Origin of the sequence: Nocardioides soli, assembly GCF_014191495.1 — a bacterium.
Taxonomy (GTDB): Bacteria; Actinomycetota; Actinomycetes; order Propionibacteriales; family Nocardioidaceae; genus Nocardioides; species Nocardioides soli.
Genome location: NZ_JACHWR010000002.1, coordinates 1,593,688 through 1,709,030, shown reverse-complemented (window position 1 = coordinate 1,709,030; position 115,343 = coordinate 1,593,688). Strand labels below are relative to the sequence as shown.

The window sequence follows — 115,343 nt, the reverse complement described above, 5'->3', positions numbered from 1 at the left end:
CTCGGCACGGTCGCGTCGCTGGGCGGGCTGCTGCTCTCGGCGTACGCCTCGTTCCACGCGCGGGTGGCCCCGGGGCCCACGATCGTGCTGCTCGCGCTCGCCTGCTTCGTGGTGTCGTGGCCGGTGGGCGTGTGGCTGCGGTCGCGGCGCCGGCTGCGGCAGCCCTTCCCCGTGGTCGGGGCGACCGCCCACCACACCGCCGACGAGCATCCGCACGAGCACGGCGAGGACTGCGGCCACGTGGCGGTGCCGCACGGCGACCATGTCGACTACGTCCACGACGGCCACCGGCACGCCGCCCACGGGAGGCACTATGACGAGCACTGAGCCCACCGGCATGCGGCCCACCCGGCAGCGCCGGGCCGTGGTCGACGCGATGGAGTCGTTCGCCGACTTCCGCTCCGCCCAGGAGATCCACGAGCTGCTCGGCGAGCGCGGCGAGCAGGTCGGCCTGGCGACCGTCTACCGCACGCTCCAGCGGCTGGCCGAGGCCGGCGAGGTCGACGTGCTGCGCACCGAGGACGGCGAGGCCGTCTACCGGCGCTGCTCGGAGAGCCACCACCATCACCTGGTGTGCCGCTCGTGCGGCGCGACCGTCGAGGTCGAGGGCCCGGCGGTCGAGCGCTGGACCCGCAGCATCGCCGCCGAGCACGGGTACGCCGACGTCAGCCACGCGCTCGAGATCTTCGGCACCTGCCCGCGGTGCAGCTGAGCGGTCAGCCGGAGTTCGGGAGCGCCCCGCCGTAGCGACGATCCCGCCGGGCGTAGAGCTCGATGGCGTGCCAGAGGTGCCGGCGGTCGACGTCGGGCCACAGCACGTCGGTGAACACGAGCTCGGCGTACGCCGCCTGCCAGAGCATGAAGTTCGACAGCCGCTGCTCCCCCGACGTACGCCAGATCAGGTCGGCGTCGGCGACCTCGGGCACGTAAAGGTGCCGGGCGAAGGTCTTCTCGGTGACCTTCTCCGGGTCGAGCCGGCCGGCCGCGACCTCCCGGGCGATGCTGCGCGCGGTGTCGGCGAGCTCCGCACGGCCGCCGTAGTTGACGCACATGGTGAGCGTGAGGACGTCGTTGTCGCGGGTCAGCTCCTCGGCGACCCGCAGCTCCTCGATGACGGACTTCCACAGCCGGGGCGCCCGACCGGCCCAGCGGACCCGCACGCCGAGCTCGTGCATCTCGTCGCGCCGCCGGCGGATCACGTCGCGGTTGAAGCCCATCAGGAACTTCACCTCGTCGGGCGAGCGGGACCAGTTCTCGGTGGAGAACGCGTAGGCCGAGATCGCCTTGACCCCGATCTCGACGGCACCCTCGACGACGTCGAAGAGCGAGTGCTCCCCCTGCTCGTGGCCCTTGGTGCGCGGCAGCCCGCGCTCCTTGGCCCAGCGGCCGTTGCCGTCCATCACGATCGCGACATGCCCGGGCACCAGCGACCTGGGGATCGCCGGCGGCCGGGCACCCGACGGGTGTGGCGTCGGCTGGCGTACGGCGCGTCTCACCCGGCCGAGCCTAGTGGCGGACGTCGCGGCGCCGGGCACCACCGGCCGGTCCGCCACGTCGGTCAGGGGAAGCGAGCGCGACGCGCCGGTGTGCGTCGGCATGTCGCGTCGTTTCCCCGGGCGACCGGGGAAACGACGGCTTGGCGCCGCCGGGGCCCCGGGGGACGCATCAGACGCACCGGTTTCATCAAGGAATGAGGACGAAGCCCCGCATCCCTTGGCGAGCTCATCCGGGTAGGCGCGGGTTGACCCTCATCCCTTGATGAACCCCCGGCCCCCGGCGCCACCCCCCAGCTCAGCGCTCGACGTACTCCAGCGACTTCAGCCCGCGCTCGAGGTGCCAGGCGAGGTACGCCGCCACCAGGCCGCTCGCCTCGCGCAGGGAGCGCGGGTCGGCGCCGTCGACGACCGGCCAATCGCCGCTCAGCAGCGCGGCGAGCAGCTCGACGGTCGCGGGTGCGGGGCTGGCCGAGCCCGGGACCCGGCAGGTCGCGCAGAGCATCCCGCCCATCGAGGGGTTGAACCAGCGGTGCGTGGCCGTACCCGGCAGCTCCCCGCAGCGGGCGCAGTGTCCGAAGGACGGCGCGTAGCCCGCGACCGCGAGCGAGCGCAGCAGGTAGGAGTCGAGCACCTGACCGGGCCCGTGCTCGCCCGCCACCATCACGCGCAGCCCGCCGACCAGCAGCAGGAACTGCTGGAGCGCGGGCTGGCGCTCCTCGGGCACCAGCCGGTCGGCGGTCTCGAGCATCACGGTCCCGGCGGTGTAGCGGTCGTAGTCGAGGCCGAGGCCCTTCGCGTACGGGGTGAGCGTCTCGGCCTGGGTGATCGTGTCGAGGTTGCGGCCCTCGGCGAGCTGCAGGTCGACGTGGGTGAAGGGCTCCAGCCGCGACCCGAAGCGCGACGTCGTGCGGCGCACCCCCTTGGCGACCGCGCGGACCCGGCCGTGCTCCCGCGTCAGCAGCGTGATGATGCGGTCGGCCTCACCCAGCTTGTGGGTGCGCAGCACGATCGCCTCGTCACGGTAGAGCACCCCTCCATTCTGCCGGGGTGGCTCAGGATCCGGTACGACGGCGTCGGCGTGGCGCGCGCCAGCAGCGGGCCGCGAGGTCGACCGCCGCCCGGTCCAGGCGCGCGGGCCGCAGCCGCCACTCGAGCGGGGTGCGGGCGCGCAGCAGGGTCGCGTTCGGCAGCTCGGCCGCGAGCATCTCGGCGTCGGCGGGCGGCCGCATCGGGTCGACGGGGTGCCCGACGACCAGCGTGGGCACGGTGATCCGCCGGCGGTCGCGCGCCGACGGTGCGGCCCGACCGAAGAACAGCCCGTGCACCAGCGCGGCCACGGCGTCCGCGCGCTGGTCGCAGGCGTCGAGCGCGATGCCGGCCCAGAACGGCACCACGCCGCGCGGCACCGGCCGGGTCGCGCGCCGCAGCGCGGTCACCGCCAGCGGCACGAAGCGGGCGGTGAGCAGCAGCGGGCCGAAGGTGAGGATGCCGGCCTCGACGCCGTTGTCGAGCACGGGCGCCTCGAGGATCAGCCCGCGCACCCGCTCGGGGGCGATCGCCGCGGTCTCCAGCGCGACGTTGGCGCCCAGGGACACGCCGCCGACGACCGCCTGCGGCGCGCCCTTGTGGTCCAGCAGCGCGATCACCTGCTCCGCGAACGCCGTGACCGAGTAGGCCTGCGGGTCGGCCGGCCGGTCGGATCGCCCGTGGCCGAGCGGATCCAGCGTGACCACGTGGAAGCCCTCCCCGGCGAGCACCCGGGCGAGCGGCTGGAGCATCCGCCGCGGCATCAGCTCGGCCGGCACGAGCACCACCCACGCGGCGCCCGCGCCGTACTCGGTGAACTCGAGTCGGTCGCGCCCGGCATCGCTCTCGACGAAGAGCTGTCCGATCCGCTCCGACACCAGCATGTGCCCCACGGTAGCCCGCCACCCACCTCACCCAGGAGGTCCGTTCTTTCGCACGAACCCCGTCGCGTGTCAGAGACTGTGCGTCATGTCGTTCTCGGGTCGTCTAGCGAGCTGGCCGGCGGCCGGGGTGCTGCTCGCCCTCGCGTACGTCGCCGGGCTCAACGCCGTCGCCTTCGCACCCCAGGCCGACAGCGTCGCGGCGTGGTGGCCGGCCGCCGGGCTGTCGGTCGGGCTGCTGGTGGTCCAGCCGCGCACTCGGTGGCCCGTGCTCGCGGTCGCGATCGTCGTGGTGACCGGCCTGGCCAGCATCACCGCCGGCCGCGACGTCGGCGTCACCGCGCTGTTCTCGGTCGGCAACGCCGCCGAGGCGCTCGTGGCCGCGAGCATCCTGCGCCGCGGCAGCGACCGGGCGCCGGTGCTCGACTCCAGCGACGTGCTGGTCCGGCTGCTGATCGCCGCCGTGCTCGGCGGGGCCGCCGTCACGGTGGTGGGCGTCCTGACGGTCGCGCTCACCGGGACGGCCGGCCCGGTCTCGACGGCGTGGACGTTCTTCACCAGCCACACCGCGGCGACGCTGATCATCGTCCCGGCCCTGATCTCCCCGCCGCTGCGGCACCGACTGCTCGTGCGCCCCACCGAGCTGGCGCTCCAGGCCGCCACGCTGATCGCGCTGACCCTGGTCGTCTTCTCCCCGAACCAGGACCTGTCGGCCTCCTTCATCCCGCTGCCGGTGCTGGTGTGGGCCGCGCTGCGGATCGACCTCCGGGCGCTCACGTGGGAACTGGTCGCCTTCAGCGTCGTCGTCACGCTCCTCAGCGCCAACGGGTTCGGACCGTTCGGGTTCGACTACGAGCGCGGCGCGATCAGCGCCTCGACGCTGGGCACGCTCGTCCAGGGGTACCTGCTCTGCGCGATGCTGCTGACGGTCCCGCTCGCGGTCGCCGTCCACCAGCGCCGACGGCTGATCCGCGAGCTGGCCCGGAGCGAGAAGCTCACCAACGCCACCCTGCACACCATCCCCACGATGATCCTGGTGACGGACCTGTACGGCGAGGTGGTGCGCATCAATGGCGGCACCACCGCGGTGACCGGGTACGTCGAGTCCGACCTCGTCGGCCGCCCCATCTGGGAGATGCCGTTCGCACCTCCGGGATCGACCGGCTACCCGGCCGGCCTGCCCGACGAGCCCGACGGCCACGTGAGCCGCGAGACCGACGTCATCACCAACCTCGGGCGGCGCCGCCGCGTGCTGTGGAACGCCGGCTACGTGCGCGACGAGCGCGACCGCCCGACGCACGTCGTGATCAGCGGCACCGACCTGACCCGGGAGCGGCGTACCGCCGGGTTCAACCGGCACATCTTCGAGGCCGCCATCACCACCGCCCTGATCGGCATCGACACCGACGGCCGGATCACGGTGTTCAACTCCGGTGCCGCGAACCTGCTGGGGCACGACGCACAGGACATGGTCGGCACGCCGTTCACCGACCTGCTCGACCCCGACCAGCTCGCCGAGCGCACGCGCACCGGGCCGGGCGAGCCGGCGTTCGCCCACCTCGTCGCCGGCGCCGAGACGTCCGGCACGGCCACCCCGCGGGACTGGATCTGGGTCGACGCCGACGGCCGCCACCACACGGTCTCGATGTCGCTGAGCGCGGTGACCGACAGCATCACCGCCCACTACGGCTTCCTCTGCGTCGGCCGCGACGTGACCGAGGCGCGGGCCAGCCAGGAGATGCTGATCGCCGCGCTCGAGAAGGAGCGGCTCGCCGTGCAGCGGATGCGCGACCTCGACGCGGCCAAGAACGACTTCGTCTCCACCGTCAGCCACGAGCTGCGCACGCCCGTGACCAGCATCGTGGGCTACACCGAGATGCTCGAGGACGGCTCGCTGGTCGAGCCGGCGCCGGCGCAGGTGCCGCTGCTGGAGAGCATCGCGCGCAACGGCCAGCGGCTGATCCTGCTCTGCGACGACCTGCTCACGCTGAGCGGTCTCGACTCGGGGGTGACCTCGTGGGAGCGCAACGCGCTGGACCTGGCGTCGGTCTCGACCGGCGCGGAGGACGCGCTGCGTGCTCAGCTCGTCGGCCGCGATCTCGAGCTCGTCATCGCCGCCTCGGCGCGGCCGGTGCCGGTGCTCGGCGACCACGGGCAGCTGGAGCGGGTGCTGACCAACCTGCTCAGCAACGCCATCAAGTTCACCGACGACGGCGGCCGCATCGAGGTGACGATCGACGCGCACGACGGCGAGGCCCGCCTGGCCGTCGCCGACACCGGGGTGGGCATACCGGCGGCCGAGCAGTCCGGGATGTTCGAGAGGTTCTTCCGGTCCACGACCGCTCAGGAGCGGGCCATCCCCGGCACCGGGCTCGGCCTGTCGATCGTCGCGGCGATCGTGGCGGCCCACGGCGGGCGGATCGACGTACGCTCCGCCCACCTCGAGGGCACCACCATCACCGTGCGCCTCCCGCTTGCTGCCCGACCGACCTCGTAGGCCCGACCGCGTAGGCCCGGCTCACGACACGTGCAGCACCGTGCCGAGGGCCAGGCAGGCGGACCGCGCCCCCTGGTGGAGCTCACCCGGCGGGACCGTCGCCTGCAGGGCGTACCACCCGGCCTCGCCGACGTAGGGGATCAGCGTCACCGTGGCGTCGCCGTTCATCTTCTGGTCCACGGCTGCGGCGATCGCCCCCGAACAGCCGCCCGCCGTCATCGCCTCCTGGCTGGCGTACGGCCCCCACACGTTCAGGGTCGTCGTGACGGCGGGGTAGCGGGGCAGGCCGGAGAGGCTCACTCGAACCTCCGCGTTGCCGGGCTGCATCTCCGGGTCCAGGGCGGTCACGGAGACCTGGGCCACCGCCTTGACCGTGGTGGCGGCGCCGCAGGCCGTGGCGGCCAGCGCGGTGGCCGTCCCGTCGACCGCCACCTGCCACACGTAGTAGCCGGGCGCTCCCGGGCTGACCGGCGGCAGGGTGTAGTCGCCGTCGGCGCCCACGGTCGCGGTGACGGTGCCGCCGGCCGAGCCGCCGCAGTGTGCCTCCGAGGTCGTGGCGAAGGGCCCGTGGAGGGTCCCGGTCAGGGCGCGCTGCGTGCCGTCACCGCTCACGGTGGCGGTGACCTGCGTCGGCGAGCCCACCAGCACGGTGGCCGGGGTGGCCCGGAGCGCCAGCGCCTGGGGGCCTCGGACGGCGGCGCGCGTCGTCGCGACCAGCGTCCTCCGGTCTCCGCCCTCGGCCGCGGCCGCCTGGCCCCGCCGGACCGGCAGCCTGAGGTGGAGCCGGTGCTCGGGCACCTTGCCCACGGTCGCGGTGATCCGCCGCCACCCGGGCTGCGGCGCCGCGAACCGCGCCACCGCCCGGCCGTCGTCCCCGCTGACCGCCTGGACCGCGCTGGCACCGGCGGCGACCAGGGTCACCGGCAGCCCCGCGGCCGGACGGCCCCCGCCGTCGGTCACCGTGACCGTGGCCGTGATCGTGCCGCCCACGTCCGCGCCCCGCGCCGTCGCCCGCGCGTCGTACTCCCCCGCGTGCCGGCTCGCCTGGGCGAGCATGATCCGCGCGAACCGCCGCACCGTCGCGGACGCCGGCGTCTCGCGGATCCGGTGCGCACCCCGCTCCCCCGTGGTGCGCCAGCGACCCCCGACCACGAGGGCGTAGACGCTCGCGTCGACCGCGGCGGCCTGCGTGGCGTCGCGGTAGCCGCCGTACTTCGACAGGATCCAGGCCGCCCGCTCCGTCTCCGTGCTCGACGCCCCGCCCCGCCCATCGAGGTTCTCGACGACGCGTGCCGGCCGGTAGCCCGACACGTTGGGCTCCCTGGCGGGGGTGGTCACGAAGATCGGCGTGTCGTCGATCCGGTAGCCGCCGATCCAGCCACCGTCGGCCCGGCCGTTGCGCGGGATCTCGTAGCCGACCCACCGGTGGGCGGTGTCCGGGCGGTCCGACGTCGCCGCCGCGACACCGGAGGGGCCGGTGAGGAAGGACGCCGCGCCCACCACGAGCGCGACGAGCAGGGTCTTCAACATGGCTGCCTCCTCAGCCCACAGGCGTCGGTTGCGCGGTGCCGGGGTCGTTCGGGCGCGCAGTGGGGCTGGGTTCCGGGGTGGGACGGGGTTGCTGGCTCGGTGCGGGCGCTCCGGTCGCGGTCGGCGGTGAGGCCGGCTGACTGGGACTCGAGGCCGGCGGGGACGTCGGGGTCGCCGAGGTCGTGGGAGCAGGCGGCGGGGTCGCAGCCGGGGCGGCCGCCTCGACCACGGAGTCGTCACCGGCCGCGGCGGGCCGGTCGAACACCCGCACCCGGCCGCTCACCGTCGATGCGGTCGGGGAGGTCGCCGACCATCGGTGGACACCCGGATCCAGCCCACCCAGCACCAGGTGGCGTCCGTGCGGACCACGCACCAGCAGGCTGCGGACGACGTTCGGCCCGGCGGCGTCCACCTCGAGACGGACGCGGGTGGGCCGCAGGGTGGCCCACACCAGGAAGGCGGCCCGCCCGACCGTCGCCTCCACGGGACGCACCACCATCTGCCCGGCCCGGATCGCCCCGTCGACGCGGAGCACCCGCATCGGTGAGCGCGTCGAGCCGGCCCGAGGGTCCGCGCCGCCGCCGTCGCGGTCGGATCCGACCCCGGCCACTGCCACCGCCGCGACCAGGATCAGCGCCGCCACGCTCAGCAGCCGCACGACGGCACCGCGGGCGCCGATCGACCCGGCGAACGCGTGCGCCGGCACCGGCGGGGCCGGACCGCTCGGAGCGGGCGGGCTCGGGACGCGCGGGGGTGCCGAGGGCGGCGGGGGCGGCGGGTGCGCGGGCTGAGGGGGCGTCTCGACCGGAGCCGGCGGCGCGAGGATCGGCTCGACCAGCTCGAGGATCGCGCGCGACGGCGGGGCGCCGAGCTCGTCGCTCATCGCCTCGCGGTGGCGACCGAACTCCCGCAGCGCGCTGCCGAGGTCACCGCGCTCCAGGTAGCCGCGGATCGCGAGCTCGCTAGCGGCCTCCTGCAGCGGGTCGATGTCGCTGGCGGCCCGGGCGGCCTCGATGGTGAGCGCCAGGTCTCGCTCCTCGAGGGCGCGCCGGGCGATCCGCTCGAACGCCTTCACCCGCTGCTGCTCGAGGTGCTCGCGCTCCGGCACGACCCAGTCGTCGTACCACCCGGGGAGCAGCTCCTCCCCCACCAGCCGGCTCATCAGCGCCCCGAGCTCTCCGGCGGCGATCTCCTCCTCGGTCACGGCGGCGGCCGCGGCAGCGGCGCGCCGTACGCCGTCGACGTCGACCTCGACGTGGGCGTCCAGCCCGATGCTGAGGCGGTCGACCTCGAGCAGGCCGGGGCTGCGCCTCCGCGTCTGGAGGACGGCCCGGCGCAGGCTGCCGAGTGCTCGCGCGTCGGTGCTCTCGGGCCACAGCAGGCCGGCGACGTGCAGCCGACCGCTGCGCCCGGCCAGGCCCAACAGCGCGGTGAGCCGTTGCTCGCGGTGGCCGAGCTCGACGTCCGATCCGTCGGCGACCAGCTGCCACCGGCCCAGCAGGCGCAGGGTCGAGCACGGCGCCCCGGCGCTGCTGTGCTCTGGCATCCCTGCCTCCCCGAGGACCGCCAAGACGGAATCCTTCAGCCTGGCAGGGCGCGGCTCGCCCGCGATCGACCGGCACCGGACATACCCGATATTGGGCGCGTCACGCCGCGGTCACGCTGGTGTCACGCAGGGCTCGCTCTCATGTGCCCCTCATTCCACCGCGCCATCGGGGGGAGGTGAACACCAATGCGCAGGGAACTGACCATCGCAGAGCTCGAGGCCGAGCGCACCGAGCTGCTTCCGGCACGGGAGACGCTCACGTTCGGCAACACCAACTGGGCGAACGTCTTCGCGTCCAACTCCTCGCTGGCACTCAACGCGGCGTCGCTGTACTCCATGGCCAACAGTGCGGCCGCCCAGTCGATCACCGTGACCCAGGGCTGATGCCCGACGCGTGGCCTCCCGCTCGCCGGGAGGTCACGCCGACCACACCGCCGAGAGCCGAAAGGGGGTGAACCAGGATGTCCCGTCGTCCAGAGATGGCCCTCGCCGAGCTAGACGCGCAGGCGGCCGTGCCGCTTCCCCGCCGGGAGACGATGAGCTGCCAGATCGGGTGCGTCAACGTCACCAACGTCGTCGGTGTCAACCTCGCCATCGCGATCAACGCCGCCACCATCAACTCGCAGGCGAACGCGCTCGCGATGCAGTACCTCGCATCGGTCCAGATGTCGTGATCGCGACCCCGTGATCGCGACCCCGTCACCGCGCCTGACTCCGATCAGGCGGCGGGTGTGTTGCTCTGGCGCGCCCGCCGTCCTCAGCACCTCCCCAGAGCACACCAGAGCGATGAACCCCACGACTGCAGACCACCTCGCCGACACACCGCCCGCCACGGGGCGGCGGTGGCGTCGCGCCCTCGGTCTGCAGCTCCTCGGGCCGGTCCAGGGATCGGGCCTGCGTGACGTGGCCTTCCTGGTACGGCGCTCCGACGACCAGGTGGTGCAGCTGTCCGAGCTGCTCCACCTGGTCGTCGTTCACGTGGAGCCGCCCCGCCCGGCGACAGACGTCGCGGCCGACGTGAGCGCGGCGTACGGGCGCACCCTCACCGCCGAGGGCCTCGAGCACCTGGTGACGACCCAGCTGCAGCCGCTCGGACTGGTGCTGCCCGAGGAGTCGGAGGAGATCGCCCGACCGGTCCGCGCCCGACCGCTGCTGGCGCTGACGGTCAAGGCGACCCTGCTGCCGGCGCGGTGGACCCGGCGCCTCGCGGGGGTGCTCGCCCTGCTGCTGTGGCCGCCCTTCGTCCTCGTCGCCCTGGTCGGGCTGGTGGTCGCCGACATCGCGTTGGTCACCGGTGGCGGATTCTGGCCCGCCGTCACCGAGGTGTTCATCAGGCCGACCCTGGCGCTGGTGATCTACGCCCTGCTCACCCTGGCCGCGGTGGTCCACGAGCTGGGCCACGCGGCGGCGTGCCGCTACGGGGGCGCCAGGCCGGGCGAGATCGGCGTCGGCATCTACATCGTCTTCCCGGCGTTCTACACCGACGTCACCGACTCCTACCGGCTCAGCCGCGGCGGACGGGTGCGCACCGACCTCGGCGGCCTGTACTTCAACGTGCTGACCGTGCTGGTCCTGGCGGCCGCCCACTTCGCCACCGGCAGCGGCCTGCTGCTCCTCACCGCCTTCGTGCTGCAGGTGCAGATGCTGCAGCAGCTGATCCCCGTCGTCCGGTTCGACGGCTACTACGTGGTGTCCGACGTGGCCGGCGTACCCGACCTCTTCGCGCGGGTCGGGCCGGTGCTGCGCAGCCTGCGACCCGGCCACCCCGTCGACCCTCGGGTCACCGAGCTGCGCCCCTACGCCCGGCGCTTCGTGGCCGGCTGGGTGCTGGTGGTGGTGCCGCTCCTGACGGGCGCCGTCGTCTGGACGCTGTGGCACCTGCCCGAGTTCGTCGCCCGCGGTCGCGCCGGGATCCGCCTCCAGCAGCAGGTCTTCGACCTGGCGTGGGAGCTGCGCGACTGGGCGGCCATGACGCTCGCGGTCATCTCGATCGCGCTGATCCTGGTGCCGCTCGTGGGGATCGCCGTCGTGCTGTGGCGGCTCGCCACCTCGCTGACCGCGCTCACGCGCGCGCGGATCGCCACGCGATTCGGGACCTGGGAGGAGCGGATCGGCCTCGACACCGACGTCGGTGGCCTCCCGGCCGCCGACCCGCCGCTAGCGCTCTCGGCCGCCGACTTCACCGACGCGATCATGTACCGGCCGCAGGCGCCGGTCCCGGAGCGCGGCTGGCGCCGGGTCGTGTACGACGGCAGCGGCCACCTGCTCAACCCGGGGCCCAGCGCCGTCGAGCAGCGCCGGCACGAGCTCGAGCGGCGGCTGCGCACGCCCATCACCGGCTCGCGCCGGGTCGTGGTCATGAGCCGCAAGGGCGGCGTCGGCAAGACCACGATCTCGCTGGCGCTCGGCAGCACGTTCGCGCTGCTGCGGGGCGACCGGGTCATCGCCGTCGACGCCAACCCCGACGCCGGCAACCTCGCCCACCGGGTCGCCCCTCCGCACGACCGCACCATCACCGACGTGCTGCGGGATCTCGAGACGATCACCAGCTACGCGACGCTGCGCTCGTACACCGCGCAGGCGATCGAGTCGCGCCTGGAGGTGCTCGCCTCGGACGACGACCCCCGGATCTGGATGGCGCTGGACCGCAACGACTACCACCGGCTGGTCCAGATCCTCGACCGGTTCTACAGCCTGATCGTGCTCGACACCGGGACCGGCATCCTCGACAGCGCCAATCAGGGCCTCCTGACCGAGGCGGACCAGATCGTGCTGGTGGTGCGCCCCGGCATCGACGGGGGCCGGGCCGGCGCGCTCACCCTCGACTGGATGGACGAGCACGGCTTCGACGACCTGGTGTCCCGCGCGGTCGTCGTCGTCAACGCCCAACGCAACGGTGCCGCCCCGCCCGACCTGATGCGGCGTCACTTCGAGAAGCGATGTGAACACGTGGTGACCGTCCCCTGGGACGACGCCCTCGAGCAAGGAGCACTGACCGACATGTCCGCACTGCACCGCAAGACCCGAGACAGCCTGGTGGACATCGCCGCCGCGGTGGCCGACAACTTCGTGCAGATGGGTGACCGGCCGTGACCCGCCGGCGCCTCATCACGTCGACCGTGCTCGCCGGCGTCCTGGTGCTGACCGCGGCGAGCACCTCGGCGCCCGCCGCCCACCCGGACCCCCTGGACCGTGACCTCGACCTGGTGGCCAGTGCCAACGCGTCCGCCGCCGAGCCGGCCGTCACGGACGACGCGTTCGGGGCCGACGTCGCCCGCTGGCGCTCCGTGAAGGCGGACGTCGTCGCGACCGGTTCGGCGGCCTGCGACGGCTGCGACGCGGCCGGCACCGCCCTGCAGGTCCTCTACGTCAGCCGGGGTGGGGAGGCCCGCCTGGACAACACCGCCACGGCCTGGACCCAGGGCTGCGGGCAGTGCGCCGCGACCGCCCTGTCGGTGCAGGTGGTCGTCCTGCGCGGCGTGCCGACGATCGTGCCCAACAACCGGGCCCTCGCCGTCACCGCCGCGTGCGAGTCCTGCCGGGCGACCGGCGTCGCCTACCAGGTGGTCGTGGCCTCCCGGCACGCGGACCGGCTCTCCCGCGAGGCGCTCGCGGCGCTGCGGGCCTGGGTCGCCGAGCAGGCGGCGGCGCTGCGGACGCCGGTGCCGGTGGCGGTGCCCGAGCCCGAGCCGTCGCCGGCCCCGACGAGCCCGAGCGCCTCGCCGAGCGACGACACGACCGAGCCGCCGGCTCCCGTGGCGCGCCGGGGCCGGGTGAAGGCCGAGCGGCGTGCCCAGCGCAGCGCGGACGTCGCGCTGGGCACGCTCGAGGACCTGGTCGCCGGCGACCTCGGCGCCGTACCCGTCTCGGCCGACTCCGACGTGGAGCTCAGTCGCTGACCCCGCCGGTGGCGTCGCTCAGGCGCGGTTGACGGCGCTGATCACGGCCTTCAGGGAGGCGGTGACGATGTTGGCGTCGACCCCGACGCCCCAGTAGACCTGGTCGCGCACGAGGCACTCGACGTACGCCGCCGCCAGCGCGTCGCCGCCGGCCGAGAGGGCGTGCTCGGCGTAGTCGAGCACCCGCACGTCCCACTGCTGCGGCAGCTCGTTGATCGCCGCCACGAACGCCGACAGCGGCCCGTTGCCCTCGCCGTGCAGGGACTGGATCTCGCCGTCGACGTACACGTTGACGTCGAGCGCGTCCTTCTCCCCCGCCGCCGACGAGGTGTGCACGGAGTTGAGCTGGAGCGGCGTCTCCCGGGTGAGGTACTCGGAGGAGAAGACCTCCCAGATCGCCTCCGGCGACATCTCGCCGCCCTCGGCGTCGGTGCGCTCCTGGATCACCCGGCTGAACTCGATCTGCGCGCGCCGCGGCAGGTCGAGCTTGTGCTCGGCCTTGAGGATGTAGGCCACCCCGCCCTTGCCGGACTGGCTGTTGACGCGGATCACGGCCTCGTAGGTGCGGCCGACGTCCTTCGGGTCGATCGGCAGGTACGGCGCCTCCCACGGCAGCTCGCCGACCGGGACGCCCTGCTCGGCGGCCTGCCGGTCGAGGTCCTCCAGGCCCTTCTTGATCGCGTCCTGGTGGGAGCCCGAGAACGCCGTGTAGACCAGGTCGCCGGCGTACGGGTGCCGCGGGTGCACGGGCAGGCTGGTGCAGTACTCGACCGTGCGGCGGATCTCGTCGATGCCGCCCTCGATGGCGAAGTCGACCATCGGGTCGATGCCCTGGCTGAAGAGGTTCATGCCCAGCGTCACCAGGTCGACGTTGCCGGTGCGCTCGCCGTGGCCGAAGAGGCAGCCCTCGACGCGGTCGGCGCCGGCCATCATCGCGAGCTCGGTCGCGGCGACCGCCGTGCCGCGGTCGTTGTGCGGGTGCAGCGAGATCACGGTGTTCTCACGGCGGGTCAGCTGGCGCCCGAACCACTCGATCTGGTCGGCGTACACGTTGGGCGTCGCGACCTCGATGGTCGCGGGCAGGTTGAGGATGATCTCGCGACCGTCCTCGGGCTGCCACACGTCGCTCACGGCCTCGCAGACCTCGACCGAGAACGGCAGCTCGGTGCTCGTGAAGATCTCGGGGCTGTACTCGTAGCCGATCACGGTCATGTCGAGGTGGGCCTCGCCGTGCTTCATCACCATCTCGGTGCCGCGGACGGCGATGTCCTTGATCTCGTCCTTGCTGGCCCGGAAGACCACGCGCCGGAAGAGCGGCGCCAGCGCGTTGTAGAGGTGGATGTTCGCGCGGGGTACGCCGACCAGCGACTGCACGCTGCGCTCGATGAGGTCCTCACGCGCCTGGGTCAGCACCGAGATCGTCACGTCGTCGGGGATGTGGTCGCCCTCGATCAGCTGGCGCACGAACGCGAAGTCGGTCTCGCTGGCGCTCGGGAAGCCGACCTCGATCTCCTTGTAGCCCATCTTCACGAGCAGGTTGAACATCGTCATCTTGCGCGCGGGGTTCATCGGGTCGATGAGCGCCTGGTTGCCGTCGCGCAGGTCGGTGGAGAGCCACCGCGGCGCCTCGGTGATGACCTTCGACGGCCAGGTGCGGTCGGGCAGGTCGATGGGCGGGAACGGGCGGTAGCGCTGGAACGGCATGCCGCTCGTCTTCTGCTGGGGAATCATGATCGGGGTCCTCGCTGGGTCTGGTTCGCGGTCGGGCCGGCGCACGCGATCACTCCGCAGCGAGGGGGTCCGGACTCTTTCCCCGTAGTGGGGGCTCAGACCTCGCTGCGGCAGCGAAGGAGGAGGCTGCGCGTCATGATGCCGCCACTCTAACGCACCCCGCTCCCCGCGCGCCCGGCAAGGTCCCGGTTGCGGGCGGCTCGGGGCTCGCCCGCCTCCACGGTGGTTGAGGAAGGCGCGCTGGCGCCTGTCTCGAAACCACCCGACCCGCATGCGCCTTGGCCTACGGGGTCCGCTCCGGTTCCGACTGACAGGCAGCAAGAGCGGGTACGGCGGCGGCGGGCCGACGCCGCTCCCCGGCTCACCGGCGCCTCCACGGTGGTTGAGGTGCGAGCGCAGCGAGCCTCGAAACCACCCGATGCGCGCCCACCTACGGGACCGGGCGAGCGCTGGGTTGCGGCAGCCTTCCGGCTCACCGCCCACCTCGACGGTGGTTGAGGTGCGAGCGCGGCGAGCCTCGAAACCACCCTGAAAGCTAGACCAGAGATCTAGTACACATGTTCGAATCAATGTAGAATGTGGTATGGCCCGAGGCACCGACACCACCGTGACTGATCCGGTGCTGGCGGCTGCCCGGGACCTCACGTCGACCATCCGGTCCGCGGAGGCCGCTCGGTTCGAGTTGGCCGCGACGTGGGCCGCACAGCACCCCGCGCCGGCGGAGGGTCCGGCGGTGGACGCAGACGGGTTCCTGCAACTGCACGGCGACCAGCCCGTGACCCTCGCCGGCGAGGGCGCGCCGGGGATGTCGGAGTTCGCGATCGGCGAGTTCGCGGCCGCGATCGGGATCTCCACGCGCGCCGGCCGCGACCTGATCGGCGCCGCGTTGGAGTGCAAGCACCGGCTCCCGAAGACCTGGGCGCGGGTCCTGGCTGGTGAGGTGCCGGTGTGGAAGGCCCGCCGAGTCACGGAGCGCACCCACCGCCTCACCATGTCGGGCGCTGCGTACGTCGACACCCACCTCGCCCCGGCCCTGGACCGCTGTTCGTTCGCGCAGATCGAGCGGGCGGTCGAGGCCGCGGTCGCGGAGTGCGATGACGAGCACTTCGAGATGACCCGGCTGGACCGGTGGAGCCAGCAGCACCTCGACATCGAGCTGACCGGCGTCCGTCCCAACAACGGCCTGGTCCCGGTGCACGGCCTGCTCGACTACCCCGACGCCCTCGCGCTCGAAGCACAGGTCGCGGCCGGCGCCCACGAGCTACTCCAGGAGTTCCCCGAGCTCGACCTCGACACCCGCCGCGCCATGGCCACCGGCCGGCTCCTGACCGGACAAGGCACAGGCACCAGCCGGGAACTGGTGATCTACGCCCACCACACCCCGGCCGAGGCCCACGACATCGTCACCATCGAGGGCGTCGGTCCGACCAACCGGGAGCAGATCGCCGAGTGGTGCCGCTACGCGGGCGCCAGGGTCTCCATCCGCCCGGTCGTCGAACTCGACGACGAGCTCGCCACCGACTCCTACCGGCCCACCGCGGTGCAGCGGGAGCAGGCGATCCTGACCACTCCCACCTGCGTGTTCGTCCACTGCACGCGCGACGCTCGCCGCTGCGACCTCGACCACATCGAACCCTTCGACCGGGGCGGCGCGACGAACTCGTGGAACCTTGCCCCGCTATGTCGCCTGCACCATCGGATGAAGACCCACGGCCACTGGACCTACCGACGCCTCACCCGCACCCGATTCGAATGGACCAGTCCGTCGGGCGACATCTACGACGTCGACCACACCTTCACCAGACGACGAATCCGCTGACCCACACCCCACCCGCCCCGGCCGGTGGGGCTGCTGCCATGTTCAAGCGGCGGTAGCGACCTGTGACTAGTCTCGTGCGCATGGCTGCGCCCGTGTCCGTGACCCACGAGCACTTCATCGCCGTCGAGCGGGAGGCGCTCGCCCGGTGAGCCGGCTCCTGGTCGTCCACCACTCCCCCACGCCGACGGTGCGGTCGCTGACCGACGCGGTGCTGGCCGGGGCTCACGACGACGAGATCGAGGGGGTCGAGGTGGTGGTCCGGGCGGCACTCGATGCGGACGCCGAGGACGTGCTGGCGGCGGACGGCTACCTGCTCGGGACGCCGGCCAACTTCGGCTACATGAGCGGGGCGCTCAAGCACTTCTTCGACACGATCTTCCTCGAGGCCGGCGGCGCGCTGGCCGACGACGGCTCCGCCGCTGGCACCGGGCCGGGGAAGAAGCCGTACGGACTCTGGGTGCACGGGCGGTACGACGTGACGGGCGCGGTCCGGTCGGTGCAGTCGATCGTCGGCGCGCTCCCGTGGGTGCAGGCGGCCGAGGTGCTGGAGGTGGTCGGCGACGTGACCGACCGGCACCGCGAGTCGGCGTACGAGCTCGGCGGGACCCTGGCCGCGCTGCTGAGCTGAGGGGCAGCGGTACGATCGCGCGGTCCGGCACCGAGGCAGAGAGGAGACCGCGTGCGCCTCGCCGTGCTCGCTGTCGTGGCGGCGCTCACCCTCACGGCCTGCGGCGACGACACCACCGCTCCGGCCGAGATGGCGGCCCCCGACCTGGGCGCCTGCCGGGTGCTCTCGCCCGAGGACGTCGCCCAGCCCGCCAACAGCAGCCCGTCGGTGCCGTGCTCCGAGTCGCACACCGCGGAGACCTACGCGGTGGGTGAGCTGCCCAGCGACTTCGACGACGTCGACTACGGCGACGAGCAGCTCGGCGCCTGGGCCTACCAGAAGTGCACCGGCTCGTTCCGCGACTTCCTCGGCGCCGACGAGAGCCTGGTGATGCGCACCGTGGTCAGCTGGGCGTGGTTCCGCCCCACCCAGGAGGCGTGGGACGACGGCGCCCGCTGGTACCGCTGCGACGTGGTCGGCGGCGGTGAGCAGAGCAAGGAGTACGTCGACCTGCCGACGAGCGCCCGGGGCCTGTTGCTCGGCCGGCCGAAGGACGCCTGGATGGTCTGCGCCGACGGCGAGACGGTCGCGGGCTCGGTGAAGGTGCCGTGCAACCAGCCGCACACCTGGCGGGCGGTCACCACGATCTCCCTCGGCGCGGCCAAGGACGAGTACCCCGGCGACCGGCTGGCCGAAGTGACCACCCGCGACTACTGCTCCCGGTCCGTGGGCGCGTGGCTCAACTACCCCGTCGACTACGACTTCGGCTACACGTGGTTCCACGAGGCCGAGTGGCAGGCCGGCAACCGGCGCTCGGTCTGCTGGGCCAAGACGACCCAGTGAGGGCAGCCCGATGAGGTACGCCGTGCTCGCGCTCGCCGGCGCCCTGCTGCTCGCGGGGTGCAGCGGCGGCGACGAGCCGGATCGGACGGCGGGCTCGTCGACCCCGTCCGCTACCGCGAGCGACGGCGCCGGCGCCTCGACGTCCGAGTCGCCCCGGGCCGCGGCGCCCGCGCGACCGAAGAAGGACCGGTGCTACCGACTCGACTACACCGATGCGATCGCGCCGACCAACGACGGCACGCCGATGCCCTGCAAGCGTGCGCACACGTCGCGGACGGTCGCCGTGGGCGACCTCGACACCGTCGTGGACGGCCACCTGCTCGCGGTCGACTCCCGGCGGGTGCGCGACCAGGTCGCGGAGCAGTGCCCGCAGCGGTTCGCGGCGTACGTCGGCGGCTCCCCCGACGCCCGCCGGCTCAGCATGCTGCGGCCCATCTGGTTCACCCCGACCGTGGAGCAGTCCGACGCCGGCGCCTCGTGGTACCGCTGCGACGTCGTCGCGATCGCGGGCGACGAGCGCCTGGCGAACCTGACCGGCGACCTCCGTGGCGTGCTCGGCCGTGAGGAGGGCCGGGACCGCTACGGCATGTGCGGCACCGCCGAGCCCGGCACGCCGGGCTTCGAGCGGGTGATCTGCTCCGCGAAGCACACCTGGCGCGCGGTCGCGACGGTGCCGTTCGAGCAGGACCGCTACCCGGGCGTGGACAAGGCTCGCTCCGCCGGCGACCAGCCCTGTCGGGACGCCGGCGCCGCGGCGGCGGACGGCGCGCTCGACTACCGCTGGGGCTACGAGTGGCCGAGCGCGAAGAAGTGGCGCGACGGCCAGCGCTACGGGCTCTGCTGGGCTCCCGACAGCTGAATCGCTGACGAGCCGGTCAGGGGAAGCGACGGCGACACGCCGATCCGCACCGGCGTGTCACGCTCGCTTTCCCTGACCGCCCACCACCCGTACGGCGTGTCGCGCTCGTTTCCCCGGGCGGCCGGGGAAACGAGCTCCACCCGCCGTCCCCGAACTCGGACGGGTGTCAGAAGCCCAGCTTGCGCAGCTGGCGCGGGTCGCGCTGCCAGTCCTTCGCGACCTTGACGTGCAGGTCGAGGTAGACCGGCGTGCCGAGCAGCGCCTCGATCTGCTTGCGGGCGGTGGTGCCGATGGTCCGCAGCCGCGAGCCCTTGGGGCCGATGATGATGCCCTTCTGGGAGTCGCGCTCGACGTAGACGTTCGCGTGGATGTCGACCAGCGGCTTGTCCTCGGGCCGGTCCTCGCGCAGCCGCATCTCCTCGACCACCACCGCGACCGAGTGCGGGAGCTCGTCGCGCAGGCCGTCGAGCGCGGCCTCGCGGACCAGCTCGGCGACGAGGATCTCCTCGGGCGCGTCGGTCAGGTCGCCGTCGGGGTAGAGCTGCGGACCCTCCGGGAGCAGGCCCACCAGGAGATCCTGCAGCAGGGCGATCTGGTCGCCCTGCTTGGCCGAGACCGGGACGATCTCGGCCCACTCGACACCGATCTCGGCGCCCAGCGCCTGGATGTCCAGCAGGTGCTGGCCGATCTGCTCACCCGAGGCGAGGTCGGTCTTGGTCGCGACGGCGACCTTCTTGGTGCGCTTGATCTTCGCCATCTCGGTGGCGATGAACCGGTCGCCCGGGCCGATCCTCTCGTTGGCCGGGAAGCACACCGCGACCACGTCGACCTCGGCCAGCGTGGTCGTCACCAGGTCGTTGAGCCGCTCGCCGAGCAGCGTGCGCGGCCGGTGCAGGCCCGGGGTGTCGACGAGGATCAGCTGGGCGTCGTCGCGGTGCACGATGCCGCGGACGACGGTGCGCGTGGTCTGCGGCTTGTCGGAGGTGATCACGACCTTCTGGCCGACCAGCGCGTTGGTCAGCGTCGACTTGCCGGCGTTGGGCCGCCCGACGAAGGAGACGAAGCCACTGCGGTGCTCGCTCATGGGGTGGTCACGGCTCCCTCGCCTCGTCGTACTCGGCCCAGATCTGCTCGTCGCTCTTGCCCGCCGCCTTGCCCGCCCGCCAGATCGGGCCCGGGTCGACCGCCCGCGGCTGCCGCCGCTCGACGCCGCGCCAGTAGCCCATCACGTCGTACGCCGTGCTCGGCAGCCTGCGCTCGCGCATCAGGTGCTTGCGGATCGCGCGCATCTGCGCGGACTCCCCCGCCATCCAGAAGTAGCCGTCGCCGACCGGCCAGTCGATGCCCTCGACCACCTCGGCCAGGCGGCTCCGGCCCGCCCCGGGCGGCTCCAGCCAGGTGACGTCGGCATCGGCGGGGAGGTAGTCCGGCAGCCGGTCGGGGATCTCGGCCCAGATCCGGGTCGGCACGTCGACGGACTCGGCGATCCGCGCCATCGCGGGCATCGCCGTCAGGTCGCCGACCAACAGCAGCCAGGCGGCGCTCGGCGCCATCAGGAAGGAGCCCTTGGGGTCGGTGATCGCCACTGTCTGTCCCACGACGTCGAGCTGTGCCCACTCGGTGACCAGCCCGACCTCGTGCACGACGACGTCGAGCACCAGCTCGGTGCCGTCCCACGAGCGCACGGTGTAGTAGCGGCTCTGGAACTGCTCGGGCACGATCAGCCCGACCCACTCGTCCGGGATGCCGGTGCTCGTGAACCCCGCGAGCCCCGCGCCGCCGAGCGTCAGCCGCACCAGATGGTCGGACAGCTGCTCGCGACGCAGCACCTGCGCGACGTACTGCTGGGCCCTCGTGCTCACCCGACAACCGTATCGGGGCTCAGAACGTGTGGCGGAGGGGATACCCGCTGGCGCCGTTGGCGTCGGTCTTGGTGGCGAGCACGTGGTGGAGCTGGATCTCGTTGCGCTCGAACGCCAGCCGGGAGCCGGCCATGTAGAGCCCCCAGACCCGGGCGGTGCCGATGCCGACCTCGTCGACGCAGGCGTCCCAGTTCTCCTGGAGGTTGTGGCACCAGCCGGCGAGCGTCTTGGCGTAGTGGACCCGGATGTTCTCGTGGTGCTGCACCTCGAGCCCGGCGTTCTCGGCCTCCGACACGATCGTGCCGGAGCCGATCAGCTCGCCGTCGGGGAAGACGTACCGGTCGATGAACGCCCCGGTGCTCGTCGGCTTGTTGTGCTGCCGGGTGATGCAGTGGTTGAGCAGCCGACCCTGGGGCCTGAGGTGGTCGCGGATCCAGGAGAAGTAGGACGGGTAGTTCTTCACCCCGATGTGCTCGGTGAGGCCGATGGAGGAGATCGCGTCGAAGCCGGACTCCTCGACGTGGCGGTAGTCCATGTGGCGCACCTCGGCGAGGTGGTCGAGCCCCTCCTCCTTGATCCGCTGCTGGGCCCACGACGCCTGCTCGCGCGAGAGCGTGACGCCGATCGCCCGGACGCCGTACTCGCGAGCGGCGTGGCGCACCATGCCGCCCCAACCGCAGCCGAGGTCGAGCAGCCGCTGGCCGGGCTGCAGATCGAGCTTGCGGGCGACGAGGTCGTACTTGGTGTGCTGCGCCTCCTCCAGCGTCGCCTCCTCCGTCGGGAAGATCGCGCAGGTGTAGGTCATCGACGGGCCGAGCACGTACTCGTAGAACGCGTTGGACACGTCGTAGTGGTGGTGGATCGCCTCGGCGTCACGGTGCTCGGAGTGACGCAGGCCCTCGAGCACTCGGCGCCAGCGCGGGGTCGACTCCTGCGGCGGCGGAGGCGGTGGCTTGAGGCTCGACAGCCCGATCGCCCGCAGCAGCGTGACCAGCTCGGAGGGCGAGGGCCGCCGGAGCTTGAGCCCTTTCTGCAGCAGCCGCATCGCCTCGTAGGGGTCGCCCGGGTGCACGCCCTCGAGCTCGAGGTCGCCGGTGATGTACGCGCGCGCCAGGCCCAGGTCACCGGGGGCGGTGACGAGGTAGGCGAGCCCGCGCTCGGTGCGCAGGTGGAACTTGAACGGCGCGTCCTCGGGGCCGGTCGCGCTGCCGTCGTACGCCGTGAAGCGCAACGGCAGCGGCTCGATCAACAGCGAGTCGAAGGCCTCGGCGATCGTCATGGTGGTCAACGTCTCTTCACCGCCTTGTCGTACAGGGTGGTCAATCGGTCCTGCGGGTCGTAGCGACCCTTCACGGCGGCGAGGTGCGCGCCGTCGTAGAGCTGGTCGAAGGTCTCGCGGTCGTAGAACGCCTCGCTGTAGAGCGACTTGTGTCCGTCGAGCTCGTGCACCTTCGTCTCGATCGCGCGGTTGCGCGGCGCGTCCACGGCCTCGGGGCCGACGTGCACGGTGCCCCAGAAGCCGACGTTGACGTAGAGCCGGTCCGGCTCCAGCGGGTAGGTCGGCCAGTCGCGCTCGGCCTTGCAGGGGCACAGCCAGACCGGCCGCATGCCGACCTCGGCGTCGAACCAGTCGAGGAACTCCGGCAGCCGCTCGACCGGCACCTCGATGTCCTGGATCACCCGCTCGCGCAACGGGCGGCCGGCCCGCCGGTCGAGGCGGTCGGCGACGTCGAAGCGGCGGTCGAGGGCGATCAGCTTGTGGTAGACGTCCGAGCGCCGCCAGCGCTTGGGCCACAGCCGCCGGACCTTCGGGTTCTGGACGCCGAAGGCACCGGAGCACCAGAACCAGTCGGTGTCCCAGCGCCACAGGTAGTCGTAGATCGTGAGCAGGTCCGTCTCGCGCTGCTGCAGGGACCGGTAGTAGACGTCCATCCCGGTGTAGTCGCTGGTCGGCCCGGGCTGCTCCTGCCAGGTGGCGAGCGTCAGGTAGTACTCACCGGGCCCGAAGGCGACGCCGTCGAGGCCGTCGACGCGGGTGCCGTCGTACGCCGCGGTCTCGGCCACCTCGCGGATCGTCTTCGCCAGCAGGTCCGCGTCGTCGAAGCGGACGTGCCGCAGCGCGACGTAGCCGGGGACCTGCTCCAGCCGGATCTTCAGCCGCGTGGCGTAGCCCAGCGAGCCGTAGGAGTTGGGGAAGGTGTCGAACAGGTCGCTGTGCTCGCCATCGGGGCCGGGTCGGCAGGTGACCACCTCGCCGGCACCGGTGAAGACGTCCATCTCCACCACCGACTCGTGCGGCAGGCCGTTGCGGAAGCTGGTCGACTCGATGCCGAGGCCGGTCACCGCACCGCCGAGGGTGATCGTGCGCAGCTGCGGGACGACGCACGGGATCAGGCCGTGCGGCAGGGTCGCGTCGACCAGGTCTTCGTAGGTGCACATCCCCTGCACGTCGGCGGTCCGCGCCGCCGGGTCGACGGCGATCACGCCGTCGAGGCCGGACACGTCGAGTCCGGGCGACGTGGTCGCGGCACGGGGCCGGAACAGGTTCGACGTCTTCTTCGCCAGCCGCACCGGCGAACCCGGAGGGAGGGCTTCGTACGACGAGCGCAATCGCTCGACTGCTCTCTCGTGTGCTCCCCAGCCGCGCAGACTCACAGTCGGAGAACTTACTCCTCTCCGGGGCCTCGTGGGTCCGGGGGCGAGCAGCCGAGCGTCGTGGAGCTACGTGCTGAGCGTGGCGGCGATCGTGCCCCGAGCGTCGCCACGATGGACCACGACGCCGGCGCCGCCGAGGTCGCGGAGGGCGTCGAGATCGGCGGGAGCGACGGTGGCGGCGGCGCCGAGCACGACCGCCGCCTCCAGGCCCGACGAGCCGGACGACACCGCCATCGCCACGCAGACGCCGAGGGCCGAGACGTGGAGCGAGGGCAGGTCGACGGTGGCGGCGGCGTACGTGCGACCGTCGCTGTCGCGGACTGCCGCGCCCTCCGCCGCGCCGGTGCGCGCCCGGGTCGCGCGAGCGAGCGTCACGAGCTTCCTGTCCTCTGCCGTCAGCTGGTCACTCATCGCGGACCTGCTCCTCCTCGTCCTCGTGTGCGACCCGGGCGATCCGCACGGTGCCGATCCGGTTGCGGCGGCCGGTGACCGCCTCCGCCTCGAAGCGCAGCCCGTGGGCCTCGACCACCGACCCCGGGATCGGCACCCGGCCGAGGTGCTTGGCCATCAGGCCGCCGACGCTGTCGACGTCCTCCTCCTCGACGTCGAAGCCGAAGAGCTCGTCGAGGTCGTCGATCGGGTAGCGCGACGAGACCCGCACGGTGCCGTCGTCGGCGGTCTCGACCTCGACCTGCTCGGCGTCGTACTCGTCGGTGATCTCGCCGACGATCTCCTCGAGGATGTCCTCGATGGTGACCAGGCCGGCGGTGCCGCCGTACTCGTCGACGACGACCGCGACGTGCTGGCGCATCGCCTGCATCTCCGAGAGCAGTGCGTCGACCGGCTTGGAGTCGGGCACGAAGTGCGCCGGCCGCATCACCTCGTCGATGCGCTGGGTGAACTCGACGTCGGGCGCCTCGAAGTCGCGCCGCACGATGTCCTTGAGGTAGGCGAAGCCGACCACCTCGTCGAGGTTCTCGCCGATCACCGGGAGGCGGGAGAAGCCGCTGCGCAGGAAGAGGGAGAGCGTCTGTCGCAGGTTCTTGTGGCGCTCGATGTAGACGACGTCGGTGCGCGGCACCATCACCTCGCGGGCGATGGTGTCGCCGAGCTCGAGCACGTCGTGGATCATCTTGCGCTCGCCGGACTCGATCAGCGAGGACGCCTCGGCGAGGTCGACCAGCTCGCGCAGCTCGGTCTCGGTGGCGAACGGACCCTCGCGGAAGCCCTTGCCCGGCGTCAGCGCGTTGCCGACCAGGATCAGCAGCCGTGGCAGCGGTCCGAGCACCGCGGTGACGAACGACAGGGGCGCGGCCGAGGCCAGTGCGACCCGCTCGGCGTGCTGGCGGCCGACGGTGCGCGGCGCGACGCCGATCGCGACGAACGAGACGACCAGCATCGCGGCGATCGTGGTGAGCACGGCCGGCCACCACGCGCCGTCCCAGATCTCGTCGACCTGGAGGGTGACCAGCACGATCGCGGCGATCTCGCAGAGCAGCCGCAGGAACAGCGCGGTGTTGAGGTAGCGGGGCGGGTCCTCGAGCAGCGCGACCAGCCGCTTGGCACCGGGGCGGTTGTCGGAGAGCAGCTCGTCGGCCCGGGCGCGCGAGAACGACGCGAGCGCGGCGTCGGCTGCGGAGAACAGCCCCGCGAGCACGACGAGGGCGGCCGCGGCGACCAGCAGCCAGACGTCGGTGGGATCCATCGCGGTCAGTGAGCGGCGCTCGACGCGCGCCAGGCGGTGAGGAGCTGGTCCTGGAGACCGAACATCTCCCGGTGCTCCTCGGGCTCGGCGTGGTCGTAGCCGAGCAGGTGCAGGATGCCGTGCACGGTCAGCAGCTCGATCTCGGCCTCGGTGCCGTGGCCCGCCGTCTCACCCTGGCGGGCGGCGACGTCGGGGCACAGCACCAGGTCGCCGAGCACGCCCTCCTCGGGATCCTCGTTGACCAGGCCGGGCCGCAGCTCGTCCATCGGGAAGGCCAGCACGTCGGTCGGACCCTGCTTCTCCATCCACTGCTCGTTGAGCTCGGCGATGGTGGGCTCGTCGACGGCCTTGATGCACAGCTCGGCCTGCGGATGCACGCGCATCCGGTCCATGACGAAGCGACTGAGCCCGGCCAGCCGCTGCACGTCCAGGTCGCGGCCGGACTCGTTGAGGATCTCGATGCTCATGTCGGGCTCAGGAGGTCGCGTGGGGCTTGGCACGTCGCAGGTCCACGCGCGCGTCGTGCTCGTCATAGGCCGCGACGATCTTGCCGACCAGCTTGTGGCGGACGACGTCGTGGCTGGTGAGCCGGTTGAACGAGATGTCCTCGACCTCGTCGAGGATCTCCTCCACCGCCCGCAGGCCGGACTTCTGCCCGCCGGGCAGGTCGGTCTGGGTGACGTCGCCGGTGACCACGATCTTGGAGCCGAACCCGAGCCGGGTCAGGAACATCTTCATCTGCTCGGGCGTGGTGTTCTGTGCCTCGTCGAGGATGATGAACGAGTCGTTGAGCGAACGGCCGCGGAGGAAGGCCAGCGGCGCCACCTCGATCGTGCCGGCGGCCAGCAGCTTGGGGATGGTCTCGGGGTCGAGCATGTCGTGCAGCGCGTCGTACAGCGGACGCAGGTAGGGGTCGATCTTCTCGGTGAGCGTGCCCGGGAGGAAGCCGAGCTTCTCCCCCGCCTCGACCGCCGGCCGGCTGAGGATGATCCGGTTGACCTGCTTCGACTGGAGCGCCTGCACGCCCTTGGCGACGGCGAGGTAGGTCTTGCCGGTGCCGGCCGGGCCGATGCCGAAGGTGATCGTGTGCTTGTCGATCGAGTCGACGTAACGCTTCTGGTTGAGCGTCTTGGGCCGGATCGAGCGGCCCCGGTTGCTGAGGATGTTCAGGCTCAGCACGTCGGCCGGGCGCTCGGTCGTCTCGGCGCGCAGCATCGCCAGGACGCGCTCGACGGTCTCGCCGGTGACGCCCTGACCGGTGCGGATGATCGCCACCAGCTCGTCGAGGAGCCGCTCGGCGAGGGCCACCTCGCCCGGCTCGCCGTCGAGCGTGATCCGGTTGCCCCGGACATGGACCTGCGCGTCGAAGGAGCGCTCGATCAGGCCGAGGTGCTCGTCACCGGGGCCGAGCAGGCTGACCATGTTGATGCTGTTGGGGACCACGACGGTGTGCTTGGTGGTGTGCCTGGTCGTCTGCGTTTCAGTCATGAGGCCCGGACGGGCTGCCCTCTCGGTCGGCGTACGTACCCCACCATGCTACGGGAGCGGCGTCGCGCGGCCCAGCGAGTTGCGCGTACCGTGGCCGCATGAGGGAGGGCGAGGTCGAGGACCTCTTCGCGGAAGATCCCGAGCCCGACGACCCGGACGCGCCGCCGTACTGGTTCGCCGGCCAGCACCTGCCATCCGACGCCCGCGCGATGGGCCTGAGCCACCACGTGCCGGAGGGCGCGATCATCGACTTCGCCGGCCGCCTCGACGCCGGCAACCGCCGGCACCGGATCGTGGCCTGGGGCCTGCTGGTCCTCTTCGGGCTGCCGGTCGTGCTCGCGGTGCTGCGGGTGCTGTACGCGTTCTAGCACCACTACTCATTCGGCGACCCGTCAGCAGGAGCAAGCAGCGTGAAGGTATCGACGACCTTCTCCCCCTCCTGGTCGTACACCTTCAGCACCACGGACTCGCCGGAGCGTCTCCCCGCCTCCTCCGGGCTGTCCGGTGTCGGCCCGGCCAGATCCTCCTTGAGGACGTAGCCGCCGACACCGTGATCACCGGCGACCGCGACCAGGTCGGGGCTCTCCGCGAGCGTCTCCGCCTCTGCGTCCGACCCGTAAGTCTGCCCGTGGGAGTTCTTCGGGAAGTCCCGTGTTGCGAGCTTCTGCCCGACGAACGGATCCGACTTGAGCTCCATCCCCGATCGAGAGGCTGAGGGCGCGTCCGATGGCGCCGCCGACGACGAGGAGCCAGCGACCACGAAGTAGGAGACGACGCCCGTCGGAACCGCGACGGCCAGCGCGGCGGTCGCACCGACGACCAGATTCTTGATCATGTCCACGAGACCTCCTTCTGAACGAACGTCAGTCAGTACGAGTTGAAGACCACTGTCTTGTACGTCTGGAGCGTGTCGTACCCCGAAGGAATCCAGGTACGAGTCTGCCCGCGGCTGTAGATGAAGGCCCGGCATGGATGGACGTACCAGACGGTCCACGCATGCGTCGCCACGTCGTTGTAGACCCACGTACCGGCCGCACAGAGCGCGTCGCTCTGGAAGTACGCTCGGGCCCGAGCACCCATCCTGTTGATCGGCGCGTCCCCCGTCACCCGTCGCACGGTCGACCCGACGAACTCGGTCGGATCCAAGTCATCGCTGCGAATCGCTCCAGCGCGGTTCTGGTAGTTGACCCCGTTCGAAGTGAAGTCTTTCCACGCCGAGTACCACGTGTCCGCGTACGCGGCTGGCGCCAAGATTCCCACGACAGCGCCGACAATCGACCCGACCACCGCGCTGCGACGAAGCGAATTCCGCATGCCCATGCCCTCCGAGAACACGTTCTAGCTCGTGAGGCACGATGCCAATACCCGGCGCGATCGACCATGGTCATTTCGGGCTATTCCAGTTTCCCTTGAGTCGACAGTTCGAGGGCGCGCTCGAGGACAAGGCTCGCATCCCACTCGAGCAGCCCGGTTCGGTTCTGAGGGCGCTGCGTCGCCACCTATCGCTCGCGTCGGTGGCTACCGCTCGTCGTCGAACGCCACCTGCAGTGTGCCGAGGCACATCTCGTCGGTGCTGCCCTCGGCCCAGATCACGTAGCGCTCCTCCTGGCCCGCGAACGCCGGGAGCCGGTCGCGCAGCCACTGCTGGTGCGTGCAGGTGACCCGGACCCGGTCGAGCGCGTCGAGGTGCAGCGGCTCCCGCAGTGGCACCGTGCCCTGGTTGTCGAAGTCCCAGATCGGGATGTCCAGGATCGTCCTGGCCTCGGGGGTGCCGGGGTCGGCCTCGATCGTGATCGTGCGGCCGAGCAGATGCATGTGGCCGGCGACGCCGAGGACCGTCATGCCGCGCGGGAGCGTGCGGGTGCACGACGTCGTACGAGACGGCGACACGTCGGTGCCACACAGCAGGTGCAGCAGGCTGTTGGTGTTCCCCGCCGCGCCGAAGCGCTTCATCACGTCGGCGACCGCGGCGTCGCGGTCGCAGAGCGGCCCGTCGTCGTGCCCGGACCGGCACGGAAGCTCGACCGGCGCGGGCATCAGGAAGGTGTGCAGCGGCGTCAGGTCGGCGCCGGCCCTCATCCAGCGCAGCTGGGTGCTGGAGGCATCGGGCTCCGCACCCGACAGCAGGTTGTAGTGGACCTGCATGATGATCCGGGAGCCGGCCTCGAGGCGGACGCCGTAGCCGTCGCGGGTCCTGGTCTCGTCGCCGCCGGGCGCCCACGCGGCCAGCCAGGAGGCGTCGTCGAGATTCGCGAAGTCGCCCCGGAGGCCCGAGCCGCCGAAGCAGGTCCAGCCCTCCTCGGAGGTCCGGGCGTCCAGGTCCTCGGCCTCGGCCACCTGCTCGGGAGCGACCCGGAACAGGATCACGTGGTGCACCACCCGCGGGTTGCCCGGCGCGACGTGGCTGCCGGTGAGCCAGACGTCCTTGTCGAGTCCGGGGTCGAGCAGGAAGCAGCGGTAGTCGTCGGTGCCCGTGCCGGTCGGGGCCGACGGGGTGTACGCGGTCGGCATCGTCAGCGTCATCCGCCGCTCGCCGTCGCGCAGCGGCAGCAGCTTGCCGGCGGGTAGCGCGGCGAGCTGGTCGGCCTCGACCTCCGGCGGGTCCGGCGGGACGAGGATGTCGGTGGGCGACCCCGTGCGGCGGTCGGCGCCCTCCTCCACGCAGGCCGCCAGCGACATGGCGAGCGCGAGCAGCAGCGCCGCGGCCGCCGCCCGCCGGATCATCCCGGCGGCCAGGTCATCGGGCGCCCGGCCAGCAGGTGCAGGTGGGCGTGGAAGACGGTCTGTCCGACCCCGGCCCCGGTGTTGAACACCAGCCGGTAGTCATCATGCCCCTCGTCCGCCGCGATCGCGGCGGCCGTCGTGACCAGGTCGGCGGACGCGGCCGCATCGCCGGCGGCGAGCTCGGCGGCGTTGGCGAAGTGCACCTTCGGCACCACCAGCACGTGGGTCGGCGCCTGCGGGTTGATGTCGCGGAACGCCACGGTGTGCTCGGTGGTGCGCACGATGTCGCCCGGGATCTCCCCGGCCACGATCTTGCAGAACAGGCAGTCGTCCACTGGTCCTCCACGGGATCTGATGGCGTGAGCGTAAACCGATCGGTGCCCACGAGCGTCCCATTACCGTGACGACCGTGACGGACCGGCCGCCCGATTCACCGGCGAGCCGACAGGCGAGCCGGCAGCCGACCTGGACCGCCGACCAGGCGCTGGAGCAGCTGTACGCCGCGCACTGGCGCTCGCTGGTGCGGCTCTCGGTGCTGCTCGTGCGCGACCAGGGCGTCGCGGAGGAGGTCGTGCAGGACGCCTTCGTGGCCGTGCACGGCCGATGGGGCCGGCTGCGCGATCCCGGGCGGGCGCTCGCCTACCTGCGCCAGACCGTCGTCAACCGGTCCCGCTCGGCGCTGCGGCACCGGGCCGTCGTGGAGCGACACGCCGCGCGTCGTACGCCGCCACCGGAGGAGCCCGGCGCCGACCAGGCCGCGCTGGTCTCCGACCGCCGCGCGGCCGTGCTCGACGCACTCCGGGCGCTCCCCCAGCGGCAGCGCGAGGTGCTCGCGCTGCGCTACTACCTCGACCTCTCGGAGGCCGAGATCTCCGACACCCTCGGCATCAGCCGGGGCGCGGTGAAGAGCCACGCCTCACGGGGCGCGGCCACCCTCCGGACCCTCCTCGAGGAGCAGCTGTGAACGACCTCCACGACCTCTTCGAGGACGCCGTCGCCGACGTCGAGCCCGCCGACCGGCTCGACGCGATCCGCTGTCGTACGTCGAGCCCGGCCCAGGCGGCGCGGCCCTGGTTCCGCGCCGCGGCGCTGACCGTGGTCGGCACCGCGGCCACGGTCACCCTGGTCGCCGCACTCGGCAGCGGGCCGCAGCCGACCGGGCCGGCCGAGCACGGCGGACACGAGGAGGCGGGTCACGCCGACCGGCCCGCCGAGGACGACGCGGCGACGATGCTGGTGCCGGCGTACTTCGTCGGCGCCTCGCCGAACGGGCCGCGGCTGTACCGCGAGTTCGACCGGGTGCCGGCCGGCGATCCGCTCCAGGGCGCCCTCGAGCGGATCCAGGAGCCGCCCAGCGACCCGGACTATCGCACCCTCTGGGCCGTGGGCACCGGGGCGGGCCTCGCCCTGGAGAGCGCGACGCTCCGAGACACCACGATCGACGTCGAGCTCGGCCCGATCGACCTCGACCAGGCCGCGCCCGAGCTCGCGGTGCAGCAGGTCGTCTACACGCTGCAGGCCGCCGCGGGCCGGCAGCTGCCGGTGCGATTCCTCTCGAACGGCAGGCCGAGCGGCAGCCCGGTCGACGCCGCTCGCCAGGACGAGGTGCTGAACCCGGTCAGCATCAGCGATCCCGCGGAGGGCAACACCTACGCCGGGTCGTTCATCGCTCGTGGGCGGGTCGGGGCGGGTGAGCGCACGGTGGAGTGGAGCATCCTCGACGGCCCCGACGCGCAGTCCGCCGTCGCGCGCGGGCTCGCGACGATCGACGCCGGAGGAGGCGGTTTCGCCCCGTGGACGGCCGAGGTCGACCTGTCCGGCCTCGCCCCCGGCACCTACGTCTTCAGCGTGTCGACGGCGGACGTGCGCCTCTCCGCCTACGGCCCCACGTTCACCGACACGCGCACGATCAGCGTCCGATAACCCCAGGAGACGACGAAAATGGTCACCATGACTTCCCCGCGTACCCGGCTCGCCGCCGCCCTGTCCCTTCCCGCACTCGCGCTCGCCGCGCTGACCGCCTGCGGCGACGACGACGGGGACCCGAAGCCCGCCGGCGGCACCGCCACCGAGGGGACCGCCGAGCCCAGCGGCTCGGGCGAGCCGTCCGAGCCCGCCTCGGAGACCCCGGAGGCGGCGACGGTGCCGGTCTACTTCGTGGGCGACACCCCGCAGGGGCCGCGGCTCTACCGGGAGTTCCGCCAGGTCGAGTCCGACGACCCGGCCCTCGCGGCACTCGCGCTGATGACCTCCGGGGACGCCCTCGACCCCGACTACGACACGCTCTACCCCGGCGGCAGCTTCGCCAGCGTCGAGATCGGCGACGACATGATCACGGTCGGCCTGCCCGACGAGTCGTGGACGACGGCCCCCGAGGGCATGTCGGAGGCGGAGGCCCGGCTGGCGGCCCAGCAGATGGTCTACACGCTCCAGGGCGTCGCGCAGGAGCGGCTCCCGGTGTCGATCACCCTCGACGGCGCCCCGGCCGACCTCTTCGGGCTGGCCGGCGAGGTCGGCAACGACCCCGAGATCGACGTACGCGCGCTGGTGAACATCACGACGCCCGCCGAGGGCGCGACGGTGAGCGGCACCTTCACCGCCGACGGCGTCTCGAGCTCCTTCGAGGCCACGACGCCGTGGGAGATCCGCAAGGGCGGGGCCGACGGCAAGGTCGTCGCGAAGGGCTTCGCCACCGCGGAGGGCTGGATGGACAAGCTCTACCCCTGGCAGACCGACGTCGACGTGTCCGACCTGGCACCCGGCGACTACACGTTCGTCGCGCTCACCGACGACCCGTCGGGGGGTGAGGGCGGCGGCCCGATGGTCGACACGAAGTCGATCACCGTCCAGTGAGGCTGACGCGGCAGCGGCTCAATCGCACGCTGCTGCGCCGCCAGCACCTGCTCGAGCGCACCAGCCTCCCGAGCGAGGCGGTCGCCGACCACCTGGTCGGCCTCCAGGGGCAGGAGACGCTGCCGCCGTACCTCTCGCTGGCCGCGCGGGTCGCCGACTTCGACCCGTACGCCGTCTCGCGCGGTCTCGACGACGGCAGCTGGGTGCGCCTCGGGTCCCTGCGGGGCACGATCCACCTGCACACGGGTGCCGACGCACTCGCCACCCGCCCGTGGCTGCAGCCCGCCCTGGAGAAGCAGATGCGCGGCCGCGTGCCGGCCGCCCACGAGGAGGTCGCGACCGTCGTGCACGACCTGCTCGCCGACGGCACGGTCGAGCACCGGGAGCTCGGCGGGCAGCTGGCCGCGCGGCTGCCCGGACGGCCGGCGGACCTGACCGTCGTCGCGCGCACCATCGTCCCGCTCGTGCAGCTGCCGCCCCGCGGGGCGTGGCGCGGCAGCGGGGGCATCGTCTGGGACCTGCTGGAGCGGCGCACCGGAGGCGTCCTCGCCACACCCGATCCGAAGGAGGTCGTCCGCCGCTACCTGCGGGCGTTCGGCCCGGCGACGGCGGCCGACCTCAGCGTGTGGTCGACCGTGACCGGGCTGCGGCCGGTGCTGACCCGGATGACCGATCTGGTACGGCACGAGGACGAGGACGGCAAGGTGCTGTTCGACGTCCCGGACGGCGTGATCGAGGACGAGGACACCCCCGCGCCGGTGCGGCTGCTCGGCACCTACGACAACGTCTGGCTCGCCCACGCCGCCCGCGATCGGGTCACCGAGGCCGGCACGCGCGGCAACTGGATGGGCGCCAACGGCGGCGTGGCCAACACCGTGTTCGTCGACGGCTGGCTGGCGGGACTGTGGCGGATCGAGGACGACCGGGTGCGGATCGTCGACCTCTTCCGCGACCTCACCCCTGCCGAGCGGGCCGAGCTCGACGACGAGATCACCCGGATCGAGGGACTGCTGGCGCGGTGAGGTGGCGGGGCGCCACCCGGCGGTGCGCCAGCAACCGATCCCACCGGCCAAACGGTGCCCAGCTCACCGCCACCCGGCACACCCATACCGGCGCACCCTCACCCCCAGCGCGACGTGCGGGACAGGATCGCGGCGACGGCGGCGACGCCGGCGGTCGACGTACGCAGCACCTCGGCGCCGAGCCGCACGGATGCGGCTCCGGCGGCGACGAACGCCGCGACCTCGTCGTCGGTGAGCCCGCCCTCGGGCCCGACGACCACGACGATCCGGCCGGACGACGGCACCGACACCGCGGCGAAGGAGGTGGTCGCCGCCTCGTGCAGGACCACGGCGAGGTCGGCGTCGCGCAGCAGGGCCGCCACGTCGTCGGTCGACGCCGGCTCCGCGACCTCGGGGAACCATGCGCGCCGGGCCTGCTTGGCGGCCTCGCGAGCGGTGGCGCGCCACCTCGCGAGCGACTTCGCGGCCCGCTCGCCCTTCCAGACGGCCACGCTGCGCGCGGCCGCCCAGGGCACCACCCGGGCGACGCCGATCTCGGTGAGCACCTCGACGGCGAGCTCGCCCCGGTCACCCTTGGGGATCGCCTGGACGACCACGACCTCGGGGGTCGCCGGGTCCTGCGCCGTCACGGTCTCGACCTCGAGCGTGAAGACCCGCTTGCCGGTCGAGCCGACCGCGCCCCGCGCGGCTCTGCCCGCGCCGTCGGTGAGCACGACCTGCTCCCCGACCCGCAGCCGGCGCACCGCGACCGCGTGGTGGGCCTCATCGCCGTCGACGGTCACGACGTCGCCGACGGCGACGCCCGCCAGCGTCGGGACGAGGTGGACGGGGAGCGACATGGGGCTCAGTGCGTGTTGAAGGCGTCGCGGAGCCGGCCGAAGACCGACTTGCCGCTCGGCTGCGCCTGGCCCGACGGCTTCTCCTCGTCGCGGATCGCGGCCAGCTCGCGCAGCAGCTCCTCCTGGCGCGGGTCGAGGCGGGTCGGCGTCTCGACGACCACGGTGACGACCAGGTCGCCGCGTCCGCCGCGCAGGCCCGGTACGCCGCGGCCGCGGAGCACCTGCTCGGCGCCCGACTGGGTGCCGGGCCGGACGTCGAGGTCGATGCTGGTCTCGACGTCGGTCCGCGGCTCCTCGCCGTCGACCACGTCGGCCTCGAGCGTGGGCAGCGTGACCGTGGTGCCGAGCGCGGCGGCGGTCATCGGCAGCGTGACGGTCGTGTGCAGGTCGTTGCCGTGCCGGGTGAAGACGTCGTGCGGGGCGACGTGGATCTCGACGTACAGGTCGCCGGCGGGTCCGCCGCCCGGGCCGACCTCGCCCTCGCCCGAGAGCTGGACCCGCGTGCCCGTGTCGACGCCCGCCGGGATCTTGATCGTCAGCGTGCGGCGGGAGCGGACCCGGCCGTCGCCGGAGCACTCCCGGCAGGGGTCGGGGATGATCGTGCCGAAGCCGCGGCAGGCCGCGCACGGGCGCAGCGTGCGGATCTCGCCGAGGAACGAGCGCTGCACGTGGGCGACCTCGCCGGCACCGTGACAGGTCTCGCACGGCACCGCGTGGGTGCCGGGGGCGGCGCCCTCGCCATGGCAGGTGGAGCACATCACCGCGGTGTCGACCTTGAGCTCGCGCGAGACGCCGAACGCGGCCTCGGCGAGATCGACCTCGAGCCGGATCAGCGCATCCTGGCCGCGCCGCTGCCGCGAGCGCGGGCCCCGGCCGCCGCCGGCGGAGGCGCCGCCGAAGAACGCGTCCATGATGTCGGTGAACGAGAAGCCGGCGCCCTGCCCGAAGCCGGCGGCACCGCCGAAGGGGTCGCCGCCGCGGTCGTACGCCGCGCGCTTCTGCGGGTCGGACAGCACCTCGTAGGCGCGCGAGATCTCCTTGAACCTCTCCTGCGCGTCCGGGTCGGGGTTGACGTCGGGGTGGTACTTGCGCGCGAGTCGGCGGTAGGCCTTCTTGACGGCGTCGGCGTCCGCGTCGCGATCGACGCCGAGGAGCTCGTACAGGTCCTGGCTCAAGTGGGTTCCTTCGTGGTCGTACTGGCTCTGCTGATTCCCGGGCTGTTCCCGTCGGAGGTTCAGGCCTCGTCGAGGATCCGCGAGACGTAGCGGGCGACGGCCCGCACCGCCGCCATGCTGCCGGGATAGTCCATGCGGGTGGGGCCGACGATGCCGAGGCGGGCGAACGCCTCCTCGCCGGGTCCGTAGCCCGCCGCGACGACGCTGGTCGAGGCGAGCTCCTGGTAGGGGCCCTCGTGGCCGATGCGCACCGTGATCGGCTCGCCGGTCGTCGCCTCGCCGAGGAGCTTGAGCAGCACGACGTGCTCCTCGAGCGCCTCGAGCAGGGGCCGGACCGCCGAGTCGAAGCTGTCGCCGTACCGGGCGAGGTTGGCCGCGCCGCCGACCGCGATCCGCTCGTCGGAGCGGTGGTCGGACATCGCCTCGGAGAGCGCGTCGATCACGGCCAGCGTGGCCGGCGGCGCCAGCGCCTCCTCCGCGACGAGCGCGCCCAGCGCGGTGACGGCGTCCGCGATGACCTGCCCGATCGCCGCCTGGCCGATCACCGCGCGCAGCTCGACCAGCGCCTCGTCGTCGAGGTCGGCGGCGAGCTCGACGATGCGCTGCTCGACCCGACCGGTGCTGAGGATCAGCACCACCAGCAGGCGGTTGGGCGCCAGCGCGACCAGCTCGACATGTCGCACGGTGGAGCGCGAGAGCGTCGGGTACTGCACGATCGCGACCTGACGGGTCAGCTGCGAGAGCAGTCGCACCGAGCGCTGGACGACATCGTCGAGGTCGACGGCCCCGTCGAGGAGGGAGGCGATCGCCCGCCGCTCGGCCGCGCTCATCGGCTTGACGGTGGTGAGCCGGTCGACGAAGAGCCGGTAGCCCTTGTCGGTCGGCACCCGGCCCGCGCTGGTGTGCGGCTGGGCGATGTAGCCCTCGTCCTCGAGCGCCGCCATGTCGTTGCGGACCGTGGCCGGCGAGACGCCGAGCCCGTGCCGCTCGACGAGGGACTTGGACCCGACCGGCTCCTCGGTGGCGACGTAGTCCTCGACGATCGCACGAAGCACGGCCAGCCTGCGCTCCTCCTGCACTGCCCGCCTCCTCTTGGCACTCACCCCGCCGGAGTGCCAAGAGTACCCGTCGCCCGGCGGCACCACATCGTGGAAGCGCCCGTGCGACCTCCTCCGGCAATCAAATAGGTTAGGCTTACCTAAGTTATTCCCGTCCGGACGGAGCAACGGTGACCACGACCGAACAGCCCAGCTCAGACCTCGACCCTCGGCTGGTCGCGAACGACGCCCGCAGCATCCTCGCCTGTCCGGGCTCGGTCAGCCTGGTGATCGAGGGCGAGGAGCACGCCGTGGGCGAGGACGAGCAGCTCGGCCTCACCGACCACCGGGGTACGCCGACCTTCCTGTGCCTGGCCGACTCACCGGTCGCCCGCGCGGCGGCGACGCAGCGCAGCGCGCTGCTCACCCTGACCAGTGGTCTCGGCCCGCGCGGCGGATCCGAGCGCGGCGACTCGCTCACGCTCGCCGGCCGTCTCACCCGGTCCGGGTTCGAGCGCTGCGAGTGCTGCGACGAGATGCGCCACATGGTCTCCCTCGACCTGAACTTCGTGCTGCTGGCCCGCCCGGACCGGCACCTGCGGGTGCCGCTCGACGACTTCCGCAGCCGCGAGCACCACCTCAACCGCGGCCACCTCCAGCGCTCGGTCGAGCACGCCAACGACTGCCACCAGGAGGAGCTGCGCCGCTCGGTGGCGCTCGGCACGAACACCCGCCCCGGCGACCTGGTCGGGGTGCGGATCGCCCGCCTCTCCCCCTCCGAGGTGACGCTCCAGTGGGTGGACGTCACCGGGTCGCACCAGCGCTCCGTCGCCTTCCCGCGCCGCGCCCGCGACCTCGCGGAGCTCGGCGAGATGCTCCGTCGCGGGCTGCACGCCGGCATCTGCTGATCCCGCGGCACCGGGCCCGCCTACCCTGGCGGGATGGGCTTCACCGAGATCGCCGACCGGGTCTGGGTCGCGCGCTACGACTGGTTCGACGTCAACGTCACGCTCGTCGGCGGTGACCGCGGGCTGCTCGTCGTCGACACGCACGCCTCCGAGCCGGCCGCCCGGGGCGTCGTCGACGACGTACGCCGCCTGGCCGCCGGGCTGCCGGCACCGGGCGTGGTCGGCGTCGTGAACACCCACGAGCACTTCGACCACACCTTCGGCAACGGGGTGTTCCGGCACGAGTACGGCGACATCCCGATCCACGCGCACGAGGTGGCCGCCGAGCGGACGCTGCCCGCCGGCGAGCGGATCAAGACGCTCTACGACACCGAGCCCCACGACCCGCACCGCGACGAGGTGCAGCGCACCACGATCGTGCCGGCCGACCACACGTTCTCCTCCGCGGTCGCGCTCGACCTCGGCGACCGGATGGTCGAGCTCGTGCACCCCGGTCGCGGCCACACCGGCGGCGACCTCGTGGTGCGGGTGCCCGACGCCGACGTCGTGCTGGCCGGCGACCTGGTCGAGGAGTCCGCCGCCCGCAACGGCGTGCCCGGGTTCGGCGCGGACTGCTACCCGATGGACTGGCCGCTCAGCCTCGACATCGTGCTCGGCCTGACCGGCGCCGCGACGGTGATCGTGCCCGGGCACGGCGCCCCGGTCGACCGGGAGTTCGTCGAGGAGCAGCGCAACGCGATCGGCGTGGTGGCCGAGACGATCCGCGACCTGGCGACCCGCGGCGTACCCGTCGACCAGGCGCTCGACGCCGCGCAGTGGCCCTACCCGCGCGAGGAGCTCGAGCACGCCGTACGCCGCGGGTACGAGCAGCTGCCCCGCAGCCAGCGGCGGTTGCCGCTGGTGTGAGCGGGTACGTCCCGGTCATGCGCAACCACGACTCCCACCACGACTCCCACGACGAGAGCGAGCACGAGCCGGCGACCGGCATCACCGACGACGACCTGCCCGAGGAGCTGCGGCCGACCGAGGACAACCCGCTGGCGAAGCCGCTCGACGAGGACGAGGCGAAGTCGCCCGAGGAGCTGGACATGCACGGCGGCAAGACCCCGGAGAGTGACGAACCCGACGCGGACTCCGAGGAGGGCTGACGGCGCGCCCCCTCAGGGATGTCGGCGCGGCCACCTAGCGTGTCCTCGGTGACCTCCCGCGACCGCTACGGAACCGACGTCCTGGCCTCCGACTGGCGAGCCCCGAAGCGGGGCCGCGCCGTCGAGGCGGCTGCCGAGCCGGGCGCGGTGGTCGAGGAGGTGACCACCGACTGGGTCGGCGAGATCGTGGCCGTCGATCGCGACCTGCACACCGTGACGCTGGAGGACCGGCGCGGCAAGCGACGCACGTTCCCGCTCGGGCCGGGCTTCCTGTTGGAGGGCCGGCCGGTGATCCTCACCGCTCCGGTGCGCCGGTCCGCGCCCGCGCGGCCGACGCGCACGGCGTCCGGCTCGGTCGCCGTCCACGACGCGAAGGCGCGGGTGGCCCGGGCCAGTCGGATCTTCGTCGAGGGCCGCCACGACGCCGAGCTCGTCGAGAAGGTCTGGGGTGACGACCTGCGCATCGAGGGCGTCGCGGTGGAGTACCTCGGCGGCGTCGACGACCTCGCGGCCGAGCTGCGCGACTTCCGTCCCGGCCCCGAGCGCCGGGTCGGCGTGCTCGTCGACCACCTGGTGCCGGGCTCGAAGGAGAGCCGGATCGCGCAGGGCATCGCGAAGTCCCCGATCGGCCAGCACGTGCTGATCGTCGGGCACCCCTACATCGACGTCTGGGCGGCCGTGAAGCCCGACCGGCTCGGCCTCCAGCGCTGGCCCGACGTGCCCCGCCACATCGAGTGGAAGAAGGGTGTGTGCCAGCAGCTCGGCTGGCCGCACCGCGACCAGGCCGACATCGCCCGCGCGTGGCAGCAGATCCTCGGCCGGGTCTCGTCGTACCAGGACCTCGACCCGGCCCTGCTCGGCCGCGTCGAGGAGCTCATCGACTTCGTCACCGCCAGCTCGGACTGAGCCTGCGAAGGACGAGCGTCAGGCGGTGAGGTTGAGGGGCTCGGCTCAGACCGAGCCTGCGAGGGCTGAGCGAGCCGTCTCGAAACCCAGTCGTCAGCTCGGACTGAGCCTGCGAAGGACGAGCGTCAGTTGCGCAGTGGCAGCCCGTTCGCGTCCTTGCTGTCGGTCGCGAGGATGACGATGCCGTCGATGAACGGCCACAGCGCACCAAGGCCGCAGGTCAGCACGGTGACGACGAGCTGCCAGACGCCGGTCTTGGTGTCGCCGATGTAGAAGCGGCCGATGCCCAGCGGGATCAGGATCTGGAGCAGGCCGGCCACGAGCTTCTGCTTGTCGGAGTACGGCAGCCCGGTCCCGGGGTGCACGCCGTACGGCGCCTGCGGGCTCGCGCCGTACGGGTAGCCCGGCTGCGGGTAGCCCTGCTGTGGCGGCGGGGGCGGAGGCGGCACCTGTCCGTAGGGCGGCGGTGTCGGCTGGTCCTGGTCGTCGGGCCCCTGGGTCATGGCCTCACCCTACGGCTGACGGGCCGGGATCAGGGCAGCAGATCGCGGACCAGCGCGTCGGCGAGCAGCCGGCCCTCGCGGGTCGGCACCAGCCGCTCCGCGTGCCTGGTCAGCAGGCCCTCGTCGATCAGGCGTGCCACGGCGGCGCGTCCGGTCGCGTCGAGCACGCTCACCGGCAGCCCGTCGCGCAGGCGCAGCTCGAGCAGCACCCGCTCGACCCGGCGGCTCTCCTGGTCGAGGACCTCGCGGGCGTGGGCGGGCGTGACCCCGCGGGCGATGCGCTCGGCGTACGCCGCGGGGTGCTTGACGTTCCACCACCGCACGCCGCCGACGTGCGAGTGCGCTCCGGGGCCGACGCCCCACCAGTCGCCACCGGTCCAGTAGAGGAGGTTGTGCCGGCACCGGCTCGCGGACCCCCGGGCCCAGTTGGAGATCTCGTACCACTCCAGGCCGTCCGCGCCGAGTCGCTCGTCGACGAGGAGGTACTTGTCGGCGAGGTCGTCGTCGTCGGGCATCGGCAGCTCCCCCCGCTTGACCCGGCGGGCCAGAGCGGTGCCCTCCTCGACGATGAGGGAGTACGCCGACACGTGGTCGGGCCGGCAGGCGAGCGCCACCTCGATGCTGGTCTCCCAGTCGGCGAGCGACTCCCCCGGCGTGCCGTAGATCAGGTCGAGGCTGATGCTGCCGCCCTGGGCCGGCTCGAACCCGGCCTGCCGCGCCCAGTCGACGACGGCCGGCACGCGCAGCGGGTCGTGGGTGCGGTCGAGGACCTTCAGGACATGGTCGACCGCGGACTGCATGCCGAACGAGAGCCGGTTGAAGCCGGCGCCCCGCAGCGCCTCGAGGTCCCACAACGCGACGCTGTCGGGGTTGGACTCGGCGGTGATCTCCGCGCCCTCGGCGAGCCCGAACTCGCTCGCGATCGCGGCCACGATCGCGCCGAGGTCGGCCGGACTGAGCAGGGTCGGCGTGCCGCCGCCGAAGAAGATCGTGCCGACGGGCAGGTCGGCGTCGCCCAGCACCTGCCGGGCCCGGCGTACCTCCGCGATCGCCGCCTCGGCGTACGTCGCCCGGCTCGCGCCCGGCGCTCCGCCCGCCGGCCCGAGCTCCTCGGCGGTGTAGGTGTTGAAGTCGCAGTAGCCGCACCGCACCGTGCAGAACGGCACGTGCACGTAGAACCCGAACGGCCTCGTCCCCACCCCGGCCAGCGCCGACGCCGGCAGCGCCCCGTCCTCCGGAACCGGGTCGCCAGCGAGCAGGACGGACGGCATTGATCCATCCTCTCACCCGGCCTCCGGACTCGGGTCGTCCGCCTCTGGCGGGTGAATACCCCGGTCTCAGGCGGACGACCCAGGTCCTGTGGATGACCGACGACCCCCGACGCCGATCCGGTGCAAGGTCAGGGCATGTCCGATCGTCCTCCGCTGTGGTTGCCGGTCGCGGCTGCCCAGGACGGACTGCTCACCAGGCGACAGCTGCGCCGCCTGGGGCTGAGCAGCGACTACGTCGACACACAGCTGGACGCACGGCGCTGGCAGGAGGTGAGCAGCACCGTGCTCGGCACGACGACAGGCGTCCTCACGCGTCGGCAGCTGATGTGGGCCGGTGTCCTGCATGCCGGCGAGCGAAGTGCCCTCGGCGGGCTGACCGCACTGGAGCGACACGGGCTCGAGAGATGGCACCGCGACGAGATCACCGTGCTCGTCGAGAAGTCACACAACCTCGAACCCATCAAGGGGATCCACTTCGTCGAGACGCGCCGGCCGATCCCACTGCTGACCGCCTCCACGGCGTTGCCGACGTGGCGGGTCGAGCCGGCCGCGCTTCTCTGGGCCGGTTACGAGCCGGTCACGCGTTCGGCGTACGGACTGCTGTCGGCGTGCGTGCAACAAGGACTGACCACGGCGATCCGCCTCGACTCCTGGATCACTCGGATGCGTCCCCTGCGGCGAGCCAAGCCGTTTCGTCGACTCCTCGGTGAGCTGGCGGAGGGTACGCAGTCCGCGGCCGAGCGCGACGTGCTGACCATGTGTGACACGTTCCGACTGCCGCGGCCCGATCGGCAGAAGCGGCGGCGTGACTCGGGCGGCCGGCTTCGGTACACGGACGCCGAGTGGACGCTCGCCGACGGACGGGTCGTCGTGCTGGAGGTCGACGGCGGCTTCCACATGCACGTCGAGCACTGGAGCGCGGACATCGAGCGCGAGCGCCAGCTGATCGCGACGGGGCTGATCGTGATCAGGTGCAGCGCGATCGAGCTCCGAGAGCACCCCGAGCGCATCGTCCGCGACCTTCGAAGGCTCGGGGTGGTCGAGTCGTCCGCCTGACGCCGGCGCCCACACCCTCGAGAGGCGGACGACCCCGCTCACACCGGGACGTTGAGGGCGATCGTGTAGCCGTCGTCGACGGAGCCCGTGACGGTGGCCAGCTGGAGGGAGTGGCCGTCGGCGAAGACCATGTCGCCGTCCAGGCTGACCCGGGCGAGGTTGGCGACGGACTGCTCGTAGCCGGCGGTGGCGTAGACGGCCTCGCAGGCGTCCTGCGGCAGCGCGAGCTGGGAGGTGCGCAGCTTGTCGGTGTACGACGTGGCGTCGGCGAGCGATCGGTAGACCTCGAAGTGCAGGTGTGGCCAGCGCCCGTCGTAGCAGGCGGGGAAGATGCTGGTGAACTCCACGCGGCCGGAGGCGTCGGTCTCCTGGACGCCGCGCAGGTAGTTCTCGTCCTTGATCTCCTCGTCGTACATCGAGTAGCGGCCCTCGCGGTCGCAGTGCCAGAGGTAGACGGCGGCGCCGGACAGGGCGGTGACGTCCTCCCCGTTCAGGTCGTAGACCTTCAGCCGGATCGTCACCGGCACGCCCTCGGCGACGCCGGAGGCCGACCCGAACGACGTCGCCAGGTCGCTGCGCACGACGCCGGACTCGGTGAGCACGTTGACGCCGTTGGAGCCGTCACCGGGGTAGGGGCCGGCCGTCTCCTCGGGGATCTCCCCCTCGGCGACCTCGACCGACGACTCGGCGCCGGCTGCTCCAGGGCCGCCGGCCCCTCCCTGCCCCGGACCACCGGCCGGGGCCGAGCTACCGGACGTCGTCTCGGGGTCGTCCGTCCCGCAGCTCACGGCGAGCGCGGCGACACCCGCCGCGCCGAAGACCGCGAGCATGCCGCGGCGTCCCATCCGCTGGTTTCGCTCGATGATCCGCGGAAGATCGTGGGAGAGGCCGAGGTCGTGTTCTTCTCGCTCGTCGGTCATGGCCACATCCAACCCCCGGGACCTGTGCGGCTCCTGTGTCGATCCGGTGTGCCGTCAGTGGAAGTCGCGGGACCGGTGCCGCGCCCGGAGCGCCCGACCGGCCGATGGATGCAGCTCCTCGAGCGGGGCGAGCCGGTCGGCGACCAGATTGGTGACGCCGTCCTGGCGCTCCAGCACCCCGCGGATCACCATGCCGGCCGAGCTCGCCGCCACCTGCCGGTAGCGCCGCCACACCCCGACCGTGCAGATCACGTTGAGCATGCCGGTCTCGTCCTCCAGGTTGAGGAAGGTGACGCCGCCGGCCGTGCCCGGCCGCTGCCGGTGGGTGACCAGCCCGGCGACGTGCACCCGCCGGCCGGCCTCGGCGGTCGCGGTGTCGGCAACCGACCTGATGCCGGCTGCGCGCAGGGTGTCGCGCAGCAGGCCGACCGGGTGCTCCTCCGGGGTGATGCCGGTGGCCCACAGGTCGGCCATCGTGGTCTCGACGACGCCCATGTCGGGCAGCATCGGCGCGTCGGCGCCGACCCGGACGCCGGGCAGGTGCTCGTCGGTCTCGGTCCAGCCGGCGTTCCACAGCGCCTGCCGACGCGAGACCGCGAAGGACTCGTCGAAGGCCCCCGCGGTCGCCAGCGCCTCGAGCTGCCGTGCGTCGAGCCCCGCCCGCCGGGACAGGTCGGCCTGGTCGGCGAACGGCCGCTCCTCCCGGGCGGCCACGATCCGCTCGGCCACCGCCGTGCCGATGCCGCGCACCGAGTCGAGACCGAGACGGACGGCGTACGCCGTGTCGCGCCGGTGCCCCGGGGTCGGGTCGGGGGTGCCGGGGACCCAGTCGGTGCGCTCGCCGTCCACGAGGCACGTGTCCAGCCCGCTCGGCCCGGGCTCCCCGACGAGCTCGAGGTCGGCCACCGCCCGGGAGCGCGCCAGGTCGGGCCGCAACACCTCAACGCCGTGCCTGCGGGCGTCGTGCACCAGCGACTGCGACGAGTAGAAGCCCATCGGCTGCGCGCGCAGCAGCGCGGCCAGGAACCCCGCCGGGTGGTGCAGCTTGAACCAGGAGCTGTCGTAGACGAGCTTGGCGAAGGCGAGCGCGTGGCTCTCGGCGAAGCCGAAGTTGGCGAACGACAGGATCTGCCGGTAGATCGCCTTGGCCTGGTCCTCGGAGATGCCCTTGGCCGCCATGCCGGACATCAGCTTCTCCTTGACCGACTCGATCCGCTCGACGCCGCGCTTGGAGCCCATCGCCCGGCGCAGCAGGTCGGCCTCGTCGCGGTCGCAGTCGCCGAGCACCCGCGCCATCTCCATCAGCTGCTCCTGGAAGAGCGGCACGCCGAGGGTGCGCCCCAACACCGGCTTCAGCAGCGGGTGGGCGTACTCGACCGGATCGCGCCCGGTCGCGCGTCGTACGTAGGGGTGCACCGCGCCACCCTGGATCGGCCCCGGCCGGATCAGCGCGATCTCGATCGCGAGGTCGTAGAACCGGCGCGGTCGCAGCCGCGGCAGGGTGCCGATCTGGGCCCGGCTCTCGACCTGGAAGACGCCCACGGAGTCGGCGCGGCAGAGCATGTCGTAGACCGCCGGCTCCTCCTTGGGGATGGTCGCGATCGTCCAGTGCTCACCGAGGTGCTCGCGCGCGATCGACATCATGTGGTCGAGGGCGCTGAGCATGCCGAGGCCGAGCAGGTCGAACTTCACCAGCCCCATGAACTCGCAGGCGTCCTTGTCCCACTGGAGCACGGTGCGGTCGTCCATGCGCGCCCGCTCGATCGGCACCACCTCGCCGATCGGCCGCTCGGTGAGCACCATGCCACCGGAGTGGATGCCCAAGTGGCGGGGGGCGCCGAGGAGGGCGTTGGCGAGCTCGACCACCGGCCGCGGTACGTCGTGCTCACCATCGTCCCGCGTCGCCACGGCCGTCCAGGAGGTGATCTGCTTCGACCAGGCGTCCTGCTGCCCCGGCGAGTGACCGAGCGCCTTCGCGGCGTCGCGCACCGCCATCTTGGGCCGGTAGCCCACGACGTTGGCGACCTGCGCCGCGTTGTGCCGACCGTACTTCTCGTAGACCCACTGGATCACCTGCTCCCGCTTGTCGGAGTCGAAGTCGACGTCGATGTCGGGCTCCTCCTCACGGTGCTGGGAGATGAACCGCTCGAAGGGCAGGTCGTAGAAGACCGCGTCGACCGCGGTGATGCCGAGGGCGTAGCAGACCGCGGAGCTAGCCGCGGACCCCCGGCCCTGGCAGAGGATCCCGCTCTCCCGGGCGAACGCCACGATGTCGTGGACGATCACGAAGTAACCGTCGAAGTCCTTCTCGGCGATCACCTTGAGCTCGCGCTCGATCCGCTCCCGGGCCCTCCGCTCGTGGGGCGTGCCGGCGTACCGCTCGGCGAAGCCGCGCTCGGTCAGCTCCCGCAACCACGCCGCCGGCGTCCACCCGTCGGGCGCGAACTTCGGCAGTCGGGGCGAGGCCTTCTGCAGGTCGAACGCCACCTCGTCGGCGAGCACCACACTGCGCGCGACCGCATCGGGGTAGCGGGCGAACCGCTGCGCCATCTCCGCCCCCGACCGCAGGCTGGCCATCCCGGACGCCGGCAGCCAGCCGTCCATCTCGGCCAGGCTGCGGCGCGCGCGGACGGCGGCCATCGCACCGGCCACCCGATGCTGCTCGGGGCGCGCGTAGTGGACGTTGTTGGTGGCCACCACCGGCAGCCCGTGGTCGCGGGCCAACCCGGCGAGCAGGTCGTTGTTCGCGGAGTCGGTCGGGAACCCGTGGTCGACCAGTTCGACCGCGACGTGGTCGTGCCCGAACAGCGCGGTCAGCCGGTCGAGCTCCTCCGCGGCGTACGACGGGCCGCGGGCGAGCGCCTGCCGCACCATGCCCTTGCGGCAGCCGGTGAGCACCAGCCAGTGCCCACGCCCCCGCTCGGAGAGCTCGCCCAGGTCGTAGGCCGGCCTCCCCTTCTCGTCCCCGCGCAGCTGGGCGTCGGTGATCGCACCGGCCAGCCGGTGGTAGCCCTCGACGCCGCGCGCGAGCACCAGCAGGTGGCTGCCCTCGGGGTCGGCGACGCCGTTCTGGGGCCTGGTGAGCCCGAGGGAGAGCTCGGCGCCGTAGATCGTCTGCAGGCCACCGTGCAATTGCGCTGTCTCAGCGAACAGCGGCGCCCCGTAGAACCCGTCGTGGTCGGTGATCGCCAGCCCGTGCAGGCCGAGCCGGATCGCCTCGACGACCAGATGGTCGGGGCCGCTGGCGCCGTCGAGGAAGCTGAAGCTGGAGTGGCAGTGCAGCTCGGCGTACGGCGTGACCGGGCCGGTCGGCCGCTCGATCTCGACCTTCTGGCGCTTGCGCTTGCGGGTCGAGATCGGCGCCTCGGGGTCCTGGGGCGTGTTCACGCGGCCGGAGAGTCGCTTCTCCAGCTCGCCCCAGGAGATCGCGGGGTTGCTCCAGCCCATCAGTCGTACGCAGCTTCCGTCCACCAGGAGCCCGGGGACTCCCAGGTCATCAGCCAGGCACGGCCGTCGACACCCACCATCTGGAAGCGCGCCACCCGCCGGGATCCCGGCTCCCACCACAGCTCCTCGACCGGCCACGGTCCCGCCCAGGCGGCCACCGGCTGCCAATCGCCGGGCTCGGGGCGGAAGCGCACCGGCTCGTCGAGCACCCCGCCCCGCTCGTCGACCGTGATCGGCCAGCCGCCGTTGCCGACGACCTCGGCCGGCCACGGGTCGGCCAGCACCCGGGTGGGCGCCGGCGGCGGGATCGACCCCGGCCACGGGTGGCTCGCCGGCCGCAGCCCGGTGGGCTGCTCGCCCCACGGCACCAGCGCCTGCCGGTCGGCGGGCACCCGGCCGCCCTGGAGTACCGGGCGGACGACGGCCTCGTGGCCGAGCATGCCCTGCACCCGGGCGATGCCGCGCTGCACGCGCTCGTCGGTGCCGCCCCACAGCCCGTCGGCGTGCACCGCGTCGGGCACCACCGTCACCGGCGTGAACAGCACCCGGTTGACCGGCGCCCGCACCCGGCCGGCCGTCCCGGACATGGCCCCCTGCAGCTGCCAGTGCAGCCGGTCGACCAGGTCGGCGGCGGTGAACCACCGCGGATGCAGCCAGTGCCGGCTCGACGCCGGGGAGTCGGCAGAGCCCTCGACGTACGCGTCGATGCGCACCTCGGTGCACACCAGCTGCTGCCCGGCCAGCCCGGCGACGAACCGGTCCGCGGTCCGGCGGACGCTGAAGCCGATCGTCTCGGCGTTGTCGAGCGGCGGCTCGAAGTCGACGTGGCAGGCCAGCTCGGGCGGCGGCGTACGGGTGGCGAGGGGTACGGCGCCGGCGCCACCCACGACCCGGTGCACCCACGCCACCCTGGGCCCGAACCGGTCGCGCACCGCGGCCGCCGGCAGGTCGGCCAGCTCGCCGAGGGTGCGCAACCCGAGGCGGCGCAGCAGGCTGACCGCGGCGGCCTCGTCGATCGCCTCGACCGGCAGCCCGCGCAGGAACGGCACCGACTCCCCCGGCTCGACCACGTGGCAGTCCTGCGAGGCGGCCCGGCGGGCGGCCTGCTCGGCGGTGAACAGCTCGTCGGCGACGCCCATCCGGGAGTCCCAGACCCCGAGCTCGACCAGCCGCTCGGCCAGCAGTGCGGCCGCGGTCGGCTCGCCACCGCGGACCCGCCTGGGCGCGCGCAGCGCCGCCAGCCCCGGACGCAGCGGCGCGACTCCGGGATGCTGCTCCTCGACCGCGGCGAGCACCGCCTCGAAGGTCCGGGTGTCCCGCTCCGGGGTGGCCTGGAAGACCTGGAGCTCGGGGCAGCGTGACTGCGCGTCGCGGCGGCGCATGCCGCGGCGTACGCCGAAGGTGCGGGCGGCGGCGTTGCCCGACTGCACCAGGTTGGCGTGGAAGACCGCCGCCGGGAGGTGGGTGGGCAGCCCCTCGTCGGCCAGCGCGGCGACCACCGGCCAGTCGGGGCACCAGACGACCATCACCCGCACCTCAGGCCACTCCCTCCACGGGAGCGGCCGCCGGGGCCGCCGGCTCGACGGGACGGTAGGTCTGGTCCTCCGCTGGGAGCCACAGCGCCCCGTGCCGCGGCGGCGCCGTGCCGCGCTGCACCTCGACGACGATGCGGCGGGAGCTGAGGTGGCCGTGGCCCCGGCCGATCCCGCTCCAGGCCGGGTCACGGGTGGTCAGCCGCACCTCGCAGCGCGGCCACCTGCCCCGCGCCGTCTCCCAGGCGACCAGTGCGGCGCCGCGCTTGCGGAGCCGGGCGGCGAGCTTCTCCGCGAGCTGGGGGGCGACCCGGCCGGCCGGCTTGACCAGCACGACGGTGACGACGTCGACCAGGGCGGCGGTGACCTCGAGCCACCGGTCGCCCGGATCGGGCACCAGGACGGTGCGGCCCAGGTCGACACCGAGCGCGGCCGCCGCCTCCGCCCCGAAGTCGGCGACCCCCACGGCCGCGCACCAGCCGCCGGCCCGGGACGGGCCGGCCAGCAGCGCCAACGCCAGCGTCGCGCTGTCGACCGAGTAGCTGGCGCCCGCCCGCAGCCGCACCAGTCCCGCGAGGGCGGGGTGGGTCTCCAGCGCCATCCCCGGCGGCGTCCCCTCCTGCAGCCGCGCCATCTTGGTGCGCAGTTGGGCCACGGTGTCGAGGGTGTCGAGTGCGCTGGCCACACCCCATCATCGAACATCTGTTCGAAGGGGTCAATCCCGGGAGCCCGGGGTTGGCGGTAGTGGTTTCGAGACGGTTGCTAGCGCAACCTCCTCAACCACCGGTGACTGCTAGCGCAACCTCCTCAACCACCGGTGGTTGCTAGCGCACCCTCCTCAACCACCGTCATCGGTGGTTGAGGTGCGAGGGCCGCCAGGCCCGAGCCTCGAAACCGCTCTCAGGCGTAGAAGCTCTCGATCAGGGCCTTGTTGCGGTCCTCGACGACGTTGCGCTTGACCTTCATCGAGGGAGTGAGCTCGCCCGACTCGATGGTGAGGTCGTGGTCGAGGATCTGCCACTTCTTGATGGTCTCCCAGCGATTGAGCTTGCCGTTGAGCTCCTCGACGTACTCCCCCACCATCTTCTGGACCGCGGCCGACCGCACGATGTCGGTGTACGACGCGCCCGCCATGCCGTTCTCCTCCGCCCAGCCGGCCATCGCGTCGGGGTCGAGGGTGATCAGCGCGGAGACGAAGTTGCGCTCGCTGCCGAAGACCAGGAACTGACTGGCGTAGGGGCAGATCGCCTTGAACTTCGACTCGATCGCCGGCGGCGCGACGTACTTGCCGCCGGAGGTCTTGAAGAGCTCCTTGAGCCGGCCGGTGATGGTGAGGAAGCCGTCGGCGTCGAGGCTGCCCTTGTCGCCGGTGTGCAGCCAGCCGTCCTCGGTCAGCGTCTTCGCGGTCTCCTCGGGGAGGTTGTGGTAGCCCGCCATGATGTGCGGCCCGCGCAGCATCACCTCGTCGTTCTCGCCGATCTTCACCTCGGCGCCCGGCAGCGGCGGGCCGACGGTGCCCATCTTGTAGTCGTCGGGGTGGTTGACCGTGGCGCCCGCGGCGTTCTCGGTCATGCCGTAGCCCTCGAGGATCAGGATGCCGGCGGCGTGGAACCAGGCCCCGATCTCGGGGTTGAGCGCGGCCGAGCCGGAGATGAAGAAGCGCACCCGGCCACCGAAGCGCTCGCGCACCTTGCTGAACACCAGCTTGTCGAAGAGGCCGTGCTGGAGGTTCAGCAGGAACGGCACCGACCTGCCCTGGCGCTTCAGCTCGTCGACCTTGAGGCCGACCTCGAAGGCCCGCTTGAAGATCTTCTCCTTCACCCCGCCCTCGGCGGCCTGCATGGTGATGATGCGGGCGTAGGCCTTCTCGAAGATGCGCGGCGCGGCGCCCATGAACGTCGGCTTCACGACGCCGAGGTTGTCGACGATCCGGTCGACCCGGCCGTCGATGGCCGTGGCGAAGCCGCAGGCCAGCTGCGCCGAGAGCAGCACCTTGCCGAACGAGTGGGCCATCGGGAGCCACAGGAACTGCAGGTCGGTCTCGTCGAGGATGTTCTGCACCTGGATCGCCGTGCCCTCGTAGACCCACGACCGGTGCAGCAGTCGCACGCCCTTGGGGCGGCCGGTCGTGCCGGAGGTGTAGATCAGCGTCGCGAGCTGGTCGGGCGCGATCGACCTCGCGGTCGTCTCGACGATCCCGGGGTGGTCGGCGAGGTAGGCCTCGCCGAGCTTCGCGAGGTCGTCGAGGCCGATCACCCAGTCGTTGGCGGGGTCGCCGTCGGTCCTGCCGTCGAAGGTCACGACCTTGCCGACATGCGGCAGCTCGGCCTTGTGGGCGACCAGCTTGGCGACCTGCTCGTCGTCCTCCGCGAAGACGACGCGGCACTCGGCGTCGGACAGGATGTACGTCGTGTCGTCGGCGTTGGTCGTCGGGTAGACGGTCGTGGTCGCGCCGGCGGCGCACATGACCGCGAGGTCGGCGAGGACCCACTCGTAGCGCGTGGCCGCGGCGATGCCGACGCGCTGCTCGGACTCCAGGCCGAGCGAGAGCAGTCCGGCCGCGAGGCGCTCGACGACATCGCCGGCCTGGCGCCAGGTGACCGACTCCCAGGTCTCTCCGCGGGGGAACCGGAAGGCCTCGTGGTCGGCGGACGCCGCGACGCGGTCGAGGAACTGCACCGCGACGTTCGGGGTCAGGTGGTCGACGAAGCTGGGGTCGATGGAGGTGCTGCTGGCCTGGGCGGACATCTCACTCCTGCTGGGCGGCCGAGAGGGCGGTCGGAAGTGGTTGCCGAGTAACCTAGATCACTTTCCCAACCCGCGGGTAGCAAGGGTGAAGTTCGTCCCAGGGCGGACTCCCGGGCAGGACTCAGTCCTGCACCGACTTCGCGATCGTGATGCACCGGGTCAGGTAGTCGTCGGTCGGCAGCTGGCGGCGCACGCCGGGTGGGTCCTGCAGTCGCCAGAGCGCGTTGCACAGCATCCGGACGACGACCCAGTCCCGGGCCCGATGCTCGTCGAGCCCGGCGACGTCGACGATCGTGTGGAACCGCAGCCGGACGCCGTCGCGGATGCCGCGCGGGGCGGCCGCCAGCTCGTCCCAGCGGTTCCAGAGCATCGGCGCGACCTCGTAGTGCGGGTCGCCGCTCAGCGGCTTCGGGTCGATCGCCAGCCACGGCTCGCGATCGCCGGCGAGCACGTTGGCGTAGTGCAGGTCGGTGTGGATCAGCCGGCCGTCGGTGGCCGCGTCGACGGCGAGGTCGCGGCCCAGCGCGACCGCCTGCTCGACCTGCCGCCGCGGCACCGGCGCATCCCGGGGCAGCTCGGCGAGCTCGCCGGACCACCGGTCCACGCAGGACGAGAGCGTCACCAGCTGCGGCGGCGCCGGCACGTGCAGCAGGCCGTAGAGCCCGCCCACGACCTCGCACGCCTCGACGTCCCACAGGCCGCCGAGATCCTCGGCGTGCAGTCGCTCCAGCAGCAGCGCGAAGCGGTGCGGGTCCGCGCAGCAGCCGTACGGCTCCGCGTCCCTGCCAGTGCTGGAGCGCCAGGTGCTCGTGCTCGGCCTCCCAGTGCGGCCAGCCGACCTTGAGCACGGCGGGCCGGCCCGAGGTCGTGCGCACGGGCACGACGACCGCTCCGTACCCGTGGGTCGGCTCGCCGTCCACGCTCAGCTCCCACTCCTCCAGCAGGACGCCCAGCAGCGCCGGCAGCCGATCCAGGAAGTCGGCCCACTCCGGGCCACGCGCGGCGTAGGCCAGATAGGTCTCGGGGAGCCGCACTACTTCTTGGACTTCTCCGTGGCTTGCGTGGTCGACAGCGCGGCGACGAAGGCCTCCTGGGGCACCTCGACGCGCCCGACCATCTTCATCCGCTTCTTGCCCTCCTTCTGCTTCTCGAGCAGCTTGCGCTTGCGGCTGATGTCGCCGCCGTAGCACTTGGCGAGCACGTCCTTGCGGATCGCGCGGATGTTCTCGCGGGCGATCACCCGCGCGCCGATGGCGGCCTGGATCGGCACCTCGAACTGCTGGCGCGGGATCAGGTCCTTGAGCTTGCCGGCCATCATCACGCCGTAGGAGTAGGCCGCGTCCTTGTGCACGATCGCCGAGAACGCGTCGACCGGCTCGCCCTGGAGCAGGATGTCGACCTTGACCAGGTCGGCGGCCTGCTCACCGGAGCGCTCGTAGTCGAGGGAGGCGTAGCCCTTGGTGCGCGACTTCAGCTGGTCGAAGAAGTCGAAGACGATCTCGCCCATCGGCAGCGTGTAGCGCATCTCGACCCGGTCCTCGGAGAGGTAGTCCATCCCCTGCAGGGTGCCGCGCTTGGTCTGGCAGAGCTCCATGATGGTGCCGATGAAGTCGGCCGGGCTGAGGATCGTGGCCCGGACCACGGGCTCGCGAACCTCGGCGATCTTGCCCTCGGGGAACTCGCTGGGGTTCGTCACCTCGTGCTCGGTGCCGTCCTCCATGGTGACGTCGTAGACGACGTTCGGCGCCGTCGAGATCAGGTCGAGGTCGAACTCCCGCTCCAGCCGGTCGCGGGTGATCTCCATGTGCAGCAGGCCGAGGAAGCCGCAGCGGAAGCCGAAGCCCAGCGCCCCCGAGGTCTCGGGCTCGTAGGTGAGCGCGGCGTCGTTGAGCTGGAGCTTCTCCAGCGCCTCGCGCAGGTCGCCGAACTGGTCGCCGTCGATCGGATAGAGGCCGGCGTACACCATCGGGTTGGGGTGCTTGTAGCCGCCGAGCGCCTCGGTGGCGCCGCCGTGCTGGGTGGTGACGGTGTCGCCGACGCGGGACTGGCGGACGTCCTTCACCCCGGTAATCAGATAGCCGACCTCGCCGACGCCGACCTCGCCGGCCTTGACCTGCTCGGGGCTGATCACGCCGAGCTCGAGCAGCTCGTGGGTCGCGCCGGTCGACATCATCTTGATCCGGTCGCGGTGGGTGAGCTTGCCGTCGATGACCCGGACGTAGGTGACCACGCCGCGGTAGGTGTCGTAGACGGAGTCGAAGATCAGCGCGCGGGCCGGCTGATCGGCCTCGCCGACCGGCGGCGGCGTCTGCTTGACGATCTCGTTGAGCAGCGACTCGACGCCGAGGCCGGTCTTGGCGCTGACCTGGAGCACCTCGCTCGGGTCGCAGCCGACCAGGCCGGCGAGCTCCGCGGCGTACTTCTCCGGGTTCGCACTGGGCAGGTCGATCTTGTTCAGCACCGGGATGATGTGCAGGTCGGCGCCCATCGCCAGATAGAGATTGGCCAGCGTCTGCGCCTCGATGCCCTGGGCGGCGTCGACGAGCAGGATCGCCGCCTCGCACGCCTCGAGCGAGCGGGAGACCTCGTAGGTGAAGTCGACGTGGCCCGGCGTGTCGATCATGTTCAGGATGTAGGTGCCGGACTCGGCGCCCTCGGCGTTGTCGGCCGGGACGGTCCAGGGCATCCGGACCGCCTGGCTCTTGATCGTGATGCCGCGCTCACGCTCGATGTCCATCCGGTCGAGGTACTGCGCGCGGGCGCTGCGCTCGTCGACCACTCCGGTCAGCTGCAGCATCCGGTCGGCCAGCGTCGACTTGCCGTGGTCGATGTGCGCGATGATGCAGAAGTTGCGAATGATCGCCGGGTCGGTCTGACCTGGCTGCGGCGGCATGGTGGTGGGCACGGATGGCTCTCGTCGAAGGTCGGGGAACGGCCTCCCATTGTTCCATCGTCTCCGCACAAACCCCGCACTCCCGGTGCTCTACCGGGCGATGACGTGGCCGAGGATGGATCCGTGAGCACCGTCCGTCTGCCGACCACCATCCCGCACGGCCGTACGGCGCGACGCCTGGAGTGGCCGCACCTGCCGCCGCACGTCCGGGCCCTGGTCGAGGAGCACTGCGGCTCCCCCGTCGTCGAGGCCCGCTCGCAGGGAGCGGGCTTCACCCCCGGCTTCGCGTCGGTGCTCGTCTGCGCCGACGGGACCCGGCACTTCGTCAAGGCCGCGTCGACCAAGGCGCAGCGGATGTTCGCCGAGGCCTACCGCGAGGAGGCCCGCAAGCTCACCGCCCTCCCCGAGGAGGCGCCCGCGCCGCGGCTGCTGTGGCTCCACGACGCGGACGACTGGGTCGTGCTCGGCATCGAGCACGTCGACGCACGGCAACCGGAGCGACCCTGGCACGCCGACGACCTGGCGGCCTGCCTGGCGATGACGGAGCAGATGGCGGTCGGGCTCACTCCATCGCCGCCCGAGCTCGAGGTCGCCGACTTCGCGACCGAGTTCGCCGAGTGGCCGGCGTACTGGGACCGCCTGCGGCGCACGCCGCCCGACCTGGCGGGGTTCGCCGAGCACGCCGACGAGGCGGCCGCGCTCGCGGCCAGGTTCGCGGAGGTGACCGCAGGCGAGACCCTCGTCCACACCGACATCCGCGACGACAACCTGATGCTGACCGTGGACGGCCGGGTGCTGCTCTGCGACTGGAACTGGCCGGTCATCGGCGCCGCCTGGCTCGACACCGTGTTCCTGATGATCGGGCCTCGCGGCGACGGCCTCGACGTCGAGGCCGTCCTCGCTGCCTCCCCGGTCACCCGGGACCTGCCCGCGGAGTCGGTCGACGTGGCGATCGCGCTGATCACGGCGTACTTCCTGCTCTCGGCTACGCTGCCCGTGCCTCCCACCTCCCCGCACATCCGCGACGCGCAGCGCTGGCAGGGCGAGGTGTGTTGGCACTGGCTCGCCGAGCGGCGCGGCTGGCGCTGACCAGGTTCTCGGAGATTTGGGCGGTCCGGAGCGCCGCTGCTAGCCTTGTTCGTCGCGTGTCCGGTGCGTTTCCGCCCGGCCGCCCCCAGACGAACCGACCGATCACACCCCATCACGAAGGCGTACTCAGTGGCGAACATCAAGTCCCAGATCAAGCGGAACAAGCAGAACGAGAAGCGGCACGAGCGCAACAAGGCGGTCAAGACCAGCCTGAAGACCGCCGTCCGCAAGTTCCGCGAGGCCGCCGAGGCTGGCGACAAGGAGACCGCGGTCCAGCTCGGCCGCGACGCCGCCCGCAAGCTCGACAAGGCCGCCTCGAAGGGTGTCATCCACAAGAACCAGGCCGCGAACCGCAAGTCCGCGATCGCCAAGAAGGCCGCCTCTCTCTGATCCACCCGATCGGTCGTCACGACGGCCCGTCCGACTCGCGTCGGGCGGGCCGTTGACCATTTCGGCGCAATTGCGCCGAAACGGTCAGCCCGGACAGCGCACGGCCGTTGTCTAGCGCTGGTCCCGCAGGCCGGTGATCGTGAGCACCAGCCGCTCCAGCGTGTACGACGCGTCGCTGGCCGCGCCCTTGATGTCGGCGTCGGCCTGGGCGATGGCCCGGATCGCGCGGGCGATGCCGCCGTCGGACCAGCCCCGGGACTGGTCGCGGATGGTCCGCAGCTTCCAGGGCGGGACGCCCACCTCGCGAGCCAGGTCGGCATCGCGCATGCCCCGCGGTGCCGCCTTGTAGCGGGCCACGCCGCGCGCTCCCCCGGCGAACGCCGAGGTGACCAGGACCGGCGCGGTGCCCCCGTCGAGGGCCCAGCGCAGCTCCTCGAGCGCGGCGGTGCGCCGGCCCCAGAACGCCGCGTCGGCGACCGCGAACGACTTCGCCTCGGCGCGGCCGCCGAAGTAGCGCTTGACCACCTCGGTCGACAGGGTCTGCCCCGGGAAGTCGTTGGCGAGCTGGTCGGCGGCCGCGGCCAGCGAGCGCAGGTCCTGGCCGACCGCCTGGACCAGCAGGTCGGCGGCCTCCGGCTCGAGCGTGGCGCCGTGGCCGCGGATCTCGGAGACCACGAACGTCGGGAACTCCGACGCCCTCAGCTCGGCGACCTTGACCTCGACGACAGAGTCGAGCTTGCGCAGCTTGGTGAGCACCCCCGAGCCCTTGGTGCCGCCGCTGTGCATGAGCACCAGCGCGACGTCGTCGACCGGCGCGGCGGCGTACCCGAGCAGTCCGTCGACCGACTCGTCGGGCAGGTCCTCGAGGCCGCGCACGACGACGCACCGGGTCGAGGAGAAGAGCGAGGGCGCGGCCAGCTCGCCGAGAGTCCCCATGGTGAGGTCGGAGCCGCGGGTCTCGGCCAGCTCGGCGTCGGGGTCGTGCTGACGGACGGCGTCGCGCACCGTGGCGACCGTGCGCTCGCGCAGGAACTCCTCCTTGCCGGTGACCAGGGTGACCCGGCCGAGGACGTCTGCCGCGCGGGGCTTCGAGGGACCTGCCATGGTGCGGACAGCCTGCCACAGGCCGGGGACAACCCCCTCGCCTACCCACCGGAGGTCACCGTCGCCAGGTCGCCTCCGTCGGTGACCACCGCCAGGTCGCCGTCGCGGTCGGTGCGCAGCACCCGCGTGCCGGCCTCGGCGAGGGGCTGGAGCGCCGCCGCGGCGGGGTGCCCGTACTCGTTGTCGGCGCCCACCGAGACCAGCGCGACCCGGGCGCCGAGGGACAGCAGCCAGTCCTCGTCCTGGTAGCGGCTGCCGTGGTGGGGAACCTTGAGCACGTCGACGCGTAGGCCCGGCAGCGCGCGAGCGATCGCGGCCTGGCCCTCGGGCTCGACGTCGCCGGTCAGCAGCATCCGGACCCCGCGGACGTCGACGAGCAGCACGACGCTGGCGTCGTTGGCCGTGCTGCCGTCGCCCGGACCGCCGGTCGGCTCGCCGGGAGGTGGCCAGAGCACCTGGATCGCCACCTCGCCCACCGTCGTGGCGGTGCCGGAAGCCATCGGCGCCGGCACCAGTCCGGCGTCCGCCGCGACCTCCTCGACCGCGCGCACGCCGTCGGGTGGGTCGAGCAGACCGGTCGTGGCGATCGCCCCCACCCGCCGTCCGTCGACCACGCCGGCCAGGCCGCGGACGTGGTCGGCATGGAAGTGGGTGAGCACGGCGAGCGGGACGGACTCGACGCCGAGCCGGTCCAGGCAGCGGTCGACCGCCGCGGGCTCGGGGCCGGCGTCGACCACGACGGCGGAGCCCGCCCCCGCGTTGAGGACGAGCGCGTCGCCCTGCCCGACGTCACAGGCGACCAGCACCCAGCCCCCGGGCGGCCAGCCCGGTGTCGGAGGCCGCACGACCACGACCAGCGCCAGCAGCGCGCAGCAGCCGACCCCGGTCACCGGGTGCCTCAGCAGCATCGGGCCGACCAGCGCGATCGCGGCGACCAGCACCGTCAGCACCGTCAGCGCGACGGCGCCACTGCCCCAGTCGACCGCCGCGGTCGGCAGCGCCGACGACCGGGTCGCGACCAGCACGATCCAGGACACGCACCAGCCGGCCAGCGTCCCGAGCAGTCGGCCCCCGCCGGACCACACCAGCCCGACCAGTCCACCGCCGAGGCCGAGCACCGTCGCCGGGCCGACCACCGGCGCGACCACGAGGTTGGCGGCGACCGCGACCAGGCTCACCTGCCCGGACAGTGCCGCCACCACGGGAGTGCAGGCCAGCTGGGCGGCCGCCGGCACCGCGACGGCCTCCGCGACCCAGCGCGGGAGCCAGCGCACCAACGCGTCGCGCCAGCCCGGTGCCAGCAGCACGATCCCGCCCGTGGCCAGCACCGACAGCGCGAACCCCGGCTGCACCGCCAGACCGGGCCGCGCCAACAGCAGCACCACGACGGCGACGCCCAGCGCCCGCGCGCCGCGCCGCCGGCCGTCGGCGCCCATCGACACCAGTGCGACCGTGCCCATCACCGCGGCCCGCAGCACACTGGGCTCGGTGCGGGCGAGCAGCACGAAGCCCACGATGCCGACGGCACCGACCGCCAGCAGCGCCCGACCTCGGATGCCGGCCCAGCGCGCCAGCACCAGCAGGAAGCCGACCACCAGCGTCAGGTTGGTGCCGGACACGGCGAGCAGATGGGTCAGCCCCGAGGTCCGAAAGTCGTCGGCGAGCTCCTCGTCGAGGCCGGCGTCGTCCCCGTCGACCAGCGCCGGCACCAGCGCCCGTTCGTCGGCGGGGCGATGGGCGACCGCGTCGCGGATCGAGGCCCGGACGGCCGCGGCGCCGCGCCACCAGAGATCGGGCGGCTCCGACACCACCGGTGGGCCACGCGCGGCCAGCACGGCGGCCAGGTCGTGGTCGTCGGCCGGGCCGAGCCGTCCGGAGGCCCGGATCGTCGCGCCGAGCGGCACGTCGAGCCAGTCCGTGTCACCGATCACGAGGACCGGTGAGGAGACGGCGTACGACGACCCGCGGCCGGTCACCTCGCGGACCTCGAGCCGGGCGATCACGACGTCGCCGTAGCGACCCGCGACCGGGCGCGGGTCGGACCGCAGCGCTCCGACGAGAGTCACCGCCGCGCGCTCGGCGGCGAGCGCGCGGACCGGCCCGAACGCGACCTGGTCGAGGCGCAGCTGGGTGACGGTGCCGACCGCGACGAGGACGAGCAGGCCACCGCACGCCGTGCGCGCCGCGGAGCGATCGGGTCGTCGACGCAGCACGAGCCAGCCGAGGGCCGCCGCCACGGTCGCGGCCGGGACCAGCCACCACCCGGTCCACCGGGCCAGGCCCGCGCCGGTCCAGGCCGCGGCCGCCAGCGCGAGCATCCGCAGGTCGGGCCCGGCAGAGCGGTCGTCAGCTCCGGCCACCTCACACCGTCACGTGGGGGGCGATCTGCCCGAGTGTCGCGTCGCCGATGCCGTCGACCTCGAGCAGCTCGTCGACGGCGGTGAAGCCGCCGTGCTCGCTGCGCCAGGCGAGGATCGCCTGCGCGGTGACGGGACCGACCTCGGGCAGCGACTCCAGTTCGGCCTGGGTCGCGGTGTTGAGGTTGACCAGGGCTCCGGCCGTCGGCGCCGCTCCACCGGCCGGCACGCCCGGGTCGGCGCGGGCCGGTGCCCCGACCACGACCTGCTCCCCGTCGACCAGCACCCGAGCCAGGTTGAGCGAGGACAGGTCGACCCCGCGGCGCGAGCCGCCCGCCGCCTCGACCGCGTCGACCACCCGGGCCCCGGCGTCGAGCACGACGATGCCGGGTCGCCGCACCTTGCCGGTGACGTCGACCGTGACCTCCGGCGCACCTGCGGCGCCCACCGGTGCGGATGACTGCGAGGGCACCGCCGACGACGGCGGACTCCCCGCGGCGGCGGTAGGGGCGGCCGCGCCGCCCGTGGTCGCCGGCGCGGGCGCCTCCAGCCGCTCCGGGTCGCCGCGCACCACCCACCACCCCGTGACCGCGATGCCGACGGCGACGAGCACCGCGACCACGACCAGCTGGGTCGGCCCGAGCGAGATCCGGCCGCGCAGCGGCACCGGGACCAGCGCCGGCGGGCCACCCGGCCGCCGGGCGGCGTGCCGGCCCGGCACCGGGACGAGCGGCGGCGAGGGCGGCCGAGGAGGGTGCGGCTCCGGGACCGGGTCGGGCACCGCCCGCAGCGGTCGGATCCTGGTGTGTCCGTCGAGCCACGGGTCGTCGTCCGGCGCCGGGTCGGGCCGGGCGGCAGCGAGCTCGGCGGTCAGCAGCTCCAGCCGCCGGGAGGCGGCCTGCTGGTGGTCGGCGCGAGGACGAAGAGGGGCCATGCCGCGACGCTAGGCAGCACCGCCGACCGGGAACGGCGGCGACGGGTGCCGCTGTGGACGAGCCGGCCGGAGGGGTGGCTGTGGACGGTTGGCGGCTCAGTCGCGGGGCGCGACGCAGACCGCGATCATGCCCGGGCCCACGTGCGCGCCCAGGACCGCGCCGAGCTCACCGCACCACACCTCGCGGCCCTCGAGGTTGGCCGCGAGCCGCTCGGCGAGCCGCTCGCTGAGCTGCCCGGCCCGGTCCGGGTTGGCGAGGTGGGCGACGCAGACGTCGACCGCCTGCTCCCCCGCCCGCTGCACGGCGAGCTCCTCGAGCCGGCCGAGCGCGCGAGCCGACGTACGGACCCGCTCCAGCGAGGCGACCTTGCCGTCCTCGATGTGCAGCAGCGGCTTCACCGCCAGCGCACCGCCCAGCAGTGCGGCGGCCGCGCCGATCCGGCCGCCGCGACGCAGGTACTCCAGCGTGTCGACGTAGAACAGCGACGACGACGCCGCCGCGCGCGCCCGGGCCGCCTCGGCCGCCTCGTCGGCGGTGGCTCCGGCGTCGACCGCGTCGGCGGCGGCCAACGCGGCGAAGCCCGTGGCGAAGCCGACCTGCCGGGTGTCGATCGGTACGACGCGCACGGACGCGTCGCGCGCCGCCAGCTGGGCCGACTCGAAGGTGCCGCTCATGTCGCCGGACAGGTGGACCGAGACGATCTCCGTGGCGCCGTCGCGGGCGGCCTGCTCATAGACCTCGAGCAGGGTGGCCGGCCCCGGCCGGGAGGTGCTGACCGGCTTCCACTCCTTCAGGGCCGCCGCGACCAGCTCCGGCGTCGCACCGTCGGGTCCCTCGTCGAGGACCTCCGCGCCGATCACCACCTGCAGCGGCACCACGACGATGCCGCGCTCGGCGGCCAGCTCCGCGGGGAGGCTGGCGGTCGAGTCGGTGACGATCGTGACCGGCATGCGGAGAGGTTAGACGACGCCCGAGAACGCGTTCTCGTCGTGCCGCCCCCGACGAGCCCTCAGACGACCCCTCAGACGACGACGTTGACCAGCTTCGGCGCGCGCACGATGACCTTGCGCACCGGCCGGCCGTCGATCGCCTTCACCACGTCCGGGTCGGCCAGGGCCAGCTGCTCCAGGTCGGCCTCGGCGATGTCCGGGGCGACCTCCAGCCGGGCCTTGACCTTGCCCTGGATCTGGACGACGGCGGTGACCGACTCCTCGACCAGCAGCCCCGGGTCGACGGCCGGCCAACCGGCGCGAGCGACGGTGGGCCGGTGGCCCAGCCGCTCCCACATCTCCTCCGCCGTGAACGGCGCGACCAGCGACAGCAGGATCGCGACGGCCTCGGTCGCCTCCCGCACCGCGGGGTCGGCGGGGCCGCAGCCTCCGCGAGACTCCGGTAGGTCGATGGCCTTGCGGGTCGCGTTCACCAGCTCCATGACCCGCGCGACCATCACGTTGAAGCGATAGCCCTCGATCAGCTCGGCCGCCTCGTGCACCGTGTGGGCGGTGGCCCGCCGCAGGGCGACGTCGCCGCCCTCCGGCGCGGTGCCGGGCGCCGAGGTGACGTCGCCCGACAGCCGCCAGGCGCGCTGCAGGAAGCGCAGCGACCCGGCCGGCGACATGTCGGCCCAGTCGATGTCGTCCTCCGGCGGACCGGCGAAGACCAGCGTCAGCCGCACCGCATCCACGCCGTACGCCGCAAGTTGGTCCCCCAGACTGACGCCGTTGCCCAGCGACTTGCTCATCTTCTTGCCCTGGTTGATGACGATGCCCTGGTTCAGCTGCGCGGCGAACGGCTCGCCGACGTCCAGCATCCCCATGTCGCGCAGCACCTTGGTGAAGAAGCGCGCGTACAGCAGGTGCAGCACGGCGTGCTCGACGCCGCCGACGTAGATGTCGGCCGGCATCCACGCCCTGGCCTTCTCGACGTCGAACGGGCCGTCGGTGTAGGTGGGCGAGCAGTAGCGCAGGAAGTACCACGACGAGTCCACGAAGGTGTCCATCGTGTCGCTGTCCCGCTTCGCGGGGCCGCCGCAGGTCGGGCACGCGACGTCGACCCACTCGGACGCCGCGGCCAGCGGCGAGACGCCCTTGGGCTTCAGGTCGGCGCCGCGCAGCTCGGGCAGCTCCAGCGGCAGCTGGTCGTAGGGAACGGCGACCTCGCCGTCCTTCTCGCAGTGGATGATCGGGATCGGCACGCCCCAGTAGCGCTGGCGGCTCAGCAGCCAGTCGCGCAGGCGGAAGTTGACGGCGCCCTTGCCGGTGCCCCGCTGCTCCAGGAAGTCGATGGTGGCGCGCTTGGCCTCGGCCACGCCCAGGCCGTTGATGTCCAGCGGTGCGTCGACGCCGGGGGCGGGCGAGTTGATCGCGGGTCCCTCGCCGTTGTACGACTCGCCCTCGAACCCCTCCGGGGTCTGGGTCGTCCGGATGATCTCCAGTCCCATGACCGTGGCGAACTCCCAGTCGCGCTGGTCGCCGCCGGGCACGCCCATGACCGCACCGGTGCCGTAGTCGGCCAGCACGTAGTCGGTCGCCCAGACCGGGATCTGGGTGCCGGTGACCGGGTTGGTCGCCGTGACCCCCAGGTCGACGCCGGACGTCGGGCGGTCCGTGGACAGCCGCTCGATCTCCGTCTCCTTGCGGATCTCGTCGCGGTAGGTCTCGAAGGCGGCGCGCTGCCCGTCGGTCACCAGCTCCTCGGCCAGCGCGGAGTCGACGGCGACGACCATGAACGTGGTGCCGAAGATCGTGTCCGGACGCGTCGTGTAGACGGTGATCGGATCGTGGCCCTCGACCGCGAAGTCGACGTGCGCGCCCTCGGAGCGGCCGATCCAGTTGCGCTGCGCGGTGACGACCCGGGTCGGCCAGGTCGGCTCCAGGTCGTCCAGGCAGTCCAACAGCTCCTGGGCGTACTCGGTGATCTTGAAGTACCACTGGGTCAGCTCGCGCTTGGTGACGTCGGCGCCGCAGCGCTCGCACTTGCCGTCGACGACCTGCTCGTTGGCCAGCACCGTCTGGTCGTTGGGGCACCAGTTGACCGGGCTGTTCTTGCGGTAGGCCAGCCCGCGCTCGCGGAACTTCAGGAACAGCCACTGCGTCCAGCGGTAGTACTCGGGGTCGGAGGTGTGCAGGCGGCGCGACCAGTCGAAGGAGATGCCGTAGCGCTTGAACGACTCGTACTGCGTCTCGATGTTCGCGTAGGTGTACGTCGCGGGGTGCTCGTCGTTGCGGATGGCGGCGTTCTCGGCGGGCAGGCCGAAGGAGTCCCAGCCCATCGGGTTCAGCACCTCGAAGCCGCGCTGCCACCAGTAGCGCGCGACCACGTCGTGCAGCGCCGTCACCTCGGCGTGCCCCATGTGCAGGTCGCCGCTCGGGTAGGGGAACATCGTCAGCGCGTACTTCTTCTCGCGCGGCGAGTCCTCGTCGGCGCGGAAGGGCTGCAGCTCGTCCCAGACGGGCAGCCACTTCTCCTGGACGGCCTCGACGTCGTACGTCTCCTGCTCGCTCATCTCGTCTCTCTCATGCTCTGGTGGATGGTCGACTCCGGGCACAAAAAAGCCCCTCGGGCACGAGGGGCGGCCGCGTCGATGGGTGCGCGTCGACGCGGCTAGGTAAGGAGCAGGGTCCTCCACATGGCCTCAGGATACCCCCGACGGCCGGGCTGACTACAGTCGCGGGCATGAGCTCACCCGGCAGCAGCGCGCGCAGCGTTCCCGATCTGTTCCGGCTCGACGGCAGGGTCGCCATCGTGACCGGGGCCTCCAGCGGCCTCGGCGTCGCGTTCGCCCAGGGCCTCGCGGAGGCCGGAGCCGACCTCGTGCTCGGCGCCCGGCGGGCGGACCGGCTCGCCGAGACGGCCAGGCTCGTCGAGGCCGCCGGCCGGCGCGCGCTCACCGTCGAGACCGACGTCGCCGACCCCGAGTCGTGCGCCAATCTGGTCGCCCTCGCCATGGAGGAGTTCGGCCGGGTCGATGTGCTGGTCAACAACGCCGGGATCGGTACGGCGGTGCCGGCGACCCGGGAGACGCCCGACGAGTTCCGGGCCGTGATCGACGTGAACCTCAACGGCTGCTACTGGATGGCGCAGGCCTGCGGCCGGGTGATGCAGCCTGGCTCGAGCATCGTCAACATCAGCTCGGTGCTCGGTCTCACCACGGCGGGCCTCCCGCAGGCGGCGTACGCCTCGTCGAAGGCCGGGCTGATCGGGATGACCCGCGACCTCGCCCAGCAGTGGACCGGCCGCAAGGGCATCCGCGTGAACGCGATCGCCCCGGGCTTCTTCGCCTCGGAGATGACCGACCAGTACCCGCCCGGCTATCTCGACTCCCAGCAGCAGCGCATCCCCGCCGGCCGCAAGGGCGACCCGGCCGAGCTCGCGGCCGCCGTCGTCTTCCTGGCCTCCGACGCCGGCGGCTACGTCACCGGGCAGACGCTCGCCGTCGACGGCGGGATGACGATCACCTGACGCGCCGAGGTTCGGGTCGTCCGCCTGAGGCCGGTGCAGGCACCCTCCTGAAGCGGACGACCCGAGGTGGTCAGCGGAGCCGGAGCGTGTCGCGGATGGTGAAGAACAGGTCGGTCTGGTCGGTCAGGCCGACGATGTTGGCGGCGCCGGGACCGTAGCCCGCCACCCGCAGCTGGCTGCCGGTGTGCTGCTGGGAGCTGCCGGTCGACGTGCCGTAGTTGAGGGTCATGGGTGCGTCGTCGGCCGTGGTGAGGGTGACGGTGCGGCCGGGCGAGTCGCTGCCGACCTCGATGATCTGGCTGGTGTGGGCGTGGTCGGCGGTGACGAACACCGAGGTGTGGCCGACCCGCTTCGCGTAGGCCAGCGCGACCTGGACGGCCTCGTCGAGGTCGACGGTCTCGCCGATCTGGCCGCAGGCGTCGGCGGCGTGGTCCTGCTTGTCGATGCTGGCGCCCTCGACCTGGAGGAAGAAGCCCTTGCGGTTCTCCAGCAGGTCGATCGCCTTCTCCGTCATCTCGGCCAGCGTCGGCTGCGTCGCGGGACGGTTCGGGTTGTCCGTGCAGCGCTGCGCGGGGAGCTTCGAGCCACCCGGCGTGGCCGCGGGGCCGACGTACCGCACCGGCAGGTTGCCCGGCGCGAAGAGGCCGAGCAGCGGCGCGCGCTGGTCGGCCCGGCGTACGGCGTCGAGGCCGGCAGTGTCGGTCACCACCTGGTAGCCGCGCTCGTCGGCCTGCTGCCGGAGCGTCTTGCCGGTCCAGGTCCCGGCCTTGGCGGTCTGCGCGAACGTCGTGGCGCCGCCGCCCAGCGTCACGTCGGGGCGGGTGTCGAGCAGCTGCTCGGTGATCGACCCGAGCCCGCCGTTCTCCTTCGCCGCCTCGGGGCAGGTGGCCGAGGTCTGGTCGGGTCCGTAGCAGGACCGCGCCGAGATGTGCGCGACCTGCACCGCGGGGGTGGCGTCCTGGATCTCCGAGGTCGTCAGGTCGCCGGTCTTGAGGCCGTGGGCCTTGGCCAGCTCGAGCAGCGTCTGCTGCGGCTGGCCCTTGATGTCGACCGAGACCGCGTTGTCGTAGGTCTTCGTGCCGGTCGCCCACGCGGAGCCGGTGGCGGCCGAGTCGGGCACGTAGTCGGGCAGGCCGGTCGCCTTCGAGAGCGAGTACGTCGTGTACTGGCCGGTCAGCGGCAGCGCGTCGATGCCGGCTAAGCGGCCGGCGGCGCCCTCGGCGTAGTTGCGGGCGGCGGTGATCTCCGAGTCACCCATGCCGTCGCCGATGAGCAGGATCACGTTGCGGGCGTGACCGCCCTCGACGGCCTTGCGCACCTGGGTGGTGCGGTCGCCGTCGTTGCGGGTGGCTCCCGCGTGTGCGGTGAGGTCGTCCGGCGCCGGGTCGTGGTGCCGGCCGCCACCGGCGACGGCGAGGCCGCTGGTGGTGCCGACCACGGTGACGGCGGCGAGAGCGACCGCGGCCCGCCGGTGCTGTCGGGAGAGGCGCAGGTGCATCCGAGAGTCCTTCCGAGAAGTGGGGAGGGACCGGAGCGGCCCCGGATGCGAGCCGACCATGCGCCGGTGAACGCGCAACGGCGCGCGGGTGGCCGGACGACGCCGGCCCGATGACCTCGATGAGGGTCATCGGCCTCGGCGCGCGGCCGCGCGTACGCCGTCGGGCCGGTCAGTCCCCGTCGGTGCCCGCGATGTTCACCAGCCAGCTCACGCCGAAGCGGTCGGTGAGGTCGCCGAACCAGTCGCCCCAGGGTGCCTTCTCCAGCGGCATGTTGACCGTGCCGCCCTCGGCGAGCCCCTCGAACCACCGCTGCAGCGTCGCCCGGTCGTCACCGCTGAGCGAGATCCGACCGTTGACGAAGTCGCCCTCCATCTGGCTCGGCACGTCGGAGCCCATCAGCTGCACGGCGTCGGAGACGCCCAGCGACGAGTGCATGACCTGCGCGGCCTCGGACTCGGGCACGCCCATGCCGCCCATGTCGGCGAAGGTCATCACATCGAGCTGGCCGCCGAGGACGGACTGGTAGAAGGTCATCGCCTCGCGGGCCTGGCCTCGGAAGTTCAGGTAGGGGTTCAGCTGGGTGGCCACGGTCGCCTCCTGGTGTGGGAATCGGATACCGGTTCGACCGGCGCCGGGCGGCGTACTCATCGCGGCCTCACGGATCCGACCTCAGCCCACCGCCTGCGCCTTCGCCCAACGGTAGTCCGCCTTGCCCGACGGGGACCGCTGCACGCTGGAGACCCGGATGATCGCCTTCGGCACCTTGTAGCGGGCGATGTGCCGCTCGGCCTCGGCGAGCAGCTCCGCGTCGGTGGCCGTCGCGTGGTCCTCGAGCTGGATCACGGCGACCGCCTCGCTCCCCCAGCGCTCCGAGGGGCGGCCGACCACCACGACGTCGCGGACGGCCGGATGCGCGGCCAGCGCGCGCTCGACCTCCTCGACGAAGATCTTCTCGCCGCCGGAGTTGATGGTGACGCCGTCGCGGCCGAGCAGCACGATCCTGCCCTCGTCGTCGACCACCGCGCGGTCACCGGGGATCGAGAACCGCTCACCGTCGATCACCGGGAAGGTGCGCCCGGTCTTGGGTGCGTCACCGAGGTAGCCGAGCGGCACCCGGCCGCGCTGGGCGAGCCACCCCTCCCCCTCGCCGGCCCCGAGCACCCGCGTGAAGAGGTCGTCGACCACCACCGTCGTCGGCACCGGGTCGAACGTCGCCGTGCCGGCCTCCATGCCCTTGAGCGACAGCGAGCTCATCTGGAGCCCGGTCTCCGAGGCGCCCGCGGCGTCCATCACCAGGATGTGCGGCAGCGCCTCGAGGATCCGGTCGCGCACGCCCGGCGTCAGCGGCGCGCCGCCGTTGTTGAAGGCGGCGAGTCCGGACAGGTCGTGGCCACCGCGCTCGACCTCCTCGATCAGGGGCAGCGCGACGGCGTCGCCGACGACCGGGATGCTCACCACCCGCTCACGGGCGGCGATCGCGAGGGCGTCGCCCGGCACCAGGCGGCGCACCTCGTCGGGCAGCACGATCGTGCCGCCGCTGGTGATCGTGTGGAACGTCGACCACTGCGCGGCGCCGTGCATGAACGGCGGGATCATCAGCAGCCGCATGGTGCCGCCCGCGTCGCGGGCGTGCTGCGCGATGGCGTCGTACGACGCGAACGGCTCGGTCGTGCCGAAGGGCGTGCCGCCCATGGAGCTGACGTAGATGTCGTCGTTGCGCCACAGCACGCCCTTGGGCATGCCGGTGGTGCCGCCCGTGTAGAGGACGTAGAGGTCGTCGCCGTCGGGCTCCGGCATCCCGGCCACCGGCTCGGGCGTGCGCAGGGCCTCCTCGTAGTCGACCGCCCCGGGCAGCAGCGCGTGACCCGACTCGTCGGCGACCTGGATCAACAGGTCGAGGTCGGGCAGCTGGTCGCGGATCGCCGCCAGCCGCGGCGCGAACTCGGCGTGGTAGACCAGCGCCCTGGTCCGCGCGTCGGTGAGCAGGTAGACCAGCTCCTCCTCGACGTAGCGGTAGTTGACGTTGAACGGCGCGACCCGGGCGCGGTAGGAGCCGACCATCGCCTCGAGATACTCGTTGCCGTTGTGCAGGTAGATCCCGAGGTGGTCCTGGCCGGACTCGTGGCCGGCCAGCCGGTCCCGCTCGGTGTGGCAGCCCAGGCCGCGCTCGACCAGCAGCCGCGCGAGGCCCGAGGCGCGGGCATCCGTCTCGGCGTACGTCGGCCGTCGGTCACGCCAGACCAGCACCTCCTGGTCGGGCACCGCCGCGGCGACCGTGGAGAACACCGTCGAGAGGTTGAAGCCGTGGGGACGGGGACCGGGCATCGACGACCACCTCGCACTAGAACAGGTTCTTGTTCCGCGCGATGGTAGCCGCTCCGGGAGGCGGCGACCACCGCATCGGGGCCGCGGCTGCGGCCGGCGAGCATCCACCCCTTTCCGTGGCTCAAGAGCCGGTCGGCGGCGCCTCCTCGTCCCTAGCGTCTCGGTCTGGGGCCAGGAAGGTCCCGGTCACGCGCCCCAGCGTCGCGGCCCCCAGCAGAGCGACGGAGACACCATCGTGCACCAGGCATCAGGCACCGACCGGCTGGCCGACCAGGCACCGAGGACGGAGGCCCCCGTCGGGCGCCTCGGCGTACAGCCGACCGTCATGGAGGAGGTCAACCGCCTCGCGAGCACCGGACTGGACGTCGCGCTCACCGACCCGGCCCCGCGCTTCGAGCTGAGCGAGCACACGCAGGGCCAGGTCGACCGGGCCCTGGCCGAGCAGGTCGCCCGGCCCGACTTCGTGCAGTGGCTCTTCGACGCCGAGACCCATCCGGCCGGCCGGGCCTGGTGGGGGGTGGCCAAACGGGCGGTCGCGCTGCACACGCTCTACGACGTCGGTGGACTCGCCACCCCGGCGCAGGGCATCGACCCGGCGGCGTACGACGCACCGCTCTTCGACCAGGGCACCCGATCGGCGCGCGACCTGATCACCCAGGAGAACAGCCCGGCGGGCGCGGATCGCATCCTCGGCCGCTACCGGGACTTCTTCGCGGGCGGGGCGCTCGACGACAACGCGGACGAGTACGGACTCACCTCGCGCGACTACCTGATCGGAGTCACGGACTCCCATGCGGTGCGCACCCGCGCCGACTGCGCCTTCGACCTGGTGCACGAGCATCTCCGCGACCGGACGAACGACCAGCCCGTGCGCACCCTCAGCCTGGCGTGTGGTGCGAGCGGGCCGGTCCTCGACCTGGTCGACCGGCTCGAGGCACAGGGCCGGCCCGTGGACCGGGCCGTGTTCGTCGACCACGACCCGTTGGCACTCGCGACCGTCGCCGGCCAGGCGAGCATCCGCGGGCACGCCGACCGCGTCGAGCTGCTCCGCAAGAACTTCCTCAAGACGCCGATCACCTCCTACGTCGAGCCGGCCAGCGTCGACGTGGTGGACCTCGTCGGGCTCTTCGAGCACATCCCCACCAGCCGGATGGGCTACCGGATCGCCGCGCACCTGCTCCGCGCCGCGGCCTCGATCACCCGGCCGGGCGGGCTGGTGCTGCTCGCGAACATGGTGACCGACCGCCCGCAGCAGGCGTTCTTCGACAGCGTCTGGCCACGGCTGCAGCAGCGCACGATCGCGCAGACGCTCGACCTGGTCGAGGAGGCCGGGCTGCCGGCGACGGCCACCCGGGTGCGAGTGCCGGCGCGCGAGGGCGTCTACGCGGTGTACGCCGTACCCGTGCCGCAGGCGCACTTCCGCGTGCCCTCGGGGCAGCGGCTGCTCGGCCGGGCCCTGCTCGCCCGGTCGCCCGAGTTCTGACCCGAGTCCTGACCTGAGTTCTGACCTGAGTTCTGAGGAGAGAGATGACCTCGACACTCCCCCCGCGGCTCGCGGATCCGGCCGACCGGCACTCGGCCGCCGGCTCGACCGACCGGCCGTGGGCCGCCCTGGTCGCCCTGTGCGTGGGCTTCTTCCTGATTCTCGTCGACATGACGATCGTCTCGGTCGCGACGCCGGCGATCATCACGGCGCTCGATGCGGACGTGAACCAGGCGGTCTGGGTGACCAGTGCCTACCTGCTCGCCTACGCCGTGCCGGTGCTGATCACCGGCCGGCTCGGCGATCGCTTCGGGCCCCGGCGCATCTACCTGCTCGGGCTGGCGGTGTTCGGCGCGGCCTCGCTGTGGTGCGGACTGACGACCACGGTCGAGATGCTGATCGTCGCCCGGGTCGCGCAGGGCCTCGGAGCGGCCATGATGGCGCCGCAGACGATGGCGATCATCACCCGGATCTTCCCGCCCGTCGTTCGGGGTCGGGCGATGGCGGTCTGGGGCCTCACCGTCGGCGTCTCGACGCTCCTCGGCCCGCTCATGGGCGGCGTACTCGTCGATGCGCTCGGCTGGGAGTGGATCTTCCTCGTCAACATCCCGCTCGTCGCGGTGGCCCTCGTGCTCGCGGTGCGACTGGTGCCGGCGCTCGAGACGCACTCGCGCGACTTCGACTGGGGCGGCGTGGTGCTGTCCGGCGTGGGGATGTTCCTCCTGGTCTTCGGCATCCAGGAGGGGCATCAGCAGGACTGGGCGCCGTGGATCTGGGCGATGATCCTCGGCGGCCTGGTGGTGCTCGGGGCATTCGTCTGGTGGCAGTGGCGCAACCAGCGCGAGCCGCTCGTGCCCCTGACGCTGTTCCACGACCGCAACTTCTCACTCGGCAACGCGGCCATCGCCGTCGTCGGCTTCGCGATCACCGCGATGGCGTTCCCGCTGATGCTCTACGCCCAGGGCGTGCGCGGGATGAGCCCGACGGAGGCCGCGCTGCTGCTGGTGCCGATGGCGGTGCTGGCGATCCTGCTCGCCAGGCGGGTCGGGCGGCTCACCGACCGGGTGCACCCGCGGCTGCTGATCGGCTTCGGGTTCGCGGTGATGGCGGCGTCGTTCGGGTGGCTCTCCCAGGTGATGACCGTGGACTCCCACACCTGGGAGCTGCTGTTGGCCACGGCCGGGATGGGCGTCGGCAACGCGTTCATCTGGGCGCCGAACTCCACCACCACCAGCCGCAACCTGCCCGAGCACCAGGCCGGCGCCGGCGCCGGCGTCTACAACGCGACCCGGCAGGTCGGGTCCGTGCTCGGGGCGGCCGGCATCGCGGTGCTCATGGACGGCCGGCTGGCGGCGGAGGGGCTGGACCCCTCCGCCGCGCCGGAGTCGGGCCTGAGCCAGCTGCCCCCCGAGGTCGTCGAGGGGTTCGCCGCCGCGATGTCGCAGTCGATGCTGCTGCCCGCGGTCGTGCTGGTGCTCGGCCTGGCCGTCGTGGCCTGCTTCGAGCGACCTCGCCACGACGGCTTCGACGCCTGACCTGCCGAGCCGGTCAGCGGTGGATCGGGCGGGGCAGGCTGGAGTTGGCGATCCGGTTCTCGGCGTCGATCATCCAGGCGAGCTGCTCGATGCGCTCGATGATCGCGTGCAGGATGTCCGCGGTGGTGGGGTCCTCGGCGTCGACGTCGTCGTGGATCCGACGGGCGGTCCCGGAGACGGCGTACAGGCTGGCCGCGATCAGGTCGACGGCCTGCGCGGTGTTGACCTCGCCGGTCGGGAAGTCCGGAAGGCTGGACTGCGCCGCGACGGTCGTCGCGCGGCCGTCGGGGGTCACGTAGATCGCCCGCATCCGCTCGGAGACCTGGTCGGAGAACTCACGGGCGGCGTCGACGACCTCGTCGAGCTGCAGGTGCAGGTCTCGGAAGTTGAGGCCGACGACGTTCCAGTGCGCCTGCTTGGCCACCAGGTGCAGGTCGATGAGGTCCACCGCGAGCTGCTGGAGATGGGTGGCCAGCTGCTCGGAAGCGGTGAACGGAGGCTGGGCGACGTGGGTGCTCTGGTCGGAGTGCAGCATGTCGGTCACGAGGGTCATCCTTCCGTTGGGGATGGCTCCATCCAATCACCTTTTCTTGAATGATTCCAGAAAGGTGAGCCTAGCCTCAGCCGCGCCCGGATCCGGTCCCGGACATGCGAGAGGGGCTCACGTCGTACGACGTGAGCCCCTCTGCGACAGGCGCCTGCGCGATCAGGCCAGGTCGAACCGGTCGTTCTCCATGACCTTGACCCACGTCGCCACGAAGTCGCGGACGAACTTCTCGCCCGCGTCCTGGCTGCCGTAGACCTCGGCGAGCGACCGCAGCTGCGAGTTCGAGCCGAAGACCAGGTCGACCGCCGTGGCCGTCCACCGCACCTCGTCGCTGCCGAGGTCGCGGATCTCGTAGACGTTCTCCTGCGACGCCGACGCCTTCCACTCCCGCCCGGGGGCCAGGAGGTTGGCGAAGAAGTCGTTGGTGAGCACGCCCGGCCGGTCGGTGAGGACGCCGTGCTGCGCACCGCCGACGTTGGCGTCGAGCGCCCGCAGGCCACCGACCAGGACCGTCATCTCGGGAGCGTTGAGCCCGAGCATGTAGGCACGGTCGACCAGCAGCACCTCGGGCTGGACCTTCTCGCCCTCGCGCACGTAGTTGCGGAAGCCGTCCGCTCGGGGCTCGAGCACCGCGAACGAGTCGACGTCGGTCTGCTCCTGCGAGGCGTCGGTGCGACCCGGGCGGAACGGCACCGTCACGTCGACGCCGCCGTCCTTGGCGGCCTTCTCGACGGCCGCGGAGCCGGCCAGCACGATGAGGTCGGCCAGCGAGATCTGCGCGCCGCCGGCCTCGTTGAACTCGCGCTGGATGCCCTCGAGCTTCTCGAGGACGGACGCGAGCTGCTGGGGCTGGTTGACGGCCCAGCCGCGCTGCGGCTCGAGCCGGATGCGGGCGCCGTTCGCTCCACCGCGCTTGTCGGTCGAGCGGAAGGTCGCCGCCGAGGCCCACGCGGTCGAGACCAGCTCCGAGACCGAGAGGCCGGAGTCGAGCACCTTCGCCTTGAGCGCGGCGACGTCGCGGTCACCCACGAGCTCGTGGTCGACCGCCGGCACCGGGTCCTGCCAGGGCTGCGTCGGGGCGACCAGGGGGCCGAGGTAGCGCTCCACCGGACCCATGTCGCGGTGCAGCAGCTTGTACCAGGCCTTCGCGAACGCCTCGGCGAACTCGTCGGGGTGCTCCAGGAACCGCTGCGAGATCTTGCCGTACTCCGGGTCGAAGCGCAGGGCCAGGTCGGAGGTGAGCATCCGCGGCTCGCGGCGCTTGGACGGGTCGTGCGCCATCGGCACCATGTCGGCGCCCGCGCCGTTCTTGGGCCGCCACTGGTACGCACCGGCGGGCGACTTCGTCAGCTCCCACTCGTAGGCGAAGAGGATGTGGAAGAACTCGTTGTCCCACCGGGTGGGGTGGTAGGTCCAGGTGACCTCGAGGCCCGAGCTGATCGTGTCGTCGCCCTTGCCGGTGCCGAACGAGCCCCGCCAGCCCAGGCCCTGCTCCTCCAGCGGCGCGGCCTCCGGCTCGGGGCCCACCAGGGCCGCGTCGCCGGCGCCGTGGGTCTTGCCGAAGGTGTGCCCGCCGGCGATCAGCGCGACGGTCTCCTCGTCGTTCATCGCCATCCGGGCGAAGGTCTCGCGGATGTCGCGGGCCGAGGCCAGCGGGTCCGGGTTGCCGTTCGGGCCCTCGGGGTTGACGTAGATGAGGCCCATCTGGACGGCGCCGAGCGGGTTGGCGAGGTCACGCTCGCCGCTGTAGCGCTCGTCGCCCAGCCAGGTGTCCTCCGGGCCCCAGTAGATCTCCTCCGGCTCCCAGATGTCCGCGCGGCCGAAACCGAAGCCGAAGGTCTTGAAGCCCATGTCCTCGAGCGCCACGTTGCCGGCGTACACGAGCAGGTCGGCCCAGGAGATCTTCTGGCCGTGCTTCTGCTTGACCGGCCACAGCAGGCGCCGGGCCTTGTCGAGGCCGACGTTGTCCGGCCAGCTGTTGAGCGGGGCGAAGCGCTGCGCGCCCTGGCCCGCGCCACCGCGGCCGTCGTGGATGCGGTAGGTGCCGGCCGCGTGCCAGCTCATCCGGACGAACAGGCCGCCGTAGTGGCCGAAGTCGGCCGGCCACCACTCCTGCGAGGTGTTGAGCACCTCGACGATGTCCTTGCGGAGCTCCTCGATGTCGAGCTTCTCGAACTCCTCGGCGTAGCTGAAGTCCGCACCCAGCGGGTTGGTCTCCGCCGAGTTCGAGTGCAGCACGGACAGATCGAGCTGGTTGGGCCACCAGTCCTGGTTGGTGTGCGGGCGGCCGCCCGTCCTCGGCGTCGGCGAGGCGATCGCGGGGTTCTCGCTCTCGCTGCCACTGCCGTGCACGACCGGACATCCCCCTTCCGCCTTGCGCTCCACGCCCTGCGGGTCGACCGCGGTCGGGTTCTCGTTGCTCTCGGTCATTGTTGTCTCGCGCTTCCTTCCAACAGGATTCTCAACACTTCGGTGTGATGCCAGGTTTGATGCCGGGTGTCATGCGGGTGCTGTCACGGTGGAGCAGGAGGGGCACAGGCCCCAGTAGATGACCTCGGCCTCGTCGATCCGGAAGCCGGAGTCGTCGGAGGCGGTCAGGCACGGGGTGTGGCCGACGGCGCAGTCGACGTCGGCGATGACGCCGCACGAACGGCAGACCACGTGGTGGTGGTTGTCGTTGACCCGCGACTCGTAGCGGGCCACCGATCCCGACGGCTGAATGCGGCGCACCAGCCCGTTCGCGCTCAGCGTGTGCAGGGAGTCGTAGACCGCCTGGTGCGAGACGTCTGGCAGGTCGCGGCGTACGGCGGCGATGATGGACTCGGTGTCGGCGTGCGGATGCGTGTGGACCGCGCCCAGGACCGCGAGCCGCGGGCGGGTGACCCGCAACCCCGCCTCCCGCAGCAGCCGCTCGGCGTCGGTGGTCATGACTGCAGTCTGACCGGCTTTCTTGAACCAGTCAAGAATCATCGCCGGCTCGCGGCGGTGCACCCGCGAGCCCGTACCGAAATGCGACGAAGCCGTCCGTCACGTCACCCGGCTCGGGTGACGTGACGGACGGCTTCAGAAGTGATGTGCCTGCCGAGGCGACCTCGCGGCCGAGGGCGCCCGGCAGCAGCGTGTCAGTCGTTCCCGAAGCGCAGGGCGCGGCCCGCAAGACGCCCGGAGAGCGCGCCGTCACGCAGCACCTGCTCACCGTTGACGAACACATGCTCGATGCCCGTCGACTCCGTCCGAGGGTGGGCGTGGGTGGCGTTCGACCTGACCGTCGCAGGGTCGAAGACGGTCACGTCGGCCACCAGGCCGTCGCGCAGCATGCCCCGCTGCTTGAGACCGAGGCGCTGCGCGGGATACGAGGTGAACCTGCGGATGGCCTCCCTGAGCGGCATCATCGAGTCGCCACGGACGAACTCGCCGAGGATCCTGGTGAAGCTGCCGTAGGACCGCGGGCTGGGCCGGTCCCCCAGGTACATCGCATCCGTGCCGATCATGCCCAATGGGTGTGTCAGGAATGTCTGCAGCCGGTTGCCGGGGGGCCCCGGGGACAACACCTCCGCGACCCGCAGGTCTTCGTCGATGAGCAGATCGAAGAAGGCGTCGACCACGTCGACACCGCGATAGCGGGCGATCTCGCCCAGCGTCCAGCTCTCGAACTTCTCGTTCTTGCCACCCGCGAGATATCCGACGAACACGTAGTCCATCTGCGTACGCCAGGAGTCCCGAGGGTCGGCATCCGTCAGGTCCTGCACGAACCGCCGCCGACACTCCGGATCCGCCAACCGGCGCAGCGTCTCGTCCGGGCCTCCCGACTGGATCCACTGCGGCAGGTAGATCGTCGACCGGGTTCCGGTCCACTCGAACGGATACACGTCGAACGACACATCGACCCCACCGGCGTAGGTCTCGTCGAGCAGGCCGACCAGAGCACCGACCCCGTCCGGGATGTAGTCACGCGTGTACATGTGCGTGACGTGGAGGCGAGCGCCACTTCGCTCGCTGATCTCGAAGGCCTCCTTGAAGGGATCGAGGTGCCGATCGCCGAGCCAGTAGCGAACATGGGTGTGGTAGAGCCCGCCGAGCCCGTACACCTCGCGACAGAGCTCGACGAGCTCGTCGGTGGACGCGTAGCTGCCCGGCGGGTAGTCGAGACCCGTCGAGATGCCGAATGCTCCCTCGCGCATCCCCCGGCCGACGAGCCGGCGCATCGTGGCGATCTGCTCGGCAGAGGCCTCCCCCTCGTCCCACCCGACCGCGGCGATCCGCAGCGCGGAGTTCCCCATCAGCATCGCGACGTTGACGCCCACCCCGACGTCGAACCGGCGGAGATAGCTGTCGACCGAGCCCCAGTCGAAGGCGATCTCCGGAAGACCGTCGAGGCCCGCGTTCATCCGAGCGAACAGCTCGAGGTCCTTGGACGTCTCGAACGGCGCGTAGGAGAGACCGTCGACGCCCACCAGCTCGGTGGTGACGCCCTGGGTGAGCTTCGGGCTGTGTTGCGGCTCATCGAGGATCGTCAGGCCGGTGTGCGAATGCATGTCGATGAAGCCCGGGGCCACCACGAGCCCCGACACATCGATCTGGGTTGCCCCGACGGGGGCATCCTTGGGCCTTCGGACGATCCGGATCGTCCCCTCCTCGATAGCGAGGTCCGCTCGGTACCCAGGGTTTCCGGTGCCGTCGACGATCAGGCCGCCGCGAAGCAAGTACGTGGTCAACGCAGGTCACCTATTTCCTTCACAGTAGGGAGATCAGCGAGCCGAGGCCAGCTGATTGAAGGCCATGCCGGTCCCCTCGAGCGCCCGATCGATCACCTCGTCGGTGTGTGCGGTGCTCACGAACCAGTTGTGCCGCGGATGGAGATAGACCCCGTGCTCGAGGGCTGCCTCCGAGAACTCGAAGCTCAGTTTGTGGTCGACGTCATCGACGAACCGCAGGTACGGCATCTGGCTCGGCCCGGTGTACGCGATCTCGAACCCGGCGGCATTGGCCTGATCGACCAGGCCGGCCTTGAAGCGGTCACCCGCTCGGCGTTGCAGGCCGACTCCGTCGATCCTCCGCAACTCGGCGATCGTGGCGAGCGCCGCCGCCATGGGCACCGCGGCGAACCAGAAGGTCCCGGTGCTGAAGATCGAGGTGGCTGCATCGCGCAGAGACTCGCGACCCAGGATCGCCGACACGGCGTAGCCGTTGCTGATCGCCTTGCCCCACACGCTGAGATCCGGCTCCACGTCGACGTCGCGCCAACTGCTGCCCAGGTGGAGCCGCATCCCACACCGCACGTCGTCGAGGATGAGTACGGCACCGGCCGCGTCGCACCCCGTCCGCAGGGCCCCGGCGAACTCGGCGGTGATGAGCTCCTGATCGACCCCGTCGTTGTGCTTGAACGGGGTGATGATCACGCCGGCCAGATCGCCATCGGCCTCGGCGAACGCGTCGCGCAGGCTCGCCAGGTCGTTGTAGTCGAAGTAGACGATGTTCTCGCGATCCGCGGCCTGGATCCCGGCGACTCCCGGCGTGCACCAGGGCGCCGCTCCGTGATAGCTGTGTCGCTCGACGAGGATCTTCGCTCGTCCGGTCGCCGCCCGCGCGATCGTCAAGGCGGTCGTGGTGGCGTCCGTTCCGTTCTTCGCGAAGTACGCCCAGTCGGCGTGGTCGACCATGTCGACCAACAGCTCGGCCAGCTCGACCATCCGCTCGGACGGGGCGTTCTGACAGTCCGCGAGCGCTCGTTGGCGCGCCGCCGCCTCCTCGACCGCGGGATGCTGGTAGCCCAGCACCATCGGTCCGTACCCGAGCAGGAAGTCGATGAACTCACGACCGTCGACGTCGCGGATGATCGCCCCGTTGCCGCCGGCCAGGAACTGCGGGAAGTTCGCCGGGAAGAGGCCGGCTCGCTGGTGCCCGTACATGCCGCCCGGAACCACGCGCGCGGCGCGGCTGCGAAGGCGATGGTCGGCGGACTCACGAAGGGTGGTGCTGGTGTTCGTCATCTCTCCATCTCCGAATCAAAGGACCGTGCGGGGTCACAGGTTGGCGGCATCGGTCCGCCGCACCCGCGCGTAGAGGGCGGTCGCCGTCAGAGCGAGGCAGCCGAGCAACGCGTACTGCCAGGCGGTGGACAGCCCCATGAACACGGCCGCGTTCTGGAGCACCTGCAGGAACGCCGCGCCGAGTAGCGCGCCGATGAAGCTCCCCCGTCCGCCGAACACCGATGCGCCGCCGAGCACCACCGCGGTGATGCTCGCGAAGGTCAGGCTGACTCCCGCTGTGGCGTCGCCGACTCCCGTCTGCGCCATGAAGCACAGCGCACCGAGCAGGGTGAAGACGGACGAGAGCAGGTACGCGAGCATGTGTGTCGGCGTCAGGCGGATGCCGATGCGGTGCGCCGCCGACTCCGAGGACCCGACCGCCCGGATCGACATCCCGGCCCGCGACCGACGCAACCAGCGCTCCAGCCCGATCATGAACAGCACGCCGACGATCACCGAGACCGGCATGAAGCCGATCGAGTACGTCAGCGCATCGGTGATCCGGGTGGCGATCGCCCCGCCTGGGGTCGGTCGCAGGGTGAGTGAGAAGCCCTGCAGCCCGACGTTCGTCACCAGCGTGGCGACGATCGGCAGAACCATGCCGAACCGGACCAGTGCCCCGTTCGTCAGACCCACCGCGCAGGCCGTGGCCAGCATCAGCAGTAGGCCGGTGATCCAGACCGACAGATTCTGGCCGTCGACGAGGTAGAACGACGCGATGACGACCAACAGGCCCGCCAACGGTCCGACCGAGATGTCGATCCCGCCGGTGAGCATGACCACTTGCTGCGCCGCGGCCAGGAACAGCAGCGGCGCCATCAGCAGCAGAATGTTCCGGATGCTGAACGTCGACAGGAACAGTGAGTTCTGGTTCGCGGCGACGGCACCCAGCACCACGATCGCGACCGCCAGCAGGCCGCTCGGCCCGTAGTCGCCGGCCAGGAACCCGGTCAGTCTTCCGGATCGGGAGCGGGTGGTCGCCGCTGGGTCGTGGTCGACCTCGGTGGTCAGCAGATCGGCGCGGTGCGCCGCCTCGGCGATGTCCGTCTCGTGGACGCCGTCCTCAGCCAACGACCTCGTGATCTGCCCTCTCGAGAAGACCAGCACGGTGTCACACAGACCCACCAGCTCTGAGCTGTTGGAGCTCAGGACGACGACTGCCTTGCCTGCGTCCGCCTCCTCGCGCAGCAGCCGGTAGATGTCGGCGCGCACCCCCACGTCCACTCCCTGGGTCGGCTCGTCGAAGAGCACGACCCGGGGGTCAGCCAGCAAGGTGCGACCGATCAGCACCTTCTGCTGATTTCCCCCGGAGAGCTGGCTGATGGTCGCCTCACTGTGCGGCGTCTTGATCGCAAGGCTGGCGATGGACCCCGCGACGGCGCGCGACTCCTCACGGTTCGAGATGAACCCGGCCCGAGACACGCTCGGCAGGGAGCCGAGGGTCAGGTTCTCCCGCACCGACATCTGCATGGCCAGGCCCTCGATCACACGATCCTGCGGCACCAGCGCGATCCCGGAGCCGGCCGCTCTGCTCGGCGTCGCGACGGACACCGCCTCGCCGTCGACGAGCACCCGACCACTCACCACGTCGTGACCGGCGAGCCCTCGCAGGAACTCGCGTTGACCGTTGCCTTCGACCCCGGCCAGCCCCACGATCTCTCCAGCGCGGAGCGTGAAGGATCCACGAGCACCCGATGCCGTCTGGAGATCGCACACGTCGAGCAGCGTCCGGGACTCGGCGGCAGTCGGCCGCTTGTCCGGATAGATCGCTCCGACCGACCGACCGACGATCTGCCCGATCACGTCCGCTTCGGACAGACTGGAGGTGGGCGCTGCGGTGCCCAGCACTCCGTCGCGCATCGAGATGATGCGATCGCAGATCTCGAACACCTCGGGCAGTCGGTGGCTGATGTACAACACACCCACTCCGCGAGCCGTCAGGCGACGGATCTGCTCGAAGAAGGTCGCGACCTCCTGCCGGGTGAACGCCTCCGTCGGCTCATCGAACATCACCACCTTCGGGTTGCCGACGAGAGCGCGCGCGATCTCGACGGCATGGCGTTGAGCCACGGGGACGTCGTGGACCCTGGCCGCGACGTCGATCTGGTAGCCCCACTCGCGCAGCTGCCGGTCGGCCCACGCACGAGCGTCCGAGAAGCTCGGGCGCTCGTGCGCTGGAACGCCGAGGAGCATGTTCTCGACGACGGTCAGATGCGGCATGAGGGCAGGGTGCTGGTGCACGACCGACAGGCCCAGCTCACGCGTGCGGCTCGATCCGCTGCCGACCAGGTCCTGCCCGGCGAGCTCGACGGACCCGCTGTCCGGAGGGACGGCCCCGCACGTCACGCCGATGAGCGTCGACTTGCCGGCACCGTTGCCGCCGACGAGGCCCAGTACCTCTCCGGGGTACACATCCAATGAAGCGTTGTTGAGCGCACGGACGCCCGGGTAGGTCTTCGTGATGCCCCGCAGGCTCAGAACCGGCTCAAGGGGCCCAGATGAAGACATTCAGTCCTCCTGAGGGTCGTACGGGCGGCTAGTTGAAGACCTTCTGCAGCTGCTCCGGCTTCAGGGTCGACGAGACCGAGGCCTCCGGCGGCAGGCTGGGCTCGCACCGGACCGGCTTCGAGTCGTCGGTCGTGTCCTCGAAGATCGGTACCGTCACGATGTTCGGCTCGTCGTTGTCGATGCCCTGGAAGTCCGCGACCGCCTTGCGCAGGGCGATCCTGACCAGCCACGGACGGCCGTCGATCGACATCATCGGGAAGGCGTCACCGGCCTTGTCGTAGGTCTCCCAGAGACAGGACAGTTCGTTCAGGTCGACCGTGGCGATGGCCGGGGTGGACCGCTTCGCTGCCTTGACCGCCCGGAGTCCCGCGACCACCACCTGGGAGGAGTCGCTGATGATCCCGTCGATCTGCTGGTACTGCGTCAGGAGTCCGGCGACGACCTTCTGCCCCTGCGTGGGCTCCCAGTTGGTGTCGTAGGGCTGCCCGGACTTGTTCAGCAGCTTGACGTTGCTGCAGTCCGAGTTCGACGCCATCTCCTCCTCGACGGCCTCGAGCTCCGTGAGGCTCTGGGTATTGCCCGGCGTGCCGCCGAGGAAGACGATGTTGCCGCCCTCCGGCTGCAGGGTCTGACACATCCAGGCCGCCCAGATCCCCCCTTCCGCCGCGGTGTTGTTGCTGACGAAGGTCGTGTAGTCGACGCCGGGGGTGCCTCCGGGGTTCGACGTGTAGGGAACGACCGACACGCCGGCCTTGAACGCCGTGCGGAAGGTCGGGAGCATGGCTGGCCCTGAGTCGGGAAACACCACGAGACCGTTCACGCCCTGCGCCACGAGAGCGTTGACGTCGCTGATCGCCTTCTGCGGGTTGTTCTGTCCGTCCGCGTAGGGCAGCACCTCGATGTTGTCGCACCGACTTGCTTCGTCCTCGAACTCCGCACGCGTCACCTTCCGCCATGCGTTCCCGCCCTGGCCGTCCGCGAGCGCCACCTTCATCGGCTTGTCGCCACAGAAGTCAGTGATCTCCTTCAGCTGACTGGTGTCGCCGGTGGTCAGCTTCTGCTCCGACCCCGTCTTCGTCTCCGAGGCATCGGGCGGAGCCACGCTGCATGCCGACATGGCGATCAGTACGGCGGAGACCGAGAGGCCGATGGCCGCTTTCCGCACGGGGTTCTGCCTACAACTTGACATGGTTCGTCAGTTCCTCTCTCGGTTCTCTCTCTGAAACGGCGTCTCGAGCTTCTTGCCGCCGCGTCCGGCCTGCCGGAGTCAGCGCACGGGGCAGGCGCAGGCGTTGAACAGCGATGCCGGCCGCCAGGACCAGCGCCTCGACGAGCCGCTGCCCGGCCGTGGAGGCGCCCGCCGCGAGCACCACCTGGGACAGCTGCGTCAGGAAGACCGCGCCGATCGAGCTGGACAGCACGCTGGCGATCCCGCCTGTCATCGCGGTCCCGCCCAACACGGTCGCCGCGATGCTGGGCAGCAGGTACTGGTCGCCGATGAACAACGTCGGGGTCCGGACCCAGCCGGCGAGGATGATCGCTCCGACCGCGTAGCAGACCGCCGCAAGCACGTAGGCGCCGACGACGTAGCGATCGGTCCGGATGCCCATCGTCGCGGCGGCGGTGCGGTTGGCCCCGACCATCAGGAAGACCCGGCCCCGGGTCGTCCTCTTCAGCAGCACATGGGCGACCGCGACCACCGCGACGGCGACGAACGCCGGCGTGGGCACACCGATCCACTGTGCCGACATGAAGGTCGTGAGGGCCGGCGCCGCGGGCGTGGGGAACTCGTTCGAGACGATGTAGATCACGCCGAGCCCGGCGGAGTTCGTGGCGAGCGTGACGACGAACGGCGTGATGTTCAGCTTCGTGGTCGCGAGTCCGTTGACCAGGCCGAAGGCCGCGGCGACCACGAGAGTCAGCACCATGGCCAGCGGAAGCTTGGCATCGTCTCCGTCGGCGAACTTCGTGACCACCACTGCGGCCAGACCCACGATCGCGGGGACCGAGAGGTCGATGCCACCCTGCGCGAGCACCAGCGTCTGGCCGACCGCGATCAGGGCGAGGGCGGCGGCGAAGGGCACCATGCCGGCCAGCGCGCCCGAGTCGAGACTGCCGGGCGCGATCAGCGGGCTCATCACGAACAGCAGGACCGTGGCGACGCCGATCCAGGCGAATCGCATCGCCCGAGGAGCGCGGATCATCGCCGGCACCGTCCGACGGCGCGGCCGCCGTCCCGGACCGGTGGCGACGTTCCCGCCGTCGACCAGGGACCGGCATCGAGCCGGGGGGTGGTGGCGCAATCCTTCATATCGCTCCGTTCGGACTGTGGGCGCATCGCCGGCGCTTCCTCTGACAGGGGCGGCCGGCGACCTAGGTCGGTGACGACACGGCCTGCGAGCCTCGCCCCGCTGCGACCGAGCGCTATCGCTCCGGCAGCGCCGTGACTGGGCACGCGCCGAACATTGACATGCTGCATGCAGCATGTCAATAGTGCATGCATAATGTCGTCGTGCCTTCTGATCAGACGCCGCAAGGAGACCCCGTGCACCCAGACCCGCCCGCTCCGGCGAGAGTCGCCGTCGCCCAGGTGGGCGCGACGGCGGGCGCGCTCGACCGCAACTTCGAGGCGACCCTCGAGCAGATCAGCGCCGCGGGCCGCCTCGGTCACGATCTGGTCGTCTTCCCCGAATGCCATCTGACCGGCTACCTGTTCGACGACCCGCGCGCCACCGCCGCGGCGGCGATCGGGCTCACCGATCCCCGCATGGCGGGTCTCGTCGACGCCTGCCGCCGGAGCGGCGTCCTGGCCACGGTGGGCTTCCTCGAGCGCGACGGTGATCGCGTCTACAACTCGGCGGCTCTGGTCGACGGGCGAGGAGTCGTCGGCCACTACCGGAAGCAGCATCTGCCCCACCTGGGGGCGGACCGGTTCGTGGCCGCGGGGACGGATCGCGGTCCCCGGGTGTTCGACACGAGGATCGGGCGCGTCGGCCTGATGATCTGCTTCGATCTCCGCTTCCCCGAGTCGGCGCGTGTGCTCGCGCTCGACGGCGCCGACATCATCGCGATGCCGACCGCCTGGCCGAGCTCGGCACACCTCCTTGCTGAGCACTTCACGCGCGTCCGGGCCGCGGAGAACCTCGTGTACCTCGCGGTCGCCGACCGAGGCGACGTGGAGAACGGGACCGCCTACCTCGGGGGCAGCCAGATCGTCGCTCCGAGCGGGGAGGTCCTGGTCCGCGCCGATCGTTCCGAAGGCGTGTTCGCGACGACCGTCGACCTGACGGCGGCGCGCGACAAGCGGCTGGTGTTCCTCCCCGGCGAGTACGAGCTGGCGCCCTTCGAGCAGCGCAGACCGGAGCTGTACGGCGTGCTCACCCAGACCCCCGAGAACTAGGCGAAAGGCAGACCCCATGTGTGGACCCGAGATCATCACCGACGAGGTTCGGAAGAAGATCGCAGCTCACGCGGCCCGGTTCCGGGAGGTGACGAGGTCCCCGTTCGGCGCAGATGACGAGATCGGGATGCTCAACCTGCTGTCGCCCGAGGCGGCACGACGCGCCGTCGCCCGCGCCGACGCGGGCGCGGCGATCGACCTCTCCGTCGACCTGTTCATGGGCATGCCGTCCTGGACCAAGGCGGGCGACCCGCCCTTCCAGCAGTGGATGACGCACACCCCCGGGGGCACGGTGCTCGACGACCTCACCGGGGCCGGTCGGGTGCAGAACGAGCTGGTGGCGTACTCAGGGGACGCGATGTCGATGTATACACACACCGGGACGCACATCGACACGCTGAACCACTTCGGCTATCGCGGCGAGATCTGGAACGGCTTCTCCGCCGAGCAGCACCTCAGCTCACGGCACTGGCTCAAGTGCGGCGCGGACAAGGTGCCGCCCATCATCGGCCGGGGCGTCCTCTTCGACGTGGCCGCGCTGCACGCGGTCGAGATGCTGCCGGACAACTACGGGATCGGCGCTGCCGACCTCCAGGGCTGCCTGCAGCGTCAGGGCGTGACGTTCAACCCGGGAGACATCGCCCTGGTCCGCACCGGACGAATGTCGCAGTGGCCGGACCCGACGCGCTACATCGACAACAGCCCCGGACTCAACCTCGAGGGCGCGCGCTGGCTGGCCGAGGCCGGAGCCTCGGTGATCGGTGGCGACAACTCGGCGCTGGAGCAGATGCCGGCAGATGACGAGGAGAACTGGCAGGTGGTGCACACCTACCTGCTGGGCGAGGCCGGCGTACCCATGATGGAGCTGGTCGACTGCCAGCAGCTGTCCGCGGACGGGCTGTTCGAGTTCGCCTTCGTCGGAGCCTGCCTGAAGATCCGGGGCGCCACCGGCGCCCCGATGCGCCCCCTTGCCATGCCCTTCACGGCCTGACGCCTCCCGAAGCCACCCCGACGAGAAACGAGCCACCCATGCCCGACAATCCCGCCACCTCGGCGATCGACGCGAGTCGCACCTCCTATGGAGACGAGGACTTCAGCCGGTTCCTGCGGCGCGCGTTCCTGGCTTCGAGTGGATACGACGACGTCGACCTCGATCGGCCGATCATCGGAATCGCCGTCACCACGTCGAGCTACAACACCTGCCACCGCGACATGCCCGCACTGGTCGACGCGGTGAAGCGGGGTGTCCTGGAGGCCGGCGGCCTGCCGCTGACGTTCCCGACGGTCTCGCTCGGAGAGATCCTCACCTCGCCGACCTCGATGCTCTACCGGAACCTGATGGCGATGGACACCGAGGAGATGATCCAAGCACTGCCCATGGACGCGGCGGTGCTGCTCGGAGGCTGCGACAAGACGGTCCCCGCTCAGCTGATGGCGGCCGCGTCCTCCGACAAGCCCGTTCTTCTCGAAGTGGTCGGGCCGATGATGACCGGCCAGTGGCGAGGCGAGCGCATGGGCGCGTGCACCGACTGCCGCCGCCTGTGGGCCGGCCACCGCGCCGGGGAGCTGGACGCGGCGGAGATCGCCGAGGCTCGGGGAGAGCTGGTCACGACCGCCGGCACCTGCGCGGTCATGGGCACGGCCTCGACGATGGCCTGCATGACCGAGACGCTGGGGATGATGCTGCCGGGCGGAGCAACGCCCGGAGCCGCCACCGGTGAGCGACTGCGGCATGGAACCGCCACCGGCCGACGGGCGGTCTCGATGGCCCGTGAGGGTGCCCCGCTGCCACGCGAGGTGCTCACCCGGGCGGCCTTCGACAACGCGATCAAGGTGCTCGCCGCACTCGGTGGCTCCACGAACGCACTCGTTCACCTGCTCGCCGTGGCACGCCGGGCCGGCGTGGAGCTCGAGCTGGCCGACTTCGACACGATCGGCGCGAAGGTGCCGCTGCTGGTGGACTGCAAGCCCTCGGGCAGCCAGTACCTGCAGGACTTCCATCACTCCGGCGGCCTGCCGGCGCTGCTCAAGGTCCTGGAGCCGGAGCTCGATACCGCTACCCGGGGGATCGCGGGGCAGCCGTTGAGCGAGTTGCTCGGGGACGTCCCCGAACGACAGGACTGGCAGACCACGATCCTTCCGCTGGACCGCCCCCTGGGTCCCGCCGGGGCACTCGCGGTCGTCCGCGGAACGCTGGCTCCGAACGGCGCGGTGATCAAGACGTCGGCGGCCAGCCCGCGACTTCTCCAGCACACCGGGCCGGCGCTCGTCCTGGAAGCCGACCAGGACATCGCTGCGGTGCTGGACGACCCCGACCTCGATGTCACGCCCGACCACGTGCTGGTGCTGCGCTCCGCAGGCCCCCGGGCGGCGGGCATGCCGGAGGCCGGCGCCCTGCCCATCCCGAAGAAGCTCGCACGCCAGGGAGTCCGCGACATGGTCCGGGTCTCCGACGCACGCATGAGCGGCACGTCGTACGGCACCGTCGTCCTGCACTGCGACCCCGAGGCGGCCGCCAGTGGTCCTCTCGCAGTGGTCCGCAACGGGGACCTGGTGCGTCTGGACGTGGAAAACCGACGCCTGGACCTCCTCGTGGAGGAAGATGAGGTGCAGCGCCGACTCGGTGAGTACAGCCCGCCTCCACTCCCGGAACGTGGGTGGCGCCGCTTGTACGCCGAGACAGTTCTGCCGGCAAGTCAGGGTGCTGACTTGTCGTTCCTGTGAGCGGGGCGCTAATGATGAGCACCCCGGCCTTGCCACCGAGAGGAATCGCACCGTGAAGCCACTGGTCATCGACCACGCCTCGCTGACCGAGCGCGTCTTCGAGCAGCTTCGCGACGCCATCCGCGGCGGCGAGCTCGCCCCGGGATCTCTGCACTCCGTGGTCGAGCTGTCGAATCAGCTCGGCGTGTCTCGGACGCCAGTGCGCGAAGCGCTGTTGCAGCTCGCGAGCAACGGCATGGTGCGGTTCGAGCGAAGTCGCGGCGTACGGATCCTCCAGCTGTCGACCAAGGACATCGAAGAGATCTACACGCTCCGTCTCCTCCTCGAGGCTCCCGCCGCCTATCTGGCCGCCACGCACATGTCCGACGAGCAGAAGGAGACGTTCACCGCTGCCTTCGACGGCATGCGCGCCGCGTGCGAGGCGGGCAACGAGAAGCTGTTCCAGAAGCACGACTTCACGTTTCACGAGACGATCCTCCGCGCGGCCGACAACTCGAGGGTGGTCGACGCGGTGGCGAAGGTGCGGTCGCAGATGCACTCTCTCGGGCTGTCGACCACGAAGACGCGAACGCTCGCGGACATCCTCGCGGTTCACGAGCGCATCTACGCTGCCGTACTCGACGCCGATGGCGCGGGCGCGGCCCGGGCAGCCCAGGACCACCTGCTCGGCACGCTGCGGATGCTGATCCAGCAGTCGACGGGCGACGGTGCCGACTACCAGGCGCCCGTGGTCCCCGTGTTCCCCGACTAGTGTCGTGCGTTGGAAGTTGTTGAGCGGTTGGCGTGCTCAGGTGGCGGCGCGCTCGCCGACGTAGACGGGCGGCAGCCGGTCGCGACCGAGCGCGGTGAGCGTCTCGTACCTGCTGCGGCCGCTCACGGCGGACCACTGCTCCGCCGTGGGCTCGCCGTCGTGGCCGGGGCCGAGCAGGGTGACCCGGTCGCCGGGGGCGACGGGCAGATCGCCCAGGTCGACCACGAACTGGTCCATGCACACCCGGCCGGCGATCGCGGCGGACGCGCCCGCGACGCCTACGGTCCCTCCCCCGCCGGCGAGCACGGGCAGGCCGTCGGCGTACCCGACCGGCACCAGGGCGAGCCGGGTCGCGGCGGACGTGCGGTAGGTGTGCCCGTAGGAGACGCCGGCGCCGGCGGGAGCGTCCTTGACGTGGGTGACCCGGGCCCGGACCGTCATCGCCTGGCGGAGGTCCACCGGAGCCGGCTGCCCGACGAGCGGGTTCACGCCGTACGCCGCGAGCCCGCAGCGCACCAGGTCGAAGCGCAGGTCCGGGCGGGTCAGGGTCGCCGCCGAGTTGGCCAGGTGCCGCAGCCTCGGTCGCAGCCCGGCGGCCTCGGCCACCTCGACGGCGCGCAGGAAGCTGTCGCGCTGCTCGTCGGTGGCCGGATGGTCGACCTCGTCGGCGCACGCCAGATGGGACCAGACCCCCACCACCCGCACGAGACCTTCCTGCTCGTAGCGGTGCGCCAGGGCGACCAGCGCCGGCCACTCGTCCGCCGCTCCCCCGCGCCACATCCCGGTCTCGGCCTTGAGGTGCACCTGCGCCGGGACCCTCATGGCCCGCGCCGCGGCGGCGATCTCCGCCAGCTGCGCGCCCGAGTAGGCCGCGACCTCGATGTCGAGTCCGATGGCCTCGGCGTACGGCGCCCGGGGCGCGGCCAGCCAGGCGAACAGCCGCGACTCGATGCCGGCCCGGCGCAGCGCGAAGGCCTCCTCGAGGATCGCGACGCCGAGGTGCGTGGCACCGGCCTCCAGCGCGGCGCGGGCGACCTGGGGCGCGCCGTGGGAGTAGGCGTCGGCCTTCACCACGACCATCAGCTCGGCCGGCGCACTGGCCGAGGCGAGCAGGCGGACGTTGTGGCGCACGGCGTCGAGGTCGACCTCGCGCCACGCCAGCGCCCGTTCACCCCTCGTGGGCGACGTCGGCGGCGGTACGACGAGCGCGTCCGTCATCTGCTCTCCTGGTTCGGGCCGGTTCGGGCCGGTTCGAGTCGGTGTCAGCAGGATGGCCCGACCGGCCGCCCGAGGGATTGGGCCAGGGGCACAGAACGGCGCGCGTGCATTGTTCTCGGGGCATAAAGCGGCGGTCGGGCACGCGAGTGGCACAGTGGTGCCGTGATCACCGCCGCCGGCGTGGCCGACGCCCTGACCCCCGCGTTCGTCGAGATGGTCCAGGCCGGCGCCGCGCGTCCCGTGAGCGGGCTCGAGGTCGTGGACCCCGAGGACCTGATGCCCGTCGAGCGGGGCGACCTGGTGGTGCTCGTCGGCACGCGCCGGGCGGACGAGGTGGTTGACGCCGTACGACACGCCGAGGCCGCGGCGGGACTGGTGCTGCGCCGTACCTGGGCCGACCTTCCGCAGGTGCGGGAGGCGTGCGCGGCCGCGGCCCTGCCGTTGCTGGCGGTGGCCGACGGGGTCCCGTGGTCCTCGGTGCTCGGACTGCTGCGCTCCGCACTCGACATCGCCCGCACGATGAGCCACCAGCAGGGACCGGTCGCCCACGTCTACAGCGACCTGTTCGACATGGCGGACAAGATCAGCGCCATCGTCGACGCCCCGGTCACCGTCGAGGACGCGACCTCGCGCGTGCTGGCCTACTCGACCGGACAGCACGACGTCGACGAGGCGCGGATGTCGACGATCATCGGCCGCCGGGTGCCGCGCGAGGTCCGCGGGCACTTCCGGTCCCTCGGCGTCTTCCGGCGGCTGGCCAGGTCGGACGAGCCGTTCTTCGTGCCCGCGGGCGAGGGCGGGGTGAAGCCGCGGTACGTCGTGCCCGTGCGCGCGGGCGGCGAGTGGCTGGGCTCGGTCTGGGCCGTGGTCGACGCACCCGTGCCCCAGGCCCGCGAGCGCGAGCTGGTCGCGGCGGCGCAGGTGATCGCGCTCTACCTGCTCCGGCTGCGGACCCAGGGCGAGTTGCAGCGGCAGGTACAGCTCGACCAGATCCGCTCGCTGCTGCGCGGCGAGCCGACCGAGCGTCCCGACTGGCTGCCACCGGGGCCGTGGCGGGTCGCCGCCCTGACCGGACCCACGCAGGCGGGAACAGCCGAGGCACGCTGCGAGCTGTGGCTGGCGCTGGCCCGTCGGCACGGGTGGCGCCAGCCGCTGGTCGCGGACCTGGACGACCGGGTGTACGCCGTGCTCGGCTCCGAGGGATCCGGTCCCGGCACCTGGTTCTGGCTCGGTGAGGTCGTGCAGAAGGAGTGGCCCCGCAACAGCGTCCTCGGCATCGCCGCGGGAAGCCCCGTCGGCACGCTGGCCAAGCTGACCGAGTCACGCCACCAGGCCGACGAGGTCGACCGGCTCGCCCCGGCCGCGCTGCCTCGACCGGTGGCGTCGGTCGAGACGTCCTGGGCGGCCCTCGTGGTCGCGCGAGCGCTGGCCGGGCTCGGGCAGACGCCCCTGGTGTCTCCGGTCGCGGCCCTGGTCGAAGCCGACCACGAGAGGGCCGGCACGGAGCTGACCACCCTGGAGGCCGTCATCGACTACTGGGGCGAGCCGCAGCGCGCGGCCCGGGCGCTGGCCGTGCACCCGAACACGATCCGCTACCGGATGGCCCGGCTGGCCGAGACCTGCCCGGTCGACCTCGACGACCCACTGCAGCGGCTCGCCGTCCGGCTCGAGATCGCTCGGATCCGGGCCGGCGGCTGACGTCGGGCCCGGAGCTCAGCGCAGGGGGTCGATGGCGCGCAGGGGCGCGGGAGCCCGGCCGGTCGCGATCTGCTCGGCGAGCAGCCGGCCGGTCACCGGTCCGAGCGTGATGCCCCACATCCCGTGGCCACCGGCCACGAAGACGCGCGAGTCGGTGGTGGCACCCACCAGAGGCAGGCCGTCGGCGGTGCACGGCCGCGCGCCCACCCACTCGTCCTCCCGCTGGTCGAGGTGGGCACCCTTCAGCAGCGTTCCGGCCTCGTCGACGAGGGCCTGGATGCGGCGCGGGTCCATCGGCGCGTCCGCCTTGCGGAACTCCATCATCCCGGCGATCCGCAGCCGATCGCCCACGGGCGTGCAGGCGACACGCTGCTTCGGGAAGTAGACCGGCCCCTGGGGCAGGTCGTCGACCTTGACGGTGAACGAGTAGCCCCGGCCCGCCTGCACGATCCGGCGGACGCCGTACCGCCCGGCCAGCTGGTTGAGGACCGCGCCCGTGGCGATCACGACAGCGTCGAAGCGCTCGCCGCCGACGCTCACCCCGCCGCTGTCGCTGCGCAGCTCGCTGACGTCGTGGTCGCCGCGGATCACCCCACCCCGGGCGCGCACGGAGTCCGCGACGGACGCGACGTACGCCGACGGGTTGAGGTACCGCTCGTCGAGGATCCGGATCGCGGTGCCGATCTCGTCGGAGAGCGCGGGCTCCTGGGCGCGCGCGGTGGCGCCGTCGAGGGCCTCGAAGTTCACCGACTGCCCGCAGGCCCGGATGTGCTCGAACTCCTCGAGCAGGGCGCGGCTGTCCTCGACCGTGCGGAACGCCGCGACGAAGGGCTCCGCCGCCTTGGTGCGCGCGGTGACGCCGCCCCGCTCCATCTCGTCGAAGGCGGCCAGCGCCTCGTTGTTGAGCGGGATCAGGGTCTGCATCGCACGCTGCCAGCGCTGCGGCGTGCAGTTGCGCGCGAACTGGATGAGGAACCGCCACAGACGCGGGTCCGCGCTCGGCGGGACGAACACCGGCGACGACGGGCTGAGCACGGCGCGCACGCCGTACTTCAGCACCGAGGGCTCGGGCAGCGGCACCGCCATGCTCGGCGTCAGCCAGCCGGCGTTGCCCCAGCTGGAGCCGGCGGCGACGCCGGTGCGGTCGAGCACCGTGACCTCCACGCCGTGCTCCTGGAGGTACCACGCGGTGGAGAGTCCGACCATCCCCGCACCGAGGACCGCGACGCGCCGGGGAGGTGAGCTGATGCTGGAGGCCATGACTCGATGGTCCTGCGACCAACTCCGTCTGTCTTTGTGCTCTCGGCTCACATTCCAGTGCCGATGCTGTGCTGCCGGAACAAGGTGACGGGTGCTCCGTCGTCGAGGAGCATGATGGGCGTCGCCGATCGCCGACCGGCGATCACCGTGAGGAGGCAGCCGTGCTGAGCGATCTGCTGACCGAGCTGCCCGGCCGCGTCATCACCGATCCCGACGTGATGGCCGCCTACTCGCGCGACCAGTGCGGCGCGGCCGAGAGTGGAACGGCCGCCGCGGTCGTCCTGGCCAGGTCGACCGAGGACGTCCAGGCGGTGCTGCGGATCGCCTCCCGACACCGCGTGCCGGTCGTCACCCGGGGCACCGGCACCGGCCTCGCCGGTGCGGCGAACGCGATCGACGGCTGCATCGTCCTCTCCCTCGCCGCGATGGCCGAGATCCTCGAGATCGACCCGCTCAACCGCACGGCCCGCGTGCAGGCGGGGGTCGTCAACGGCGACCTCGACGCGGCCGCCAGGCGGCACGGCCTCTTCTACGCACCGGATCCGGGCAGCCGGGCCATCTCGTCGATCGGCGGCAACCTGGCGACGAACGCCGGCGGGATGTGCTGCGCCCGCTACGGCGTCACCCGCGACCACGCGCTCCAGCTGACCGTCGTCCTCCCCACGGGAGCCGTCACGACCATCGGCGCCACCACTCGCAAGGACGTGTGCGGACTCGCGCTCGTGCCGCTCGTCGTCGGCTCCGAGGGCACGTTGTGCGTGATCACCGAGGCGACCGTCCGCCTGACGCGGCTCCCCCCTGCCCGGGCGACCGCGGTCGCGACCTTCGCCTCGACCGCGACGGCCGTCCACTTCGTCGCCGAGTCCCTCCACGAGCCGGCGGCCGCCGAGCTGATGGACCGCGTCACCGTCCGCGCCGTCAACCGGATGACGGGCATGGGACTCGACGAGGACGCCGGCGCGACGCTCATCGTCCAGCTCGACTCCGCCGACCCGGACCGGAGCGTGGCGGCCTGCGTGGCGGCCGCGCAACGGCAGGGGGCGCTCGACACGTTCTGGACCGTCGACGCCGACGAGGGTGCGATGTTCATGGAGGCGCGCCGCGCCGCCCTGCCGGCCCTCGAGCAGCTCGGCAGCGTGCTGCTCGACGACGTCTGCGTACCGCTGACCCGGCTCGCCGAGATGCAGCAGCGGATCGACGCGATCGCCGAGCGGTGCGAGGTCACGATCGGGACCTTCGGGCATGCGGCCGACGGCAACCTCCACCCGACCGTGGTCTACGACCCGGCGGAGCCGGGTGCGTCCGACCGGGCCCGGCAGGCGTTCGACGAGATCCTGCGGGCCGCTCTCGCACTCGGCGGCACCGTGACCGGCGAGCACGGCATCGGGTCGCTGAAGACGGCGTTCGTCGGGGATCAGCTCGACCCGGTCGGGCGCGAGCTCATGCATCGCGTCAAGGCCGCCTTCGACCCCGACGGGATCCTCAACCCGGGCCGCGCCTACTGAGCGCGCGACCAAGGCTCGCACTGCCCGGTAGGTGGACGGCGCCCGACCGACGGCCCGCGCCTGCCTACGCTCGCTCACACGCCCGACGGCACCGACCGCCCCTGCAGGAGTACAGATGACCTACCGCCCCGAGACCCTGGCCGTGCACGCCGGCCAGGAGGAGCACGACCCGGCCACCAACAGCCGGGCCGTGCCGATCTACCAGACCACGTCGTACGTCTTCAACGACACCGAGCACGCCGCGAACCTCTTCAGCCTCGCCGAGCCGGGCAACATCTACACCCGGATCATGAACCCGACGCAGGACGTCTTCGAGCAGCGGATGACCCAGCTCGAGGGTGGCGTCGGCGCGCTGGCGGTGGCGAGCGGCTCGACCGCAACGACCTACGCGGTGCTCAACCTGACCTACGCCGGCGACAACATCGTGGCGCTGTCGACGCTGTACGGCGGCACCTACGCGCTGTTCGCGCACACGCTGCCGCAGTTCGGCATCGAGGTGCGCTTCGTCGACCCGGAGAAGCCGGAGGACCTGGCCCGGCACGTGGACGAGAAGACCCGGCTGGTCTTCGGCGAGACGGTCGGCAACCCGAGCATCAACGTCGTCGACCTCGACGCGTGGGCCGAGGCCGCGCACGCCCAGGGCCTGCCCCTGATCATCGACAACACCGCGCCCACGCCGTACCTCGTCAAGCCCTTCGAGCACGGCGCGGACGTCGTCGTGCACGCCGCGACGAAGTACATCGGCGGCCACGGCACCTCCATCGGCGGCGTGATCGTCGACTCCGGCAACTTCGACTGGGCGGCGCACTCCGACCGGTTCCCGGGCCTGACCAAGCCGGACCCGGCCTACCACGGCGCGGTCTGGACCGACGCGGCCGGCCCCGCGGCGTACATCATCCGGGCCCGCACGGTGCTGCTGCGCAACACCGGCGCCGCCACCACCCCGATGAACTCCTGGCTCTTCCTGCAGGGCCTCGAGACGCTGCACCTGCGAATGGAGCGGCACAGCGAGAACGCGCTCAAGGTCGCGGAGTACCTCCAGGGTCACGACGCGGTCTCATGGGTGAACTTCCCCGGTCTGCCCAGCAGCCCCTACAAGGCGGTGCTCGACCGGATCGGCACCGGCAAGGGGTACGGCGGCCTGATCAGCTTCGGCGTGAAGTCCGGGCGCGAGGGCGGCAAGCGCTTCATCGAGTCGCTGGGCCTCTTCAGCCACCTCGCCAACATCGGCGACGCGAAGTCGCTGGCGATCCACAACGCCACCACGACGCACAGCCAGCTCACGCCCGAGGAGCTCGAGGCCGCCGGCGTGCCCGAGGACATGGTGCGGCTCTCGATCGGCATCGAGAACGTCGAGGACATCATCGCCGACCTGGACCAGGCGCTCGCGGCCAGCAAGTGAGCGGCCGGTCCCGGCCAGCACCATGGAGAGTGACACGATGACGCCGTGAGCGGCACGCTCGGCTACGTCGAGACGCAGCGGGTCGTCCTGGCCGACCAGGACGACCCGCTGCTCCTGCGTGGCGGCGGCCGGCTCGACCACGTCGAGGTCGCCTACGAGACCTACGGCACGCTGTCGCCGGCGCGCGACAACGCGATCTTCGTCTGCCACGCCCTCACCGGCGACGCCCACGCCGCAGGGCTGCACCTGGGCGCGAAGAAGCGCGGCTGGTGGGACAACCTGATCGGTCCGGGCAAGCCGGTCGACACCGACCGGTTCTTCGTGATCTCACCCAACCTGCTGGGTGGCTGCTCGGGCACCACCGGTCCGCTGTCGACCGATCCCGCCACGGGGACGCCGTACTGCCTCGACTTCCCGATGCTGCACATGACCGACCTGGTCGCGGTGCACCGGCGGCTGGCCGCGCGCCTCGGGGTGGAGCGGCTCTACGCCGTCGTCGGCGGGTCGCTGGGCGGCATGCAGGCCCTGCAGTGGGTGATCGACGATCCCGACGCGCTCGACCGGGCCCTCCTGGTGGCCGCGTCGTCGCGGCTGTCGGCGGAGAACATCGCCTTCTCCTCGGTCGGCCGCGAGGCGATCATGTCCGACCCCGACTTCTGCGGTGGCCGCTACGTCGAGCAGGGCGTCTTCCCGTGGCGCGGCCAGAAGGTCGCCCGGATGATGGCCCACATCAACTACGTCTCGCCGCAGTCGTTGGAGGCCAAGTTCGGCCACCGCCGGCGCTCGCACGGCGACGACTGGACGCTCCAGCCGGACTACGAGGTGGAGCACTACCTGCAGCACCAGGGACAGGTGTTCCTGGACCGGTTCGACGCCCTCTCCTATCTCTATCTGACCCGACTGCTCGACTACTTCGACCCCTTCGCCGACCCGGGGACCGCCGCCGCGCTGCGGCGGACGCGGACCCGCTTCCAGCTGACGTCGTTCGACTCCGACTGGCGCTTCGACTCGGCGCAGTCGGCGGCGCTCACCGAGCAGCTGCGCGACCTCGGGGTGGAGGTCGACTGGGCGGAGCTGGCCTCACCCTTCGGCCACGACTCGTTCCTCCTCGAGCCGCCGGGCTACCACGAGCGCATCGCCAAGTTCCTCGCCTGACCCGCTCCCCGGCGGGGCGGGACCTCAGACCCGCGCCGCGACCTCGGACTCCGTGGGTTCGGGCAGCTCGGGCAGCACCATGTTGAACCGCCGCTGCTGCGCGCTGACCACGACGTCCTGCGACTCGGAGCGGCCGCTGCCGGGGTCGAGCGCGGTGAGCACGTAGCGACCGAGCGGCGGCAGTCCGAGCTCGTAGTGACCACCCTCGTCGGTACGGGTCGCACCCACCGACTCGCCCGTGGCGTCGGTGAGCACGACCAGCGCGTCCTCGATCGGCCAGCCGCCCCGGGAGATCACCCCGGCCACGGTGAGTCGCTCGGCGACCTCGAGCTCCGGCACCACCTCGGGGGCGAGCTGGCGCAGCTCGGACCGCGCGGCCCAGCCCTCGGCGGAGTAGATGACGAGGTACTCCCCCGCACCCGGCAGCACGACCGACCAGCGTCCGTCGTTGTCGGCGCGCGACCAGTCCGCCTGCCGGCCGCTCCGGTCGAGCACCGACACGACCGCCAGCCGGGCCGGCCGGCCGTCGGAGCGCCGCACCCGACCGCGGACCACGACCTCGGCGCCGGCGTCGGCCCGGCGTACGGCGTCGGCACGGACGGCCGTCGGCCTCTCCCCCGGCCGGGCCGCGGGCAGCGGCGCCAGGGCGGGTGCGATCCGGGCCGGGACGAAGAAGCCGACCGCGGCACCCAGGAAGGCGGCGGCCGCGGCGAGCCAGCTCGTCGCGTGCACCGCCGCCTCCGACGGGAAGCCGCCGGCGACGGTGCCCGCCGCCAGGACCGCGGCGACGGTCGCCGAGCAGGTCGAGGTGCCGATGGAGCGGACCACGGTGTTGAGACCGTTGGCCGCCGCGGTCTCGGTGATCGGCACCGACTGCATGATCAGCACCGGCATCGCCGCGAAGCTCATCACGACGCCGATCGAGACGATCGCGACGCCGATCAGCAGCTGGAGGGCCGAGGCGTCGAACAGCACCCGGGCGACGTAGCCCAGGCCGGTCACCAGCAGTCCGCCGACCAGGGTGGTCCGGGGGCCGAACCGCCGGGTGATCGACGCCGAGATCGGCGACATCAGGACCATCAGCAGACCGCCGGGCAGCATCGCGAGCCCGGCCTCGGTGACCCCGAGGCCGAACCCCACGCCGCTCACGACGGGCAGCTGGAGCTGCTGTACCGCCACCAGCATGTTGGCGAACATCGCGAACCCGGCCAGCAGCGCGGCGATGTTGGTCAGCAGCACGGGTCGGCGCACCGAGGTGCGCAGGTCGACCAGTGGCTGGCCGGTGCGCAGCTCCCACGGCGCCCAGAGCGCGAACACGAGCGCGGCGACCACGAAGGACAGCAGGGTCCACTGGGACGTCCAGCCCCACGAGCCGCCCTTGGAGATGCCCAGCAGCAGCGACGTCAGCGCCACCGACATCAGCACGGCGCCCAGCCAGTCGAAGCTGCCGGGGGTCCGCAGCGTGGACTCGGGCACCACGGTCAGCACCAGCACGAGCAGGACCACAGCCATGACCACGCTGCCCCAGAAGACCGCCTGCCAGCCGATCGACTCGTAGATCACGCCCGAGAGCGGGAGCCCGACCGCCCCGCCGATGGCGAGCGTCGCGCTCATCAGCGCGACCGCTCCGCCGATCCGCTCCGGCGGCAGCTCGTCGCGCATCGTGGAGATGCCGATCGGGATCAGCGCCGGGGCGAAGCCCTGCAGCGCCCGGGCGATGATCAGCACGACCAGGGAGTCGCTCGCCGCGCCGAGCAGGGAGCCCGCGAGGAGCACGAGCAGCGACACCACGATCATCCGGCGCTTGCCGTGCATGTCGGCGAGGCGGGACAGGATCGGCGTCGCGACCGCGCTCGTGAGCAGCGTGACCGTCACCAGCCAGGAGGCGTTGTCGGCGCTGGTGTTCAGCAGCTTCGGGAAGTCCGGCAGCAGCGGTACGACGAGCGTCTGCATCAGCGAGACCGCCGTGCCGCAGAGCGCGAGCACCAGCACGATCGGGCCGGAGCGGCGGGATCGCTCCGGGGTCGCGGCGGGAGTCGTGGCGGTGGCCGTGGCGGTCACCGGGCCGCCCTCGACGACGAACGCCGCCGCGAGCCCGTCCGGTCGATGCCGGGGTCCGACCGATCCTGCGAAGGTCCGACCGCTTCGTCCGGGACACCCACAGGCTCGATCAGATGCATGAAGGCATCGTCTCAAAGAGTTCGGACAGTGGGCGCGCGAGATGCAGCACACCGAGCGGATCTTCCGGCTCATGCGATACTCGCCGCGTGGGACCAGGCCGACCGGCGCAGACGTCTGTCGACGAGCTGGTGGCCTTCGAGGCCGCGACCCGCGACCTCGTCGGCCTGGCGCTGCGCAGCGTGGAGCACGCCGAGGTGTCGCTGCCCCAGTTCCGCCTGCTGATGGTGCTGCACGAGCTGGGTCGCGCGAGCTCGACCCGGTGCGCGCAGGCGCTCGGGGTGGCGGGCTCCTCGGTGACCCGGCTGGCCGATCGGCTGCACGCCTCCGGGCACCTGGTCCGCGGCGCGGACCCGGGCCACCGCAGCGTCGTCACGCTCGAGCTGACCGACGCGGGGCGTCGCGTGGTCCGGCAGGTGACGACGCAGCGCCGCCGGTCGCTCAGCCAGGCGCTGGACCGGCTCGAGCCGGCGGAGCGGGCCGCCTGCGCGGCCGCGCTGACGAAGCTGCACGACCTCCTGGCCGAGACCGGCGCCGTCGAGCCGCACCCGCACCTGCCGCTGTGACCCGCGCGAGGCCGCGCCTCGCCCGTCGGCGCCCGTCGGCGGAGCGAGGCCGAAGTCTTGCGTGTCACAACTCTTGCTTCCTGCAAGAGTTTGCGCGAAGGTGAACTGGACTGGTTCAAGAGTTCGGGTGGGGCCATGCGACACCGCCCGCCCCGGGCCCGCCGGGCGGTCGCGCCCGGACCACGACGCATCGCCCCACCATTCGCCCCACCATTCGCCCCACCATCGAGCGGAGACGCACATGAGCACGACCGTCAGCAGCCCGGCCCTCGACCACGCCGGCGTCCGAGGCCCGCAGAAGCTGGGGCCGCTGACCCCGCTGGTCGGCGAGTGGGAGGGCGACGTCGGCGTCGACCTGTCGTACCACAACCAGGACGACGAGACCGGCCACACGTCCTACTTCGAGCAGGCCACCTTCAAGCCGATCCCGATCCAGGAGAACGGCCAGCAGGTCCTCTGGGGGCTGAGCTACTCCATGACGGCGTGGCGACACGGCGAGGAGGCGATGGACCCCTTCCACGACGAGATCGGCTTCCTGCTGTGGGACAAGGCCCACGGCCAGGTCATCCGCAACGTCGTCTTCGGCCGCGGGATCGCGATCCTCGCCGGCAGCGACGCCCGGCCGGGCGACCGGGTCCTCCGGTTCGACGCCAAGCCCGGCGACCCGTCGTACGGCATCCTCCAGAACCGGTACCTGATGGAGCGCGCGGAGATCAAGGACTTCACCAGCGCCTTCACCTTCGAGGACGACGACACGTTCAGCTACACCTCGGACCTGCTGCTCCGGCTCGCCACCACGGGCGCGGAGATGCACCACACCGACCAGAACACGCTGCGCCGGGTCCGGCGGTACCACCCGAGCGCCGTGCTGGGCTGAGTCCTCGCTCGCGCACGGGCCGGGCGGGGACCATCGCGTGCCCGTGGTCCCCGGCGACGCCGGGTCATCAAGGGATGAAGATCGACCAGCGCCTCCCCAGCCGAACTCAGCCGGGGAGGCGCAGCCTCGCCCTCATACCTTGATGAAACCTCCCTCGGAGGGGCGCGCCGGCACCAGTGGGCGGGACCCAATTTGGCGCGATCGGAGAAGCCGCCGGTGTTATCGTCGCGTGCCACCGAACCCGTGGAGGTGCGCGAGCATGCCGGGTCCTCGTCGTCTCGTCCTCGTTCCGGCCGGATGCGTCCTGCTGCTGGCTGGAGCCCTGCCGTCGGCAGCAGGTGCCGAGCGTCCCCCGCCGGAGACGGTCGTCGTCCACGACAGCCGCGCCTCGGCCCCGGTTGTCGACATCTCCCAGGTCCGGCTGGATGCCAGCTGGTACTGGGACTCCGTGCAGAGCGTGCGGGTGCGGGTGCCGCAGGGCTTCCGGCCGGGTCATCGGCTGACCGCGTGGTTCGACCTCGACGGCGACGCGACGCCCGACGGCCACGTCACCCTCCAGCTACGCACGCCGACGCGGCCCCACGGGACGGCACTGCGCAAGGTCCAGGAGTTCCGGGTGGGCGGCGGCTGGAGCCGCGGGGGCAAGCGCGTGTCGTGCACGACCCCCGAGGGCGATCGGCCGGCCGCCGGGCGGATCCGGAGCGGCCAGCGGAGCGTCGTGCTCGCGCTCGACCTCTGGTCGTGCCTGCGGGCGCCGACTCCGGGGGCCGTCGACCCGGGCTCGTGGCGGGCCGCGGTCCGGGTCGCGAAGGGCGGGCAGGCCGACATGGCTCCCAGCCGCCGCCGCTGGAGCGCACCGGTGGCGGGCTGGGGCCCCTGCGATCCCTCGGGCGGTCGGTGCTGAGCGGTCGGCCGCCGAGGGCCGGGCTCTCAGCCGTCGGCCTCCTGGGCCTCCTTGGCGGCCGCCTTGATGTCGTCGGCCTCCGTCTTGTCGATGGCGGACTGGACGATGGCGTCGGCCCGCTCGAGCGCCTTCTGGATCCTGACGGCGCCGGGGTCGGAGACCAGGGCGAGCAGGCCCGAGTGCCCGGGCGGGATGGCGTGCTCCAGCTGCTGCTCGAGCTCGCCGTGGTGATGGCGCTGGCGCAGCTTGCCGACGAGCGCGCCGGCGGAGCCGGCGACGGCCGCACTGCCGAGAATCGACGGCGGGAAGATCACGCCGAGCGCGATGCCGCCGACGATGCCCCACTTGAGCCCGGACCTCGTGCTGTGGTCGGTCGCCTTCTGGACCTCCAGCTTGCCGTCCTCGGAGCGGCGCACCACGATGACGCCCTCGACCGCGACGGTGCGGCCGTCCTCGATGGACTTCAGGGCCTCGTACGCCTCCCACGCCATGCTGGTGTCGCTGAAGTCCGCGACGAGGAGGGTGCGGGCTCCGTCGGAGACCGCGGCGGCGCTCACCTCGAGGTCGGGGTTCTTGCTCTCATCTGACATTCCGGGCGCTCCTTGATCGGGGGCTTCCACCTTCGAGCCACCGGGGCCCGATGGCATCACCCGGTACGGGTGGATCGGCGGTGCCGCGGGTCCGGTCGGGCGCCGCCGGGCCGACGAGCACGCCTCACCTCGGCTTCCGCTTGAACGTCCGTCGCTGGGCCGGAAGGTCCGACCCGACGTCGGCGCGTCGCGCCTCGGCACGCTCCTCGGCCTTCTTGCGGATCCGGGCCGTGACCGTGCTGACGGCGGTCGCGATCACGAGGACGTTGAACACCATGGCGACCAACACCAGTCCCCGGGCCACCTGGCCCTGGGCATGGATGTCGCCGTACCCCACGGTGAGCAGGGTGGTCATCGTGAAGTAGAGCGAGTCCAACCGGGTCTCCAGGCCCACGATCTCGCCAGGGTAGGAGGTCGCGAGCCGGTAGAACGCGAGCGCGAATGCGAGCACCGCGATCACCAGGGCGAGCAGCAGCCCGTCGACCTGCCGGTTCTGGTCCTCGACGTGGACGACGACCTGCCAGATCACGCCCGCCGCGAGCAGCAGGAGCGCGGCCACCCCGGTGACCGCGCGCGCCACCAGGTTCTCGTCCTCGAGGCTCACCGGGACGGTGAAGTAGGCCACCAGGGCGAGTGCGGTGAACGTGAGCAGGCGCAGCACCCGCCGCCAGCCGGTCACCCGCGTCGTCCCCTCGCGGCTGCACCCGCGGCAGGCGGGCGTCCCCGGGCGGTGGGCTGGCTGGTCATGCGCTCATGGTCGTCCCGTGACCGCTGCGCCGGGCTCGCCCGATTCGGGTGGACGGAGCGCCCGTTCGTCACATCAGGTGCATCGAGCACGTGGGGGCCAGCGCGGCACTGCGCCGGTTGACCGAGGACTCGGCGTACGGGCTGGAGACGTGAGTCCTCACCGTGCTCCAGCCCTTGCCTGCGACGGTCCGGATCCAGTTCGGGAGGTCGACGGAACCGTCGGCGTCGTCTTCGAGGGCGTCCCGCTCGCTGTTGCGGCGCGGCAGGGGCTGGCCGGTCTGCGGCGAGGAAGCCGCCCGGGCGGATCGAGCCGTGCTCAGCCTCGAGGCTCAGTCCGTCAGGGACTCGAGTGCAACGACGGCGGCGAGGAGCAGCGCCTCGTCCTCCCCCGCCTCGATCTCGACACCGTAGGTGTCGCGCACTCGGAACCAGCGCTTGGAGATCCGCGCCACCGCGTCGCCGTCCCGCTCGATCTCGTACTCGTGGTCGACGATGTTTCCGTGGGCCTTCAGGTCGGCCCCTCCCTCGACGTCGATCGCAAAGCGGTCCCGGATGCCCACCAGGGCCTTGTGCACGGTCGCCACCGGACGGCCGTCGCGCTCGATCGCGACCTTGTCGCGAACGCTGAGCTTGCGCTCCTGGATCGTGGCCACCTCGCGGCCGGACAGGTCCTCGAGCACGAACGACTCCCGGACCCGCAACGCCTTCCCGTTCACCTTGTAGACGCGCTCGCCCTGCTCGTCCTCGATCCAGAAGTCGTCCCCGATCGACGCCAGCTTCTGCCGCATCTGGAAGCGTCGAGCGTCCCCGCCAGCACGGCGTCCGCGCAAGATCCCCATCCCGGTCCCACCTCTCCACGAGCTTCGATGCCGGCAGCATGCTGCTCCGCGCCGCCGCCGGGCATCACACAGACAGGGTGAGGTGGTGACCCCGGGGCCACCGACTACCCTCGAGTCGGAGGGATCGACTCGGTTCACCTCATGGCGATGACGACGCTCGGCGGCGCCGTCCCCCTACGCTGTTCTCGGTGGCAACGACCGTTGGGGGAGCCGAGAAGCCGCCGATGCCGCGACCGGGCATCGGCGGAGCCGTCGTGGTTCCACTGGCCAAGACCCGCAGGCCGCGTCCATTCCGGGGCGCGATCACGCGGACCGCGCTGATCGGTCGGCTCACCGCGTCCGCGGAGGACGTGCTGCTGGTGCTGGCGCCGGCGGGCTTCGGCAAGACGACCCTGGTCGCCCAGTGGGCCGACGCGGCCGGACGACCGGTCGCCTGGACCACGGCCGGCGCGACCGATCACGACCCGGTCGTGCTCATGTCGTCGATCCTGGCCGCCATCGGCCAGGCCGGCGTCGGCCTGGTCCTGCCCGCGGGCATCCTGACCGGCGACGAGCCGGCGTTCTCCCGCCGCGTCCTGCCGAGCTTCCAACGCGCCGTCGAGAGCATCCGACGGCCCGTCACCCTGGTCGTCGACGACCTGCACGCGATGGCCGGCTCGCCGGCCACGGCGGTGCTCGAGGCCGCGGTGGACTCGCTGCCCGAGGGATCTCAGGTGACGCTGGTCGGCCGCTCCCGGCCGGATCTACCGCTCGACCTGTGGCGGGGCAGGGGTCGCTTGAGCTCGGTCGGCCCCGACGAGCTCGCCTTCTCCCCCGCCGAGGTGCAGGAGTACCTGCGCCGGGCGCTGGAGCGCACACCGGCGATCGACGAGACCCAGGGAGTTCATCGACTCACCGCCGGGTGGCCCGTGGGCGTCTATCTCCAGGCCCTGTCCCTCGCCCGCCGTGGCGCCCTGTCCGACACCGCCGCTCGCGAGGTGCACGACTTCATGGACACCGAGGTGCTCTCCGGCGTCTCCGGGGAGATCGCGGGCTTCCTTCGCCGTACGTCGATCCTGGCGTCGTTGAGCGGCGCCCTGTGCGACCACGTGCTCGAGGACACCACGAGCTCCGACCTCCTCCGTCGCGTCGAGAAGGCGACCCTGCTCGTGTCCCGACTGGAGGGGCCCGGCGGCTGGTACCGGACTCATCCCCTGCTCCGCGAGCGGCTGTCCGACACCCTGCTGGTCGAGGAGCCGGCACTGACCGCACGCCTGCACAGTCGCGCCGCGCAGTGGTACGCCGAGCGCGGCCACGAGGACGAGGCGATGGCTCACGCGGTCGAGGGCGACGACCACGAGCTGTTGGGCAGCCTGATGTGGGAGTACGGCGCCCAGGCACTGATGCTGGGACGCTCGACCACCGTGCAGCATTGGCTGGCCCGGGTCCCACCCGACGTCAGCGCGACCAGCCCGGGGGTCGCTCTCACCGCAGCCTGGACCGCTGCCGAGAATGCCGACGGACCGAGCGTCGAGCGGTGGGTCGCCTCCGCCCGGATCGGCCTCGGCGAGGACTGGTCGACGAGGCTCGATCGGTCCACGATGGAGCCCGGCCTGGCCCTGCTCGTCGTGTTGGGCGGAGCGCTCCCGACGGCCGATGCGCGTGATCTCGCCGGTGCGGCCGCCGCCGCGCTGCCGACGAACAACTGGGTGCGGTCGCTCGGTCTCATGGTGCACGGATGGCTCCAGGTGCTCGCCGGCTCGTTCGACGAGGGCCTCGCGACCCTCGAGCACAGTCGGGCGGTCGCCGACTCCATCGGCATCGGCACCACCGCCGTCGAGGCACCGGCCGTGATGGGATTCCTGCACGTCACGCGTGGCGACCTGAAGTCCGCCGCGTTGATGGCGGCGGCCGCACGAGCCGCCTGGAACGCTCACCACATGCGGGACTCGGCGCCGGCCACCGCACTGTTGTTCGGCCTCACGAGCTACCTCGAGGTCGGGCGCGGGCAGTTCGACACCGCGCGCGCCGACCTGGCCCGGACCGAGCCGCTGACCACGGACCTCGCCCGCGCCATGCCCAGCGTCGCCGTCCTGGTCGATGCGTTCAGCGCCCAGTCCTGGGCGATGATCGGCGACGGCGGGTCCGCCCGGAACGCCCTCGACCGCGCCGACCGGACCCGAGCCCTCGGCCCGCCCTCGGCGTGGCTCGACGACGTGCTCGGCGCCTCTCACCGAGCCGTGGCGGCACGATCCCCCTTGGCTGCCCTGACCCCCGGGGAGCTGCGCGTGTGGCACCAGCTGAGGACCGTCCAGACCGTCCGCGAGATCGCCGAGGTCCTGTACCTCTCACCCGACACCGTCAAGACGCACATGGCGGCGATCTACCGGAAGCTGGGGGTCACCTCACGACGTCAGGCACTCGCGATCGTCGACGAGGTCGCCGACCTGCCCTGAGGCACACCACTCACCGGCCGCGGCTCGGGGATCAGCTGAGCATGTCCTTGACCAGGGGCACGACCTCGGTGCCGTAGAGCTCGATCGAGCGCAGCAGGTCGCCGTGCTGCACCTGGCCCTGGTCGTACTTGAGGTCGAACCGGTCCAGGCCGAGCACCTTCACCGTGCCGGCGATCTTGCGCGCCACGGTCTCGGGCGAGCCGACGTAGAGCGCACCGTCGCCGACCTCCCGCTCGAAGTCCCCGGGCTGCGGCGGCGGCCACCCGCGCTCGCTCCCGAGCTTGGTCCGCATCGCCAGCCAGCCGTCGTACACCAGGGCCCGGGCCGCCTCGTCGGTCTCGGCGACCAGCCCCGGGGAGTGCACCGCCACGCGCTGCCGCGGGACGCCGAACTGGTCCTGCGCGCGCTCGAACAGGTCGACGTACGTCGCGAACCGGTCGCTCGGCCCGCCGATGATGGCGAGGAACAGGCCGAACCCGTAGCGCGCCGTCCGCACCACCGACTCCGGGCTGCCGCCGACGCCGACCCAGGCCCGGATCCCGCCCTCCGTCTTCGGGAAGACCTCCTGGTCGGCCAGCGCGGCGCGGGTCGTCCCCCGCCAGGTCACCGGCTTCTCCTTCAGGAGCGCCGCGAGCAGCTCGAGCCGCTCCTCGAACAGGGTCTCGTACTGGCTCAGGTCGAAGCCGAACAGCGGGAAGGACTCCGTGAAGGAGCCGCGGCCAGCGACGATCTCCGCGCGGCCCCGCGACACCGCGTCGAGGGTGGCGAACCGCTCGAAGACCCGCACCGGGTCGTCGGAGCTGAGCACGGTGACCGCGGACCCCAGCCGGATGTGCTCGGTGCGCGAGGCGAGGGCGGCCAGCACCATCTCCGGGCTCGACACGGCGAAGTCCCTGCGGTGGTGCTCCCCCACGCCGAAGAAGTCGAGCCCCACCTCGTCGGCCCGCGCCGCCTCCTCGACGATGTCGCGGATCACCTGCGCGTGCGTCTGTGGCCTGCCCTCGGCGTCCTGGGTGACCCCTCCGAAGGTGTCGAGGCCGAACTCGATCTCAGTCATGGACATTTCAATCATCTGTCCGGGTCCGGCATTCCCGCCGGCACGTGACGGTCGACCGAGCGGTGTGGCTACGCCGCGTCGTGAGCCCGCTTGAGCAGCTCGGCGGCGTTGCGCAGCGACACGATGTCACCGACGAGCTGGTGCATCTCGGCACGGCACTCGGCCATCGTGGCGCTGGTGCCGGCCGTCTTGAGGTGGTCCTGGAGCGTCGCCGCGTGGTCGAGCGCGGTGGCCGCGGACTGGTCGACGAGTTCGATGATTCCCATGCTGGTCTCCCCCCAGAGATCGGATGGGCTGCTTCCTCCCCACGCATCGAGGGTCCCCAGCCCGCGCCCCTGACCCTAGGCCGGACCTGACCACCGAGGGATAGCCCGAACGGGCCAAAATGCCGGGGTGTCGGGCGGGCTATCGAGTCTGACTGCACCTGACAGCCGCCGGTCATGTCGGACCGCGCGTCGGGGTCCGGGCGGCGGTGCGTCAGCAACCGTTCCGGCGCGGGGAACGGTTGCCTGCTCACCGCCGCCCGGCACCCCCGGCACCCCGATCGACGGCACCCCGATCGACGGTGCGCAGCTCGTCGTCGTGCGCGGCCAGTCCGCCCAGCATCCGGTTGTAAGCCACGAGCTCGGCGTCGTCGTCCCGGTCCGCGCGCCGGTCGTGGCGCACGGCCTCCCGCGCGTCGCTGCGGTACCACTGGATGACCAGCGTCATGAGGAGCAGCACCATCGGGACCTCGCCCAACGCCCAGGTCAGGGAGCCGCCGACGTACTGGTCCTGGAGCAGGTCGGTCGCGTACGGACGGTCCAGCAGGCGGTAGTACCCGCCACCGATGACGGTCGACTCGTTCATCACCGCGATGGCGAAGAACGAGTGGAACGGCATCACGACCAGCAGCAGCCCGAGCCGGGCGAAGTGGGAGGGACGACGCGGCACGGGCGCGTTGCCGACGAGCACCTCGAAGTAGAGGCATCCCACGAGCAGGAAGTGGAGCTCCATGAAGGCGTGGCCCAGGTGGTTCCTCATCAGCGCCTCGAAGAGCGTGCTGAAGTAGATCGCGTAGAGGCTGCCGACGAAGAGGATCGCGGCGACGACCGGGTGCGTCAGGACCCGCACCGGCCGCGAGCGGAGCACCCCGGAGAGCCAGTGTCGCGGTCCCCGCCCGCCGGGCGCGTCGGCACCCGGCAGCGTCCGTAGGGCGAGCGTCACGGGCGCGCCCAGCACCAGCAGGATCGGCGCGATCATCGAGAGCACCATGTGGGCGGCCATGTGCGCGCTGAACATCGCGTGGGAGTAGGTTCCGAGGCCGCCGATGGTCGCGTAGCCGACCAGCGCGAGGCCGAGGTACCACGACACGGTGCGCCCGGCACCCCAGCGAACGCCCTGTCGGCGCAGCGACAGCACCCCGACGGCGTACGCCGTGCCGCCGAGGCCGAGGATCGCCAGGCCGATGCCCGACGGCGTGAGCTCGGTCAGCAGCCGGTACGGCGTCAGGGCGGGCGGCACCGGACCGCCCAGCAGGCTCTCCGCCAGCGAGGTGTAGATCTCCCCCACGGGCGGCGGCGTGCGGCCGAGCCCGACGCCGAGCGCGGTCGCGACGGCCAGGACGCCGACCTCGATGCCGGTGAGCACCGTGAGGTCCCGCCAGCCCCGGCCGTCCTGCGCGAGCCGCCCGAGGGCGACCTCCCGGCTGAAGAACGCGACGAGAGCGACCACCCCCAGGAGGAGCACCTTCACCAGGGCGCCACGGCCGTAGTCGCTGGTGACGAAGCCCGTCGGGCCACCGAGCCGGACCAGCGCGTTCACGACGCCGGAGACCGCGGTGACGCCGAGGCACCACGTGGCGACCCGGGCGAACCTGCGGGCGGCGACCGCTCGGAGCGCCGGGGCGGACCCGAGGTGCCACCAGAGCGCGACCACCCCACCGACCCAGACGCCCGCGGCACCCACGTGGAGGAGCAGGCTGACGACGGCCGTGTCGTGGCTGCCGGCGGCCGCGGAGTGGCCGGTGAAGACCGGCGGCATCAGCGTGGCGACGGCGAGCACGAGCAGCACTCCCACCTCACGCGCCGTCAGGGCGAAGCGGCTGGCGGCCGCGATCACCAGCGCGAGCGCCGCCTGGACCAGCAGCGCCCGACCCTGGTCGACGCCCCGCGCGAAGCCCCAGACCTCCTCAGGCCGCACGTGCCGCACCGGCACCGCGAACTGGTCGGAGTAGGTCAGCACCAGCACGCCCACGGTGACCAGGAACCACGCCAGGGCGAGCGGTCCGACCGTGCGGACCGCTCGGAAGGCCCGGCCGCCCAGCTCGCCGCCACCCGGCATCGTCAGCGGGGGCACCAGCAGGGCGCCGACGACGGCGATCCCGAGCAGCAGTCCCAGGTAGGTGAGCACCGGCAGCCCCCACCCCGTCCACGGGCCCGGGTCGGGCAGCCCGGCCGGCTCGGGCCGGGGCGCACCACCGCCGAGGAGCAGCAGCACGACCAGCGCCCCCAGGCCGAGGACGACGATCCCTCCGAGGGCCGTGCGGCGGCCGGAGAGCACGGAGGGCGCCGTCACGGCTCGGTACGCCGCGCGAGCAGCAGCAGGAGCAGGGCGGCCGAGAACAGCGCGGCACCGACCGCGATCGCGACGACGTGCCGTCGGGCGAACGAGTCACCTTGCCCCGGTGCGGGATCTGCGGTCGACCGGGCCGGACCACCCGCCTCCGGCGTGGCTTCGGACGGCGCCGCCGCGGACGGCGTCCCGGTCGGGTCCGGTCCCCCGTCGCCGACGGTGAACGCGATCTCACCCGTGACCGGATGGCCGTCCTCGGAGACGACTCGGTAGGCCATGGTGTACGTGCCCTCCGGCCCCTCCGACACGGCCTGCCTGACCACCGCGCCGTCGACCTCCGGATCGCCGTCGGTCACCGACGAGCCGTCGGGCGCGGTCACGATCACGTACGCCGGCGCGGACATGTCCTGGTTGAACTCGAAGGTCACCTCGGCGGGCAGCACCCGGAGCCGGTCACCCTGCGCCGGCGACGACGACACGAGAGCCGCATGCGCGGCGGCCGGTGCCGCCGGCAGCACCGCCAGCGCCAGCACTCCGAGCAGTGCGCCGGTGAGGGCTCGGACGACGGTACGGATCGCGGCGCTCACAGCTGGGTGCTCCAGTAGTCCCAGAAGCGCACCAGGATCAGCACGAGGATCACCAGGTACCAGAACAGCACGATGAGGTACCGCACCGACCACAGGCCCTCGACCAGACGGTGCGACCCGCGCAGCCGCAGGGCCACCAGCACCGACCAGACCGCGATCGGGATCGTCACCGCCCACACCACCATACACCAGGGGCAGAGCGCATCGATCCGGTAGAGGCTCTGGAAGGCGAGCCAGTGGACGAACGCGAGCCCGGCCGCGGCGCCGACTGCCAGCCCGACCATGATCCCGTGCGGCAGCCGCGTCCCGGTCGCCAGCACCACGCCGATCGTGACCACGACGCTGAAGCCGATCAGGCCGAGGAGCGGGTTCGGGAACCCGAACGCCGAGGCCTGCTCGGTCACCATCACCGACCCGCACGACAGCACCGGGTTGAGGTTGCACGACGGGGTGTACGTCGGGTCCTCGAGCAGGCGGAACTTGTCCACCGTGAGGGTGAAGGCGGCGAGCAGGCCGATCACGCCGAGGACGACGAGTCCCGCGCCGAAGCCGCGGACCCGCACCGGCTCGTTCGCGTCGACCACGCCGCCCACCTCGTCGGGCCGGTCGCTCACTTCGCACCAGCCTCGGCGACAGCTTTCTGGATCGACGCCGTGTCGGTGCCGCCGAGCTTCGTGCCGTTGACGAAGACCGTCGGCGTGCCGCTGACCTCGCCGCTGAAGACGTCCGCGGTCTGCTGGGCCGCCCAGTCGTCGTACCGGCCGTCGTCGATGCAGCCCTCGACGGCGCCGCCGGCGCCGGCGTCCTCGGCCATGCCGACGAGCTGGTCGTCGGGCAGGCCGGCGCCGCCCTCCGGCGGCTGCTGCTCGTAGAGGGACTGGTGCATCGCCAGCCAGGCGTCCTTGCCGGCGTCCTCGAGCACGCACATGGAGGCGTTGAGGGCGCGGGTCGAGTAGCCGGTGGTCGACATCCGGTCGAGGAACGCGATCGGGCGGTACTCGACGGCGACCTGGTCGCCCTCCCGGTAGGACGTCAGCAGGTCGACGTTCGCCTGCTCGAACTGCCGGCAGGCCGGGCACTGGAAGTCCTCGACCGCCTGAAGGGTGACGGGTGCGTCGGCGGCGCCGAAGCGGACCGCACCGTCCTCGGTGAGGCCCGGCGGGGTCGTGGCCACCGCGCCGTCGCCGTCCCGCTGGCTCAGGACGACCAGCGTCGTGGCCACGACCGCGACGACCGCGACGAGGCCCACGGCGACCTGGATCAGGACCGTCCGGCGCCGGTCCCGGCGACGCTGCTGCTGCATGAGCTGCGCGGCCGCCGCCCGGCGGTCGGCGCTCGCGGCCCGCTGCTCCGCGGGCACGGGTGGGAGGTTCGGCTTCTTCTTGCTCTGCTTGCTCATGACTGCTCCTGGAAGGTCAGACGGCGAGGAGCCGCTCGGCGACGTACTCGCCCTCGGCGGCACCCGGCGGGACGGCGTAGACAGCGGACCCGATCGTGGTGACCCATTCGTTGAGTCGATCGAGCTCGGCGAGGCGACGCTGGACGGGGACGAACTGGCGGTCGACGTCGGCGGCGAACGCGATGAAGACGAGGCCGCTGTCCTCGCCGCTGGGTCGGCTCGGATCGGGCACGGTGTAGTTGTAGGCGCGGCGCAGGAAGCGCTCGCGCGGATCGGCGCTGCGGGCGCGGGCGATGTGGCTGGCCGGGTCGATGACCGGAAAGCCGAGGTCGTCCACGGCCTCGAAGTCGGGCTCCTCGTGCTCGGAGGTCCCCGTGAGTGGTGCCCCGTCGGCGAGGCGGCGCCCGACGGCGGCCTCACGACCGACCCGGTCGACCCGGTCCCACGACTCCATGCGCGCGCGGATCCGGCGTACCACCATGAAGGTGCCGCCCTCGAAGCCGGTCTCGTCCGACCACACCAGGTCGGCGAAGTCGGGCATCGCCTCGGCCAGGTTGACCGTGCCGTCGACCTGGCCCATCAGGTTGCGCATGGTCGTGCCGTCGGGCACCGCCCCGTGGGCGTGGCGGTAGCCGTCCTGGATCCACCGCACCCGGGCGAACCCGGAGACGTCCTTGAGGATCATCCGCCGCGCGTGCGCGACGGCCATCGGGTCGTCGGCGCAGAGCTGCACCGCGAGGTCCGTCTGTCCCCAGGCCAGGTCCAGGCGGTCGGTCCGGAAGGCCGGAAGAGCCCGGACGGCGACCGTGGAGCCGAGCAGGTCCGACATCACCCGCGGCCCCAGCCCGAACGTCGCCGTCAGCCGGGCCGGGGTCGTGGCGAGCTCGGGCTCGGTGTCGGCGAGCGCGGGCAGGCCACGGGCCAGCCGAGCGGCGTCGTCACTGATCAGGGTGAGCAGCCGGCCGAGCCCCTCGGCCCGCACCTCGGGCAGCAGGTCCAGCCCGAGCAGGCTGAGGTGCGCCTGCGCGGGGGTGGCGATCCCGGCCTGGTGGGGGCCGTGGAACGCCACCGTGCTCGTGCCCGGCGAGGCGGCGTACGGCGTCGCTCCGTCGTCCGCGGCACCCGGGGCGTCGGAGTGCTCGGCCGGCAGGGCCACGGCGGCGGCCGACCAGCCGGCGCCGGCGCCCCCGAGGGCGACGGCACCGGTCTGGAGCAGCTGACGCCTACCCCAGCGGCGGGGGGCGTCGTCGGTCATGAGCCCGAGCCACCCATGTCCATGTCGGCCATGTCGTGGTCCTGGTACTTCTCGTCGGCGCCGGTGAACTTCTTGACGGTGGCGTCGACCTCGGTCGTGCTGCCGTCCTCGAGCTCGAGCCTGATGGTGACGGCCTCCCCCGGCTTCAGAGCCCGACCGAGGTCCATGAGCATCAGGTGGTCGCCGCCCGGTGCGAGCTCGTGCTCGCCGCCGGCCGGGATCGTGAAGCCACCCTCCTTGGGCTGCATGGCGACGGCGCCGTCGTCGTTCTGGACGGTCTCGTGGAGCTCCGTGGTCGTGGCGACGTCGCTGGTCGCGGCGGTGACCGTGATGTCACTGTCGCCGGCGTTGACGAGGGTGCCGAAGGCGGCCGTCATGCCCGTCGCGGCCGACTTGACCCACGGGTCTCGCATCGAGAGCGACGCCGCCTCGATGTCGGCGGAGCCGGCCGCGGCGTCGGTTGGCGAGGCGGACGAGGGGTCCGCGGCGCTCGAGCCCTCGGTCGAGTCGTCGCCGCAGGCGCCGAGGGTGAGCGTGAGGACGGCGGCGCCGAGCGCCGCCGCCAGGCGGGTGTGGAGCATCGATGATTCCTGTTCGTGAGTAAGGGCGAATGCCCCGCGGCCCGGGAAGGGGCGGCGGGGTGGCGTGCGCGACCGCACGCCGTGCCTCTCACGACGCCAGGGACTGGCGGGGAGCCGGCGGTGCGGTCAGCAGGCGAGCGCCGGCGGCCCTCGGCGCGTGTGCGGCCGCGCCTGCCACCACGAGGCCGTGACGACGGGCAGCTCGGCGTACGCGCTGCGCGTGGCCGGCCGCGGTGCGCCGGGAACCGGGCCGAGCGCCCACGACGCCGCCAGCACCCGACGGCCCGTCAGCGCCAGCACCGTCCAGAGGCAGCGCTCGCCGTACGCCAGCCACAGCCCGACGACCGAGGCCGCCACGAGGTGCACCGCCATCATCGGCGCGTGCGCCGACAGGTCGCTGACGAGGTGGCCGATCGGCAGCGTCGGGGTCGTGCCGCCGACCGACTGGCCGGACATCCCCTGGTAGGCGTCCTGGAGCGAGCCCACCCGGCGCCCGTCGACGACGGGGAGCGACCTCAGCCCGGCCGGCACCGGGCGGCCCGACGCGACCCCGGTCACGTCGCCACGGTGCCCGGCGCTGAGCGTGAGGACCAGGTGCACGAGCATCTGGCCACCGACCAGCATCGCGACCAGCCGGAGCCGGCCGGCCGGACGCGCGAGCATCGGCACCGAGAGCAGCACGGACAGGCCGAGCACGACGGCGAGCAGCAACGGTCCCGGGAGCAGCCCGTCGGCCGTGACGTGGCCGACCACCCCGAACGTGAACGCGACGGCACCCACACAGAACGCACGCGGCCACACGAGCCACGGATCGACGCGGGGGTGCATACCTCGAGTTTCTCATGCGCACCGCGGCGGGCTTCCGGGGCTACGGTCCCGGCAGGCTCCGGGGCACCCGCCCAAGCAGCTTGCGCCGACGGCTCCGTCGTGGCGGTCCCCGCATCGCCTCCCGGCAGCCCTCCTCGTCGGCGCGCGACCGTCGCCGCAGGATCGACGGGGAGGAGTAGCGGCCCCACACCACGAGGGCTCAACGACGAGCGGGGACGCGGTGGCGGGTCATCCGACGGCCGCGCGTGCCGGCCCCTGCAGAACCGTTCGACCGTGGTGACGCCGAGCGCGCTCCACCCTCAGGAGCAGACCCAGCGCCATGGCCATCGGCACGGACCAGACCAGGAAGCCCCACCCGAACGCGATCAACGCCACGTTGAAGGCGATCAGCGCCACCAGCGCTGCCTCCCGAGGTCGACCCTCGATCAGCACGAGCACGCCGGCCGTCGCCTCGAAGGCGATCAGCAACCCGATGAAGAGCGTGTGGTGCGGGACGACCACGGACTCCCAGGTCTCGCGGACGAAGGACGTGGACGCGCCGCCGGCGAACCCGGCGTAGTCGTCTCCGCGGGCCAGGAAATAGCCGTTGGCGCCCGCACCAGCCACGACCCACAGCACGCTGACCGCGCTCAGCCCGACCGTGTAGGCACGGCGGCTGTGCGCGGCAGCGAGGCCGCTGACAACGACGATCGTCCCGAGCCCGACCCAGACGACGGGGAGTACCCGGCCGACATCCATCACGTCGCCTTCGTCGGCTCGGTCGTCACTCCGCCGCCGACCGACCCCGCAGCCGGTTCATCCTCCGCCCCTGCCTCCTGGACCCCGGTGGGAACCACGACGATCGTGGTCAGCGCGTGGCGGATCTGATGCCGCATGAGGCTGTTCGTGCTCGACGAGGTATGCCGTCCCTCGTCGTGACGCCCGATGACGAGCATGTCCATCTCGGCGCCGGCGTCCCGAAGTGCGTCCGCAGGGTCGGCCCGTCGCACCTGAATCTCCACGTGCACGTCGGCGTACTGCTCACGAAGTCCCGCGATCAACCCCGTTACCAGGGCCTCGGAGTGTCCGAGGTCCGGTCCAGCCGGATCGGTGACGGTGCGGTGCGCTGCCCTCATGGCGCGGGAGATGCAGTGGATCACCGTCAGGCGGAGGTGGGAGGCCGCGGCGATGCGGAAGGCGGCCGCCAGTACGGGAAGCGAGTCCGGGGTCCCATCGATCCCGACCGCCACACCGTGTCCCGGCCCGCCGAGCGGCTCCGGGCGGACGATGGCGACGGGACAGGTTGCGCGCTGCGCGACCTGGGCGCTGACGGAGCCGAGCAGTCGGTGCCTCGCGCCGCGTCCATGAGAGCCGACCACGATCATCCGCGCCCACCGGGCCGAGTCGAGGAGGACCCCGACGGGGTCGCCGGGGACGACGCGCGTCGTGACGTCAAGACCCGGATGCCCAGCCGCGGCACGATCGACCTCCTGCGCCAGGAGGTCGTCCCTCAGCGACGGGCCCAGCGTCGTCCCGGCTCCGTGCCCCCAGCGACGGGCACCGGCCGGCTCGGCGTGTCGGTCGTCGGCGACGTGCACGAGCACCAGTGGCCTATGGCTGGCGGCCGCCTCGTTGCCGGCCCACCAGGCCGCACGGCTGCTGTGCGACGACCCGTCGATGCCGACGACGATCGGCGCTGTGTCGGCCGAAGAAGTGTTCATGGTTCACCATGTGCCGATCCGAGGCGCCACCGACACCGCCGCTGGGCCTCGGACACCGGGACCTAGGACCTCTGCTCGGAGGGTCTGCGGAGTCCGCGATCACCCGCAAGCGACAGCTGAACACGGCCACCGGACCCGTCTCGGCCGGTCGGGCGACCGCTGCGAACGCTCATCCGCCTGCGCTGGATCGAGGCGGCGAGGGCGGCCGAGGCGGCGGCGTGTCGCCGAGTGCCGCGGACGGATCAGCCCGGGTCTCGTGCTGCGACGACCAGGCCCGCCATCCAGCCCGGGACGCGCCCGTGCGCGGGGAGATGCAGGGATGCGACGTCGTGGCCCGAACGCACGAGCAGCCACGAGACGAGGGAGTTGGAGTTCCACATGTCGCCCGTGCCGAGCTCGTCCCGACCCCAGGTAGCGGTCGGGAATCTCGGCGCGAGCGAGATCAGGCGCGCGGCACGAGCCGGATCGGTGGGCAGGCGCTGAGGACTCTCCACGGCCTCGGCGACATCGGGGATGGCTCCCTCTCGCCAGCAACGGATCTCGTATCGGAAGAGCGGACACCTGCCGAGCCACCTCATCCCGACGGGACCATCGGCCACCACCCCACGGTCGGGGGACCCTGCGGTCCACACGGGAGCCATCTCGATGGTGAATCTGTCCCTGCCGATCCGAACCTCGAGCGCAGCGTGGTACAGGTCGAGCGGCTCGCGGTGCTGATGCCTCGCGACGACCCACTCGAAGATCCGACCGTTGCGCCGGACACAGTGCGTGTTGTCGCCGGCGCCGAGCGACAACCAGTAGACGTCCACGGTCGCGGACCGAGGTGCCGACTCCTCGAGCGACATGTCTCAGACCTCCTCCGGCCGGAGAGCGCCCGGCAGCGAACGCTGGACGGATGCGCGGCCGCCGCCATGGTCTGGCCGGTCGGCGTGGGAAGGCATGACCGATCGCTCGCCCGGTCGTGCGACCGAAGCCGTCGTCCCCGACGAACGTGTTAGGAGACGTGATGGTCGAAGTGCTGGACTTCCGCGTCCGGTCCGGGAAAGACCAGCGCCTCGTGACCCGTGTCGGACCACCGGACGAGGTACGGCGGTGACCCGTCGCCGTGACGCACCTCGAGAATCTCCCCATCCCTGATCGGACCGCCGACGTGCGTGCTGCGCACCATCAGACGGTCACCTACCCGAGCGAACATCGCCGCACCTCACCTTCGGACCGAAACAGGTGTCCGGCCACCCCAGCAGCCTCGCGGAACGGGTGGTCGCCGGCCATGGCCCAGGGGCACGGGCGCGCCGGGACCTAGGGCCCACGGACCCTGGATCGTCCGTGCTGTGGTCCGCGACGTCGTCGGACATTCGGCCCTTGGCCGACATCGCGTCGGCCGGCGACGCTGAATCCCCGACGAGGATGGGAGAGCGACATGAGCACGACCACGTATCCGCTGCG

General features: G+C 72.1%; 104 protein-coding genes and 1 pseudogene (2 of these 105 only partly in view). 39 read left to right on the top strand and 66 right to left on the bottom strand.

All coding sequences use genetic code 11. From position 1 onward, the window contains the following. Both FHU40_RS18355 and FHU40_RS18350 read left to right on the top strand, forming a co-directional pair. Positions 1-327 carry the final stretch of a metal ABC transporter permease gene (locus tag FHU40_RS18355; protein WP_252274596.1) on the top strand. The gene continues 681 nt to the left of window position 1, outside the view, so the window shows 327 of its 1,008 coding nt (coding positions 682-1,008); its start codon lies off the left edge, out of view; the stop codon is at positions 325-327. Beyond that, positions 314-712 carry a Fur family transcriptional regulator gene (locus tag FHU40_RS18350; RefSeq protein ID WP_183593655.1) on the top strand — a complete coding sequence of 133 codons (399 nt, stop codon included), beginning with the start codon at positions 314-316 and terminating at the stop codon, positions 710-712. The genes FHU40_RS18355 and FHU40_RS18350 overlap by 14 nt, the downstream gene beginning before the upstream one ends. Positions 713-716: 4 nt before the next feature. Here FHU40_RS18350 and FHU40_RS18345 read toward each other — a convergent pair whose 3' ends face one another. The 3 genes from FHU40_RS18345 to FHU40_RS18335 form a co-directional block, all read right to left on the bottom strand. Continuing rightward, positions 717-1,598, bottom strand: a complete 882-nt coding sequence (locus FHU40_RS18345) for an isoprenyl transferase (RefSeq protein ID WP_246390651.1) — start codon at positions 1,596-1,598, stop codon at positions 717-719. A 193-nt stretch (positions 1,599-1,791) separates the two neighbouring features. Then, positions 1,792-2,526: a DNA repair protein RecO gene (recO, locus tag FHU40_RS18340; RefSeq protein ID WP_183593654.1), complete on the bottom strand. Its 735-nt coding sequence runs from the start codon at positions 2,524-2,526 to the stop codon at positions 1,792-1,794. Positions 2,527-2,548: 22 nt separating this feature from the next. Next, positions 2,549-3,406 carry an alpha/beta fold hydrolase gene (locus FHU40_RS18335; protein ID WP_183593653.1) on the bottom strand — a complete coding sequence of 286 codons (858 nt, stop codon included), beginning with the start codon at positions 3,404-3,406 and terminating at the stop codon, positions 2,549-2,551. An 85-nt stretch (positions 3,407-3,491) separates the two neighbouring features. On the opposite strand from FHU40_RS18335, the gene FHU40_RS18330 reads away from it, so the two are divergent. Beyond that, on the top strand, positions 3,492-5,900 hold the full coding sequence (locus FHU40_RS18330) for an ATP-binding protein (protein WP_183593652.1): 2,409 nt from the start codon (positions 3,492-3,494) through the stop codon (positions 5,898-5,900). 21 nt (positions 5,901-5,921) lie between these two features. On the opposite strand, the gene FHU40_RS18325 is transcribed toward FHU40_RS18330, so the two are convergent. Together FHU40_RS18325 and FHU40_RS18320 are read right to left on the bottom strand one after the other, a co-directional pair. Beyond that, the gene (locus FHU40_RS18325; protein WP_183593651.1) at positions 5,922-7,430 is read right to left on the bottom strand and encodes an Ig-like domain-containing protein; all 1,509 of its coding nucleotides are present in this window, start codon (positions 7,428-7,430) and stop codon (positions 5,922-5,924) included. A 10-nt stretch (positions 7,431-7,440) separates the two neighbouring features. Continuing rightward, on the bottom strand, positions 7,441-8,976 hold the full coding sequence (locus FHU40_RS18320; RefSeq protein ID WP_183593650.1) for an AfsR/SARP family transcriptional regulator: 1,536 nt from the start codon (positions 8,974-8,976) through the stop codon (positions 7,441-7,443). Positions 8,977-9,162: 186 nt separating this feature from the next. Between FHU40_RS18320 and FHU40_RS18315 the strand changes: the two genes are divergently transcribed. The 4 genes from FHU40_RS18315 (at position 9,163) to FHU40_RS18300 (ending at position 12,875) form a co-directional block, all read left to right on the top strand. Continuing rightward, entirely contained in the window at positions 9,163-9,360 is a 198-nt protein-coding gene (locus FHU40_RS18315) for a hypothetical protein (RefSeq protein ID WP_183593649.1), read from the top strand. 77 nt (positions 9,361-9,437) lie between these two features. Then, complete coding sequence (locus FHU40_RS18310; protein ID WP_183593648.1) at positions 9,438-9,650, top strand: hypothetical protein; 213 nt, start codon at positions 9,438-9,440, stop codon at positions 9,648-9,650. 112 nt (positions 9,651-9,762) lie between these two features. After that, on the top strand, positions 9,763-12,069 hold the full coding sequence (locus tag FHU40_RS18305) for a MinD/ParA family ATP-binding protein (protein WP_183593647.1): 2,307 nt from the start codon (positions 9,763-9,765) through the stop codon (positions 12,067-12,069). After that, on the top strand, positions 12,066-12,875 hold the full coding sequence (locus FHU40_RS18300) for a hypothetical protein (RefSeq protein ID WP_183593646.1): 810 nt from the start codon (positions 12,066-12,068) through the stop codon (positions 12,873-12,875). Before FHU40_RS18305 ends, FHU40_RS18300 begins: the two co-directional genes overlap by 4 nt. Positions 12,876-12,893: 18 nt before the next feature. Here the strand turns inward: FHU40_RS18300 and leuA are convergent, their stop codons facing one another. Beyond that, positions 12,894-14,606 (bottom strand): 2-isopropylmalate synthase, encoded by a 1,713-nt coding sequence (gene leuA / locus FHU40_RS18295; protein WP_183593645.1) that lies wholly within the window; start codon positions 14,604-14,606, stop codon positions 12,894-12,896. 733 nt (positions 14,607-15,339) lie between these two features. Between leuA and FHU40_RS18290 the strand changes: the two genes are divergently transcribed. From FHU40_RS18290 to FHU40_RS18275, 4 genes are all read left to right on the top strand, one after another. Next, positions 15,340-16,425 carry a DUF222 domain-containing protein gene (locus FHU40_RS18290; protein ID WP_183593644.1) on the top strand — a complete coding sequence of 362 codons (1,086 nt, stop codon included), beginning with the start codon at positions 15,340-15,342 and terminating at the stop codon, positions 16,423-16,425. A gap of 145 nt (positions 16,426-16,570) precedes the next feature. Next, positions 16,571-17,053 (top strand): flavodoxin family protein, encoded by a 483-nt coding sequence (locus FHU40_RS18285; RefSeq protein WP_183593643.1) that lies wholly within the window; start codon positions 16,571-16,573, stop codon positions 17,051-17,053. Positions 17,054-17,104: 51 nt separating this feature from the next. Continuing rightward, on the top strand, positions 17,105-17,875 hold the full coding sequence (locus FHU40_RS18280; protein WP_343057924.1) for a septum formation family protein: 771 nt from the start codon (positions 17,105-17,107) through the stop codon (positions 17,873-17,875). Positions 17,876-17,885: 10 nt separating this feature from the next. After that, positions 17,886-18,734, top strand: a complete 849-nt coding sequence (locus FHU40_RS18275; protein ID WP_183593642.1) for a septum formation family protein — start codon at positions 17,886-17,888, stop codon at positions 18,732-18,734. A gap of 166 nt (positions 18,735-18,900) precedes the next feature. Here the strand turns inward: FHU40_RS18275 and era are convergent, their stop codons facing one another. From era to FHU40_RS18235, 8 genes are all read right to left on the bottom strand, one after another. Next, positions 18,901-19,818, bottom strand: a complete 918-nt coding sequence (era, locus tag FHU40_RS18270; protein ID WP_183593641.1) for a GTPase Era — start codon at positions 19,816-19,818, stop codon at positions 18,901-18,903. Positions 19,819-19,825: 7 nt separating this feature from the next. Then, positions 19,826-20,596, bottom strand: a complete 771-nt coding sequence (locus FHU40_RS18265; protein WP_183593640.1) for an SIP domain-containing protein — start codon at positions 20,594-20,596, stop codon at positions 19,826-19,828. Positions 20,597-20,615: 19 nt separating this feature from the next. Next, positions 20,616-21,875 (bottom strand): SAM-dependent methyltransferase, encoded by a 1,260-nt coding sequence (locus FHU40_RS18260; protein WP_183593639.1) that lies wholly within the window; start codon positions 21,873-21,875, stop codon positions 20,616-20,618. A gap of 5 nt (positions 21,876-21,880) precedes the next feature. After that, complete coding sequence (locus FHU40_RS18255) at positions 21,881-23,167, bottom strand: FAD-binding oxidoreductase (RefSeq protein WP_343057923.1); 1,287 nt, start codon at positions 23,165-23,167, stop codon at positions 21,881-21,883. Between the two features lie 150 nt (positions 23,168-23,317). After that, entirely contained in the window at positions 23,318-23,662 is a 345-nt protein-coding gene (locus FHU40_RS18250) for a cytidine/deoxycytidylate deaminase family protein (RefSeq protein ID WP_183593638.1), read from the bottom strand. Continuing rightward, positions 23,655-24,956 (bottom strand): hemolysin family protein, encoded by a 1,302-nt coding sequence (locus FHU40_RS18245; protein ID WP_183593637.1) that lies wholly within the window; start codon positions 24,954-24,956, stop codon positions 23,655-23,657. Before FHU40_RS18245 ends, FHU40_RS18250 begins: the two co-directional genes overlap by 8 nt. 5 nt (positions 24,957-24,961) lie before the next feature. Continuing rightward, positions 24,962-25,423, bottom strand: a complete 462-nt coding sequence (ybeY, locus tag FHU40_RS18240) for an rRNA maturation RNase YbeY (protein ID WP_183593636.1) — start codon at positions 25,421-25,423, stop codon at positions 24,962-24,964. Between the two features lie 7 nt (positions 25,424-25,430). Further along, complete coding sequence (locus FHU40_RS18235; protein WP_183593635.1) at positions 25,431-26,444, bottom strand: PhoH family protein; 1,014 nt, start codon at positions 26,442-26,444, stop codon at positions 25,431-25,433. A gap of 98 nt (positions 26,445-26,542) precedes the next feature. Between FHU40_RS18235 and FHU40_RS18230 the strand changes: the two genes are divergently transcribed. Beyond that, positions 26,543-26,812, top strand: a complete 270-nt coding sequence (locus tag FHU40_RS18230; protein ID WP_183593634.1) for a hypothetical protein — start codon at positions 26,543-26,545, stop codon at positions 26,810-26,812. A 5-nt stretch (positions 26,813-26,817) separates the two neighbouring features. Here FHU40_RS18230 and FHU40_RS18225 read toward each other — a convergent pair whose 3' ends face one another. The 4 genes from FHU40_RS18225 to FHU40_RS18210 form a co-directional block, all read right to left on the bottom strand. Beyond that, positions 26,818-27,285 carry a hypothetical protein gene (locus FHU40_RS18225; RefSeq protein WP_183593633.1) on the bottom strand — a complete coding sequence of 156 codons (468 nt, stop codon included), beginning with the start codon at positions 27,283-27,285 and terminating at the stop codon, positions 26,818-26,820. A gap of 26 nt (positions 27,286-27,311) precedes the next feature. Continuing rightward, positions 27,312-27,779, bottom strand: coding sequence for a hypothetical protein (locus tag FHU40_RS18220; protein WP_183593632.1), 468 nt, complete (start codon positions 27,777-27,779; stop codon positions 27,312-27,314). Positions 27,780-27,962: 183 nt separating this feature from the next. Then, positions 27,963-29,168, bottom strand: a complete 1,206-nt coding sequence (locus FHU40_RS18215; RefSeq protein WP_183593631.1) for a hypothetical protein — start codon at positions 29,166-29,168, stop codon at positions 27,963-27,965. Beyond that, positions 29,165-29,503 (bottom strand): HIT domain-containing protein, encoded by a 339-nt coding sequence (locus tag FHU40_RS18210; protein WP_183593630.1) that lies wholly within the window; start codon positions 29,501-29,503, stop codon positions 29,165-29,167. The genes FHU40_RS18215 and FHU40_RS18210 overlap by 4 nt, the downstream gene beginning before the upstream one ends. Positions 29,504-29,577: 74 nt before the next feature. Between FHU40_RS18210 and FHU40_RS18205 the strand changes: the two genes are divergently transcribed. The 4 genes from FHU40_RS18205 to FHU40_RS18190 are packed head-to-tail and all read left to right on the top strand — an operon-like array spanning position 29,578 to position 33,043. Beyond that, positions 29,578-30,132 (top strand): SigE family RNA polymerase sigma factor, encoded by a 555-nt coding sequence (locus tag FHU40_RS18205; RefSeq protein ID WP_183593629.1) that lies wholly within the window; start codon positions 29,578-29,580, stop codon positions 30,130-30,132. Further along, complete coding sequence (locus tag FHU40_RS18200) at positions 30,129-31,091, top strand: Gmad2 immunoglobulin-like domain-containing protein (protein WP_183593628.1); 963 nt, start codon at positions 30,129-30,131, stop codon at positions 31,089-31,091. Before FHU40_RS18205 ends, FHU40_RS18200 begins: the two co-directional genes overlap by 4 nt. Positions 31,092-31,118: 27 nt before the next feature. Next, the gene (locus FHU40_RS18195; protein WP_183593627.1) at positions 31,119-32,021 is read left to right on the top strand and encodes a Gmad2 immunoglobulin-like domain-containing protein; all 903 of its coding nucleotides are present in this window, start codon (positions 31,119-31,121) and stop codon (positions 32,019-32,021) included. Beyond that, on the top strand, positions 32,018-33,043 hold the full coding sequence (locus tag FHU40_RS18190) for a DNA glycosylase AlkZ-like family protein (protein WP_183593626.1): 1,026 nt from the start codon (positions 32,018-32,020) through the stop codon (positions 33,041-33,043). The genes FHU40_RS18195 and FHU40_RS18190 overlap by 4 nt, the downstream gene beginning before the upstream one ends. Positions 33,044-33,141: 98 nt before the next feature. Here the strand turns inward: FHU40_RS18190 and FHU40_RS18185 are convergent, their stop codons facing one another. Genes FHU40_RS18185 through hrcA form a run of 3 tightly spaced genes read right to left on the bottom strand, consistent with a single transcriptional unit; the run spans position 33,142 to position 36,136 of the window. Then, positions 33,142-33,882: a 16S rRNA (uracil(1498)-N(3))-methyltransferase gene (locus FHU40_RS18185; protein WP_183593625.1), complete on the bottom strand. Its 741-nt coding sequence runs from the start codon at positions 33,880-33,882 to the stop codon at positions 33,142-33,144. 5 nt (positions 33,883-33,887) lie between these two features. Then, positions 33,888-35,057: a molecular chaperone DnaJ gene (gene dnaJ / locus FHU40_RS18180; RefSeq protein ID WP_183593624.1), complete on the bottom strand. Its 1,170-nt coding sequence runs from the start codon at positions 35,055-35,057 to the stop codon at positions 33,888-33,890. Positions 35,058-35,116: 59 nt separating this feature from the next. Further along, a complete protein-coding gene (hrcA, locus tag FHU40_RS18175) occupies positions 35,117-36,136 on the bottom strand; it encodes a heat-inducible transcriptional repressor HrcA (RefSeq protein WP_183593623.1) in 1,020 nt (339 codons plus the stop codon). Positions 36,137-36,285: 149 nt separating this feature from the next. Here hrcA and FHU40_RS18170 point away from each other — a divergent pair, with 149 nt between their 5' ends. The 4 genes from FHU40_RS18170 to FHU40_RS18155 are packed head-to-tail and all read left to right on the top strand — an operon-like array spanning position 36,286 to position 39,056. Continuing rightward, on the top strand, positions 36,286-37,002 hold the full coding sequence (locus FHU40_RS18170) for a hypothetical protein (RefSeq protein ID WP_183593622.1): 717 nt from the start codon (positions 36,286-36,288) through the stop codon (positions 37,000-37,002). Between the two features lie 33 nt (positions 37,003-37,035). After that, positions 37,036-37,908 carry an MBL fold metallo-hydrolase gene (locus tag FHU40_RS18165; RefSeq protein ID WP_183593621.1) on the top strand — a complete coding sequence of 291 codons (873 nt, stop codon included), beginning with the start codon at positions 37,036-37,038 and terminating at the stop codon, positions 37,906-37,908. A 17-nt stretch (positions 37,909-37,925) separates the two neighbouring features. After that, positions 37,926-38,150, top strand: coding sequence for a hypothetical protein (locus FHU40_RS18160; RefSeq protein WP_183593620.1), 225 nt, complete (start codon positions 37,926-37,928; stop codon positions 38,148-38,150). A gap of 18 nt (positions 38,151-38,168) precedes the next feature. Next, positions 38,169-39,056 (top strand): DUF3097 domain-containing protein, encoded by an 888-nt coding sequence (locus FHU40_RS18155; RefSeq protein WP_183593619.1) that lies wholly within the window; start codon positions 38,169-38,171, stop codon positions 39,054-39,056. 125 nt (positions 39,057-39,181) lie between these two features. On the opposite strand, the gene FHU40_RS18150 is transcribed toward FHU40_RS18155, so the two are convergent. Continuing rightward, on the bottom strand, positions 39,182-39,559 hold the full coding sequence (locus FHU40_RS18150; protein WP_183593618.1) for a TM2 domain-containing protein: 378 nt from the start codon (positions 39,557-39,559) through the stop codon (positions 39,182-39,184). A 29-nt stretch (positions 39,560-39,588) separates the two neighbouring features. Continuing rightward, complete coding sequence (gene hemW, locus FHU40_RS18145; RefSeq protein ID WP_183593617.1) at positions 39,589-40,830, bottom strand: radical SAM family heme chaperone HemW; 1,242 nt, start codon at positions 40,828-40,830, stop codon at positions 39,589-39,591. Between the two features lie 135 nt (positions 40,831-40,965). Here hemW and FHU40_RS18140 point away from each other — a divergent pair, with 135 nt between their 5' ends. Beyond that, positions 40,966-41,886 (top strand): hypothetical protein, encoded by a 921-nt coding sequence (locus FHU40_RS18140; RefSeq protein WP_183593616.1) that lies wholly within the window; start codon positions 40,966-40,968, stop codon positions 41,884-41,886. A 38-nt stretch (positions 41,887-41,924) separates the two neighbouring features. On the opposite strand, the gene FHU40_RS18135 is transcribed toward FHU40_RS18140, so the two are convergent. The 8 genes and pseudogenes from FHU40_RS18135 to lepA all read right to left on the bottom strand — a co-directional run bounded on the left by FHU40_RS18135 (position 41,925) and on the right by lepA (position 53,426). After that, positions 41,925-42,806, bottom strand: coding sequence for a dioxygenase family protein (locus tag FHU40_RS18135; protein WP_183593615.1), 882 nt, complete (start codon positions 42,804-42,806; stop codon positions 41,925-41,927). Between the two features lie 54 nt (positions 42,807-42,860). Beyond that, positions 42,861-46,253 carry an error-prone DNA polymerase gene (locus FHU40_RS18130; RefSeq protein ID WP_183593614.1) on the bottom strand — a complete coding sequence of 1,131 codons (3,393 nt, stop codon included), beginning with the start codon at positions 46,251-46,253 and terminating at the stop codon, positions 42,861-42,863. Next, positions 46,253-47,779, bottom strand: a complete 1,527-nt coding sequence (locus tag FHU40_RS18125; protein WP_183593613.1) for a DNA polymerase Y family protein — start codon at positions 47,777-47,779, stop codon at positions 46,253-46,255. Before FHU40_RS18125 ends, FHU40_RS18130 begins: the two co-directional genes overlap by 1 nt. A 10-nt stretch (positions 47,780-47,789) precedes the next feature. Next, positions 47,790-48,470 carry a hypothetical protein gene (locus tag FHU40_RS18120; protein WP_343057921.1) on the bottom strand — a complete coding sequence of 227 codons (681 nt, stop codon included), beginning with the start codon at positions 48,468-48,470 and terminating at the stop codon, positions 47,790-47,792. 215 nt (positions 48,471-48,685) lie between these two features. Then, on the bottom strand, positions 48,686-50,533 hold the full coding sequence (locus tag FHU40_RS18115; RefSeq protein ID WP_183593612.1) for an AMP-dependent synthetase/ligase: 1,848 nt from the start codon (positions 50,531-50,533) through the stop codon (positions 48,686-48,688). A gap of 121 nt (positions 50,534-50,654) precedes the next feature. Next, complete coding sequence (locus FHU40_RS18110) at positions 50,655-51,230, bottom strand: aminoglycoside phosphotransferase family protein (RefSeq protein WP_281374786.1); 576 nt, start codon at positions 51,228-51,230, stop codon at positions 50,655-50,657. Positions 51,231-51,351: 121 nt separating this feature from the next. After that, positions 51,352-51,408: pseudogene (locus FHU40_RS29620) on the bottom strand (hypothetical protein); the annotation flags it as partial. Positions 51,409-51,566: 158 nt separating this feature from the next. After that, the gene (gene lepA / locus FHU40_RS18105) at positions 51,567-53,426 is read right to left on the bottom strand and encodes a translation elongation factor 4 (protein ID WP_183593891.1); all 1,860 of its coding nucleotides are present in this window, start codon (positions 53,424-53,426) and stop codon (positions 51,567-51,569) included. A 123-nt stretch (positions 53,427-53,549) separates the two neighbouring features. Between lepA and FHU40_RS18100 the strand changes: the two genes are divergently transcribed. Further along, entirely contained in the window at positions 53,550-54,515 is a 966-nt protein-coding gene (locus FHU40_RS18100; RefSeq protein WP_183593611.1) for a phosphotransferase, read from the top strand. Between the two features lie 129 nt (positions 54,516-54,644). Further along, positions 54,645-54,905, top strand: coding sequence for a 30S ribosomal protein S20 (gene rpsT, locus FHU40_RS18095; protein WP_183593610.1), 261 nt, complete (start codon positions 54,645-54,647; stop codon positions 54,903-54,905). Between the two features lie 111 nt (positions 54,906-55,016). Here the strand turns inward: rpsT and holA are convergent, their stop codons facing one another. The 5 genes from holA to leuS all read right to left on the bottom strand — a co-directional run bounded on the left by holA (position 55,017) and on the right by leuS (position 62,806). Further along, a complete protein-coding gene (gene holA, locus FHU40_RS18090; protein WP_183593609.1) occupies positions 55,017-56,009 on the bottom strand; it encodes a DNA polymerase III subunit delta in 993 nt (330 codons plus the stop codon). A gap of 41 nt (positions 56,010-56,050) precedes the next feature. Next, on the bottom strand, positions 56,051-58,369 hold the full coding sequence (locus FHU40_RS18085) for a ComEC/Rec2 family competence protein (RefSeq protein WP_343057920.1): 2,319 nt from the start codon (positions 58,367-58,369) through the stop codon (positions 56,051-56,053). A 1-nt stretch (position 58,370) separates the two neighbouring features. Further along, a complete protein-coding gene (locus FHU40_RS18080) occupies positions 58,371-59,300 on the bottom strand; it encodes a helix-hairpin-helix domain-containing protein (protein WP_183593608.1) in 930 nt (309 codons plus the stop codon). A 96-nt stretch (positions 59,301-59,396) separates the two neighbouring features. After that, positions 59,397-60,251, bottom strand: a complete 855-nt coding sequence (locus tag FHU40_RS18075) for a DegV family protein (protein WP_183593607.1) — start codon at positions 60,249-60,251, stop codon at positions 59,397-59,399. A gap of 71 nt (positions 60,252-60,322) precedes the next feature. Then, the gene (gene leuS, locus FHU40_RS18070; protein ID WP_183593606.1) at positions 60,323-62,806 is read right to left on the bottom strand and encodes a leucine--tRNA ligase; all 2,484 of its coding nucleotides are present in this window, start codon (positions 62,804-62,806) and stop codon (positions 60,323-60,325) included. Between the two features lie 170 nt (positions 62,807-62,976). On the opposite strand from leuS, the gene FHU40_RS18065 reads away from it, so the two are divergent. Next, positions 62,977-63,762 carry an SDR family NAD(P)-dependent oxidoreductase gene (locus tag FHU40_RS18065; RefSeq protein WP_183593605.1) on the top strand — a complete coding sequence of 262 codons (786 nt, stop codon included), beginning with the start codon at positions 62,977-62,979 and terminating at the stop codon, positions 63,760-63,762. A gap of 70 nt (positions 63,763-63,832) precedes the next feature. Here the strand turns inward: FHU40_RS18065 and phoA are convergent, their stop codons facing one another. The 3 genes from phoA to FHU40_RS18050 form a co-directional block, all read right to left on the bottom strand. Then, entirely contained in the window at positions 63,833-65,260 is a 1,428-nt protein-coding gene (phoA, locus tag FHU40_RS18060; RefSeq protein ID WP_183593604.1) for an alkaline phosphatase, read from the bottom strand. 169 nt (positions 65,261-65,429) lie between these two features. Then, positions 65,430-65,849: a VOC family protein gene (locus FHU40_RS18055; protein WP_183593603.1), complete on the bottom strand. Its 420-nt coding sequence runs from the start codon at positions 65,847-65,849 to the stop codon at positions 65,430-65,432. A gap of 81 nt (positions 65,850-65,930) precedes the next feature. Continuing rightward, positions 65,931-67,586, bottom strand: a complete 1,656-nt coding sequence (locus FHU40_RS18050) for an acyl-CoA synthetase (protein ID WP_183593602.1) — start codon at positions 67,584-67,586, stop codon at positions 65,931-65,933. A 235-nt stretch (positions 67,587-67,821) separates the two neighbouring features. Between FHU40_RS18050 and FHU40_RS18045 the strand changes: the two genes are divergently transcribed. Further along, positions 67,822-69,069: a class I SAM-dependent methyltransferase gene (locus FHU40_RS18045; protein ID WP_183593601.1), complete on the top strand. Its 1,248-nt coding sequence runs from the start codon at positions 67,822-67,824 to the stop codon at positions 69,067-69,069. 44 nt (positions 69,070-69,113) lie between these two features. Beyond that, entirely contained in the window at positions 69,114-70,604 is a 1,491-nt protein-coding gene (locus FHU40_RS18040) for a DHA2 family efflux MFS transporter permease subunit (RefSeq protein WP_183593600.1), read from the top strand. Positions 70,605-70,617: 13 nt separating this feature from the next. Here the strand turns inward: FHU40_RS18040 and FHU40_RS18035 are convergent, their stop codons facing one another. The 8 genes from FHU40_RS18035 to FHU40_RS18000 form a co-directional block, all read right to left on the bottom strand. Then, positions 70,618-71,139, bottom strand: coding sequence for a Dps family protein (locus FHU40_RS18035; RefSeq protein ID WP_246391179.1), 522 nt, complete (start codon positions 71,137-71,139; stop codon positions 70,618-70,620). Between the two features lie 171 nt (positions 71,140-71,310). Further along, positions 71,311-73,581 (bottom strand): catalase/peroxidase HPI, encoded by a 2,271-nt coding sequence (gene katG / locus FHU40_RS18030; protein ID WP_183593598.1) that lies wholly within the window; start codon positions 73,579-73,581, stop codon positions 71,311-71,313. A gap of 69 nt (positions 73,582-73,650) precedes the next feature. Then, positions 73,651-74,079: a Fur family transcriptional regulator gene (locus FHU40_RS18025; RefSeq protein WP_183593597.1), complete on the bottom strand. Its 429-nt coding sequence runs from the start codon at positions 74,077-74,079 to the stop codon at positions 73,651-73,653. A 194-nt stretch (positions 74,080-74,273) separates the two neighbouring features. Then, the gene (locus tag FHU40_RS18020; RefSeq protein WP_183593596.1) at positions 74,274-75,722 is read right to left on the bottom strand and encodes an amidohydrolase family protein; all 1,449 of its coding nucleotides are present in this window, start codon (positions 75,720-75,722) and stop codon (positions 74,274-74,276) included. Positions 75,723-75,899: 177 nt separating this feature from the next. Then, positions 75,900-77,141: an aminotransferase class III-fold pyridoxal phosphate-dependent enzyme gene (locus FHU40_RS18015; RefSeq protein ID WP_183593595.1), complete on the bottom strand. Its 1,242-nt coding sequence runs from the start codon at positions 77,139-77,141 to the stop codon at positions 75,900-75,902. 33 nt (positions 77,142-77,174) lie between these two features. Further along, entirely contained in the window at positions 77,175-79,688 is a 2,514-nt protein-coding gene (locus FHU40_RS18010) for an ATP-binding cassette domain-containing protein (protein WP_183593594.1), read from the bottom strand. Between the two features lie 28 nt (positions 79,689-79,716). Beyond that, positions 79,717-80,853, bottom strand: coding sequence for a substrate-binding domain-containing protein (locus tag FHU40_RS18005; protein WP_183593593.1), 1,137 nt, complete (start codon positions 80,851-80,853; stop codon positions 79,717-79,719). 10 nt (positions 80,854-80,863) lie between these two features. Further along, complete coding sequence (locus tag FHU40_RS18000) at positions 80,864-81,892, bottom strand: ABC transporter permease (protein WP_183593592.1); 1,029 nt, start codon at positions 81,890-81,892, stop codon at positions 80,864-80,866. Positions 81,893-82,233: 341 nt separating this feature from the next. On the opposite strand from FHU40_RS18000, the gene FHU40_RS17995 reads away from it, so the two are divergent. From FHU40_RS17995 to FHU40_RS17980, 4 genes are read left to right on the top strand one after another with little or no spacing between them, the layout of a single operon-like run. Then, complete coding sequence (locus tag FHU40_RS17995) at positions 82,234-83,088, top strand: nitrilase-related carbon-nitrogen hydrolase (protein ID WP_221199891.1); 855 nt, start codon at positions 82,234-82,236, stop codon at positions 83,086-83,088. 16 nt (positions 83,089-83,104) lie between these two features. Further along, complete coding sequence (locus FHU40_RS17990) at positions 83,105-84,079, top strand: cyclase family protein (protein WP_183593590.1); 975 nt, start codon at positions 83,105-83,107, stop codon at positions 84,077-84,079. 38 nt (positions 84,080-84,117) lie between these two features. Continuing rightward, positions 84,118-85,812, top strand: a complete 1,695-nt coding sequence (locus FHU40_RS17985; protein ID WP_183593589.1) for a dihydroxy-acid dehydratase — start codon at positions 84,118-84,120, stop codon at positions 85,810-85,812. Positions 85,813-85,864: 52 nt separating this feature from the next. Continuing rightward, complete coding sequence (locus tag FHU40_RS17980; protein ID WP_183593588.1) at positions 85,865-86,563, top strand: GntR family transcriptional regulator; 699 nt, start codon at positions 85,865-85,867, stop codon at positions 86,561-86,563. Between the two features lie 36 nt (positions 86,564-86,599). On the opposite strand, the gene alr is transcribed toward FHU40_RS17980, so the two are convergent. Further along, positions 86,600-87,781 carry an alanine racemase gene (gene alr / locus FHU40_RS17975; protein ID WP_183593587.1) on the bottom strand — a complete coding sequence of 394 codons (1,182 nt, stop codon included), beginning with the start codon at positions 87,779-87,781 and terminating at the stop codon, positions 86,600-86,602. A gap of 162 nt (positions 87,782-87,943) precedes the next feature. On the opposite strand from alr, the gene FHU40_RS17970 reads away from it, so the two are divergent. Further along, entirely contained in the window at positions 87,944-89,479 is a 1,536-nt protein-coding gene (locus FHU40_RS17970) for a helix-turn-helix domain-containing protein (RefSeq protein WP_183593586.1), read from the top strand. Between the two features lie 15 nt (positions 89,480-89,494). Here the strand turns inward: FHU40_RS17970 and FHU40_RS17965 are convergent, their stop codons facing one another. After that, on the bottom strand, positions 89,495-90,739 hold the full coding sequence (locus FHU40_RS17965; RefSeq protein ID WP_183593585.1) for an NAD(P)/FAD-dependent oxidoreductase: 1,245 nt from the start codon (positions 90,737-90,739) through the stop codon (positions 89,495-89,497). A 161-nt stretch (positions 90,740-90,900) separates the two neighbouring features. Between FHU40_RS17965 and FHU40_RS17960 the strand changes: the two genes are divergently transcribed. The 3 genes from FHU40_RS17960 (at position 90,901) to metX (ending at position 94,801) form a co-directional block, all read left to right on the top strand. Continuing rightward, positions 90,901-92,244 carry an FAD-binding oxidoreductase gene (locus FHU40_RS17960; RefSeq protein WP_343057916.1) on the top strand — a complete coding sequence of 448 codons (1,344 nt, stop codon included), beginning with the start codon at positions 90,901-90,903 and terminating at the stop codon, positions 92,242-92,244. 115 nt (positions 92,245-92,359) lie between these two features. After that, positions 92,360-93,646 (top strand): O-acetylhomoserine aminocarboxypropyltransferase/cysteine synthase family protein, encoded by a 1,287-nt coding sequence (locus tag FHU40_RS17955; protein ID WP_183593584.1) that lies wholly within the window; start codon positions 92,360-92,362, stop codon positions 93,644-93,646. 45 nt (positions 93,647-93,691) lie between these two features. Then, positions 93,692-94,801, top strand: coding sequence for a homoserine O-acetyltransferase MetX (gene metX, locus FHU40_RS17950; protein ID WP_183593583.1), 1,110 nt, complete (start codon positions 93,692-93,694; stop codon positions 94,799-94,801). A gap of 24 nt (positions 94,802-94,825) precedes the next feature. On the opposite strand, the gene FHU40_RS17945 is transcribed toward metX, so the two are convergent. Next, positions 94,826-96,862, bottom strand: a complete 2,037-nt coding sequence (locus FHU40_RS17945; protein ID WP_221199890.1) for an MFS transporter — start codon at positions 96,860-96,862, stop codon at positions 94,826-94,828. Between the two features lie 206 nt (positions 96,863-97,068). Here FHU40_RS17945 and FHU40_RS17940 point away from each other — a divergent pair, with 206 nt between their 5' ends. From FHU40_RS17940 to FHU40_RS17930, 3 genes are all read left to right on the top strand, one after another. Further along, positions 97,069-97,545, top strand: coding sequence for a MarR family winged helix-turn-helix transcriptional regulator (locus tag FHU40_RS17940; RefSeq protein WP_252274610.1), 477 nt, complete (start codon positions 97,069-97,071; stop codon positions 97,543-97,545). Between the two features lie 241 nt (positions 97,546-97,786). Beyond that, the gene (locus tag FHU40_RS17935) at positions 97,787-98,422 is read left to right on the top strand and encodes a heme-binding beta-barrel domain-containing protein (protein WP_183593580.1); all 636 of its coding nucleotides are present in this window, start codon (positions 97,787-97,789) and stop codon (positions 98,420-98,422) included. Positions 98,423-98,681: 259 nt separating this feature from the next. After that, positions 98,682-99,326, top strand: a complete 645-nt coding sequence (locus FHU40_RS17930; protein ID WP_183593579.1) for a hypothetical protein — start codon at positions 98,682-98,684, stop codon at positions 99,324-99,326. Positions 99,327-99,352: 26 nt separating this feature from the next. On the opposite strand, the gene FHU40_RS17925 is transcribed toward FHU40_RS17930, so the two are convergent. From FHU40_RS17925 to FHU40_RS17915, 3 genes are all read right to left on the bottom strand, one after another. After that, positions 99,353-99,916 carry a DUF1269 domain-containing protein gene (locus FHU40_RS17925; RefSeq protein WP_183593578.1) on the bottom strand — a complete coding sequence of 188 codons (564 nt, stop codon included), beginning with the start codon at positions 99,914-99,916 and terminating at the stop codon, positions 99,353-99,355. 124 nt (positions 99,917-100,040) lie between these two features. Next, positions 100,041-100,595, bottom strand: coding sequence for an ion channel (locus FHU40_RS29615; RefSeq protein ID WP_183593577.1), 555 nt, complete (start codon positions 100,593-100,595; stop codon positions 100,041-100,043). A gap of 397 nt (positions 100,596-100,992) precedes the next feature. After that, entirely contained in the window at positions 100,993-101,451 is a 459-nt protein-coding gene (locus tag FHU40_RS17915; protein WP_183593576.1) for an LURP-one-related/scramblase family protein, read from the bottom strand. Between the two features lie 239 nt (positions 101,452-101,690). Between FHU40_RS17915 and FHU40_RS29610 the strand changes: the two genes are divergently transcribed. Then, positions 101,691-103,937, top strand: coding sequence for a winged helix-turn-helix domain-containing protein (locus tag FHU40_RS29610; protein WP_183593575.1), 2,247 nt, complete (start codon positions 101,691-101,693; stop codon positions 103,935-103,937). Between the two features lie 31 nt (positions 103,938-103,968). Here the strand turns inward: FHU40_RS29610 and FHU40_RS17905 are convergent, their stop codons facing one another. The 13 genes from FHU40_RS17905 to FHU40_RS17845 all read right to left on the bottom strand — a co-directional run bounded on the left by FHU40_RS17905 (position 103,969) and on the right by FHU40_RS17845 (position 115,092). Next, positions 103,969-104,994, bottom strand: coding sequence for an Atu2307/SP_0267 family LLM class monooxygenase (locus FHU40_RS17905; RefSeq protein WP_183593574.1), 1,026 nt, complete (start codon positions 104,992-104,994; stop codon positions 103,969-103,971). A gap of 68 nt (positions 104,995-105,062) precedes the next feature. After that, positions 105,063-105,260, bottom strand: coding sequence for a hypothetical protein (locus tag FHU40_RS17900; protein ID WP_183593573.1), 198 nt, complete (start codon positions 105,258-105,260; stop codon positions 105,063-105,065). A gap of 247 nt (positions 105,261-105,507) precedes the next feature. Further along, positions 105,508-107,550 (bottom strand): cytochrome c oxidase assembly protein, encoded by a 2,043-nt coding sequence (locus FHU40_RS17895; RefSeq protein ID WP_183593572.1) that lies wholly within the window; start codon positions 107,548-107,550, stop codon positions 105,508-105,510. Further along, complete coding sequence (locus FHU40_RS17890) at positions 107,547-108,134, bottom strand: copper resistance CopC family protein (RefSeq protein ID WP_183593571.1); 588 nt, start codon at positions 108,132-108,134, stop codon at positions 107,547-107,549. Before FHU40_RS17890 ends, FHU40_RS17895 begins: the two co-directional genes overlap by 4 nt. Further along, positions 108,131-108,748 (bottom strand): vitamin K epoxide reductase family protein, encoded by a 618-nt coding sequence (locus FHU40_RS17885; protein WP_343057914.1) that lies wholly within the window; start codon positions 108,746-108,748, stop codon positions 108,131-108,133. The genes FHU40_RS17890 and FHU40_RS17885 overlap by 4 nt, the downstream gene beginning before the upstream one ends. Continuing rightward, on the bottom strand, positions 108,745-109,533 hold the full coding sequence (locus FHU40_RS28415) for a DsbA family protein (protein WP_183593570.1): 789 nt from the start codon (positions 109,531-109,533) through the stop codon (positions 108,745-108,747). The genes FHU40_RS17885 and FHU40_RS28415 overlap by 4 nt, the downstream gene beginning before the upstream one ends. A gap of 16 nt (positions 109,534-109,549) precedes the next feature. Further along, positions 109,550-110,788, bottom strand: a complete 1,239-nt coding sequence (locus FHU40_RS17875) for a Dyp-type peroxidase (protein ID WP_183593569.1) — start codon at positions 110,786-110,788, stop codon at positions 109,550-109,552. Continuing rightward, entirely contained in the window at positions 110,785-111,369 is a 585-nt protein-coding gene (locus tag FHU40_RS17870; RefSeq protein ID WP_183593568.1) for a copper chaperone PCu(A)C, read from the bottom strand. Before FHU40_RS17870 ends, FHU40_RS17875 begins: the two co-directional genes overlap by 4 nt. A 126-nt stretch (positions 111,370-111,495) precedes the next feature. Continuing rightward, positions 111,496-112,197 carry a hypothetical protein gene (locus FHU40_RS17865; protein ID WP_183593567.1) on the bottom strand — a complete coding sequence of 234 codons (702 nt, stop codon included), beginning with the start codon at positions 112,195-112,197 and terminating at the stop codon, positions 111,496-111,498. Positions 112,198-112,425: 228 nt separating this feature from the next. Beyond that, entirely contained in the window at positions 112,426-112,935 is a 510-nt protein-coding gene (locus tag FHU40_RS17860) for a hypothetical protein (protein ID WP_183593566.1), read from the bottom strand. Then, entirely contained in the window at positions 112,935-113,897 is a 963-nt protein-coding gene (locus tag FHU40_RS17855; RefSeq protein WP_183593565.1) for a universal stress protein, read from the bottom strand. The genes FHU40_RS17860 and FHU40_RS17855 overlap by 1 nt, the downstream gene beginning before the upstream one ends. A gap of 242 nt (positions 113,898-114,139) precedes the next feature. Continuing rightward, positions 114,140-114,742: a hypothetical protein gene (locus FHU40_RS17850; protein ID WP_183593564.1), complete on the bottom strand. Its 603-nt coding sequence runs from the start codon at positions 114,740-114,742 to the stop codon at positions 114,140-114,142. Between the two features lie 149 nt (positions 114,743-114,891). After that, a complete protein-coding gene (locus tag FHU40_RS17845) occupies positions 114,892-115,092 on the bottom strand; it encodes a DUF1918 domain-containing protein (RefSeq protein ID WP_183593563.1) in 201 nt (66 codons plus the stop codon). A gap of 225 nt (positions 115,093-115,317) precedes the next feature. Between FHU40_RS17845 and FHU40_RS17840 the strand changes: the two genes are divergently transcribed. Next, positions 115,318-115,343, top strand: the beginning of a protein-coding gene (locus FHU40_RS17840) for a DUF4389 domain-containing protein (protein ID WP_183593562.1). Its footprint extends 661 nt past the window's final position; only the first 26 of its 687 coding nucleotides appear in the window; the start codon lies at positions 115,318-115,320; its stop codon lies off the right edge, out of view.

Coding starts and splice junctions, on each gene's coding strand:
- FHU40_RS17915 (WP_183593576.1), bottom strand. CDS start 101,451: ATGCGGCAGAAGCTGGCGTCGATCGGGGACGACTTCTGGATCGAGGAC.
- FHU40_RS18195 (WP_183593627.1), top strand. CDS start 31,119: ATGACTTCCCCGCGTACCCGGCTCGCCGCCGCCCTGTCCCTTCCCGCA.
- FHU40_RS18325 (WP_183593651.1), bottom strand. CDS start 7,430: ATGTTGAAGACCCTGCTCGTCGCGCTCGTGGTGGGCGCGGCGTCCTTC.
- FHU40_RS17875 (WP_183593569.1), bottom strand. CDS start 110,788: ATGACCGACGACGCCCCCCGCCGCTGGGGTAGGCGTCAGCTGCTCCAG.
- FHU40_RS18025 (WP_183593597.1), bottom strand. CDS start 74,079: ATGACCACCGACGCCGAGCGGCTGCTGCGGGAGGCGGGGTTGCGGGTC.
- FHU40_RS18230 (WP_183593634.1), top strand. CDS start 26,543: ATGAGGGAGGGCGAGGTCGAGGACCTCTTCGCGGAAGATCCCGAGCCC.
- FHU40_RS17990 (WP_183593590.1), top strand. CDS start 83,105: ATGTGTGGACCCGAGATCATCACCGACGAGGTTCGGAAGAAGATCGCA.
- FHU40_RS18310 (WP_183593648.1), top strand. CDS start 9,438: ATGTCCCGTCGTCCAGAGATGGCCCTCGCCGAGCTAGACGCGCAGGCG.
- FHU40_RS18305 (WP_183593647.1), top strand. CDS start 9,763: ATGAACCCCACGACTGCAGACCACCTCGCCGACACACCGCCCGCCACG.
- FHU40_RS17985 (WP_183593589.1), top strand. CDS start 84,118: ATGCCCGACAATCCCGCCACCTCGGCGATCGACGCGAGTCGCACCTCC.
- FHU40_RS18335 (WP_183593653.1), bottom strand. CDS start 3,406: ATGCTGGTGTCGGAGCGGATCGGACAGCTCTTCGTCGAGAGCGATGCC.
- FHU40_RS17850 (WP_183593564.1), bottom strand. CDS start 114,742: ATGTCGCTCGAGGAGTCGGCACCTCGGTCCGCGACCGTGGACGTCTAC.
- FHU40_RS18260 (WP_183593639.1), bottom strand. CDS start 21,875: ATGACGATCGCCGAGGCCTTCGACTCGCTGTTGATCGAGCCGCTGCCG.
- FHU40_RS17965 (WP_183593585.1), bottom strand. CDS start 90,739: ATGGCCTCCAGCATCAGCTCACCTCCCCGGCGCGTCGCGGTCCTCGGT.
- FHU40_RS18250 (WP_183593638.1), bottom strand. CDS start 23,662: ATGAGTGACCAGCTGACGGCAGAGGACAGGAAGCTCGTGACGCTCGCT.
- FHU40_RS18000 (WP_183593592.1), bottom strand. CDS start 81,892: ATGATCCGCGCTCCTCGGGCGATGCGATTCGCCTGGATCGGCGTCGCC.
- katG (WP_183593598.1), bottom strand. CDS start 73,581: ATGACCGAGAGCAACGAGAACCCGACCGCGGTCGACCCGCAGGGCGTG.
- FHU40_RS17845 (WP_183593563.1), bottom strand. CDS start 115,092: ATGTTCGCTCGGGTAGGTGACCGTCTGATGGTGCGCAGCACGCACGTC.
- FHU40_RS18315 (WP_183593649.1), top strand. CDS start 9,163: ATGCGCAGGGAACTGACCATCGCAGAGCTCGAGGCCGAGCGCACCGAG.
- FHU40_RS18330 (WP_183593652.1), top strand. CDS start 3,492: ATGTCGTTCTCGGGTCGTCTAGCGAGCTGGCCGGCGGCCGGGGTGCTG.
- FHU40_RS18245 (WP_183593637.1), bottom strand. CDS start 24,956: ATGGATCCCACCGACGTCTGGCTGCTGGTCGCCGCGGCCGCCCTCGTC.
- FHU40_RS18350 (WP_183593655.1), top strand. CDS start 314: ATGACGAGCACTGAGCCCACCGGCATGCGGCCCACCCGGCAGCGCCGG.
- FHU40_RS18035 (WP_246391179.1), bottom strand. CDS start 71,139: ATGCTGCACTCCGACCAGAGCACCCACGTCGCCCAGCCTCCGTTCACC.
- FHU40_RS18125 (WP_183593613.1), bottom strand. CDS start 47,779: ATGGTCGTCTGGTGCCCCGACTGGCCGGTGGTCGCCGCGCTGGCCGAC.
- FHU40_RS18345 (WP_246390651.1), bottom strand. CDS start 1,598: ATGCCGACGCACACCGGCGCGTCGCGCTCGCTTCCCCTGACCGACGTG.
- ybeY (WP_183593636.1), bottom strand. CDS start 25,423: ATGAGCATCGAGATCCTCAACGAGTCCGGCCGCGACCTGGACGTGCAG.
- FHU40_RS18165 (WP_183593621.1), top strand. CDS start 37,036: ATGGGCTTCACCGAGATCGCCGACCGGGTCTGGGTCGCGCGCTACGAC.
- alr (WP_183593587.1), bottom strand. CDS start 87,781: ATGACGGACGCGCTCGTCGTACCGCCGCCGACGTCGCCCACGAGGGGT.
- lepA (WP_183593891.1), bottom strand. CDS start 53,426: ATGCCGCCGCAGCCAGGTCAGACCGACCCGGCGATCATTCGCAACTTC.
- FHU40_RS17900 (WP_183593573.1), bottom strand. CDS start 105,260: ATGGGAATCATCGAACTCGTCGACCAGTCCGCGGCCACCGCGCTCGAC.
- FHU40_RS18150 (WP_183593618.1), bottom strand. CDS start 39,559: ATGACCCAGGGGCCCGACGACCAGGACCAGCCGACACCGCCGCCCTAC.
- FHU40_RS28415 (WP_183593570.1), bottom strand. CDS start 109,533: ATGAGCAAGCAGAGCAAGAAGAAGCCGAACCTCCCACCCGTGCCCGCG.
- era (WP_183593641.1), bottom strand. CDS start 19,818: ATGAGCGAGCACCGCAGTGGCTTCGTCTCCTTCGTCGGGCGGCCCAAC.
- FHU40_RS18050 (WP_183593602.1), bottom strand. CDS start 67,586: ATGCCCGGTCCCCGTCCCCACGGCTTCAACCTCTCGACGGTGTTCTCC.
- FHU40_RS17855 (WP_183593565.1), bottom strand. CDS start 113,897: ATGAACACTTCTTCGGCCGACACAGCGCCGATCGTCGTCGGCATCGAC.
- FHU40_RS18115 (WP_183593612.1), bottom strand. CDS start 50,533: ATGTCCGCCCAGGCCAGCAGCACCTCCATCGACCCCAGCTTCGTCGAC.
- FHU40_RS18075 (WP_183593607.1), bottom strand. CDS start 60,251: ATGCCGGTCACGATCGTCACCGACTCGACCGCCAGCCTCCCCGCGGAG.
- FHU40_RS18065 (WP_183593605.1), top strand. CDS start 62,977: ATGAGCTCACCCGGCAGCAGCGCGCGCAGCGTTCCCGATCTGTTCCGG.
- FHU40_RS18010 (WP_183593594.1), bottom strand. CDS start 79,688: ATGTCTTCATCTGGGCCCCTTGAGCCGGTTCTGAGCCTGCGGGGCATC.
- FHU40_RS17925 (WP_183593578.1), bottom strand. CDS start 99,916: ATGTCAGATGAGAGCAAGAACCCCGACCTCGAGGTGAGCGCCGCCGCG.
- FHU40_RS18040 (WP_183593600.1), top strand. CDS start 69,114: ATGACCTCGACACTCCCCCCGCGGCTCGCGGATCCGGCCGACCGGCAC.
- FHU40_RS18130 (WP_183593614.1), bottom strand. CDS start 46,253: ATGGGCTGGAGCAACCCCGCGATCTCCTGGGGCGAGCTGGAGAAGCGA.
- FHU40_RS17865 (WP_183593567.1), bottom strand. CDS start 112,197: ATGCACCCCCGCGTCGATCCGTGGCTCGTGTGGCCGCGTGCGTTCTGT.
- leuS (WP_183593606.1), bottom strand. CDS start 62,806: ATGAGCGAGCAGGAGACGTACGACGTCGAGGCCGTCCAGGAGAAGTGG.
- holA (WP_183593609.1), bottom strand. CDS start 56,009: ATGGCAGGTCCCTCGAAGCCCCGCGCGGCAGACGTCCTCGGCCGGGTC.
- FHU40_RS17935 (WP_183593580.1), top strand. CDS start 97,787: ATGAGCACGACCGTCAGCAGCCCGGCCCTCGACCACGCCGGCGTCCGA.
- FHU40_RS18160 (WP_183593620.1), top strand. CDS start 37,926: ATGCGCAACCACGACTCCCACCACGACTCCCACGACGAGAGCGAGCAC.
- FHU40_RS17955 (WP_183593584.1), top strand. CDS start 92,360: ATGACCTACCGCCCCGAGACCCTGGCCGTGCACGCCGGCCAGGAGGAG.
- FHU40_RS18135 (WP_183593615.1), bottom strand. CDS start 42,806: ATGACCGACGAGCGAGAAGAACACGACCTCGGCCTCTCCCACGATCTT.
- FHU40_RS17860 (WP_183593566.1), bottom strand. CDS start 112,935: ATGGATGTCGGCCGGGTACTCCCCGTCGTCTGGGTCGGGCTCGGGACG.
- FHU40_RS18080 (WP_183593608.1), bottom strand. CDS start 59,300: ATGGCCCCTCTTCGTCCTCGCGCCGACCACCAGCAGGCCGCCTCCCGG.
- FHU40_RS18140 (WP_183593616.1), top strand. CDS start 40,966: ATGTCCGATCGTCCTCCGCTGTGGTTGCCGGTCGCGGCTGCCCAGGAC.
- FHU40_RS18275 (WP_183593642.1), top strand. CDS start 17,886: ATGAGGTACGCCGTGCTCGCGCTCGCCGGCGCCCTGCTGCTCGCGGGG.
- FHU40_RS17905 (WP_183593574.1), bottom strand. CDS start 104,994: ATGACTGAGATCGAGTTCGGCCTCGACACCTTCGGAGGGGTCACCCAG.
- phoA (WP_183593604.1), bottom strand. CDS start 65,260: ATGCACCTGCGCCTCTCCCGACAGCACCGGCGGGCCGCGGTCGCTCTC.
- FHU40_RS18185 (WP_183593625.1), bottom strand. CDS start 33,882: ATGTCGCTCCCCGTCCACCTCGTCCCGACGCTGGCGGGCGTCGCCGTC.
- hemW (WP_183593617.1), bottom strand. CDS start 40,830: ATGCCGTCCGTCCTGCTCGCTGGCGACCCGGTTCCGGAGGACGGGGCG.
- FHU40_RS18320 (WP_183593650.1), bottom strand. CDS start 8,976: ATGCCAGAGCACAGCAGCGCCGGGGCGCCGTGCTCGACCCTGCGCCTG.
- leuA (WP_183593645.1), bottom strand. CDS start 14,606: ATGATTCCCCAGCAGAAGACGAGCGGCATGCCGTTCCAGCGCTACCGC.
- FHU40_RS17870 (WP_183593568.1), bottom strand. CDS start 111,369: ATGCTCCACACCCGCCTGGCGGCGGCGCTCGGCGCCGCCGTCCTCACG.
- FHU40_RS18215 (WP_183593631.1), bottom strand. CDS start 29,168: ATGATCCGGCGGGCGGCGGCCGCGGCGCTGCTGCTCGCGCTCGCCATG.
- FHU40_RS18155 (WP_183593619.1), top strand. CDS start 38,169: ATGTCGGCGCGGCCACCTAGCGTGTCCTCGGTGACCTCCCGCGACCGC.
- FHU40_RS17930 (WP_183593579.1), top strand. CDS start 98,682: ATGCCGGGTCCTCGTCGTCTCGTCCTCGTTCCGGCCGGATGCGTCCTG.
- FHU40_RS18015 (WP_183593595.1), bottom strand. CDS start 77,141: ATGACGAACACCAGCACCACCCTTCGTGAGTCCGCCGACCATCGCCTT.
- FHU40_RS18235 (WP_183593635.1), bottom strand. CDS start 26,444: ATGACTGAAACGCAGACGACCAGGCACACCACCAAGCACACCGTCGTG.